This is a genomic window from Streptomyces sp. NPDC045778 (genome assembly GCF_056431945.1).
The window spans coordinates 1-115,343 of record NZ_JBWKJZ010000025.1; the positions used below are offsets into that span (position 1 = coordinate 1).

Genomic DNA, 115,343 nt, shown 5'->3' on the forward strand with positions numbered 1-115,343 from the left:
CCGCGACCTGATCCGCATCGAGCGTCACCACCGGCGCCGCATCCCGCAGCATCAACGCCACCCGCTCCGCCGGATACCCCGGATCCACCGGCACGAAGGCCGCGCCCGCCTTGGCCACACCCAGCTGCGCCAGGACCATCTCCACCGAGCGCGGCAGCACCAGGGCCACCAGGTCCCCCGGGCCCACACCCCGGGCGATCAATCCGTGCGCCACTCGGTTCGCGCGCACCTCGGCTTCGGCGAAGGACAGGGCCTGGCCCGGTCCGACCAGCGCCGTCGCCGCGGGCGTGCGGTCCACCGCGGCCTCTACCAGGGCAGGTAGCACCTCGGGGGCGATCGGGGGCAGTTCGGGGCGCGCGGACCCCCGCAGCAGCCGTGCGCGCTCCTCCGGCTCCAAGACGTCCACCGCGTCCAAGCGGGTGTCGTCCGACGCGTCGGCCAGGAGGCTCAGCGTGTGCAGCAGCCGCGCCGCGAGGGAACGCGCGGTCGCCTCCTCGAAGTGGCCGGGGTCGTAGTCCAGGATGACCGAGAGGATGTCCCCGGGGGCGACCACCACGTTCAGCGGGTAGTTGGTCGGCTCCACGTCGCGTTCCTGCTCGATGGCCAGGCCGTGCCGGGCCAGGGCGCCCTCGTCGAACGGGTAGTTCTCGAAGACCACGATGCTGTCGAACAGGTTCGTGCCGCCGGGCACCTCACTCCAGGTCTGGAGCTGCGCCAGGGAGACGAAGTCGTGCCTGCGGGACTCCGACTGCGCGGCCTGCAACGCGCGCAGCCACTCCAGCAGGCCGCGACCGCCGTCGACCCGTACCCGGGTGGGAAGGGTGTTGATGAACACCCCCACCATCGAGGTCACTCCGGGCAGTTCGGCGGGGCGCCCCGAGACGGTGGTGCCGAACACGACGTCGTCCCCGCCGCCGTGCCGCGACAGGAGCAGCGCCCAGGCGCCCTGCACCATGGTGTTGACAGTCAGTCCGGCACGCTGCGCGGTCTCCCGCAGCCGCGCCGACGTCCCGGCGTCGAGCGCGGCGCCGACGGTCCCCGATGACGACGTGCGGTGCGCCTCGGCGGGCCGCCGGTCCCTGGGGAGTTCGGTGGGGGCGGAGAACCCGGCGAGGGTCTCGCGCCAGTACCGCTCCGACCGCGCCGTGTCCTGCCGCGACAGCCACTCCAGGTAGTCGCGGAAGGGCGCGCGGTCCGCGATCTCCGGGCGGCGCCCCGCGGTCAGCGCCGCGTACCGCTCGCACACCTCGTCGAAGACCTGGGCCGCGCTCCACCCGTCGAGCAGGATGTGGTGGAACGTCCACACCATTCGTACGCGGTCCGGCGCCAGGCGGATCAGGGTGAGGCGCATCAGCGGCGCCGCGCCCAGGTCGACCCCGGCGTCCCGGTCCTCGTCGAGGAGCCGGTCCATCTCCCCGGCGCACCAGTCGGCGGGCCGGCCGGTCCAGTCGTGGTGGGAGACGGGCACGGTGGCGCGGTGCTGTACGGCCTGGAGCGGCTCGGAGGTCTCCTGCCACACCAGACGGGTGCGCAGCATCGCGTTGGCGTCGGCGGTCCGCTGCCACGCCTCGGCCAGGACCTGCGGGTCGGTGACCCCGCACAGGACGAGCTGGACCTGATTGACGTACGTCCGCGCGTCGGGGTCCATCAGGCTGTGGAACAGCATGCCCGCCTGCATCGGCGTCAGCGGGTACAGGTCGGCGAGCGCCCGGCCGTCGCCCGCGACGCGGTCCAGGGCCGCCTGGTCCACGCGGGCCAGCGGGAAGTCCGAGGGCGTCCGGCCCCCGGCGTCCTCGCGGCAGCAGTGGGCGACGATCTCGCGGAGCGCCCGCAGCATGCCGCCCGCGAGGCCCGCGACGGTCTCCTCGTGGTGCAGGGTGTGGCTGTAGTGCCAGGTGATCTCCAGCTCTCCGCCTTCGACGCGGGCGATCACGTCGAGCAGGTGCGGGCGCGCCGCGTCGGGCGCGTCGGCGCCGTCGAGGCCGCCGGGGACGCCGCGCACCAGTGCCCCTTCGTGGTCGGCCGACCAGTCGAACCGGCCCAGGTAGTTGAAGCTGATCGCGGGCGTCGGCAGGCCGGTCAGCCGTTCGTCCCCGGCGAGATACGTCAGCGCTCCATGGCCGATTCCCCGGTCCGGCACCGCCCTCAGCTGTTCCTTGACGGACTTCAGGGCGGTCCCCCAGTCCGCGGCTGGCACGTCCAGGGCGACGGGGTACAGACTGGTGAACCAGCCGACCGTGCGGGACAGGTCGATGTCGTCGAAGAGCTGGTCCTCGCGGCCGTGCCCTTCCAGACCGACCGCGACGGTAGAACGTTCGATCCAATCGGCGATGGTACGTCCGAGAGCGGTGAGCAGGACGTCGTCGATGCGGGTGCGGTAGGCGCCGGGCACCTTGCGCAGCAGCTCGTCGGTGCGCTGCCGGTCCAGGCGTACGGTGACCGCGCGCACGTCGGCCATGGTGGTGGCGACCGGTGCGGTACCAGTGTCGGTGTCGGTGTCCAGGGGAAGCGGCGCGGCGCAGTGCCGTGCCACCTCCTCCCAGTGGGCGCGCTGGTCGGTGAAGCCGCCGGACGCGGTGTGCGCGCGCAGGCGCCGGGCCCACTCCTGGACGGACGTGGTGCGCTCCGGGAGGCGTACCGGTTCACCGACCCGCGCCTGCTGGTAGGCGGTGTCCAGGTCCTCCAGGAGGATGCGCCAGGACACGCCGTCGACCACCAGGTGATGGACGGTCAGGAGCAGGCGCGGTCGCGCGCCGGTGAACAGGCGGGCGGCCAGCAGGGGGCCGGTGGCGAGGCGGAACGCGGCGTGCGCCTCGGCGGTGGCGCGGGCCTCGGCGGCACCGGCCGCTTCGGGGTCCAGGCCGCTCAGGTCGCGGACCTCCAGGAGGTCCGGGGCCGGCTCGTCCGGGCCGGGGCAGTGCTGCCGCCAGGAACCGTCCCCGTCCCGGGCGGACCGGGCGAACCGGGCGCGCAGGGCGTCGTGGTGGGACCACAGGGCGGCGAGGGCGCGGCGCAGGGCGTCCGCGTCGACGTCGTCGCCCGTCTCGACGACCAGGCACTGGTCGAAGACCTCGGGGCGGCTCGGTCCCGGGTCGAGGAACCAGTGCTGGATGGGTGTGAGCGGGACCTCGCCGGTCACGGGCCCGGTGCCGGCGACGGACGTGGCCGTGCCGGTGGCGGCGGCCAGCGCGGCGACGGTGGGGTGACGGAACAGGTCGCGCGGGGTGAGCCCGAGCCCGGCGGCGCGGGCGCGGGAGACGACCTGGATGCTGAGGATCGAGTCGCCGCCCAGCATGAAGAAGTGGTCGTCCACGCCGACGCGGTCCACGCCCAGGAGGTCCGCCCAGATGTCGCAGAGCACACGCTCGGCCTCGGTGCGGGGCGGGCGGTAGGCGGTGTCGCCCGCCGCGGACCAGTCCGGCGCGGGCAGCCTGCCCCGGTCCACCTTGCCGTTGGCGGTCAGCGGCAGCTCCGGCACGGTGACGAAGGCGGCGGGCACCATGTAGTCGGGCAGCTCGGCGGCCACGTGGGCCCGCAGGTCACCAGCCGTCGGCGCGCTCGTCCCCCGAGCGGGCACGAAGTGGGCGGCCAGGCGCTTGCGCCCGGCATGCTCGCACACGGACACGACGGCCTCGGCGACGCCCGCGTGCGCGGTGAGCCGGGCCTCGATCTCGGCGGGCTCGACGCGGAATCCGCGCAGCTTGACCTGGTCGTCCGCGCGCCCCACGAAGTGGAGTTCGCCGTCGCCGCCGAAGCGGACGATGTCGCCGGTGCGGTACATGCGGCCGCCGGGCGGCCCGAACGGGTCGGCCACATAGCGGGCGGCCGTCGCCCCCGGCTGCCCGGCGTACCCACGGGCGAGCCCGGCCCCAGCGACGTACAACTCGCCGGGAATGCCCGGTGGTTGGGGCTGGAGCGAGGCGTCGAGGACGTACACACGCGTGTTGTCGAGCGGGCGCCCGATGGGCAGCACCGGGGGCAGCGGGTCACCGGCGCGGTAGGGGCGCCGGGTCGCGAAGGTGGTGGTCTCGGTGGGGCCGTAGCCGTCGACGACGGTGAGGTCGGGGCAGGCGTCGAGGACGCGGCGCACCACGGCGCCGGGCACGGCCTCGCCCCCGGTCCACACCTCCCGCGCGCCGCGCAGGCAGGCGGGGTCCTCCTGGGCGAGGAGGCGGAAAAGCCCTGCGGTGAGCCACAGGAACCGCACGCCGCGCTCGGTGATCGCGCTCCGGACGACGGTGGCGTCGACGTCCCCGGGCGGGGCGAGGACGGCCGTTCCGCCGCGCAGCAGGGGCACCCACAGCTCGTACGTGGAGGCGTCGAAGGCGTGCGGCGAGTGCAGGAGGACGCGGTCGTGGCCGTCGAAGGCCCGGTCGAACGCGAGGGCGGCGACGTCCCGGTGGCGCACCGCGACGCCCTTGGGGGTGCCGGTGGAGCCGGAGGTGAACATCACGTACTGGACGGAGTCGGGGTGCGCGGCCGGGGCGGCGGGAGTGCCGGGCGCGGCCCGCTCCGGCTCGTGGTCGGGCCGCAGCACGGTCCCGTCGGGCAGCACGTCCCGCGCCGTCCGCTCCCATGCGGCGTCGGTCAGGACCAGTTCGGCGCGTACGTCGGTGAGCATGCGGCGCAGCCGCTCGCTCGGCGCCCGGCCGTCCAGGGGGACGTAGACGCCGCCGGTGAGGGCGAGCGCGAGCTGGGCGACGACCAGTCCGGCCGAGCGGTCCATGAGGACGCCGACGGGCACTTCGGCCGTGACGCCGTGGGCGGTGAGCCGGGCGGCGAGCGCGCGGGCCCGGACGTCCAGGTCGTGGTAGGTGAGCAGCTCGGCGCCTGCGTCGAGAGCGAGGGCGTCGGGCGTGCGCCGCGCCTGGGCCGTCCACAGGTCCGCGACCGTCGCCTCGGGGATGTCGGTGGCGGTGTCGTTCCACTCGTCGACGACCTGACGGCGGCGGTCGGGCGTCAGCAGGGGCAGCCGCGCGGGCGGGCACTCGGGTCCTGCGGCGATGCCGTCGAACAGGACGGTGAGGTACTCGGCCATCCGCGCGACGGTGCCGGCGTCGAACAGGGCGGGGTCGTAGCCGAGGCGCAGGCCGAGTTCCGCGCCGGGGTAGGCCACCAGGCTGAGGGGGTAGTTGGTGGTCTCGATGCCGTCGAGTTCGCTCAGGCGCAGCCCGTGGGCGGCGGCGAGGTCGTCGTCGACGGGGTAGTTCTCGAAGACGACGATGCTGTCGAACAGGGCGGCCTGCTCGGGGAGTTCGGTGAGAGCCTTCATCCGCGTGAGCGGCAGGTGGTCGAAGCGGCGGTCCTCGCTCTGGTCGTACTGGAGGGCGCCCAGCCAGTCGACGAGGGTTCCGTCGCGGGGCACGACGGCCCGGGTGGGCAGGGTCGTGATGAACAGACCGGTCATGGACTCGGCGCCCGGCAGCTCGGGCGGGCGCCCGGAGACGGTGGTGCCGAAGACGACCTCGTCGCGGCCCGCCTGACGGCTCAGGAGCAGCGCCCAGGCGCCCTGGACCAGGGTGTTCAGGGTCAGGCCCGCCGTTCTGGCCAGGTCCTCCAGGGCTCGCGTCGTGGCCTGGGGCACGGTGACGCGGACCGCCTCGGTGGACTCGGCGCGGTGGGCCTCGCGCGGCTCGCGGTCGTAGGGCAGCGCGGTGGCATCGCCGAGGCCCGCGAGGCGGTCGCGCCAGTGCCGTTCGGCCCGGTCCTCGTCACGCTCGCGCAGCCAGGCCACGTAGTCGGCGAAGGGGCGCCGCACGGGCAGCGGGTCGCTCCCGTCGTCGGAGCCGTGCGGCCGGGCGTGGCGGGCGAACACGTCGGACAGGACCTGGAACAGGCTCCAGCCGTCCAGGATCAGGTGGTGGAAGGACCACACCACGCGCACGGAGGTGTCGGAGAGCCGGGCGAGGGCCAGGCGCTGGAGCGGGGCGTGAGCCAGGTCGACGCCGCGCTCGCGGTCCCGGTCGAGCAGGTCCCGCAGCGCGGCGTGCCGCTCCTCGTCGGTCGCCTCGCGCCAGTCCAGGTGCGTGACCGGTACGGACGCGTGACGTAGCACCACGAGGAGCGGTTCGGGCACGTCCTGCCAGACCGCGCGGGACCGGAGCACCGGGGTGCGGTCCGTCACGTGCTGCCAGGCGTTGGCGAGGGCGGCGAGGTCGGGGACACCGTCGAGGACGAACGACACCTGCTGGAAGTACACGCTCTGGTTGTCCTGCGACAGGCCGTGGAAGAGCATCCCGGCCTGGGTGGGCGTGAGCGCGTGGACGTCCTCGACCGCGGCGGGGTCGTCCCCCACGACGCGGTCCACGGCCGCCTGATCGAGCCGCGCCAGCGGGAAGTCCGACGGGGTGCGGCCGCCGGTGCCGGGCCGTGCCGCGTGCCGGGCGATCCCGGCGAGCGCGTCCGCGAACCGCGCGGCCAGGGCGGCGACGGTCGCCTCCCGGTGCAGCGCGTCGGAGTAGAACCAGGTGAACTCCAGTACGTCACCGTCGAGGTGGCCCACGACCTCCAGGGGGTGCGGGCGCGCGGACAGCGGATCGGCGTCCAGTTCGAGAGGGCGGAACGGTCCGCCGTACAGGCCGTCCGGCGCGCCCGGGAGCCCGAAGCGGCCCAGGTAGTTGAAGCTGACCTGCGCGGTAGGCGCCGTGGATGCCGCGCCGGGCCCGGTCAGACAGCGCAGGGCGTCGTGCCCCAGGCCGTGCCGGGGCACCGCGCGCAGCTGTTCCTTGACCTGCTTCAGGACGGCGTCCCAGTCGGCGTCCGGCGGGACGGCGAGCGCGACGGGGTGGCGGGTGGTGAACCAGCCCACGGTCCGGCTGATGTCGACGTCGGGGAACAGCTCCTCGCGTCCGTGCCCTTCGACGTCCACCAGGACCCGCTCGTGGCCGGTCCACGCGCACAGCACGTGCCCGAGGGCGCTCAGGAGCACGTCGTTGACCCGGGTGCGGTAGGTGTCGGGGAGCGTGCGCAGCAGGGCGGCGGTGTCTTCGGCGGTGAGGCGTACGGTCACCGAGCGGGCCGAGGCGTAGGTGTTGGCGCCCGACGCGTCGGTCGGCAGGGCCGCCTCGGCGCCCGCGAGGGCCTGCTGCCAGTACGCCGTCTCGTCGCCGAAGCCGCCGTCGGCCGCGTGCGTGCTCAGGCGCTGTGCCCAGTGGCGCAGCGGCGTGGACTTGGCGGGCAGCGCCGTCGCCGCGTCGCGGCCCTCGCGGCGGGCGCGGTAGGCCCGGTCGAGGTCTTCGAGCAGGACGCGCCAGGAGACGCCGTCGACCACGAGGTGGTGGACGGCCAGGTGCAGGACGGGCCTGAGCCCCGCGCCGCGCTCGTGCAGGACGGCGCGCAGCAGCGGGCCGTCGCGCAGGTCGAAGGGGCCCAGGTGCGGCGCGTCGGTGTCGGGACCTGTGTGGCGCGCCAGACGCAGGCGCGGGGCCCGTTCGTCGATGTGCCACCGGACACCGGGGCCCATGCCGTCGGCACCAGCGGCACCCTCGGTCGCGAAGTGGGACCGCAGCGCGTCGTGGTGGGCCACGAGGTCGTTGAGGGCGTCTTCCAGGGCCGCCGCGTCGACCGCCTCGTACAGCTCCGCCGACAGGGTCTGGGCGAAGTGGCGGGCCCGGTCGGCGGCGCTGTCGAACAGCCAGTGCTGGATGGGCGTCAGCGGCGCAGGACCGGTGGCGGCCACCGGGGCCGGGGTGGTGGGCCTGTGGCTTTCCGCGGCGTCCGCGCGGCGGGCGAGGTCGGCCACCGTCTGGTGGCGGTAGACGTCCCGGGACGTGACCGTCAGGCCAGCCTGGCGGGCCTGGGCGACCACTTGGATGCTCAGGATGGAGTCGCCGCCGAGCGCGAAGAAGTTGTCGTCCGCGCCGACCCGCTCCACGTGCAGGACGTCCGCCCAGATCTGGGCGAGCGTCCGCTCGGTGGGTGTGCGCGGCGGCACGTGGCGGGCGGTGCGCCCGGCGGGCCCGGGGTCGGGGAGCCGGTCGCGGTCCAGCTTGCCGTTGGGGTTCAGGGGCAGCGCGCTCAGACCGACGACGACGGCGGGGACCAGGTAGTCGGGCAGGGCGCGGGCGAGTTCCCGGCGCACCGCGTCCGGGTCGACGCGCCGGCCCGGGGCGGGGACGACGTAGCCGACCAGGCGCCGGTGTCCTTCGCTGTCGCGGGCGGCGGCGGCCGCCTGGGCCACACCCGCGCAGCGCAGCAGGGCCTCCTCGACCTCGCCGAGTTCGATGCGGAAGCCGCGCACCTTGACCTGCTGGTCGGTGCGGCCCAGGTACTCCAGTTCGCCCGCCTGGGTCCAGCGCACCAGGTCACCGGTGCGGTACATGCGGTCCCCGGGCGCGCCGAAGGGGTCGGCGAGGAAGCGGGTCGCGGTCAGGCCCGGGCGGCGCAGATAGCCGCGTGCGAGGCCGCCGCCGCCCAGGTACAGCTCGCCGGTGACGCCCGGGGGCTGCGGGCGCAGCAGGTGGTCGAGGACGTAGGCGCGGGTGCGCGCCACCGGCCTGCCGATCGGCGGGGCCTGGTCGGGCTCGGTGTCGTCGGCGAACCAGGCGGTGGCGTAGACCGTGGCCTCGGTCGGGCCGTAGATGTTGGCGACTTCGCAGAACGGCATGGCCCGCCGCAGATCGCGTACGGTCTGCGCGGGCAGGGCCTCACCGGCCAGGACGAACGTGTCCGAGGCGATGGCCGCGCCGCCTTCGGTGAGGAGGCGGGCGATCACGGACGGCACGCCGCTGACGAGCCCGGCGCTGCGCAGGTCGGGGGCCTCGGCGAGGGCCGCGAGGTCCGCGACCACCTCGACGCTGCCGCCCGCGAGGAGGGGGCAGATCAACTCGAACACCGACACGTCGAAGTTGAGTGAGGTCGAGGCGATCACATGGGCGAGCCGCTCGGGTCCGAACCGCTCCTCCACCCACGCGGCGAGCGCGGCCACGCTGCGGTGGGCGACCACCACGCCCTTGGGACGGCCGGTCGACCCCGAGGTGTAGATGACGTACGCGGGGTGGTCGGGCAGGAGCGGCCGTGCCGGGCCGGTGTCCTCGGGGAGGTCCGCGGCGTCGGCGAGGCAGTCCTCCAGGAGTAGCGGCGCGCAGTCCGCGGGCAGTGCGTCGGCGGTCTCACGGGCGGCGACGACGAGGGCGGGGTCGGCGTCGGCGAGCATGAAGCGGATGCGCTCGGCGGGGTAGCCGGGGTCCACAGGCAGATAGCCGGCGCCGGACTTCAGGACGCCCCACAGGGCCGGGACCAGGTCGGCGGTGCGCGGCAGGCACAGGGCGACCAGTGTCTCGGGGCCGGCGCCGCGGGCGACGAGCTGCCGGGCGACGCGGTCGGCGCGCCGGTTCACCTCGGCGTAGTCCAGGCGCGTGGTGCCGCAGGCCACGGCGGTCCGGTCGGGGGTGCGGGCGACCTGTGCCTCGAAGAGCGCCGGCAGCGTGCTGCCGGGGTCGTCGTGCCCGGTGCGCGCGGGTGGGTTCCAGGTCTCCAGCAGGGTGCTCTGCTCGTCCTCCAGGAGCAGGGGCAGCTCGGCGAGCGTGCGGTGGGGGCCGTCCGCCATGTCCTGGAGGAGTCGGTGCAGATGGCGGCTCATCCGGGCGACCGTGTCCACGTCGAACAGGTCGGTGTTGAACTCGACGGTCAGCTCACGGCCGCCGTCCGGGCGCGGCGCGAACTCCAGGACCAGGTCGAAGCGGGAGGCCGGGCGCGGCAGCGGGTGCTCCTCGACGCGCACCGCGCCGACCCGGGGCGGGTGGGCCGGTGCCGTCTGCTGGACCACGAGCACCTGCACCAGCGGCGTGCGGCTGGGGTCGCGGGGCGGGGCCAGTTCCTCGACGACGCGGTCGAAGGGCACCCCGTCGTGCGCGAAGGCGTCCAGGACGGTCGCGCGCACGCGCTCCACGAACCGGCCGACGGTGGTGGTGTCGTCGACTTCCTCGCGCAGCACCACGGTGTTGGCGAAGAAGCCGGTCACGTCCTCCAGGTCGCGGCGTCCGCGTCCGTTGGTGACGGTGCCGAAGGCCACGTCCCGCTGACCGGAGTACCGGGAGAACAGCACGGCCGCCGCCGCGGTGAACAGGGTGAACACGGTGGTGCCGCGGTCCGCGGCGAGGTGCCGCAGCCGCTCGACGAGGTCCGCCGGGAGCGGGTGGCGGTGCGCGGCGCCCGCGGTGGTGCGCACCGGCGGCCGGGGCCGGTCGGTGGGCAGGTCCAGCTGCTGCATGCCCGTCAGATGCCGCTTCCAGTACGCGAGGTCCTCGCTGTCGGCGCCGGAGGAGCGCTGCCGCCGCTCCCACACGGCAAAGTCCGGGTACTGCACGGCGGGGGCGGGCAGGCCGTCGGGCGCTCCGGTGGCCTCCGCGTGGTAGAGCGCGGCCAGTTCGCGGGTGAGGAGGCCCACCGACCAGCCGTCGGTGACGATGTGGTGCTGGGCGAGGAGCAGCAGGTGCTCGCCTTCGGTGACGCGGATCAGGAGGGCCCGGGTGAGCGGTCCCGTCGTCAGGTCGAAGGGGCGGCCGAGTTCCTCGGTGAGCAGCCGTTCGGCGACCTCGGCGCGCCGTGCGGCGGGTACGTGTGCCACGTCGGCCGTACGCAGGGGCAGTTCGGCCTCGGCCTTGACGCGCTGCACGCCCTGTCCGGCCACCGTGGCGAACGTGGTGCGCAGCGCGTCGTGGCGGGCGGCGAGCCGGTCGAGGGCGCGGCGCAGGGCGGCGCCGTCCAGGTCTCCGCGCAGCCGCAGCGCCACGCCGGTGTTGTACTCCGTGCCGCCGTCGGAGAGGTCGTCCAGGAACCACAGCCGCTGCTGCGCGCTGGACAGGGGCAGCGGCTGGTCGCGCGGAGCGGGGGGTATCGGCTCGGCCGTCGCGGCGGCGGAGGGGTCGCCGAGGAGCGGGGCGAGCGCGGCGACGGTCCGGGCGGTGAACACGTCGCGCACCGCGAGGCGTACGCCCAGGTCCTCGGTGATCCGTGACAGCGTACGGGCGGCGAGGACGGAGTCGCCGCCCAGGTCGAAGAAGTCGTCGTCGGCGCCGACGGCGTCGACTCCGAGGACGTCCGCCCAGATGGCGGCCAGTACCTCTTCCTGCGGGGTACGCGGCTGGACGAAGCCGGCGGCGGCCTCGCGGACGGGGGCGGGTAAGGCGTCGTGGTCGACCTTGTGGTGGCTGGTGAGGGGGAGTTCGCCCAGGACGACGACGGCGGCGGGGACCATGTGCGCGGGCAGCGCGGCGGCCGTCGCCGCGCGCAGCGCCACGGGCTCCGGGGGCAGGGCGGCGTCGGTGGGCGTGACGTAGCCGACGAGCCGTCGCCGGCCCGGGTCGTCCTCGCGCACCACGACGACGGCTTCGCGCACGCCGGGGTGGCGAAGGAGTGCCGCCTCGATCTCGCCGGGTTCGATGCGGAAGCCGCGCACCTTGACCTGGCGGTCGACGCGGCCGAGGAACTCCAGCTCCCCGTCGGCGTTTTGGCGGGCGCGGTCGCCGGTGCGGTAGAGCCGGGCGCCGGGCGGTCCGAAGGGGCTGGCGACGAAGCGGGTGGCGGTCAGGCCGGGGCGGCCGTGGTAGCCGCGGGCCACGCCGTCCCCGCCCACGTACAACTCGCCGTCGGCGCCGGGCGCGACGGGGCGCATCGCCGCGTCGAGGACGTGCGCCTGGGCGCCGGGCAGGGGGGTGCCGATGCTCGGCGCGCCGCTGCCCGCGGTCAGGGGGCCGGTCCAGGAGGCGACGACCGTGGCTTCGGTGGGCCCGTAGGAGTTGATCATCCGGCGGCCGGGCGCCCAGCGGTCGACGAGGGCGGGCGGGCAGGCCTCGGCGCCCACGATCAGCGTGCTCAGATGGCGTCCGGTGGCGCCGCGCGCCGGGTCGGGCAGGGTGGCGAGGGCGGCGGGCGGGATCAGGGCGTGGGTGATGCGGTGCTCTTCCAGGACGGCGGCGAGTTCGTCGCCGAGCCAGGGTCCGTGCGGCGGCACCACCAGGGTGGCGCCGGACAGGACGGAGCTGCACAGTTCGAGGACGGCGGCGTCGAAGCTGGGCGAGGAGAACTGCAGGACGCGGTCACCGGGCCGCACGGCGTACTGCTCGGCGCAGCCGCGGCTGAAGCCCGCGATGCCCCGGTGGGTGACGGTCACGCCCTTGGGTGTGCCGGTGGAGCCTGAGGTGTAGATGACGTACGCCGCGTGGTCGGCGCCGACCGGCTCCGGCCGCCGGTCGGGCACAGGGCCGGCCTGGTCGTCGAGGACGGCGCGGACCCGGGCCAGGTCGTCGAGGACCACGGCGGGCGCGGCGTCGGCCAGCATCAGCGCGCGGCGCTCGGCGGGGTAGCCCGGGTCCACGGGCAGGAAGGCGGCACTAGCACGTGTCACGGCGATCTCTGCTGCGATCAGTTCCATCGAACGCGGCAGCACGAGGGCCACCGTGCGGCCCGGTCCGGCCCCGCGCCGCAGGAGGTCGGCGGCGAGGCGGTCGGCCCGCTCCGCCAACTCCCGGTAGGACCAGGTCCGTCGGCCGTCGGTCACCGCGGGTGCCTCGGGTGTGCGGGCCACCCATGCGGCGAACAGCTCACCGAGCGACGGGTGCGGGTGTGCACCGCAGCTCCCGCTTCCGCCGTGGCCCGCGGCGGCGTGGTCGGCCGGCGGCAGGGAGGTCGCCGGGGTGGGCTTGTCATGCAGGTCCGTCATGGGGGGATGTCCTTCGGGGCGGGGACGGTGCGGGTGCGCGCGGGCACGGGGACTTCCCGGCGGGGTGGGGCCGGGGCGTGCTCACGCCGGAGCGGGGTGTGCTCAGGAGGTGCTGGTGCGGCGGGCGGTGCGGCCCGAGATCTGCACGCGGTCGACGGTGCCCGTGAGGGCGTCGCGGTGGAAGCGGCCACCGGGCTCGCGGCGCCCGGTGGTCGGATCTACCAGGTCGCACGTGAGGTCGGCGTAGCAGACGAGGGGCAGCGGAAGGTCGCCGTCAACGGACAGCACGGGGGAGCCGTCGACGTCGAGGGTGATGAGGTATTCGAGCGCGCCGTTGCGGTAGGTTCCGGCGCACTCGGGGAGGGCGACGGGCTCGCCTCGTCGCGCGGGTGCCGGAGCGGTCGGCACGCGCACGCCGGTGAGCCGGGTGAGGTCGTCGGCGAGGTCCTGCCAGAGGGCGGTGGCGCCGCCGGAGTTGCCGGTGAAGGCGACGACCACGCCGCTGTCGGGCTCGGCCCGCAGGTGGCAGGATGTGCCCTGGGCGTTCCCGTCGTGGCCGCACCACCAGCGGCCGTCCTCCTTGAACAGCGCGACGCCCAGGCCCCAGGCGTCCGCGAGGACTCCCGGGTCTGCGCCCGGTACGGGGGTCCGCATGAGCGCCGCGACGGTGGGCGGCAGCACAGCGGACCGGCCTATCAGCGATCTCCCGAGCGCCGCCAGGTCCAGGGCACTGGCCAGCAGGGCGCCGGCCGGTGCCTCGACGGGGGCGAGGTTCTGCCGGGCGGGGCGGAGGTGGCCGGTCGCGGTGTTCAGGGCGTGGCCGGCGGCGAGCGCGCGGGGTGTGGCCGGCTCGCCGAGGTAGGCGGCCGTGGTGCCCAGCGGCTCCAGGAGCAGGGCACGGACGGCTTCCTGCCAGGTCATGCCGGTGACGGACTCGATAAGCCGCCCGGCGGCGACGTAGCCGGCGTTGGAGTAGGAGAATCCGGCGCCGGGCGCGAACAGCGTGTCCTTGGCGGCGCAGACCCCTGACAGATAGCGCGCGGCGGTGAGGCCCGCGGCGGTGTCCGAGTCGGGTCCCGTGGGCAGGCCCGCGGTGTGGCTGAGCAGGTGGCGTATCGTTACCTCAGGTAACGCGCGTAGCTCGGGCAAGAACGAACTCGCGGGGTCGTCGGGCTCCAGGTCGCCGTCGTCGGCGAGGAGCATCACGGCGGCGGCGGTGTAGACCTTGGTGACGGATCCCAGGGGGACGGCCGTGTCCGCGGTGAACAGCGTGCCGGTGGTGGCGTCGGCGGTGCCGGTGTGGACGCTGACCACGTCCGTTCCGGTGTCCACGGCGAGGTGGGCGCCGGGGACCCGGTGGGTGCGCGCGAGTGCGTCGAGACGATCCTGCAGCGCTTCGCGTAGGCGGGACGGCGACCGCTCGATGATCGTGGCGGCGGTGGTGTACGGCATGACGAGGTGGCTCCCGTTAGCAGTGGCTCAGGGCGGGTGGCGCGCGCCGACCGGCGGGCTCCGGGCCGGACGTGGGGGGGCGCGGGGACTTACGGTCTGACGACGTCGACCGGCAGGTGGCGGACACCGACGAGGACGGCCGGGTTCTGGTACGTGACGTCGCCGTAGGAGGAGACGGAGAGGTCGCGGAAGCGGTCGAGCAGCATCCGCAGGGCGATGCGGGCCTCCAGGCGGGCCAGGGGCGCGCCGAAGCAGAAGTGGATGCCGTGGCCGAAGGTCAGATGGGGGTTGGGGCTGCGGGTCACGTCGAGGACATCCGGCTTGGTGAAGCGGTCGGGGTCGCGGTTGGCGGCGCCGAGGTGGGCCATCACCAGGCTGTCGGTGGGCAGTTCGTGGCCGCCGATGGCCACGGGCCGGGTGACGCGGCGGCCCAGCTCGGGGAAGGGCGGCAGCCAGCGCAGGACTTCCTCGATGGCGTCGGGCAGCCGTGCGGGGTCGGCGCGCAGGGCGGTGAGCGTGCCGGGGTTGCGGTCGAAGGCGACCAGGGCGTTGCCGAGGAGGGCGGTGGTGGTGATGTGTCCGGCCACGAGGAGGAGGGCGACGAACCCGACCATCTCCTGGTCCTCCATGCGGACGCCGTCCACTTCGGCGGCGATGAGCTTGCTGATGAGGTCGTCGCCGGGTGCGGCGCGGCGGCGGCGGATGTGGTCCAGGACATAGCTGTTCATCTCGCGCACGGTCGGGGCGATGGCCTCGAGGGCGCGCTCCAGGTCGGCCATGTCGGGCGACTCGCTGAGCTGGTCGCCACCGAAGAGGGTGGCCGCCCACTCCTGGAACAGCGGGTGGTCCTCGGCGGGGATGCCGAGGAGTTCGGCGATCACGATGATCGGCAGGGGGTAGGCCAGGGCGTCGACCATGTCGATCCGGTCGCGGTCCGCGACGGCGTCGAGGAGGCGGGCGCACACGGCCTCGATGCGCGGTTCGAGCCCGTGCACCACGCGCGGGGTGAACGCCTGGCTCACCAGGGTGCGGAACTTGCGGTGCTCGGGCGGGTCCATGCCGACGAAGTTGCCCTGTCTGAAGGCCTCGAAGTCCTCCTGGGAGGGGGCGATCGGGGTCATGTCCGAGGAGTACGTCGCGGGGTCGGCGAGCACGGCGGCAACCCCTTCGTGGTTTACGACGTGCCACACCCCCTGCGCCTCGTCGTGGTGCACCGGCCCTGCCTCGCGCAGGGACTGCCACTGTTCGGTCAGCGTGTCGAACAGTAAGGGGCCCTGTGCCGGTGAGCTGCTGGTCGAATTGCTGGTCACTTCTCTCCCTTGGGTGGGGGGATGCGCGGGCACGACGAAAGCAGGGGGTGGGGTGGTCGCTCGGGCTGAGTCGTCTCCGGCACGCGGGGCGGGGCCGTCGCGGCCCCGCGCGGGCTGCGTGCCACAGCGCGGGCCGAAGGGCCCGCGAGGTGACTGCGGCGTGCGGGCAGGCCGATGGAGCGTCCGTCGCGGAGGGCGGGCAGGCCCTAGCGACGGGCGGTGTGCTCACCGACCCGCACGCCTGCCGTCCACCGTCACCGGGGCCGCTTGGCCTGAGTCAACACGTCCGCCCCATCGCACTTCGGCTTTCCGTCCGCCCTTCGGCGAAGGGCGGCACCTGTTGTGCGAACCAAGCCGACATCACTCATCCCCCAGTGAAACGATCCTCGCGACTGTTGCGCGAGATTTCCCCATGCTCGTGCGAATCGGTGGCGCGGGCCCGCGAAGGCGGGACTCCCAGCTGCGGACGAGAACGTGCACGCATCCCACGGATGCGGTCCTGTGCTTTGCACCACGCATATTCAGAGCACCCTCGCCACAGTCTTCACGGTGGGTCACTCGATAGCAACCCCCAGAAGTTGAACGAAGGGTGCTTCCGCCGTCTGTTTTGCGTAACCGTCGAGTAGCTTTTGGACGGTGTCGTTCACGTCTCAACAATCCGGTACGGACCGCCGCCACGCGTGTGCCCCACCGCCCCATGGCCAAACACCCAACCACAGAAATCGCCACCTCCTGTCGGTCCGCTTCAGGCCAGTAAGGGCTCCCACCAGGCACAGCCCCTGATCTCCCGACGTGAGCGACGATCGCCATGGAAGATGCTGACCGAATTCGCACCCTCCTCGCCCACTTGCTCTCCATCCCGGGACATGGCCCGATCGGGGATGTCCGGCCGCGAGGGGCCTCCTATGGCCAAGGCTCAGGGGTGGCCGAATTCCATCGGGGGCGCACAGGGGCGCACGGTCACGCATTGTGCGCGGGCCCACGCTTCCAGCAGAAACTTCTTTCCTTCTGCATCTCCGTGGAATTCTCTCCGGTTAACGGCGAATGTCGGGTTAACGGCCAATGCCTTGGCCAATGCTTGAGGTATGCACACGACGGAAGAAGATCCGTTCTCGGTGATCGCGGCGACTTCGGCATAACCCATGACGACAGGGGCGTAACGTCCAAAGGAGCGGCCTCGGCGACCATGGCGAGGGGGACAGCCCACGGCGGGGAAGCAGTACGTCCGTTTGAAACGCACGGGTACGCGTAAGCACGCGCAGGCACCCGTAGGACGCCTCGGTACGGACAGATGCGAGCAAGCTTTAGCGGGCACCGGCCCCGCGACGGCCGCCCCGCCCCGAGGCAGCCGCCGCGTTCCCGTGACAGCCGCCGCGTTCCCGTGACAGCCGCCGCGTTCCCGTGACAGCCGCCGCGCTCCCGTGACAGCCCTCGTGGAGTCAGCCCGCCCTCTCCCCCGCCGCCTCCATCACACCGCTCTCCCGCAGTTGGCGGCGCAGTTGCTCAAGGCCCCGGCGCGCGTGGCTCTTCACCGTCCCGAGCGGCCAGCCCGTGACCACGGCGATCTGGGGCTGCGTGAGGTCCTCGTAGAACGCCAGCCTGAGCACGCGCCGCTGGGCCGGTGACAGACGGTTCACCTCGTGGCCGATCATGACGCGGTCCAGCACGGCATCGGGGAGGTCGCCGCTGCGGCCCTCACGTGCGGGAGGCACCGTCGCCGCGAGGTGGACGAGGTCCATCCGGCGCGTACGGGCCGCCAAGGCATCGGCGACCTTGTGGCGCGTGATGCCGACGAGCCATCCGGGGAACGAGCCTCTGCCGACCGCGTAGGTGGCACGCGCCCGCCAAGCGGCCAGGAACACCTGCTGTGTGACGTCCTCGGCCTCGCGCGCGTCGCCGAGCGCCCGCCGGCCGAGCGCGTGGACCAGGGGCCCCCAGCGGTGGAGGGCGGCGGCGAGGCCGTCCTCCTCGCCTGCTGCGAAGCTCCGGGCGATGTCCTCGTCGCTCGGCTGCCCCGCGGCCCGATACGGGTCCGAGCGCCGGGCACCCGACGGCTGTGGTGCTGCCGCGCCCGGTCCTCGCGTGCCGTGGGCGGCGGGCATCCGTCGGGCGGTTCGGGTGGCGGGCATGGCTGCGGCTCCTTGGGCAGGGGGCTGCGGCTGCGCGACGAGCGGCCGGCGCGGCCGACCGGCGGCGCGAGGCCCAACCTCGGGGTGCGACCGGAGCCCCATCGTCCGCAGGCCGCGTCGAGTGGAGCAACATGCATCGTTTCTGCGTCGTATGGTGGCCGCGTGGCCGACGAACAGCAGCAGGAGCGGGACAGGGACGACGACGCCGGCGCCGCGGTGACGACCGGGGCGCTCGCACGGCGGCTGGGCGTTTCGCCCACCACCCTGCGGTCCTGGGACCGGCGTTACGGCCTCGGTCCCGCCCTGCGTGCGGACGGCCGGCACCGCAGGTGGAGCCGCCAGGACGTCGCCATGGTCGAGGACATGTGCCGGCTCACCGCCACGGGGGTGCCACCGGCGGAGGCGGCCCGGCTCGCCAAGGAACGCGACTGCGGCCCGGCCGGAGGGCCCGCGGCGGTCGCGTCGGTTTCCGTGCGCGGTGACCGCGCCGGGGGCGGGCTGCCGCTCGGGGACGTGCGGCAGGAGTCCAGGGGCCTGGCCCGCGCGGCGGTGCGCCTCGACGCGCCGGAGGTGCAGGGCCGCCTGAACGCCCTGGTGAGGGACCACGGGCTGGCGGTCACCTGGGACGAGGTCATGGTGCCCACGCTGCGGGCCGTGGGCCGGAAGTGGGCGTCGTCCGGCGACCGTTACGTGGAGGTCGAGCACCTGCTGTCGTGGCACATCTCGACCACCCTGCGCAGCGTTCCCCTGCTCGTCCCGGCCGGGCCCCCCGTCGACGCCGCCCCCGTGCTGCTGGCCTGCGTGCCGGACGAGCAGCACACCCTGCCGCTGGAGGCGCTCCACTCCGCCCTGGGGGAACGGGGCGTGCCCACGCGCATGTTCGGCGCCGCCGTTCCCGTGGAGGCGCTGCTCGCTTCGGTGCGCCGCATCGGCCCGGTGGCCGTGGTGCTGTGGTCCCAGGCGCGCTCGACGGCCAGCGTCCCGCTGGCCCAGCACCTCACCGGCATGGAATGGGGGGTGAAGGGCGCACGGCGCAGCCCGGTGGTCCTCACCGCGGGCCCCGGCTGGGCGGGCAGAGCGGTGCCGGGGCTCGTGCGCTGCCACAGCCTGGTGGACGCCACGACCACGCTCAGCGGCTTGTACGGCGACCTCCTGGGCCCACCGCCCGCGGGAGCGCACCCGGCGGACGCCTGACCTCCGCCGCGGCCGCCGCCGTCGCGGACGTCACCCGCGTAGGCCCCCGCACCGGGCGCATCCGTCCGGTTCGCTCGCACCGTAGAGGTGATGACGGGCGTGCTGCGGGACGACGGACAGCGAGCAGGCGAGCGGCGGGAGCCACGATGAGTGACGACGACACCACACCGACCGGGTCCCGGGCGGGCGCCGGCCTGACGTGCCTGGTGACCGGGGCGAGCGGTTACATCGGGGGTCGGCTGGTGCCGGAGCTGCTCGACGCGGGCCACCGGGTGCGTTGTCTGGCGCGTACCCCGGGGAAACTGCGTGATCACCCGTGGGCCGGCCGCGTACAGGTGGTGCGGGGAGACGTCACGGACCCCGCGGCGGTCGCGGAGGCCATGCGCGGCGTCGACGTGGCCTATTACCTGGTGCACTCCCTCGGTACCGGGCGGGGTTTCGAGGAGACCGACCGGCGCGCGGCCGGTGTCTTCGGCGAGCAGGCCCGCCGGGCAGGTGTCGGCCGGATCGTCTACCTCGGCGGCCTTACGCCCGAGGGGGTGCCCGAGCGGGAGCTGTCGCCGCACCTGCGTTCCCGGGCGGAGGTCGGCCGCGTCCTGCTCGACTCGGGCGTGCCGACGGCCGTGCTGCGTGCCGCCGTGATCATCGGGTCCGGCTCGGCCAGTTTCGAGATGCTGCGCTACCTCTCCGAGCGGCTGCCGGTGATGGTCACCCCGCGCTGGGTGCACACCCGGATCCAGCCGGTCGCCGTACGCGACGTCCTGCGGTTGCTCGTCGGCTGCGTCGGCCTGCCCGCTGAGGTGAACCGCACCTTCGACATCGGCGGGCCTGAGGTCCTGACGTACCTCGACATGATGCGGCGGTACACCGTGATCGCCGGTCTGCCCCGGCGTCTCATCCTGCCCGTCCCCTTCTTGACCCCCGGTCTCTCCAGCCACTGGGTGGGTCTGGTGACGCCCGTGCCGACCCGGATCGCCCGCCCGTTGACGGAGTCGCTGCGGCACGAAGTGGTGTGCGGCGAGAACGACATCGCACGGTACGTGCCCGAGCCGCCCGACCACCCCATCGGCTTCGACCGCGCCGTCGCCCTCGCGCTGCACCGGGTCCGTGAGGCCGAGGTCACCACCCGCTGGTCGTCGGCGTCCGTGCCCGGCGCCCCCAGCGACCCGCTGCCCACCGACCCCGACTGGGCGGGCGGCAGCCTCTACACCGACGTACGCGAGCGCGGGACCGAGGTCGCGCCACAGGTGCTGTGGGACGTCATCGAGGGCATCGGCGGGGTGCACGGCTGGTACTCCTTCCCGCTGGCGTGGGCGGTGCGCGGCTGGCTCGACCGGCTGGCGGGCGGCGTCGGCCTGCGCCGGGGCCGCCGGGACGCGCGGCGGCTCAGGGTGGGCGACTCGCTGGACTTCTGGCGGGTCGAGGAGATCGAACGCGGGCGGCTGCTCCGGCTGCGCGCCGAGATGCGCCTGCCGGGCCTCGCCTGGCTGGAGCTGCGGGTGGACGACGACGGGTCCGGGGGCGTGCGCTACCGGCAGCGGGCCCTGTTCCATCCGCACGGCCTGCTCGGCCAGCTGTACTGGTGGAGCGTGTCGCCCTTCCACGCGGTCGTATTCGGCGGCATGGCCCGCAACATCGTCCGCGCGGCCGAGCGCGCGGCGTCACCGGAGGCGGAGGCCACGCCACCGCATCCGCGCGGCCGCGTCCGGCGGAAGCCCTGAGCGTCCGTAGCGGCTCGCCGCCCACCGAAGGAAGCTGACACCCATGCACGTCTCGGTCGTCCTGTTCACCTCCGACCTGCGCCTGACCGACCATCCACCGCTGCGGGCGGCCCTGGACGCGGCGGACGCCGTCGTACCGCTCTTCGTACGGGACCGCGCGGTCGAGGCGACCGGGTTCGCCGCGCCCAACCGCACCGCCTTCCTCGACGACTGCCTGGCCGATCTGGACTCCGGGCTCCGCGAGCGGGGCGGCCGGCTCGTGGTGCGCTCCGGTGACCTGGCGGAGGAGGTGTGCCGGGTGGTGACCGAGGCGGACGCCGACGAGGTGCACATGTCGGCCGGGCACACCCGGTTCGCCGCGCGCCGGGAGGAGCGGCTGCGCTCGGCCCTGGAGGCGGCGGGCCGCAGGCTGTTCGTGCACGACGCGGTCACCGTCACCGTGCCGCCGGGCACGGTGACCCCGGCCTCGTCCGATCACTTCGCCGTGTTCACCCCGTACTACCGGCAGTGGACGCGGGTGCCGCTGCGCCCGGCCTTCACCGCGCCGCGCCGGGTGTCCGTGCCCGACGAGGTGAGTGGGGAGAGGGTGGAGAAGGCGGCCCCGCGCGGCGGGAGCGGAGCGGTGTCACCGGCGCTGCCACCGGGCGGGGAGAGCGAGGCCCGCAGCCGGGTGACCGCGTACTGGCGCCGTGGCCTGGACGCCTACGAGGACACCCACGACGACCTGGCCGCCGACGCCACGTCGCGCTTCTCGCCGCATCTGCACTTCGGCACCTTGTCCCCGGTGGAGCTGGTGCGGCGCGCCCGCCGCCACGGCGGTCCGGGCGCCGAGGCCTTCGTGCGGCAGCTGGCCTGGCGTGACTTCCACCGCCAGGTCCTCGCCGCGCGGCCGGACGCCGCCCACGCCGACTACCGCACCAAGCGCGACCGCTGGCGCACGGAGCGCACCGCCGCCGACGACATCGCGGCCTGGCGCGAGGGCCGCACCGGTTACCCGCTCATCGACGCGGCCATGCGGCAGCTGCGCCACGAGGGCTGGATGCACAACCGGGCCCGGCTGCTCACCGCCAGCTTCCTGGCCAAGACGCTCTACGTCGACTGGCGGGTGGGCGCCGAGCACTTCCTGCACTGGCTGGTGGACGGGGACGTGGCCAACAATCAGCTCAACTGGCAGTGGATGGCGGGCACCGGCACCGACACCCGTCCCAACCGGGTGCTCAACCCGGTCACCCAAGCCAAGAAGTACGACCCGAAGGCTGCGTACGTACATCGGTGGGTGCCCGAACTCGCCGGTGTCGAGGCCCCGTTGGTGCACGAGCTGTGGAAGCTGCCCGGCCCGGACCGCGCGGCTCTCGACTACCCCGACCCGGTCGTGGAGCTTTCCTACGGACTCGACCGCTTCCGGCAGGCCCGGGGCAAACAGCCGTAGCGGCGCCGGTGCTTCAGCGCAGTCGGCGCGTGGCGTGGCGGCGTACCTCGAAGTGGATCTCGGTGCGGAGGTGCCGGGGCGCCGTGGCCTTCCGCGCCTCGGCCATCGGGCCGCGTGTGAGCCGCTGGAGCACCGCCGCCGGGGTGGCGCCGGGCGCGAGCGTCACCGTGACGTGTGCGCGCAGGCTCCGCGGGCGGCCGAGGAGGCGTACCCGGGCCCGGTCGACGCCGGGCGTGGACCGGGCCCGCTCCGCGATCGCCGCCGCGAGGGCTGTGCCGGACAGCGTGATGTCGCCGTGCTCGACGCGACCGCCGGTCCCCCGGAGGCCCAGGGGCAGGCGCCGCAGCCGGCCCGCCCGTGTCTCGTACGCCGCCCAGGCCCCGAAGGCGAGGGCCCCGAGCGCGAGCGCGGCGATCACGGCGGCGGCCCACCAGCCGTGCGCCCGCCACCGGTCCAGGGCGGCTTGGTCCAGCCACACGCGGCCCGGGTCCAGGCGCGGCGAGCCCGTGGGCAGCCGCTGCCGCACGGCGTCGGTCGTCGAGGCGAGGGCCGCGCCGCCGAGCACGGCGAGGGTGCCGGTCATCAGGAGGACCGCCCTGTTTGCGGTGCCGCGCAGGCCTCTCATTCGGGCGCCCCTCCCTCCGCGCCGACAGCCGGGGCGCCCGGCCCGGACGGCCCGGACCGCAGCCGGACGCGCGGGCGCGGGGGCCGGGCGAGGCCGCACCCGTCCAGGACGTCCTCCACCGCCTGCGTCACCGCCTGTACGGCGCTCCGCCGGTCCCCGAAGGTCAGTTCCGCGCGCACCCGCGCCCGTCGGCGGCCGACCCGCACCCGGACCCGGCTGACCGCGGGCAGCGCGGCGACGGCCTCCCGCAGCAGCGCGGCGACCGCGCCCCGGGGGAGGTCGGCGTGCGTGTCCGCGTCGGGCGGCGCCATCGGCAAGCGCGCGCGGCGGCCCGGGGTGACGGCCAGGACGACCATCCACAGGCCGAGCACGGTGGTCCCGGCCGCCGCGAGGCCGGTGACCGTGCCGCCGTCGGGCCCGTGCGCGGTCAGCCACTCGACGAGGCGGACCCGCCACGCGGCCGGCGCGCGCCCGGCCGCGTGCACCGCCACCACGTCGTACAGCAGCACCGCGCACCCGGCCGTGCCGGCGAGGGCGCCCAGGGCGACGGGCAGGCGGCGTGGGGACCGGGGCCGCCGGGCCCGGTGCGCGCGGTGCGGGCCTCGCTCGACCGGGGTGGCGGGCGGGGCCGCCGCCTCCTCGGGGCCCGGCTTTCGCCGGTCCAGGGCTCCGACGTGCACGCTGACGGGTGGCACGGTCAGGCCGGTGAGTTCGGCGGTGCGCGCGGTGACGTGCCGCTGCACCGCCAGGCCCGACGCGTCGAGGCCGCCCGGGTACGGCAGCGCCACGGTGACCCCGACGCGGGCGCCCGGGCCGCGCACGGCGGCCGAGCCGCCGTCGGCACGTACTCCTCCGGGGATCGGTGTCTCCGCCGCGGCGCGCTGGGCGACACGGCGGACCGCGCGGTCGGCGACGGTGGTCGTGCCCCGCCGCGCGGCGGGCGTGCGGGGTGCCGGCGGGCGTGCGGGCGTGGTCATCGACGCTCCGGGCCGCGCCGGGTGAGGAACTCGTGCAGGCCGATGCCGTCGTCCACGAGCCGCCCCGCCACGAAGCCCACCGCGCCGAGTGCGGCCACCAGCACGAAGGCCCCGAAGCCGCCGAACCAGCCGGCGAATCCCAGGGCCATGCCCACGATCAAACCCACTAGGGCTCTACTCACGACGCACCTCTGTGTCAGGGGGAACGGACGTCACGACCGGTGGGCGCGCGGCGCGGCACCCGAGGAGCGGGTGGGGCCGCGCCGCGCGGGCGCTCACTCCACGCGCGCCGGGCCGGTGTCGGCGTTGTCGTCCTCCGGCAGGTGCACGTCGTTCACGGCGACGTTGACCTCGACGACCTCCAGGCCGGTGATGCGCTCCACGGCGGCGATGACGTTCTCACGCACTTCGTGGGCGACGTCCGTGATCGGTACGCCGTACTCGACGACGACGTCCAGGTCGATGGCGGTCTGCCGCTCGCCGACCTCCACCTTCACGCCGCGCCCCACGTTCGAGCGGCCGCCGGGGACGCGGTCGCGGACGGCGCCGATGGCGCGGGACAGACCGCCGCCCATGTCGTACACGCCGGGGACCTCCCGCGTGGCCATGCCCGCGATCTTGACCACGACCACGTCGGCGATGGACGTCCTGCCGCGCGTGGCCGCGGGCTCGTCGGCTCCGGTGCGGCCGGTCAGTGTGGTGGCGCCCGGCGCGTTCTGCCGGGGGCCACCGGTGTTCTCCGCGGTCTGGGGCGTGTTCGCCTTCGCCGCCAGCTCTTGTGTCGCCATGGGGCATCTCCTCGTCTCACGGTGCGGCCTCAGGTGCCTTCCTCTGCTCTGACCCGTGTTCCCGTGTGCGTGTTACGCATCCGCGAGCGCTTCTTCGACCGAATGGGAATCGGTCAGGGTCGCGTAACATCCGCGCCCCCGGCCGTGTCGTACGGAGAGGACCACCAGAGAGGAGCCGCGCGTGCCCGGGGACGAGGACGGGACACCGTGGGAGGCCGGCCCTTCCCCCCGGCACGACGACGCGTTGCTGGCGGTGCGGGCGGCTGAGGGGGACGAGGAGGCCTTCGAGGCGCTCGTCCTGCGCCACGGTCCCCGGCTGTTGCAGCTGGCCACCCGGCTGCTGGGCAGCCCGACGGAAGCGGAGGACGCCGTGCAGGAATCGTTCGTGAGCGCCTGGCGGAAGCTGCCCGAATTCCGCCGCGACGCTCGCTTCGGCACCTGGATGCACCGCATCGTCACCAACAGGTGCCTCAATCTGCTCCGGGCCAGGCCGCGCGTCGCGGGCCTCGACGACGTGCCCGAGCCGGCCGCGCCCGAGTACCAGGTCTCTCCCCCGCGGGCCGTGGAGGGCATCGCGGCCGTCGAGGACCTGACGAAGGCCATGGAGGGCTTGTCGGTGGAGCAGCGCGTGTGCTGGGTCCTGCGCGAACTCGACGACATGCCGTACGAGTCCGTGGCCGAGTCGGTCGGCATCACGACGGGAGCGGCGCGTGCCCGGGTCTTCCGGGCGCGGCGCCACTTGATGGAGACGATGGCGGCATGGCGGTGAACGAGCACGGCGGGCCCGGGACGGGCGACGAGACGCCGGATCCGTACGACAGGGCCGGGGCGTGGCCCGCGTACGAGGGGGCGCGGGACGAAGCGGCGCCGGAGGAGGAAGAGCTGCCCTGCGGCCGTCGGCTGGCCGATGTCTGGGCGGCCGGGGAGGCGGGCGAGCCCGACGCACACAGCGCGGAGTGCCCGTACTGTCTCCCGGCGCTCGACGCGTTCTACGAATTGCAGGACGTGGTGTGGCGGGCGCGCGACGCGCAGCGCTCGGCGTGGCCCGCGGACGCCTCGGCGCTCAGCGCCCGGATCATGGACGTGGTCCGCTTGGAGCTGCGGCCCGGCCGCACGCTCCCTCTGGGCGAGGCGGACGAGGACGCGTGGATCGTCGAGGCCGCGGCCGCGCGCACGTTCCGTGCGGCCGCCGAGACGCTGCCGGGTGTGCGGGCGGGGAGCTGCCGCGTGGCCCCCGCTGGGCCGGGCGGTGCCCCGCGCGCGCCGGTGACGGTGCGCGTCGAGGTCCAGGTCGCCCCGTCCTGGGATCTGCCGGACGTCGCCGACCGCGTGCGGCGCCGGATCGCCGACGCGGCCGTGGACGCCCTCGGTCTGCGGGTGGCGGCCGTCGACGTGGTGATCACCGATCTGCTGGACACGGACCGGAGCGGAGGCGGGGCATGGTGACCCGGGCGCAGGACGACCGGCGGCTCGTCGAGGCCGTCGCCGAAGCGGTGGCCGAGGTCCCCGGGGTGGCCTTCCTCCGCCCGGGCCTGGGGCGGCGGCTGCGCGTCGCCACGGCGTCGGCGCACCGCGTCGACAGCGCTCCGTCGGCCTCGTCCTCGGGCATACGGGTCCGTGGCGCGAGCGGTGGGCGGGGCTCCCGCGACGCCGACGGGCTCGCGTTGGAGGTGTTCGTGGTGGTGCACCGGGGCCACCGTGCTGTCGATGTGACCCGCGCGGTCCGCGAGGCGGCGACGCGGGCCGCGCGGACCACGTTGTCAGCCGGGGCCCCGGTGCGGGTGTCGGTGACGGTCAGCGGGATCGTGTGATGACGTACGGCTGGTCAGGGCGCGAGGCGGAGCTGGAAGCGGGTGTAGTCCTGGAAGTCGGCGACCGGCTCGAAGCCCAGGCGTCTGAGCACGGCGACGCTCCGGTCGTTGCCGTGCGTCACTCCGGCGAAGACATCGGTGGCGCCGAGGCTGTGCGCCGCGTGGTCGTAGAGCGCGGCGCACGCCGCCGTGGCGCGGCCCGCGCCGGTGTGGGCCTCGTCGAGCCAGTAGCCCGTGCCGTAGCGCGGCGGGTCCACGGCGATCAGGTCCACGCGGCCGATCAGGCGGCCGTTCAGCCGGATGCCGTAGCGGAGGCTCGGCCCGGGGTCGTCCTCCAGGTGCTGGCGTACCCAGGCCCGGGTGGCCTCCTTCTCCTCTTGATAGTCACCGAGCCGACCGAGGTGTTCTCGATTGCGATCGAGCAGTCGGTAGTACGCGTCGGCGTCCTCGACCGTCAGCTGACGCAGCGTCAGGCCTGGGATGCGGGTCGGAAGGTCCGGGGCCTGCCCTGGGGGCACGGTGGTTTCAGACACGGACGCACAACCTACGAGGGGCCTCCCCCGCCATCAACTCCATTTCCCCCGCGCGCCGCGTCAGTGCTGCGCGCGGGCCAGCCATCCGGCGAGCCCCAGCATCGCGATCCCGGTGACGGCGTCGAGCGTTCGCCGGGTCCCTGGGGTGAGGCCCATGCTCTTGAGGCGGCCGCCCAGGGCCGCGTAGCCGCACGCGCAGAGGAACTCCACGGCGATGTAGGCGGCGCCGAGGACGAGGAGCGGCACCGCGGCGCCCTCGCCGCCGCGGCCCAGGAACTGCGGCAGGAACACGGCGAACAGCAGGAGTGCCTTCGGGTTGGAGGCCGCGACGACGAACTCCTGCCGGGCCAGGCGCAGGGCCGTCCTCTCGCCACCGCTCCCGGCAGGACCTCCCGGGCGCGCGCCGCCTCGGCGGCGCGCCGCCGTGAGGACCGTGCGTCCGCCGAGCCAGACGAGATAGGCCACCCCGCACCACTTGACGGCGTGGAAGACCGCGTCGGACCCGGTCAGCACGGCTCCGAGACCTGCGGCGACCGCCACGACCATCAGCGCGAACGCGCTGAAGCGGCCGGCGAGCGCGCCGACGGCGGGTCGCGGCCCATGACGCAGTCCGTTGCGCAGCGCCAGCAGTTGGTTCGCCCCCGGGGTGGCGGCGAGCAGCAGCGCGGCGGGAAAGAAGGAAGCCCACTGGATACCGGAGACCATGGGACTCCGTGTACCCCACGGACGCTCGGTGCTTCACTCCCGCATCGGCGGCCGCGGCCGGCCGCGGCGCTCAGTCGGCCTTCTGGTGTTCCCTGCCGCGGCGCGGCGCGGACGTGTGCGGGGTGTCGACCTGCGCGAGCAGGCCCAGCAGCGAGGCGACAGTAAGCCCGGCCTCGGCGGGATGGCGCAGGATCGTACCCGGTTCGATCTGGTACGTGTTGCTGCGCCCCTCGCGGGTGTGGGACAGATAGCCACTGTGCTCCAGGTCGGAGATGATCTTCTGGACAGCTCGTTCCGTGAGTCTGCAGTGAGCGGCGATGTCCCGGACCCGCGCGTTCTGATTGTCGGCGATGACAGCGAGTACCCGCGCGTGGTTGGTGATGAACGTCCAGCCCGTGTGCGGTTCCGGTGCTCCTCCCATGGGTGGATCGTACGCCAGGTGGTTCAGGCATGAAAATACGTGAACATGATTTCGTGTATCCGTTGACGTATGTTCTTCCGGCGGGGAATCTGGTGGCGGTAGAAACACAGGCGCTTGAGCCCAGGGGAGAAGACCATGCCGCAGGCGGCGCAGCCAGGGACCGGGCAGGCCGACAGCCGCGCCGGACTGGCTGATCCCCCAAGTACGGCACCGCAGCCCGAGCTGACGGTCCACACGCGCGCCGACGGCGACCGGCTCGTGGTCACCGTCCGCGGTGATCTCGACCTCGACACGGATCAGGAGCTGCGGCGGGAGCTGCGCTCGGCCCTGACCCGCTCCCGCCACGGCATCGACGTGGACCTCAGCGGGGTCGAGTTCTGCGACTGTTCGGGGCTCAACACCCTGCTGACCGTACGGCAGCAGGCCCTGGACGAGGCGAAGACGGTCACGGTCGTCGCGATCAGCGCGGCCGCCGAGCGGGTCTTCGCCCTCGCCGACGCCCTGGCCCTGTTCGCGCCGGAGGCCGAGGGGGCCGTGCGCGTGCCGGCCGCCGCCAACGGCTTCGACGACGCCGAGGTCGACCTGCGCGTCAAGGTCGTGCAGCTGAGGCGCGCAATGCAGACCCGGGGGCCCATCGACACGGCTCGCGGCATCCTGATGGCCGTCTTCGCCCTCGGCGAGGAAGAGGCCTGGGACGTGCTGGTGATGACCTCGCAGAACACCAACGTCAAGCTGTACGTGCTGGCTCAGCAGGTCGTGGGCTCCATCAAGGGCGCCCCGCTGCCGGAGGCGACCCAGGAGCAGTTGTCCGCCGCCGTCGCCCATGTCACGGCCCTGCACGCCCGGGCCGGGCGCGGGGAGTGAGCCCCCGCCTCAGGAGCGGCGAAGGGTCGCGATGCGGGTCGCGCGGCCCTCACCCCTCGCCGACGATGCGGGCCGAGACGCAGTGGTCCTCGTCGCGGTAGCCCAGCCGGTCGTAGAGCCGCTGCGCGGGCACGTTGTCGGCGATCTGCCACAGCGTGCAGAAGCCGTGCTCGCGCACCGCGCACCTGGTCAGCCAGGCGGTGAGCGCGGCGCCGAGGCCCTGCCCTCGCTGCGTCGCGTCGGTGGCGACGGACGCCATCAGGGGCGCGCCGCTGTCGCGCAGGCTGCTCAGGGCGCCGCAGGCCACGAGCCGCCCGCCGGCGTCGCGGATCCCGGCCCAGAGGCTGACGTCGGCGGAGCCGGGGCCCGTGGAGTGGGCCGGGCTGTGCTCACCGAGGAAGGCGACCAGTTCCTCGTGGTGCTCCTCGCCCAGCGCGACCACGCGCTCCTCGTTGCGCATGGCGGGTGGCTCCACGAGGGTCCAGCGGAAGACCCACTCCACGACGTCGGACAGCTCGCGCCGCTCCCCCACCAGCGCGTCACTGCCTCGCGGACCGGTGAACTCCCTCACCGCTCCGGGCAGTTCACGCTCGGCGTTGAGTACGAGTTCCGCGGCGGCCGCCGCGTCGCCGACGCTCCACACGTGACCGCGGCCGGCGTCGAGCCAGGCGACGGCGCCGTCGCCGGACCAGCCGGTCCGGTCGTCCTCGCGCCGACGTGCGGCGCCGAAGCGCAGCAGGGCGGCGCCGGACTGACGTTCCAGGCCCTGGTCGAACAGGTCGGCGGTCCGGGAGACAAGAGTCGTAGCCTGCATCGCTCTCTGCCAAGGAAGGGGGTACGGGTACACGGGCACGGGTGAGTCAGGCGCTCGGCCGACCAGGGCACCCCGAGAGGGCGGCCGTGACCGCGGATCCAAGTCGGGGAGCCCCCGGCGGCGACGGCGCGCGGAGCGCCTCCGGCCGACCGGGACGGCCACTGTGACATACCGGCCCCGGGGTGGGGCAAATCAACTCTGACGTGGCCTTATGTGAGAACCGCTACACCGGGGCGCGGCCCGGGCACACGCCCGGCGTGTGAGGCGGTGACGGTCATCAACGGCACGGGGACGGACGCCGCGTTGCACCGGGACCGGGAGTGCACCGCCTTCCCGTTGGAGGTGACCGACCCCAGGGCATCAGGTTCGGCCGACGTCAGTGGCTGAGGGCTTCGGCGAGCTTCGCCAGGCGCTGCCGCACGTCCTCACGGGCCCCGTCCTTCCCGGTGACCCGGGTGCGCAGGCTGAGCAGTTCGGTGCCCAGCTCCCGGATCCTGCCGGGGTCGGTGACGCGGTGCCAGGCCTGGTGGGCGCGGTCCACGGCCTCCGCCACGGCAGGGTGGCTCTCGGGCTGCTCGGCCATCAGGCGGGTCACGGCACCGCGCAGCCACAGCTCGCACGCCCGGTCGAAGGCGCCCTCGGCGAAGGCCAGGAAGGCGCGCACCTCGATCCAGTGGGCCACCTCGGGTGAGGTCGCGCCGTGGCCGCGCAGGGCGTTCTGCTCGCACGCGGCGGCGATGGCGGCGGCCTCGGCGTGCCGCCCGGCCCTGCTCGCCTCGCTGATGGCGCCGTGCGGATCCGCGAGAGGCGGGGCCGCGGCGGGCGGCGCCGCCGACGCGGGCGCGAGAGGCAACAGCGGTGCGGAGGGCGCGACCGGGGCCGGGGCCGGGGCCGTCATCGGAGCGGGGATGGCGACGGGGTGCTGCTGGAGAGGGCTCGCCGGAGCGACGCCTCCCAGCCAAAGAGTGGTGTCACCGTCGACGTCGGCCGCGGCGGCTCCGGCGGCCTGCTCGTGCAGCACCTGCGCGGCAGGTGTGGCCGAAACCGTACGCAGGATGTGGGCGAAGGCATGTGTGTAGGCAGGGGTCGGCCGACGGCGGCGGTCCTCCAACTGCACGGCCCCGTACAGGGCGTAAGGCCCGTCGAGCGCCTGCTCGCGGCGGACGAGCGCCTGCCAGACCCCGGTGTCGGCGGCCAGGTCGGCGACCACGGTCGTGCTGCCCGGCGGCCGGTCGCGCAGCTCGGCGGTGAGCCAGTGCCAGGGCAGGGCCGTGTAGCGGACCGTGCGCGCGGTGGTGCGGGCGAGGGCCAGGTGCAGCCGGTGCTGACGGGAGTCGACGACCAGGTGCCCGGCGGCGTAGACGAGCAGGTGCCCCTCGGCCGCGGCGGCCGTACGAAGACACGTCAGCACGGTCTGAGGGTCCTCGGGGTTGGCCAGTTGGACCGCGCTCGCCTGCCGGGTGCCGACGAGCCGGGCCGGCGGCAGGGCGGCAAGCGGCGGCAACTGAGCGGTGACGGCGAGCGGGTGGCGCACCGGAGGCTCGGCGGCAATCAGCAAGGCGTATCCGGGCAGGTCGTGGTCGGTCCTCGTGCTGTTCGCCATGTTCAGCACCGTATCTGGCCAGCCGCCGGGCGCCAGAGTCTTTCGTACGACTCCCCCGCCGCGGGCGCGCCACTTGTCTCCTTCCAGGCCGAATGGTCCAGAACGCGGCGGGCGTCGCACCGGAGACACTCGGCCAAATCCCGCACCGGGCACGCATGGCCGAGGCGTGCTCGGGCACACTGATGGCCGGGCCCGCCGTGCTCCCCCGTCGCGGCGGGCCCTTCTCCCGCTCAGTCCGTCCCGTAGGCCGCTCGCGCCGCGACGATGTCGGGCACGTGCGTACGGGCCCAGTCGCAGGCGACGTCCAGCGGATCGATGAGCGAGCGCCCCAGGTCGGTCAGCGCGTACTCCACGCGCGGCGGGTTCTCGTCGTGCACGGTCCGGCTCACGAAACCGTTGCGCTCCATCGAGCGCAGGGTCTCGGTGAGCACCTTGGGGGTGACCCAGTGCAGCGGGACCCGCAGCTCGGTGAAGCGGCGCGGGCCGCCCTCCAGACAGCGCAGCACCATCCCGGTCCACTTGTCGCCGACACGGAAGGGCGCTGCCCGGTCGGAGCAGTCGGGGTCGTCGAACATCTCTGCGTGCAGTGGCTCGTTCACCCGCCCGACGCTAACCCCAGTACCTTTGCAGTAACCGGGCACCCCCGTCCTACGGTCGGCGTCATGAACAACGACATCATCATTTTCGGAGCGGGTGGACGGGTCGGCCGGGCGGCGGTGGCCGAGGCGGTGGCCCGCGGCCACCGGGTGACCGCGGTGGTCCGTGACCCCGCCAAGTACCAGGACCTGGGCGGCGAACAGGTCACCGTCGTCCAGGGAGACGTCACCGACCCGCGCTCGGTGGCGGCGCTCGCCCCGGGGCACCGCGCGGCGGTCAACGCGTCGGCACGCCTCGACATCGGCTCCGAGGAATACTTCACGGCGGCGGCGAGCGCGCTGATCGAGGGGCTCGCGGAGGCGGGGGTGGGACGGCTGCTCGTCCTGGGCATCGCCACGACGCTGGAAACGGCCCCCGGCGTACGGATCATGGACGGCGCGGACTTCCCCGCGGCCTGGCGGGCCTTCGCCCAGGGCCATGTCGCGGAGTTCGAGCTTCTCGCCACGGCAGGGCCGGACCTTGACTGGCTGATGGTGGTGCCGCCGCTGGACCTGAACGCCGACGCCGAACCCACCGGCGCCTATCGGTCGGCCGTCGGAACCGTCCTCGACGGCCCGGGCCGGATCTCCCACGCGGATCTCGCGATCGCCCTGCTCGACGAGATCGAGACGCCTCGCCACAGCCGCGTGCAGTGGGCGGTGACCGCCGACAGCGCCGACAGCGCCGCCGCCGGAGCCGTCGGGGCCTGACGGCGGACAGCGCGGGCGGTCGGTGGGGCCCTGGACCGGCGGGGCCCGCCGACCGCCCGCGACAGGGCCGTGGGTCAGCGGCACAGGGCCGTGTCGACGACCTTCTCCACGCGCCGTGCGTCCGCCTCGGTGTCCGGCAGCCGCGTCACGGCGACGTTGGCGGCGCGGCCGTCCTCGGTGACGCCGCCCCGGGTCTCGTGGCCGTCGATGTCGCCGCCGTGGTTCCAGGCGAGGCCGCCGCACGACAGGGGCTTGCGCGCCGAAGAAGCGGTTGAGGTCGGCGTTGGTGGAGATGATCTGCCCCGCCGCCCAGGCCCAGGAGGGGTCTATCTCCGGGAAGTAGGTGTGGCGCAGCCCGACGCGCTGTGGCCGGTGTAGTTGGGCAGGCCGCTGGTGTGCTGGAGGAGCCGGCGGACGGTGCTGCGGCGTCCGTCGATGCCGTCCCCTACGACCGTCACGGTCCCGGACGCTCGCCAGGGCGCCGGGCGGCCCGCCGGCACGCACCAGGGCGTTCAGGCCCTTCTGTACGGTGTCCTGCCGCGCGGCGGATGCGGTGTGCTCCGCCGCAGCGGACGTAGAAGCGGAAGAGGAAGCAGAAGCGGCCGACGGCGTCAGGGCGCCCAGGGACAGCACGCCGACGGCCACCGCGGCGCGGCCCTCACGATCCCGCGGCGGCCGCCCCGCTGCCCACCCGACCCCGGGTGGGGCCCACCCCCGACCGGCCCGCCGACTCGCCGCGCCGGCACACAGGAAAGGGGCGGGGCCGGTCCGCCCCTCCCCCGCCCCGCTCACGGTCAGGCCTTCTTCTCGCCCAGCTTCCCGACGAAGCCCTGGGCCTTGTCCACGGCCGTGTCGATCTTCTCGCTGTGCTTGCCTTCGGTCTTGCCGTCGATGAAGTCGCCGACCTTCTCGAGCCCGCCGGAGATCTTGTCACCGTGGGCCTGAGCCAGGTCCTCGGCCTTGTCCTTGAGGTTCTTCAGGGCGTCGAACATGTACTGCCTCGTCCTTCTCTGTCTGGGTTTCCCCTGGTCAGGACCATGATCCCATGGGATTGGCGAGATGTGACGCCTGGGGCCGCACCCGGTGGACACGTGCGCCCGGCGCGGGAAAGACCTGGTGAGCACCCCCGCGCCACCGCCGCCCGACAAGATCCACTTCGTGTCACGCGCACGTCGGGCGAACAACGCCGGAACGTTTCCGCTGGTTCATGTGGCGCTGGTGAAGTGTCCGACAAGTCCAGTACTTCATCGAGGAGTCGTGCATGTCCAGACCGCGCCGGTCCCCCCGTACTCTCATCGTCGCCGCGTCCGTGGTCGCGGCCACCGCCGCCGTCGCGGTCACCGCCACCGCGGGGGCCTCGGGCGGCAAGGAGCAGGCCCAGGCCGCGATCAAGGGCGGGAAGGCGAAGAACGTCATCCTGCTCATCGGTGACGGCATGGGTGACTCGGAGATCACGCTGGCCCGCGACTACACCGTGGGTGCGGCCGGCCGCCTGAACATGGACAAGTTCCCGCTCACGGGCAGCTACACGACGTACGCCGTGCACCCCGACGGCTCGCCGGAGTACGTGACCGACTCCGCCGCAAGCGGCACCGGCTGGGCCACCGGCCACAAGACCGTGAACGGCCGCATCTCCAAGACGCCGGACACCGACAAGGCCGTGCCGACGATCCTGGAGCTGGCGCAGCGCCGGGGTTACGCCACCGGCTCGGTGACCACCGCCGAGCTGACCGACGCCACCCCCGCGGTCCTCGCCTCCCACGCCACCGACCGCAGCTGCCAGGGCCCCGCCGACATGGCCAAGTGCCCGGCCGACACCATCGCCAAGGGCGGCCCGGGATCCATCGCCGAGCAGAGCGTGAACCACAAGGTGGACGTGCTCCTCGGCGGCGGCAAGCAGCGCTTCGAGCAGAAGGTCACCGACGGCAAGTACAAGGGCCGCACGGTCACCGAGCAGGCGAAGAAGCTGGGCTACCAGGTCGTCACCGACAAGGCCGCGCTGAAGGCCGTCAAGCCCGGCAAGCCCGTCCTCGGCCTCTTCGCCGACGGCAACGTGCCCACGGAGTGGACCGGCAAGCCCGCCGCCGTCGGCGGCACCGACCCGCAGCGCTGCGTCACGTCCAACCCCCACCGTCCGAAGGGCACCCCGGCCCTCGCGGACCAGGCCACCCAGGCCATCAAGCTCCTTGAGGCCAAGCAGAAGAAGCAGCACGCGAAGCAGGGCTTCTTCCTTCAGATCGAGGGCGCCTCCATCGACAAGCAGGACCACGCGGCCGACCCGTGCGGCCAGATCGGGGAGACCGCCGCGTTCGACCGCGCGGTGAAGGTGGCGCGCGCGTACGCCGCCAAGCACCCCGACACCCTGGTGGTGACCACCGCCGACCACGGCCACACCAGCCAGATCGTCCCGCTCGACGCGCAGCCGCCCGGCCTGACCTCCACCTTGGTCACCGACGAGGGCCAGCAGCTGAAGGTCAACTACTCGACCAACACGCCGGGCAAGTCCCAGGAGCACACCGGCACCCAGGTCCGCATCGCCGCCCAGGGCCCGCAGGCGTACCGCGTCCTCGGCGTCACCAACCAGACCGACCTGTTCACCACGGTCCGCGAGGCGCTGCGGCAGCGCTGACACGACCGGAAGCACGCGTGTGCGGCACACGGCCCGAACGGGCCGTGTGCCGCACACGCGTGTGGGGCTTCACCCGCCAGTCAGGGCGCGGTGCGCCGGTGCGTCGGCGGACGGAAAAGCGATCAAGAAAGTAGCGCGGACCTGTCACATGTGCCGCCGCTGTCGCGTCAGACCCATGACGGCGACGCCAGCGACGCTGGGAGGCCGCCGTCGTCCGCACCCGATCCGCTCGACCGTCCCCGAGGAGTCCCCATGTCCACCACCGCCGTCGTCGTCACCGTGCTCACCGCCGCCTGGATCGGGTTCTCCGGCTTCTCCCTGCTGCGCAAGGCCGCGTTCGTGACCGAGCCGCTCACCGAGTACGGCGTTCCGCAGTCGTGGTGGACGCTCCTCGGCCTGGCCAAGGCCGCCGGCGCGGTCGGCCTCCTCGTCGGCCTCGCGGTGCCCGCGATCGGTGTGGCGGCCGGGATCGGCCTGGTGCTGTACTTCCTCGGCGCGGTCGTCACGGTGCTGCGGGCGCGCTCGTACAAGACGGTCGCCTTCCCGGTGTTGTACCTGGCGCCGGTGGTGGCCGCCCTCGCGCTCGGTTACGCCGCCTGAGGGTGCTCGCTCCCCTGCTCACCCTGCCCGCGATCGGCCTTCCCCGCCGGTCGCGGGCTTCGTGTGGCCGGGGCCCGGCTCATGCCCGGTTCACTCGGCCGGCTCGGCCCGCGCGCCCGACTGCGCGAGGAGGCGGCGCAGCCAGCGGGTGCGGGCGTCTCGGGCGTCCAAGCTGACGGCCGCCTTCGGGGCGATGCCGTCGAAGCCGTGGTAGGCGCCGGACCACACGTGCAGCTCGGCCTGGCCGCCTGCCCGCCAGATCGCGTCGGCGTACGCGACGTCCTCGTCCCGGAACATCTCGGCCGAGCCGACCTCGATGTAGGCCGGGGGCAGCCCGGAGAGGTCCGTGGCGCGGGCGGGTGCCGCGTAGGGCGGCAGGTCCGCGGCGCCGTGGCGGTCGCCGAGCACCGCCTTCCACACGGTCGTGTGCGAGGTGAGGTCCCACAGCCCGCGGCCCGACATCTGGTGGCTGGAGAACGTGCTGATGCGGTCGTCGAGCATCGGGCACAGCAGCAGTTGTCCCAGCGCCTGGGGGCCGCCGCGGTCGCGGGCCAGCAGGGCGAGGGCGGCGGCGAGCCCGCCGCCGGCGCTCTTGCCTCCGATGACGACGCGGTCCGCGTCGACGTCCAGTTCGGCCGCGTGCTCGACCGCCCAGACGAAACCGGCGTAGCAGTCCTCCAGCGGTCCCGGGTACCGTGTCTCGGGCGCGAGGCGGTACTCGACCGAGACCACCGCGATGCCCAGCGGCAGGACCCACTCACGCAGGACGCGCGGCAGCACCGACCAGGCGTTGCCCATGACCATGGCGCCGCCGTGCAGGTAGTACAGCAGGGGCAGCGGGCCTACGAGTCCCGCGGGCCGGGCGCTCACGAGGGTGACGTCGGGTGCGCCCGGCGGGCCCGGTACGGACAGCTCCGTCACCTCGAAGAGGCCGTCGGCGCGCAGGTCCTCGGCCGTCGGCCGGGGGCGTGACGCCGCGTCCCGCGCGCGCCGCTCCTGAAGGTTGTCCGGGGTGACCGGCTCTCTCGGGCCTGTGTCCAAGGCCTGGAGGGCGAGGCCCAGTTCGGGGTCGAACGGGGGCGCCGCGTTCGTGTCGGGGACGCGGCCGGACCGAGCCGCCGCGGGGTCGACGCTCATGCCGCGCCCTCCAGCAGGACACCGGGGCGGCGGTCCGCCTCCCCGTCACGACAACCCACCCCCGCGCACGCGCGCCCCGGGAACATTCGTCTGAGACCCATACGGCGTACCCAACCACACCCCGGCCCCCGCGGCTGCCTCGTCCTCCGCGCGGCCACGGGCCTCGGCGCAGCTCAGGCGGGCTGCCGCCGGGCTCTAAACCCGCCGGGGGCGTTACTGAGTACGTTCGGCGTCAGTCCGAAATTCATCTCGCTCGGGACGTCTCGGGAGGCCCCAGTGAGCTTCATCTTCCACCGACAACTGCCGGACGAACGGGCCGTGTTCACGCTCTTCCGGGACGTCTACCTCGGTGGGGCACCCGTGTGGGCCGTCCAGGAGTGGGTGCGGAGGGAGGCGGCCGCGTACTACGCCTCCGAGGTCCGCCGGTTCAGGTCGAACTGGGTCGAGTTCCGGGGCAGGACCATCGCCAAGGCGCGCAAGCACCGGAGCGCGATCCTGTCCGGCGGCTCGGGGCCCGTCGCCTTCTACCTGGAGGATCTTCCTCCGCTCCTTGCGAGGCAGCTCGACGAGCACCTGAACGACGCCGATCTGCCGCCGGGATGGGATCCGGACGAGAAGAAACAGACGATCCTCGGCGGCCTGCACTACGTGAGCGACGGAAACCTCACGGAGCGCGAGAAGGAGGTCTTCCACATGGCCGGGGTCATGCGGATGCCGAGGGTCGAGATCGCGGGCGCCATGGGGATCACGACCGGCTGCGTCAAGGCCCACTTCAGCAACGCCTGGAAGACCATGACCGAGGACCAGGTCGACGTCGACGGCCTCGAATGGCTCCTGTCCGGGCGGCGACGCGAGCCCGTGCATACGTGAAGCGGCACGTGAGTGACGAGAGGGAATCGATGACCAGGCCCTGCACCACCAGCACCGCCAAGAAGGAGGCTCCGATGGGTGAGTTCCGTACGTATTCGTTCGACCCGGAGAAGCATGTCCGGGCCTACGCCGACACCGTCCACAAGGCCTGCTGCGACGAGCGCCGGTCCACCCGGGCGCGGACGCAGAGCACCATCGCCAAGGTGCCGAACGCGGCGATGCCGCTGGGCGCCGTGGTGGTCAGCATCTGCATGACCGTCACGATGCTGCTGTTCTGGGGGATCTCCACGGCGGTGGCGCTCCAGCTGGGAGCCGGGATGGCGACGCTGTACACCGCGACGAACGACGTGCGGATCTCGGTGGTCCGCAACAACCCCGGCTGGCGGCAGCGGCACCGGATCCTGGCGCGCCTCATCCCCCAGCACCCTGTCGACTAGCGACTAGCGATTAGCGCGGGACCCGCCCAGCGCCGCCAGGATTCCGAGCCCGTGGCAGACGCTGAGCGGCTACGGCCCGTCCACGACTCCTGCTGCAACTCCTCGATCTCATCACGGAAGAGCCGATGCCCTCATTTTCATCGCGGTCCCTCGCCCGGAGTACGGATGACCGGGAAACACCTCGGTACGCACGTTTCCGCGCGTCCGCCGGACCGGATTCGACCACGTCGCCCCCCTTGCCGTCCGCGCCCCGGCGGCCGTGCGCGATAGCACCGTCCGACGGGGCGCGACGGCCCTGAACGACCGCGGCCCCAGGCTTGGTGGAGCCCGAGGCCGCAGCTGTGACGTGCGCCGTGTCACCGGCGCACGGAGAACCTTCAGACGCTCGCCGGCCGATCTGTCCAGGACCTGACCGGTGGGCATCCTCCTAGTTCCCGATGAGGACACGCTCATGGTGCCCCCTTGTTCTTCCGTTCCGTGGCAAAACACGGATGCCCCGTGCGAGAGCAGCCTGTTTCAGGCCAGTGCGGCGGCCTCGAGCGGCTTCGGTGACACGTTCACCTGGGTCGCTCTGATCACCGCGATCGGCATCGTCATCGCGGCCGTCCACCGCTGGCGCGACAAGAGGGCCAAGCTCCTGGAGAAGGACTACGCGGTGCTCGACAGCGTGGTCGTCGAACTCGACACCTTGCAGTCCCTGGCCGCGACCCATGCCGATCTGGGCGGCCTGAGGAGGCAACTGAGCCTCGTCAAACAGGCGGAGAAGCGCTTCCCGAAGGTCCCGTTCAACGTCGTCGTCGACACGATCGAGGCGTACGAGACGACCGTGTTGAGCACGGAGTGCGCCAAGAGGCTCACCAAGCGGCTCTCCGACAAGAAGTCCGTGACCGAGGCGCTCGAACGCTCGCGCCAGCAAGGCGCGAAGATCGCGGACATCCGTACGGCGATCAACACCGTGCAGCGCATCATCGACCGCCAGCTCAGGCGGTGACCTCAGCCGGACAGACGCGTGTCGGCGACGAAGCCGATCTCGACGAGTCGGCCGGGGAAGGTCAGTTCGATGACGCCCACCACGGTGCCGGCCACCCGGGGCCTGGTGGCGTCAGTGATGCCGGGCCCGCCTGGACCGCTCTCTTGTGGTTACTCGGAAACCATAGGAGAGTGAGCGGCGACCTGGAAGAACGCACTTTTCGGTGACGGGGGAACCCCATGGTGACCAAGCAGTTCCTCAAGGGTCTGCCCGAGGACGCCGATCTGAGGCGGGCGGACTCCCTGGCCCGGGAGATCTTCTCGGACATCGCCAACAAGTGGGCGTTCCTGATCATCGAGGCGCTCGGTGAACGCACCCTGCGCTTCAGCGCGTTGCGTGACGAGGTCGAGGGCGTCAGCCACAAGATGCTCACCCAGAACCTGCGCATGCTGGAGCGCAACGGCCTGGTGGAGCGGACCGTGCACCCCACCGTGCCGCCGCGGGTCGAGTACACCCTCACCCCGCCGGGCCGTGCCCTGCGCGGGGTCGTCGACGGCATGTGCGGCTGGACGCACGCACACCTCGGCGAGATCGAGGCCTCCCGCGACCGCTTCGACGGCTGACGGCACGGTCAGTCGAGAAGCAGCGGGTCGGGCAGGCGGGCCGCGGGGTGCATGCGCAGGAGGGTGTGGAGCACTCCCGCGAGCCCGGACATCAGGCTCGGTGAGAACGCTTCGCGGGCCAGGCCGCCGACCGGGCCGCGTTGTTCGAGGCCGGTGAGGATCTCGCCGTCGAGGTCCTGGGGGTCGTCGGCGCCCAGGGAGGTGAGGAACTCCCAGAGGCCGAGGTCGCCGTGGCACAGGGTGTGGCTCCAGCCGAAGCCCTCGGCGGCGCAGGCGCGTGCGGCGCGGCGGGCCATGTCCAGGTGCGCCGGGTCGCCCGCGCGCCGATGGAGGTCGAGCATGCCGACGCCGATGCCCGTGCTGCCGTGGCACCAGCTGGTGAAGAAGTCTTCCTCGGCGCCGACGCGCACGTCCAGCCAGTTGCCGTGCTCGGGGCGGTAGAGGGACTCCTGGTAGGCGAAGGCCTGCTCGGCGAGGCGGGTCCAGGCGCGCCGTTCGCCGGGCGGTCCCGCCTCGGTGAGGGCGAGCCGCCTCAGGGCCCAGCCGATGCCGGTGGCGCCGTGGGCGAAGCCCCCGATGCCCTCGGGGTTGAGGCGGGTCGGCCAGCGGGCGCCGCTCCCGTCGACCACGGCCAGGCCGGAAAGGCGACGGCCGATGCGCGCGGCCGCGGCGAGCCAGCGGTCCTGCCCGGTCGCCGCGGCCAGGCCGAGCAGCGGGACGACACCGCCCGCCGCGCCGTTGAGGAGGTCCACCTCGACGTCGTCGTCGACCAGCGGGCCCTCCTCCAGGAGCTGGGCCCGGGCGGCGGCGCGCTCCAAGAGCCAGTCCTCACCGAGCACCCGGTGCAGCGCGAGCCACGTCCACACCTGTGACGCCGCGCCGCTGAACGCTCCCGCCGACGGCGTCGGCGTCACGTCCTCGGTGCTCACCAGGACCCGCAGAGCCCCCGCGAAGGTCTCGGCGACACCCGGCACCTCATCGGCGCGCCCGGCCCGCACCTCCGCGTCGTACTCCGCGAGCGTCAGCGCGAGCCCGCCCTGCCCGGTGTAGAGGTCGGCGGGCAGCACCCTGATCGACCATCCGGCGGGGGTGAACACCGGGCTGATCCAGGTGACCGTGCCGTCATCGCCGCGCACCGCGCCGTCGCACAGCCGCCGCACCATCCGCGCCGCGAGGTCCCGGCGGCGGCGCTCCCGGTCACGGGCGTGCGGCTGGTGGGCGGCGGCCTGTACGCGCGCGGGCAGCGACCGCTCGTTGAGGTACGCGCCCACCAGCGCGTCCTGGATCACCGACTCCTCCAGGGCCAGGTCGGCGGTGCGCCAGTCCTCGACCGTGGCGCGTACGGCGGCCGCGTCCACGGGGAAGGTGAACATCGGCACGTCACCGACCAGGAGTTCGGCGATCTCGCCGTCGATGGCGGCGCGGTCCGTCGGCGCGCCCGGCAGCACCTCGGCGTTGCGCCGCAGGATGTCGCGGGCGCGCTCGACCGCGGCCGGCTCGTCGTGCAGCGAGGCCGGGTGCCACAGCATCCGGCCGATGTCGACGTACGCCTGTGTCGGCCGCAGGATCCGCCGCGCCCGGGCGCCCTCGAAGCGGCGGAGGAGCGCGTACGGGTCGGTCTCCGGCCGCCGCAGGTGCGCGGTCATCTCGCGAAAGCCCGCCAGGATCCGGTCCCAGTACGTGCTCAGGACCGGGGTGGGACTGGGGTGGTTGCCCGCCGTGGGCATGGCCACCAGGTCCACCTCGAAGCGGGCCGTGGCGGTGCCGCCGCCCGCGATCACCGGGTGCGGGATGAGCGGCTGCTGGCCGGGCAGCGCCCCGACGCCGGAGATGTCCACGCCGCCGAGTGCGAAGCCCGTGCCGCGCACGGGCAGCAGCCCGGTGCGCAGCACCGTGCGGCGGATGGCGGCCGCCGCCACGTCGACCGCGTCGCCGCGACCGCTGGGCGGGAACGGCGCGGGGGCGTCGAAGAGGGTCTCGGCGTCCACGATCACCGGGACCGGGCCCGCGGCGATCATGTTCTCGGCGTGCATGTCGGTGCCGCCGACGCAGCGGAGGACGGCGAGCCAGTGGCCGACGCCCCGGTAGAACGCGGCGAGTTCGGCTTCGTCGGCGCAGTAGCGGTGGGGGACGAACGCCGCCCAGCCGTAGCCGTCCCGGGCCAGCGTACGCGGTACCCGGATGCGCTCGTGCGGCGGCGGGGCGTCGGGAAGGTCCGCGAACAGCTCGTCGAGGAGCGCGCCGATGGCCACGTCGGCCCCGGACGGCCGGGGCTTGTACATGACGCTTCCGGCGGCGAAGTCGACCCGGCTGACCGTCTGTCCGCCGCGGTGGCTGTCACCCGCGCCGAACGTGACGGCGCGCACCTCCCCGGGCGCCGCTCCGAGCAGCGGCCTCAGCAGGTCGCGGTCCGTGGCGAGCCGCTCGGCGAAACGGGCCGTGGCCGTCACCGAGAGCCGTGCCACCGACGCGATCCGTGTGCCGAGGGTCGGGTACCGGTGGGCCAGGCCGTCGAGGTAGCCGTCCTGCCCTGCCCGTTCGATGAACGCGGCCCAGGTCCCGTCGTCGGGACCGGCCGCCGTGCCCGCGTCGGCCGCCCCGCCGTCCGCCGCCATGCGCAGGGCGTGCAGTTCGATCAGGAACAGGCGGGACAGCTTCGCGTGCAAGGAGTCGAGCAGGGCGGTGTGGCCGGCGTCGAGGATCACGTTCCGTTCGGGCCCGCCCAGCGCGTCCACGGCGGCGAGGCGCCGGGCCAGCTCCTGTCTCCAGGGGCGGGCGATGTTCTCGACGGGCCGGGCGAACCACTGCGCCTCGTCACGGCCTTGGCCGGGTCCTCCCGGCCCGTCCCGCCGCTCTTGCTTCTCCGGTGCCGATCCGCTCACGGTCCCCTGTCCCCGTCCCGCGCCGCGCGTCGGCGCCTGTCGAGCCGCTCGGAAGAGACGCGGGGAGCCGCGTGGCCCGTGCCCCCTATGACAGGAGTGCCGTGGCGCGCGGCTCCCCGCGGGGGATCAGCAGCACCAACTGCCGTGCGACCCGCTGGGGCTGGAACAGAAGCCGTACAGGGAGTCACTCGGGTCGACCAGCGCGGCCTCGGCCGCGGTCCCGCCGACGTAGAGCGGTCCCGCCGGGTTGGCCTGGCCGTACGCGCTCTCGGCGCCCGACAGCCACGCTTCGAGAACGGCGGACTGCACCTGGGTCTGGGGCATGAGCGGCCTCCGGAGGTAGGAGTTGGGGACGGATTGCCGAGACCTGAGTATCACCGGACTGAAAGGCTCCTCAGCCGAGCGATCCAGCCACACTCACGCGGGGCCGGCGGGGCTCAGGACGACTCCTGGGACAGGTGGGAGCGGACGCGCTCGGCCTGCGCTCCGCGGTTCGACTCCTCGTGCGGGGCCGGGGCCTGTTGCCGTGCCACGCGGGCGGGGGCCGCTCGGCCCAGGGTGTGGCGGGCCCCCTCAGCCCACCGGCACGAGCCCGCTCCGGCGCAGCATCGGCAGGATCTGTTCCTCCACGGCAGGGGCAAGCCGCAGGTCGGTCTCGGTGCCCTCGATCCACCGCAGGTGGGCCAACTCGGCCGCGGGCCGGGGCACTTGGCTGAGGCCCGCGGTGAAGACCGTCAAGTGCAGAGGCACCCCTTCCAGGGCCGCCGTCGACTGGATCTCGGTCAGGAACGCCGGGGCCACGGGACGGACACCCAGTTCCTCGTCCAGCTCCCTGACCAGGGCCTCCAGCGGCTCCTCCCCCGCGTCGGGCTTACCGCCCGGCAAATAGAACACGTCCGGCGCCGCCTTCTTGCTCACGACCAGCAGACGCCCCTCTTGGACGATCACGGCGGCCACGACGACCAAGGAATCCGGTCCGCCGTGGCCGCCGTGCGCGACCACCCCACCGTTGTGTGCCATACACATCATTCTCTCAGGCGCCTTCCGCCACGCCTGAGCCGGGCGGTCACAGCCGGGCGTCGCGGTGGGTCGGCCGGCCGTCGACGACGGTGAGCAGCACCGGCAGGTCCGGCAGTTCGGTGGCGGCGGTGGTGAGCGGGTCGGCGGCCAGGACGGTCAGGTCGGCGCGGTGGCCGATCGCGACGCGGCCCGCCTCGTGCTCCTCACCGGCCGCGTAGGCGGCGTTGACGGTCATGCCCTGGAGCGCTTCCAGGGCCGTCAGGGCCTGTTCGGGGCCGTGCGGGGCCTGGGTGAGGTCGCGGCTGGGCCGGCGGTGGCGGGCCCCTGCCATGACGACGAGCGGCGGGTGGGGCGCGATGGGCCAGTCGGAGCCGAGGACGACGACGGCCCCGGAGTCGTGCAGGTCGCGGCAGCGCCAGGCACGCGCGGCACGCTCCTCGCCGAGGCGGCGCGACCAGTTGTCGGTGTGGTCGGCCCGGGTGAAGTCGGTGCAGTGGGTCGGCTGCATGGAGGCCACGACGCCCAGTTCGGCGAACCGGCGCAGGGTGTCGTCGGGCACGGTCTCGATGTGCTCGACCCGGTGCCGCACCGCCCGCCAGTCGTCGGCCTGGGCCTTCTCGACGGCGTCGAGGACGTGGCGTACGGCCGCGTCGCCGATGGCGTGGGTGGCGGTGGGCACGCCGGCGCGGTGGAGCACGCCGATCACGCGGGTGTACTCCTCGGGGTCCGGCCAGAAGGCGTGCCGGGACTCGCCGTGGCAGTCGGGCTGTTCCAGCCACGCGGTGCCGTTGTCGATGGTGCCGTCCATGAAGATCTTCACGCCGTCGGTGCGCCACAGGCGGCCGCCCACGCCTTGCTGGTCGATGAGGGCGCGCACGCCGTCGTCGTCGGTGCCGGGCTGGCACCAGGGGGCGACCCGCAGCCGCAGCGGCAGGTCCCCGGCCGCGTCGAGATCGGCGTAGCAGGCGAGGCTGTCGCCGCCTGCGTCCATGGCGTGGCCGCCGGTGAGACCCTTCGCCGCCATGTCGCTCAGCACGGCGGTGAGCCGGGCGCGGCGCTCCTCGGGGGTGGGCTGCGGGGCGGCGCGCTCCACCAGCTCGCAGGCGGCGCTCTCCAGGAGCAGACCGGTGGGCCGTCCCGCGGTGTCGCACACCACCTCGGCGGTGGCCTGGTCGAAGGCACGCGGCCCGTCGACGCCGGCGAGTTCGAGGGCGCGTCGGCTGGCCAGCATGGAGTGGGCGTCGAAGAGCAGCAGGTGGGCGGGTACGCCGTCGAGTACGGCGTCGAAGGGGGCGGTCTCGACGGGGCCGCCCGCGAACACGTTGGGGTCGAGGCCCCAGCCGCGCAGCCACGCGCCGGGGGTGAGGTCCCGTACCGCACGCGCGAGTGCTTCGCGCACCTGCGTCAGGTCGGTGCAGGCCGACAGGTCCACGCCGCGGGTCAGTTCGGCGCCGGTGACGGGGTGGAGGTGGCCGTCGACCAGGCCCGGTGTCACCACCGCGCCCTTGAGGTCGATCACCTCGGTGGCGGGGTCCGCGAGCGCGCGGACGTCCTGGTCGTCGCCGAGGGCGGTGATGCGTCCGCCCGCCGCGGCGAGCGCGGTCTGCGGCAGGAACTCGCCGGACACCGGGTCGAGCAGACGGGCCGAGAGCAGGATGAGGGAAGTGCGCACGGGGAGGTCTCCTTGTGGGTCGTCGGTGGGAGCGGCGACGCTCAGCGCGCTGCGGGGGTCGGTCGGAGCGGCGGCACGCGGCACGTGACGGAAGAGGCGTGCCGGGGTGGTCAGTCGGGGGTGGCGGCGCTCAGCGCGCCCGGTTCCAGGCCGAGTTCGCGCTCGGCCGTGGTGACGGGCAGGCGCAGCACCTCCGGTGGGCTGTCGACGGTGTCGCCGCTGTTGACGAGCATGCCCAGGCCGTCGAGGACGACCAGGATCTGAAAGGTCGTCACCAGTGGGTCGTCGGTGTGGAACTCCCCTCGGGCGACGCCGTCACGGATGTGCCCTTCGAGCCGGTCGCGCCAGGCGGCCTCCTGTGCGCAGACGCGGTCGCGCAGCGCGGGCCGGTAGCGGCTGAGGTGCCGCGCGTTGAGCCAGAGGCGGCTGATGTCGTCGTAGGCCTCTCCGCTGGTCCGGGCGAAGAACCGCGCCAGGTGCTGGGCGCAGGTGGCGTCGGCGCGATCGGCCGGGAGGAGTGCGTCGAGTTCGGAGTCGGCAGCGGTGCCGTAGGCCTCGGCCACCAGGTCGTCCACCGCGGGGAAGTAGTGGCTGATGAGCCCCGGACGGACGTCGAGTTCCTCGGCGACGCGCCGGAGCGTGATGCACTCCAGACCTTCGATCACGGCCAACCGAGCCGCGGCTGCAACGATTTCCGCACGCCTTTCCGTCGGAGACTTGCGAATTCGCTTGTTCTGGAGCCTTGACGTCATGGAATCCATGCTATTGAGTGTGCGACCAATAAACAAGCAGGTGGGTACCCAGCATCCGGAGGGGCCGTATGGCGTCCACGCTTCCCGACCCGCACGAAGTCCCCCTGAACCCCGGAACGACGCACCAGGAGGCGCGGCCCCCGATCGGCGGGGCGGGCCGCGTCGAGGCCCACGGCATCGACCACATCCCCGAGCGGGAGCGCCACGGCCACCCCCGGCGGCTGTTCTCCGTCTGGGCCGCGGCGAGCGTCAACTACCTGGGCCTGGTCACCGGCGGCACCCTGATCCTGATGGGCCTGAGCCTCTGGCAGGCCCTCGCCGTGATCGTGACGGGCAATCTGTTCTGGTCGCTCACCGGGCTGCTCGCCATATCCGGCCCGGCCGCGGGCGCGCCGAGCGAAGTGATCACACGCGCGATGTTCGGAATCCGTGGCAACCGGGTCAACAACGCGATCGTCGGCTGGCTGATCTCCGTGTCGTACTTCGCCCTGAACCTCGCCGCCGCCGCGACCGCCGCGTTCTCCCTGGTGGAGAAGGCCGGTGTCACCGCGGGCACCGGCGTGAAGGTCGGCGTGGTCCTCGTCGTCGCCACGCTGACCCTGACCATCGGCGTCTACGGCCACGCCACCATCATGAAGCTGTACCTGCCGATCACCCTGGCGCTCACCACCGTCTTCGCCGTCGTCGCGGTCCGCGTGTTCCAGCACGCGGACTACGCCTACGCCCCCGTCGAGCCGCTGACCGGCGGTGAGTTGTGGGCGGTCCTCATCTCCGGCGTCACCCTGATCGGCGCGGCTCCGCTGTCGTACACCACCAGCGCCGACTTCTCCCGCTATCTGCCGGGGACGACGTCCGCGAAGGCCGTCCTCGGCTGGACCGCCCTCGGCGGCTTCCTGCCCGGCGTCGCCGTGTGCTCCCTCGGGGCCCTCGCCGCCACGGCGGTCGACATGGGGGATCCCCAGGCCGGCCTTCAGCGGATCCTGCCGGGCTGGTTCGACCCGGTCTTCCTGCTCGCCCTGGTCCTCGGCACGATCGCGCTCAACGCCCTGACGTCCTACAGCGCCGGGCTCGCCCTCCAGGCCGTCGGCGTGCGCATCCGCCGCTCCCTCAGCGTCGTCGCCGACGGCATCGCCGCGGTCTCCCTCACCCTGTACGCGCTCCTCGTCTCCGACTTCCTCGACACGGTCAGCAACGTCCTCCAGCTCACCGTCGTCCTGCTCGGCCCCGCCACCGCCGTCTACGCCACGGACATCCTGCTGCGCCGCAACCGCTACGACGGCCCCGCCCTGATGGACGAGACCCCGGGCAGCCCCTTCTGGTACACCGCCGGGGTCAACCCGGCCGGGGCCCTGGCCCTGGCGGGCGGCGTCACCGCCGCGGCCCTGTGCGTCGACACCGTGTACACCGGACCGATCGCCGGGGCCATGGGCGGCATGGACCTCTCCTTGCCCGTCGGCATCGTCGTCGCCTCGTCCCTGTACGCGGCCCTCGGCCGGAGGTGAGGCGGCAGGTGTGCCCCGCGCCGTCCGGGGCAGGGGCGAGGGCGGTGACAGGAGGTGCGCATGGTCCATCTGGCGGTGCCCCTGTGGGGCATGAGGAGCGGGCAGGGTCCGCGGCAGCTGTCCGAACTCGGGCTCGCCCTGCTCCTTTCGAGCCTCATCGGCTGGGAGCGCGCGTCCCGGCACAAGAGCGCGGGGCTGCGCACGCACACCCTCGTGGGCATCGCGAGCGCCCTGATGATGGAGATCTCCCAGCACGGCTTCGCGAGCGCCCTCGCCCTGGGCGACGTGTCCTTCGACCCCTCCCGGGTGGCCGCGCAGATCGTGTCCGGCATCGGCTTCATCGGCGGCGGCCTGATCTTCGTGCGCCAGGACGTCGTGCGCGGCCTCACCACCGCCGCCGCGATCTGGCTCACCTGCGCGGTGGGCATGGCCTGCGGCGGCGGACTGCCCGTCCTCGCCCTGGCGGCCACCGCGCTGCACTTCCTCGTCGTCCGCGGCTACCCACGGCTCGCCGCACGCGTGCCGCCCCGCGCGAGCGGTTCCGCCTTCGAGCTGCGCATGACGTACCGCACGGGCACCGCCCTGCTGCCCCAGCTGATGGAGACGTGCACCCGGCGCGGATTCCGCATCCTCCAGGTCAGGGTCGACCGGCTGCCCGGCGGGACCGACCCCGCCGCCCGGGTCCTGCTGGCCCTGGAGGGCTCCGCCGACACCGGGCGGCTGACCGCCGAACTCTTCGACAGGGACGACGTCATCGAGGTCGAGGTGACCCCTGCCACCGATGAGGAGTAACCGTCAGGCGCTTCTCGGCCTCAGCCCCTCCTCGGCCTCGGCCCCTCCTCGGCCTCGGCCCCTCCTCGGCCTCAGCGGCTCTTGACCTCAACCAAGGTTCACGTACCACGATCTGGGACATGACGAACGACACCACCGCTCTTCAGGTCCCCTTGTCCACGCCCGGGGAAGCCCCCGGCTCCCTCCTGGAAAGCCCTGGCCGGCAGCCCGGCGGCGCCGGCCCTCTGGCCGATGCCACGCTCGACGCCATGGCCGAAGGCATCGCCACCGGGGCAGCCGTCGTCGGCATCGGTGAGTCCACCCGGTTCTCCCGGGAGACGTTCGGCATCCGCGACCAGCTCTTCCGCCGCCTGGTCCGGCAGCACGGGTTCCGGGCGCTCGCCGTGCAGGACAGCGCCGACGTCGCCGCCGACCTCGACCGGTACGCGCGGGGCGGCGAGGGCTCGGCCGAAGCCGTGCTCGCCGGTGCCTGGCGGCCGTGGCGCACCGCCGAGATGGCCGCCGCACTCACGTGGATCCGGGAGTTCAACCGGGACCACCCGGACGACCCGGTACGGATCTTCGGCGTGAAGCCCGCGCAGGCGCGGACCGAGGACTACGACGCCGTACTTGAGCACGTGCGCGCGGCCGCCCCGGAACTGCTCGCGGAGGTGACGTCCCACCTCGATCCGATCCGGACCGCGCACGACACCGACGAGCACGTGCAGCGGGCGCGGGGCACCCATCCCGGGCGGCCGTTCGTCGAGCACGCCCGTGACGCGCTCGCCCTGATCCAGGCGCGTCCCGGCATCGGCGATGACGACGAGGTCCTGACTCGGATGCGGCTGATCGTGAGCTTTCACGCGGGCAGCGTCGCCGGGCGCGGCAGCTTCGCGAACGACACCGCGGTGGAGGCGAACGCCCTCATGGACGCCCAGCGCCGCACCGGCCTGCGGCTGGTCTACTGGGACGGGATCGCGCACACGGCGGCGGCCGAGACCGTCATGGGCATGGTGCCCGACTCCCCTGCGCAGCCCACCGCCGGCTCGCTCCTGCGCGAGCACTACGGCGCCCGGTACGTCTCCGTGGCGATCGGCTTCCACCACGGAGACCTCGGTGTCGTCACCGTCCCCGAGCCGGGCGCGGACCTGCTCGACGCGCGGCTCGGCGCGGCGGGGAAGCCCGCCGACTGGCTCGACCTGCGCCGCGACGACGTACGCCGCCAGTGGGAAGGACCCGCGAAGCTCCGCGTCATCAGCGGCGTCTACGACCCGGCCCATGACGCCTCCCAGCACATCGCGGTCGCTTCGCTGGCCGACGCGTTCGACGTGCTCGTCCACGTGCGCCGGGCCACGCCCGCGCGCTGGCTGGTCTGAGCCTCAGGCGCGGCCCATCCGCCCCGACTCCCATGCCCAGGCCGCGATCTCGACGCGGTTCCGGACGGCCAGCTTGGCCTGGATGTTGACCAGGTGGGTCTTCACGGTGGCGACGGAGATGAACAGTTCGGCGGCGATCTCCTGGTTGGTGCGGCCGCGCGCCACGAGGCGGGCGACGTCCAGCTCCCGCTCGGTCAGCTCGTGCGGCGTGGCGCCCACGGCTGCCGCGCCGCACTGCGGGCCGTGCCGGTCGGCCATGCGCCGCAGCAGCCGCAGCGTGACGGCGGGCGAGACCAGGGCGTCGCCGCGCGCGGCGGCACGCACCGCCTCCACCAGGAGACCGGGCCCCGCGTCCTTGAGCAGGAAGCCGACGGCGCCGGAGCGCAGGGCCTCGTCCAGGTAGTCGTCCTGGTCGAAGGTGGTCACCACCACGACGTGCAGGGGGTCGACCGCGTCCGGGCCCGCGAGCAGCCTGGTCACCTCCAGGCCGTTGAGCTTCGGCATGCGGACGTCGACCAGGCAGACGTCGGGGCGCAGCCGCCGGGCCAGCTCCACGCACGCGGCGCCGTCCGCGGCCTCGCCGACCACCTCGATGCCGGGCTGCGCGGCGAGGATGAGGCGGAAGCCGGTGCGCACCATGTCCTGGTCGTCGGCGATCAGGACGCGCAGGGGCGCGGCGCCGGTCTCGGGGGGCGTAGTGCTCATCGTGGTCAGTGTGGCAGGTGTGCCGGGGGGAACTCGGCGCGGACCCGCCAGCCGCCGCCCGGCGCGGGCCCCGCCTCGAAGTGGCCGCCGGCAGCCTCCACCCGCTCGCGCAGGCCGACCAGGCCGAGCCCGCCGCTGCCGCCCGGCGGCGGGCGGTCACCGGCGGGCGCGGGCCCGTTGGTGACCTCCACGCGCAGCCGGCCGCGGTCCGCCGTGAGCCGGACGCGGACGGCGTCGGCCTCGGGCGCGTGGCGGCGGACGTTGGTGAGGGACTCCTGCACGACGCGGTGCGCCGACGTCTCGGCCTCCGGCGCGAGGGCGAGGGCGCGGGCCTCGGCGGAGACGTCCAGGGTGGCCGCCGCTCCCCCGCCGTCGGTGTGCGCGGCCACCAGGGCGGCGAGTTCGGTGAGCAGGTCGGCGGGCCGGGTCGGGGCGTCGGGCGCGGCCCGCAGCACGTGCACGAGGCGGCGCATGGAGGCGAGGGTCTCCGTGCCCGCCCGCTCGATGCCCGCGAGGAGCGGGTCGAGCTGCTCGGGTGCCGTCACCCGGATGGTGCGAGCCGCCTGGGCCTGCACGACGATGCCGGTGACGTGGTGGGCGACGAAGTCGTGCAGGTCACGTGCGAGGGCGAGGCGCTCCGCCTCCTGCACGGCGGTCACGGCGTCGGCCCGGCGCCGGTCCAGGGAGCGCAGGTAGCAGCCGAGGGCGAGCGCGCCGCCCGCGGCGACCGTCAGCAGGAACGCGAAGGTCTGGGCGTCCGAGGGGAAGCCCATGCGCACCGGCGCCGCGGCGATCGCCGCGGCCAGGAGCGGACACAGGGCGTACGCGGCGGGAACCCGTGCCGTCCGGGCCGCCACGGTGAGCAGCCCGAGCAGCGCCGCCGACTCCAGCAGCCCCCAGCTGCCGCCCGCGGGGGCGAACCCGAGCATCCCGAGCGTCAGCGCCCCGGAGGCCAGGGCCGCCCCGGCCGTCAGCGCCTCGACGGGGACGCGGCGGCACGCGAGCAGCGTCACCAGGGCCAGGGGCCCGGACACCAGCGGGAGCCGGGACCCGTCCGGCTGGTTCGACACGAGGTCGCCGAGCCAGAGCAGCAGCGCGGGCGGCAGGGCGAGGAGCAGGACGCGGCGGCGGTTCACATAGCGAATGTACGGACCAGGTCGTACGCGGGGGCTCAACCGAAAGCCGGACCGGCGCGGGTCCGATCCATCGAATGGCCGAGGCGGCGCCGGTCGCCGCGCGGCGACCGTGGGAGGGACGCAGTATTCCCGGACGCCTGAAGAGAGCGACGCCCATGCCCCGATTCCCGCGCACACCGGCCTGTGCCCTCGGCGTGGCCGCGCTCGCCGTCTCCCTGACGGCGTGCGGCGGCTCGTACAACCCCTTCGACGACCACCAGGAGAAGGCGACGTACAAGACCGGCGCCGAGGCGAAGAAGGCCCGGAAGTCCGTGCCGCGGTGGCTGCCGGACGACGCCGAGGACGTCTCGTACGTGATGTCGACGACGGGCGAGGACCGCATCCTGCGGTTCACCGCGAAGAACGGCGCGTTCCCCGCCTCCTGTGTGCGGGGGAAGCCGCAGGGCAAGCCGCGTCTGAAGGCCGACTGGTTCCCCTCGGACGTGGCCGCGAAGGCCGACACGAACTGCGGCTCCTGGTCGGGGGCGCGCGTCGGGGGCGCCCTGTACGCGTGGCAGGACCGGGACGTCGTGTCCGGGGCGCCGGGCACGACGGCCGTGCGGATCCCGGCGCAGCGCGTGGCGTGGAAGGCCTGCCCGGCCGAGGAGGGCGTGCCGAAGGGAGCCGACTGCGGCAAGGTCCGGGTGCCCGTCGACTGGAAGAAGCCCGACGGCGAGAAGATCGACATCGCGGTCGCCCGGCGCGCGGCCACCGAGCCCGGCCTGCGCGTCGGCACGCTCGTCTTCCTGCCGGGCGGCCCGGGCAGCTCCGGCGTCGACACGGTCCGGTCCACCGACGCGTGGGGCGGCCTCGAGCGGCGCTTCGACATCGTCAGTCTCGATCCGCGCGGCGTCGGCGCGAGCAGCCCGGTGCGCTGTCCTGCCGGGCCGTACGTCGCCATGGCGCGCGACAAGAAGCCCGCCGCCTCCGCCGCGGAGTTCGCCCGCGAGCGCGAGCGGGCGAGCGCCTTCGCCGAGGACTGTGCCCGCGCGTCCGGGCCCGTGGCCGCGCACACCGACGCGACCAGCGTCAGCCATGACGTCGAGACCGTCCGCGCCGCGCTCGGCGAGGACCACGTCTCCCTGTACGGGCACTCGTACGGCACGGTGTACGGCCAGCGGTACGCGCAGCTGTACGGCGAGCGGGTGCGGGCCGCCGTGCTCGACGGCGTGATGGATCCGGCGGTCGGCCGCCGCGCCTTCGGCACCGACAGCGCCCGCGCCCTGGAGCGCGCCTATGGGCAGTTCGCCCAGTGGTGCGGCGAGAACGACGCGTGCGCCCTTGGCGAGAAGGACCCGCGCGCGGTCCTGCGGCGCGTGGCCGCCAAGGCCGCCGACGGCACCTTGCGCAACGACGGCAAGAAGGTCACGCCCGCGGCCCTCAACGGCACGCTCGACCAGATGCTCCTGACCCCGTCCTGGCCGGTGGTCGGCGAGTACCTCCAGGCCCTGGACAGCGGGGAGCCCTGGCGGGAGGACACTGATGAGGAGCCCGCCGGCAAGCTGCTGCCCGTCGCCGACCAGGCGGTGTGCGTCGATCTGAACCTGCGCGCCCCGGACGCCGCGGCCTACCTCGCCGACCGGAAGGCGGACCGCGAGGCCGCGCCCGCCTTCGGCTTCTCGCCCAACGCGATCGGGTACGCCAACCTCTGTCTGGGCCTGCCGGAGCGTCCCACGCCCCGGCCCGGCGGCCCTGAGGCGTTCCGCACCCGGCACCCGATGCTGCTGATCAACGCCCGCCACGACAACGCCACGCCCGTCGACTGGGCCCGCTCCGTCGCGGGGCGCCTCGGTGACAAGGCGGCGCTCGTGGAGGTCGACGGCTGGGGGCACGGCGCGAAGGTCTTCAACGGCGGCGCCGAGCGGAAGGCGATCACCGACTACCTCACGCGCCTGACCGTGCCCGCGCCCGGCACCGTGGTCAAGGGCAGCGTGCCGCCCGGCGCCTGACCGGTCGGTTCACGGCCGGGCGAGGCCTGGTGGGCTCTCGTGGGTCTCCCGCACGGTGACGGTCAGCCGCTGCGAGGCGTGCCAGTCCCCCGCGGGGTGGCCCACGAGGTAGCTCACCCGTGCCGTGCCCGGGGTCGGGCGCGCGACGGTGAAGACCTTGGCCTCGCCGACCTCACCGGCGCCGATGACCTGGGTGTCGATCCGGGAGGTGCGCAACACCCCGGTGTCCCAGCGCAGTTGCACCTGATCCCCCGCGGCCATCCCCGCGTACGGCTCGACCCGCACCACCAGCTCGGCTGCGGGCCCGCCGAGGGTGACGACGCCGTCCGCGGCGTCGTGGATCCTCGGCGCGGCCAGCGGATGTCCAGATGTGTCCTTCATCTCCGGCCCCCTGCGACTTGACCTCTGGCCAGGGGAGCAGCGGTGTTCCGGGTCCCCTGACGCCCCTCTCCGTCACCGTCCATTCTCGACGAACTCCGCGGGGCGTACCGCCGGCTCACCTGACATTTGCCCATCGTTTGCTGTAGCGGCGACTATGCGCCGCGTGCGGGGCCCTTGACCGGGCCGCGCGAGCGGAACGTGCGGCGGTAGGTGTCCGGCGGCACGCCGACGGTGCGGTGGAAGTGGCGGCGCAGCGTCGTGGCGGTGCCCATGCCGGTGGCCGCGGCGATGGTGTCGATGCCGTCGTCGGTGTTCTCCAGCAACTCCTGGGCGCGGCGGATCCGTTGGGCGAGGAGCCATTGCAGCGGGGTGGTGCCGGTCGCCGCCTTGAAGTGCCGGCCCAGGTGGCGCGCACTCATCCGCGCCCGGCGCGCCAGGTCCTCCACGGTCAGCGGCTCGCCGAGGCGCTCGATCGCCCAGGGGAGCAGGCCGGCGAGGGGGTGGTCGTCCCGGGCGGGCACCGGGGTGGTGACGAACTGGGCCTGGCCGCCGTCCCGGTGCGGCGGTACGACCAGGCGGCGGGCCACCGCGTTGGCGACCGACGAGCCGTGGTCGAGGCGGACGAGGTGCAGACAGAGGTCCATCGCGGCGGCCTTGCCTGCGGAGGTGAGCACGCTGCCGTTGTCGACGTAGAGCACGTCGGGGTCGACCTCCACGCGTGGGTAGCGGGCGGCCAGGGCCTCGGTGTGCGCCCAGTGCGTGGTCGCGCGCTTCCCGTCGAGGAGGCCGGCGGCGGCCAGGACGAACGCGCCCGTGCACAGGGAGGCCACGCGCGCCCCCGCGTCGTGGGCGGCGCGCACCGCGTCGACCAGGTCGGCGGGCGGTTCCTCGTCGACGTCGGCCCAGCCGGGGACGATCACGGTGGCGGCGCGCCGGAGCCGGTCGAAGCCGCCGTCGGGCTCCAGGCGGAACCGGCCGAACCGCACGGCGTCCGGGCCGCACACCCCGAGGTCGTACCAGGGCCCGGGCACGGCGTCCGGGGCGGAGCCGAAGACCTCGTACGCCACGGACAGTTCGAAGTGCAGCATCCCGTCGGTGACGGCGAGCGCGACAGAACTCATGTCCGGAATTGTACGCGTCATGTCGTTCCAGACACTCACGCGCGGCGCCCGCACCGGCCAGGATGGCCCTAGTTGATCGTTCAAGCACAGTTCGTGGGCTGGTCCGGACGCAGGGAGAGAAGTCATGGCAGCGGGGCAGACAGTGGCGGTGTACGGCGCGTACGGGCACACCGGCAAGTTCGTCGTGACGCACTTGCGGGAGCGCGGGTTCGTCCCGGTCCTCTGCGGCCGGGACGCGGGCAAGCTGCGGTCGCTGGCCGCCTCGCACCCCGGCCTCGCGGTCCGGCCCGCGGCGGTCGGCGATCCGGCCTCGCTGGACCGGGCGCTGACGGGCGCGGCGGCCGTCGTCAACTGCGCCGGGCCCTTCGCCACGACGGCCGCTCCCGTGATCGAGGCGGCGCTGCGCGCCGGGGTCCCGTATCTGGACGTGGCGGCGGAGATCGAGGCCAACGCCGACACGTTCGCGCACTTCGCGGACCGCGCCCGCGCCGCGGGAGCGGTGATCGTGCCCGCGATGGCCTTCTACGGCGGTCTCGGCGACCTGGTGGCCACCGCGGCGATGGACGACTGGACTCAGGCCGACGAGGTGCACATCGCCTACGGCCTGAACCGCTGGCACCCCACCGCGGGGACGCGTGCCGCGGGCGCGGTCTCCCGGGAGCGCCGGGGCGGCCGACGCGTCCGCTTCGCGAACGGACGCCTGGAGTACCGCGACGACGCCCCGCCCACCGTGAAGTGGGCCTTCCCCGATCCGGTGGGCACCCGGTCCGTCATCGGGGAGTTCACGATGGCCGACGTCGTCACGGTCCCCAGCCACCTGTCCGTTCCCGAGGTGCGCACCTACATGACCGTCGAGGCGGCCGGGGACGTGACGGCCCCCGGCACCCCGGCCCCGGCCGCCGTCGACGCGCGGGGAAGGTCCGCGCAGACCTTCGTCGTCGATGTCGTCGTGCGCTCCGGCGGCAGCGAGCGGCGTGCCGTGGCCCGCGGCCAGGACATCTACGCGGTCACCGCGCCACTCGTGGTGGAAGCGGTGCACCGGGTCCTCACCGGTCAGGTCAGGGCGGTGGGCGTCGCCTCCGCGGGCGAGATCTTCGACTCGCCGGACTTCCTCCGCTCGCTGGCCCCGCACATCACCTTCGAACCGCTCCCCTAGCCCGCGAAGCCGCCGAGGCGGCGCGCGCGCCCGGGACGGAAGGGCCGTGGGCGCCGGAGGCCATCGACTATCGGCCAACGGCTGACGGCTGACGGCTGACGGCTGACGGCTGACGGCTGACGGCTGCGAGTGTGCGGCGTCAGTCCTGGTGGACTTCATCCCTGCCGGGACCGCCGGACAGGGTGTCCGTGCCGGAGCCCCCGTACAGCTTGTCGTCGCCGCTGTTGCCGTAGACGGTGTCGTCGCCGGCCTCGCCGTACAGGACGTCGTTGCCCTTGCCGCCGTAGAGGAAGTCGTTCCCCGCGCCGGCGCGGATCGTGTCGTTGCCGTCGCCGCCGTTCAGGTTCTGCCGGCTCCCGCCGCCGCGGATCACGTCGTTGCCCGCTCCACCGTCGGCGTCGCTGCTCTCGCCGCCGGCGTAGATCGTGTCGTTGCCGTTGCCGCCTATCGAGATGGCGCCCCTGCCCGCGCGGATCGCGTCCTTGCCGTCACCTCCGAGCACGACGCTGTACTCGCTGACCGTGAGGGTGTCGTCGCCCGCGCCGCCGTGGACGGAGTTGCCCTGGACGCCGGCGGCCTCGGTCAGGGTGTCGTTGCCCTTGCCGAGGTCGAGCCTGGCGAAGTAGTAGGCGTCGTCGGTCTTGTTGGTGTACCTGACGGTGTCGTCGCCGTCGCCGGCGAACAACTCGAGGGTGGCGTACGGGTCCTGGGAGTCATGGGTGTCGACCTTGCAGGACACCTTCGTACGGTCCGTGCCGCTGGGGTAGGTGCAGCCGTCGCCCGCCTTGATCTTGACGACGTCGTCGATGACGTACGTGATGCTGTCGAGGCCCGAGCCGGACCGCGACGCGGTGACGTCCACCTTGTTCTTCTGCCCGGCGGCGGCCTTGTAGACGATCGAACTCCCGTCGAGAGCGGCGGTGGCCGCCGGCGCGGCCGCGCCGGCGGTTCCGGACAGCAGCACCGGTGCGGCGATCCCCGCGCCGAGAGCCAGAGTCAACGCGGACACGGCGCTTGTCGTGCGGCTACCGATGAGTTGAGAGCGCATTTTCCCAACCTCCATGAGGAGTACCTGGATTCAACAACAACATGTGACTCGCGGCCTGCGCACTTGGTTGTGTGCGCACGGTTCGAAAATGCGCCTCCGGACACGTCCAATCCCTCCAAGTGAGCCTCTGAACTGCTTCTTTCATGTCCCTGCGAGCATCTCGAAAGCACTCCGAAAGGACAGTTTCACCATAAATTCATTCGCGCCGCGATAAATCGCCCTCCCCTGCACCCCTGGGCCCGAAAGGGCAATTCGGAAGGCCCGAAAGGGCAATTCACAGGGCGGCGGCGGAGAGATGAGCGCTGGACCCCGCGGAGGTCATCCCTCCACGGCACTCCGCCGGATGACCGACACGACGCAACCCCCTCCCGGAGCCGCCGCAGAGCCGCGCACGCGGCCTGGCGAGAAATCGACCCCCGAAATGATCATGAACGGGTCACCGCATGTATACCTTTGGCGTGACTTTACGCTCTTTCCTCACCCGTTCCCTCGCCGTGGCCGTCCTCGCCACGGCCGCCGTCTCCGCACCGGCCGCCGCGGCCGAGCCGTCCGCACCGGCACCCCGGGCCGCCGCCCCGGCCGACAACACGCTGTGCGTCTACAGCACCGAGATCACCGACAGGACCACCGGCGGCTACGTCTGGGACGTGGGGACCCGCGCCTACGCGCTCTGGAAGTCCGACGACTTCCAGAGCAAGTACGGACAGCTCTCCTACGGCGAGCAGACGAACAAGCTCCTGTACGAACTCAACGTCAGCCAGCACGTCTTCGGGCACAGCTGGCTGGTGCACTTCAACGCGCACGGCGCCTTCGAGCGCAAGCTCGCAGGCGGCGGCACCGCGCGCTACGACACGTACTCGTTCCAGCCGCAGGACCCCGACGGCCGCAACGGCGACGGCAGCGCGGTGGACGGCATGTCCATCAACTACACCGGCTACGACATCAACGCGCCCGGCAAGCCGCTGATCGAGTGGGACCGGCCGAGCCGCAAGCAGGACCGCAACGGCGCGTACGCCCCCCGCGCGGCCCGCTGCAAGGCCCTCAGCCCCGCCCAACAGGCCGCCTTCGACAAGGAGATCGAGCGGCGCAAGCAGGCCGACGAGAAGTACACCCTGCTGCCCACCTGGAAGTACCTCCTCACCGGCGGCTGGGCCGGCACCCCGGCCCGCAACTGCACGACCTTCGCCCTCCAGGTGTGGGACGCCGCGATGGTGAACGCCCCCGCCGAGCGCATCGACCCGACGCTGCGGCTGCCCGCCGCCGACCTCAACCGGCTCGGCGCCAAGGTGCCCGCCGACCTCACCCAGAGTGAGTTCTCCGCCTGGATCCCGGCCCTCGCGGGCAAGTGGATCCACGAGAAGAACGGCAACCGGGACGAGAACGACGAGGTCCCGCGCTTCGCGTCCGACGACCCCACCCCCGCGCCCGCGAAGCCGGGCACTCCCTAGCACCGCCCGGTGAGCGTCCGCCCCTTCCCGGTGTCGACCCCGCCGGGAAGGGGCGGAGGGGACGGGCCGGTGACGACCGATGAGTTTCTCCGGGACCCGCGGTCAGAGATGCTGTCGGTGCGACCCGACGCCGCGGGTGCGGCGGGAGGGCGCGTCGGCCACACTTGCCGAGACCGGACGCACGAGCCGGCCCCCAGACACCGAGGAACCCAGATGCGTACGTTGATCAGCACCGCCTTCGTCTCGCTCGACGGCGTCGTGGAAGCCCCCGGTGGCGAGCCCGGATACCGCAACTCGGGGTGGACCTTCAAGGACGTCGAGTTCCTCCCCGAGGCCTTCGAGATCAAGGGCCGCGAACAGGAGGAGGCCGCCGCGATGCTCCTGGGCCGGGTCAGCTACGAGGCGTTCAGCCCGGTGTGGCCCGACATGGAGGACTTCGCGGACTACAAGGTGATGCCGAAGTACGTGGTCTCCACCACGCTCGCCGAGTCCGACCTGGTGTCCAACTGGGGCGAGACCACGATCCTGCGTACCCTCGACGACGTCGCCGCCCTGAAGGAGACCGAGGGCGGCCCGATCATCATCCACGGCAGCGCCACCCTGAACCGGAACCTCTCGGACGCCGGCCTGATCGACCGCTACCACCTCCTCGTCTTTCCCCTCCTGCTCGGCGCGGGCAAGCGCCTGTTCAGCACCACCGACAAGGACACCCAGAAGCTCAAGCTGGTCGAGCACGAGGCGTACGCCAACGGCCTCCAGAAGAACGTCTTCGACGTCGTCCGCTGACACCACGGATCGGGGAGCGCCCACGCACCGGCAGGTCACGTGGTCGTGGTGTCCGAAACGCCGAGTCGCTCGGCCAGGAAGGCGATGATCTCGTCACGGGCCCGCACGGTCGGGTGGCCATCCTGGTCGACCAGGTGGGCCGTGACGACGCTGTGGGCGCAGCCGACGACATCGCGGAAGAAAGGCGGCGGGTCCGTGTGCGCCGCCCCGCCGGGCAGGACCCGGCCGTCGAACGCGTCGCCGAGCAGCGCGCGGTACGCCGCGAACCGCCGGCCGGTGCACCAGGTGTCGTCGTCGAACCGGTAGCCGAGCACGCGCAGCCCGTCCCGCTCGACGCGCGCGGCCACCGCGGCGGCGTCCTCGGCGCCCATCTCCAGGCCGCCGGGGTCGTCGAGCGGCAGCGACGGATGGTTGACCACGGGAGCGATGACCGCGGGTTCGAGCGCCATGGTCAACGCGAAGTTGCCGGTGAAGCACAGCCCGACGGCGCCGACGCCGGGCCCCCCACGCTCGGCGTGCGCCACCCGGGCGAGGCCGCGCAGCCATGCCACGACAGGGCTGGTGCCGCCGCCCGCGAACGCGCGGAACTCGGCGCTGACGCAGGCGCGCCGGACGACGGTCTCCACCGCGTCGGCGCGCGGATAGGCGCCGTCGACGCCGAAGAGCGAGGGCAGGTACACGGAGAACCCGGCATCGCGGATCCACCGTGCGAACCGCGCCACGTCAGGGCTGATGCCCGGCATCTCCGGCATGAGGACGACCGCGGGCCCCGCCCCCGCGACGTACACGGTCTTGCTGACGCCCTCGACCCTCACGGTTCTCCGGGTCAGGTCGTCCAACGGATCGTCCTGTCCTCGTGACGGATCGCTGGGACCCCGCGACGGATCGCTCGGGGTTCGCGACGGGTCGCGGGGCGCTCGCGGCGGGTCGGCCGGGGTTCGCTCGGTTGTCATGGTCGAAGGATGGCGAGATGCTGCCGTCCCGGAGAAGCGGCGGTATCGCCATGTGTCCCGGCGATACCGCCACCCGCCGACTGCCGGAGGTGCCGTGTGAGTCCGCTGCGCGTGAGTGTGCTGGCCTACCCCGGCTGCTTCGCCTCGGAGGTGTTCGGCGTCCTCGACCTCCTGACCATGGCCACGCACGTCGCCGCGGTGCACGGGGCGGTCGGGCCGTCCTACGAGGCGTCCGTCGTCTCGCCCCGCCGCCGCGTGGTCGCCTCCGGAGGCTCGCGCGTCGACGTCTCCGCGGTACGCCCCGCGGACGTCTTCGTCGTGCCCGGCTTCGAGCTGTCCCCCGCGCTCGACCTCGACGCGACCCTCACGGATCTGGGACCGGAAGCGGCCGCGATCCGCTCTCAGGCCGCCGCGGGGGCCGCGATCGTCTCGGTGTGCGTCGGTGCCTTCCTGCTCGCCGAGGCCCGCCTGCTGCACGGCCGCGAGGCGACGACGTCCTGGCTGTTCGCGGACCGCTTCGCCCGCCGGTACGCCGAGGTGCGGGTCCGCCCGGACCAGTTGGTCGTCACCGACCGCGGCGTGACGACGACCGCCGCCTTCAGCGCGATGTACGACTTCGCGCTGCGGCTCGTCCGCGAGCACGACGGCCCCCGCGTCGCCCGTGGCACGGCGCGCGTCGCGCTCCTGGACGACGCGCGCTCCACGCAGACCGCCTACGTCGACCCTGAGTTGTTGCCCAGCGCGGGCACGGGCTTCTCGCAGCGGGTGAAGCGGTGGCTCGACCAGCGCCTCGCCGACCGCTACGACCTGACCGCCCTCGCCCACGCGTTCGGCGTGAGCACCAGGACGATGCTCCGGCGCTTCGGCGGGGAAGCGGGCCAGACGCCGCTCGCCTACTTGCAGGGCGCCCGGGTCCGCCGCGCCAGGCACCTGCTGGAGACGACCGACAGGACGGTCGCGAGCATCGCCGCCGAGGTCGGGTACCGCGACGCCGGCACGTTCAGCGGAGTCTTCGTGCGGCACACCGGCCGGCAGCCGAGCGTCCACCGCTCGGCGTTCCGCCGGCACGAGCCCTCCGAGCGCCTCCTGACGCGCCCCTGACCTGCGGAGGCCTTCCGCGACGGCGTCCCGGCCCCTGGCGGAGGTGGGCGCCTCCCTGGCCGCCGAGTCCCGCAGGAGGCTCAGTCGCGCAGCAGGCTCAGCTCCCGCATGGCCTCGCGCTCGATGCGGGCGAGTTCACCGAGCGCCTTGCCCGCTTGCACGAGACACCGCTCGTCGCTCGACGCACCGGCCTTCTCGATGAGCGCCGCCACCTCGGTCCACAGCGTCGCGGCCTCGGCGTACAGCGTGTGCCCCGCGCGCAGATGGTCGCTGTCGACCAACTCGGCGCATTCGGCGAGGAAGTCGCGGTAGAGGTTGCGGAACAGGGCGCCGCCGGTGCCGCCCCGCTCCATCAGGAGGGCGGCGAGAGGCAGGTCCCGTTGGGGGTCGTCGCTGCGCCCGAGCCAGGTGGGGACGAGCTTTCCGGCCTTCTCGATGCCCCGGTGGCCCAGGTTGGCGATGGGCGGGTCGAGGAAGGCGGCGGCGCAGGCGCCGATGGCGGGCACGACCTGGTCCCGGGGGTCCGGCGCGTTCGCCGGGGCGGTGAGGGTGAAGGAGCGGTGCCGGGCGGACATCGGGCCGCGCGCGGCCCTGGCCTCGGCGAGGCCGGTCAGCCCTGTGGTCACCGCTCCGCCTTGCTGGGCGGTGTCCACCAGGTAGGCGGCGTCCTCGTCGTAGCCGTACATCGCGACGACATGGCCGGCGAAGTGGACCTTCGAGATGAAGTAGTCCAGGTGGTAGCTGTCGAGCTGGAGCCCGACGGGCCGGCCCTCGTCGAGCGGGGCCGCCACGTTCTCCCAGGCCTTGCGGGCGGAGGTGGTCTCCCTCACCTGGAGGACGAGTCCGAGCCTGGTGGCCAGGTTCCTCGTCAGCTCGAAGGGCTTGACGCGACCTCCGAGGAACGGGAAGTCCTGCTTCTTGCTGTCCCAGTAGATGAATGACAGACCCGCGCCGAGGCCGAAGAGCATCGGCTCGGACAGGTCGATTCCTTCGTGTCTCAGCAGTACGCCGAGCGCTGTGGTCTCGCAGTGCCGCATACCGCGGGCGTCGACGTCCTTCACACGCGTCATGCGTCCTCCTCGACAGGGACGACCAGCCTGGTCCTCAGTTCGTCCTGGGGTGCTTCCCCGGGCCCGACCGGACAGGCCTCCCGTACGGGGCCGTACGGGCGCCGACCGCGCTCGTGAAGGGCGGCGAAGAGAGCACTGTAGGCCAGGGGCAGGTCCATCTCGCGCAGCAGGGCGATGGTCAGGAGTTCGTCTCGCACGTCACCATCGTGGACTCTCCCACCGTGGGAGAGCCCACCCGGGGCGGCCTCGACTTCCGGCGGCGGGCCCGCGGCGGGGGCCGGGTCCGTCGGACGACGGGCCCGGCCCCGTGACCGAGGCAACTCAGACGCGGTCGGCGGCGATCAGGACGTACTGGAACGAGCCGTCCTTGTACGAGTTGATGAACGCCTCCTCGATGCCCGTGACCAGGGACGACGTGGCCCGCAGCTCCCAGTACGGCAGGGTCGCGGGGGTCAGGTCGACGACGGCCTGCGGGACCAGGCGGTTGTCCGCCATGGCGCGCAGGTACTCCCGCCGCGAGTGGATGTTGCACTCGAAGTGCGCGTTGATCTGGGAGACCCACTTCGACGGCTGGCCGTAGCGGGGGTTCCAGCAGCCGGTGATGGTCACGTAGCGGCCGCCCACGGACAGGATCCGGGAGTGCTCGGCCATGAGGTCCTCGAGGTCGACGTACATGCTCGACTCGTTGTTCCACGAGCCCGCGGCCTGCCCCGTCTCGAAGGGCATGGCGAGCATGTTGCAGACGCGGGAGTGGACGGAGTCCTCGATGCCCAGTTCCAGGGCGCGCTGATTGCCGAACTCGGCCTGCTTGGCCGACAGCGTCAGCCCCTCCACCTTGCAGCCGAACCGCTGGTGGGCCATGACCATGGAGCCGCCGCGCCCGCAGCCCGCGTCGACGAGCATGTCGTCGCGGCCGATGGAACCGAGGTGGTCCAGGAGCGTCTCGGCCTGCGCCGACTCCAGGCGGTGCAGTTCGGCGATCAGCCTCTTCTCGTACGCGCCGTCCGCGGGGTCCCCGAGCGCGGCACGGTCGACGTCACCGATGCCGTAGTGGTGGTGGTAGAGGCCGTCGACGTCGCCGAGGCGCAGGTTGACGGGGCGGGCCTCGTGGTCCCAGTAGCGCGCGATGTCGCCCTGGTAGGGCGTGGCGGGGGCGGGGATGAAAACAGACGAATCGGTGGAGCCGTTCACGGAGGTGACATCGGTGGCGACATCAGTGGTGACATCGGTGCTGGACATGGATAAGTCCCCCTTTACCAGAAGTCGGGAAGGCTGTAGCGGTAGGTGTTGGTCATGTGCCAGTAGTGGTTGCCGTCGACCCAGACGGCGACGCCCTTGAGGAAGCGCACCACGCGCGGGTCGGGGCAGGAGGCGGCCAGCTCGGCGGCCGTGGCCTCGAACTCGTGCATGAGTTCGTTGTGGACCTCGATCGCCTTCAGGTAGGCCTCCCGCTCGGAGAGGTCCTCCCGCTCGGCGATCACCACGGGCAGGTTGAGGTGCTTGCCGGGGCTGGCGAGTTCCTTGGTGTACGAGTACAGGTCGTTGACGAGGGTCGTGGCGTTGCCCGCCAGGGCGATGACCCGCTGCATGGCGGGCTGCGCGTGGAGGTCCGCCGGGAGTTCATAGCCGCCGACGGTGTCGGTGATGGTGGGGCAGGGGCGGAAGTTGTTGAACTGGCGCATCGCCAGGTACTCCCACACCTGCGGCACGTAGTCCGTCTCGGCCCAGGCTGCTTCCGCGAGGTATCCCAGGTGCAGCCGGGCCATGTCGTGCCGGTACCGGTCGGCCTGGGAAGGGGTGGCCAGCTGGAGGAAGTACTCCATCGCGGAGCGGTACGCCCGCCGTGGGGCGTCCGACTGGAGGGACTCCGCCCAGTCCGGCGCGTACTCCTTGGTGGTGTGGAGCGGGTCGAGCGCGGTGTGCGCGAGCAGCAGCCTGCCGCCGAGGCCCACCGGGGAGCCGCCGTGGTCCTCGCAGTAGCAGTCGTCGACCGCGTTCTCGGCGACCATGAGCCGGGCGGCGGCCATCACGTGCTCGACGGTGGGCGCGTCCGGGTGGCAGGCGACCATGTATCGGCCGGTGGAGAAGCCGTCGAACTGGTCCTCCCACTCCGGGGGGTAGGCCTCGACCTCCTCCACCGCCCAGTGCTTGATCCGGCGGCTGACCTCGTCCACCCGTACGGGATCGGGCTCCGGAATCGGGTGGTGGTAGAGCCCGGGGATCGGTGTGCCCTGTGCCGGAGGCGGCTGCTCCGGCGGCGCGGCGTCGAGTGGCTCCGGATCGGGCAGGGCCGGCGGCTCGTCGCGCGGGGTGAGGCTCAGGCTCGCGGTGCCCAGGCCGCTGGGACCGCGCAGGACCCGGGCGAGCGCGGGGTTCGGTGCGATCGCGCTCGATGGCAGCGGGGAGGGCCCGGAATCGGGCATCCGTGACTCCTAGGTGACGTGGGTGGCTGTCCCGGGCCGGACTCCCCGGCGTGCTCGGCCGTTCCGGTGGGGCCCGGGCCGTCGCAGCCGCGGGGCAGGCCTCGGTGACGAGGGGTCTAGTCGGGCCTGCGGGCGATCTGGACGTTCTCAAGCACGCCCAGCGCGTCGGGCACCAGGACGGCGGCGGAGTAGTACGTCGTCACGAGGTAGGACATGATCGCCTGGTCGTTGAGCCCCATGAAGCGCACCGAGAGGCCGGGCTCGTACTCGTCCGGGAGACCGGTCTGCCGGAGGCCGATGACGCCTTGGTTGTCCTCGCCGACGCGCATGGCGAGGATGGAACTCGTGCTCTCCTTGGTGATCGGGATCTTGTTGCAGGGCAGGATCGGCACGCCGCGCCAGGCGGGGACCTGCTGTCCGCCGAGGTCGACGTTGTCCGGGTAGAGCCCGTGGGCGTTGAACTCGCGCCCGATCGCCGCGATCGTCCTGGGGTGGGCGAGGAAGAACTTGGTGCCGCGGCGGCGGCAGAGCAGCGAGTCCATGTCGTCCGGGCTCGGGGGGCCCGCGTGGGGCTGGATGCGCTGCTTGAGGGCGGCGTTGTGCAGCAGGCCGAACTCGCGGTTGTTGATCAGCTCGTGCTCCTGGCGCTCGCGCAGGGCCTCGATGGTGAGCCTGAGCTGTTCCTCGGTCTGGTTCATCGGGCCGTTGTAGAGGTCGGCGACCCTGGTGTGGACCCGCAGGACGGTTTGGGCGACGGACAGTTCGTATTCACGCGGGTGGAGTTCGTAGTCCACGAACGTGCCGGGGAGCGTGGGCTCGCCCGTGTGTCCGGCCGAGAGCGCGATCTCGGCCTCGCCGTGCCGGTTCTGCCGCTGCTGGGGCAGCGCGCTCAACCGCTCGACGTGTGCCCGCAGGCTCGGCGCCGCGGACATCAGGGCGGCGAAGTCGTCGCGGGACAGCGTGACGAGGGTGCCGTCGGTCTCGGCGGTGGCCGTGAAGTCCCAGGTGCTGTCGGCGTCCAGCAGGGCGTCGTCGCCGAATCTGTCGCCGTCGCCGAGCACCGCGACGGCGACCTCTTCTCCGTAGGGGCCCACGGAGGTCTGGTTGATCCGGCCGTGGGCGATCAGGTGGAGCTGTTCGGCGGCCGCGCCGCGCTCCACGAGGACCTCACCGGCGCGGAAGTCGCGCTGTACGCACCGGTCGGCGATCGCGGTCAGCACGTCCTCTTCGTCGAAGTCCCGCAGGAGGGCCAGTTCGCCCAGCTCCCGGGGGATGACGCGGACGTCGGCGCCGTCCTGGATGAAGTCGATGCGCCCGTCGCCGACGGTGTAGGTCAGTCGGCGGTTCACCCGGTAGGTGCCGCCCTTGGTCTCCACCCAGGGCAGCATCCGCAGCAGCCAGCGGGAGGTGATCTCCTGCATCTGCGGGGCGGACTTGGTCGTGGTGGCGAGGTTGCGAGCAGCCGCCGTGCCCAGGCTGGTCCGCTGCTGCGGCTCCAGCTGTGCGTCGCGGCTGGCGTCAACGGTCATCGAGCAGGCTCTCCTTCATCAGGCACGTGCGGCCGACCAGGGGCATACACGTGCAAAACTGCTGAAAGTCGATAACTCAGGGCTAATATCGGGGAATTCGTCCAGAACTCAGGGAACAGTAACGGCCGATGCGCCCCGTCCACCCATGGAATCCATGGGTATTACCTCGATGCAGTGAGCTTGACCTGCTCGGTGTTTGCCGCGCCGACCAGTGGTTTTCGGACAGCGGTCACCTCGGCCCCAGGGCAGCGCGCGGTCACTCCAGCCCCTCTGCTCCCTGGCGCGGGGGGCTCACCCACCTCCGTGGCATGGATTCGCGCCAATGGGAGCCTTCGCCGGTGCGTGAGCGCGCGGGGCGCGGCAGGGCCCGCCCCGGGCAGGCCCGGGGCGTCAGCTCGGTGCGTGCGCGCCGAGTACCCGCTCGGCACGGTGGGGCAGACCGCTCCAGGGGCGTGGGGTGATGACCGGTACGCCCAGGGCACGTGCCTGATCGGCGAGCCACCTGCCGTACAGCACGCTGACGCGGGCCCGGTGGTGCTGCGGACCGGCTTCCGGTTCGCGCGCCAGGTAGTTGGCCGTCACGCGCGCCTCGTCGTCCTCGTGGACGAAGACGGCCCGGACGGGGCCTGCCGCAAGGACCAGTTCGGGGAGCAGGTAGTCGCCCTCGACGATGACGGGGGTGTCGGTGTCCACGTGGTTGGCGACCACCGCGTCGAGCGCCGGAGCGAGGGCCCGGGCGATCGCGATCTGCCGCTCGAGCACCGACTCGGGGGCCTGGAGCGCCGCCTCGGGGTGGGTGCGCCAGATGTGCACGTCGGGCAGGTGCTCGGGCCGGGTCACCGCGAGGAGCGCCTCCACGATGTCGTCGACCTCCACCACGGGGGCGGCGAACCGTCGCGCCAGGGCGCGGCTGACCGTGGTCTTGCCCATCCCCGACGCCCCGCCGACGGCGAGGACGCGCCAGGGGCGCGGCGCCCCCGGCTCACTGGTGTCGTTCACGCGGGAACTGTAGCGACCGCCGGCCGGGGCCCGGGGGGTGGGCCGGGAGCTGGAAGCCGACTTCCGCGCCGCCGCCCATGGCGCCGGTGGCGAAGACCGTGCCGTCGTCGGCGGTGACGATGTCGTGGACGATGGCCAGGCCGAGGCCGGAGCCGGGGATGGACTGGGTGCGGGGGCCGCGGTAGAAGCGGTCGAAGACGGCGTGCCGGTCGTCCGGCGCGATGCCGGGTCCCTGGTCGCGTACCGTCAGGCGGCTGCCGGTGACGTGGACGGCGATGGGTGCGGGGGCCTCGCTGAACTTCACCGCGTTGCTGAGGAGGTTGTCGACGCAGCGTTGCAGCGCCCGGGGTCTGGCCCGTACCGGGACGGGGTCGTCGGCCGTGACGGAGATGTCGCGGCCGGTGCGTTGGCGGTAGCGCCGCGCGCTGTCCTCGGCCACGGCGTGGAGGTCGACGCTTCTCGGGTCCTCCCCGGTGTACCGGTCGGTGGCCAGCTCGACGAGTTCGCGTACGAGGTCGTCGAGCGCCGCGGTCTCCGTGACGAGGGTGGTGAGGATCTGCTCCTCGTCCTTGGGGTCGAGTCTGCCGCGGGCCCGCTGAAGGAGTTCGGCGCTGCCGCGCACCGAGGTAAGGGGGGTGCGCAGTTCGTGGCTCGCGTCCTGCACCAGTTGCTGCTGCTGGGCGCGGGAGCGGCGCAACGCGCTCAGCATGGTGTCGAAGCTGCGGGTGAGCTGGCCGATCTCGTCGGCTCCCGCGGGCGGCAGGGGCGTGGACAGGTCCTGGGTGGTGGTGATGCGCCCGGTGGCGCGGGCCAGGCGGCGGACCGGGCGCAGGATGCGGCCCAGCACGATCCAGCTGAGCACCGCCGAGAGGCCGGTGGCGGCCACGGTGGTCCAGGGGATGCGCCACATGAAGGCGTTCTCGACGCGGGCGACGCCTTGGTAGTGCTGTCCGACCATCACCGCTCCCCCGTCGGGCAGCGGTTTGGTGAGGACCCCGTACTCGCGGCCGGAGACGAACACGTCCTGGCGGCTGCTCCCGGTGCCGGTGCGTGCCACCTCGCGGTCCGCTTCCGAGACCGGGAGGCGGTCGCGGCCGGGGTCGAGGGGGCGCACGGTGCCGTCGGCGAGCAGCACCTGCTCGGTGACGTCGGGGCGTGCCGGGGGTTTGCGGGAGGCGCCGAGCAGGGTGGTGACCGTGTCGGCGCGGTCTTCGAGGCCGCGTTCCAGTTCGTCTGCGACGAGGTCGCTGACGCTGCGGTACGACGCGACGACGGTGACGCCGATGGCGAGCACGGCCGCGGCCACGACCACCAGGGTGATCTTCGTGCGCAGCGTAAGACGGGTCAGCCGTGCCAGGGGGCGTGCCATCACGCCGGCCTGACGGTGTAGCCGACGTTGCGCACGGTGTGGATCACCCGTGGGGCGCCGTCGTGTTCGGTCTTGCGGCGCAGATAGCCGATGTAGACGTCGAGGGAGCGCGACGTGGTGTCGAAGTCGTAGCCCCAGATGCGCTCGTAGATCTGGGTGCGGGTGAGGACGACGCCCGGGTTGTTCAGGAGGAGTTCGAGGACGTCGAACTCGGTCTTCGTCAGGTCGAGCGGGTGGGGTCCCCGGTGGGCCTGGCGGGTGGCGGGGTCGAGGGTGAGGTCACCGACGGCGAGGAGTTCCGCGGCGGCTTCGGTCGGCTCGGTGCGGCGCAGCAACGCGCGGATGCGCGCGAGGAGTTCCTCGGTGGCGAACGGCTTGGCCAGGTAGTCGTCGGCACCCGCGTCGAGGCCGGCGACGCGGTCACCGATCTGGTCCCTCGCGGTGAGGACGAGCACGGGCAGCCGGTCACCGCGCCTGCGCAGCATCCGGCACAGGGCAAGCCCGTCCAGGCCGGGCATGACCACGTCCACCACCGCCAGGTCCGGGCTCTCCTCCTCGATGAGGGCGAGCCCGCGCAGCCCGTCGGGGGCCAACAGGACGCGGTAGCCCTCGAAGCGCAGCAGTTGGTCCAGGGTGCTGCGCACGCCCGGGTCGTCCTCGACGACCAGGACCGTGCGGCGGTGCTCGATTGCCTCAGTCATGAGCACATCTTCGCTGGTGGGGGCCGTGGCCGTGACGGGAGGCCCGGGCAGCGGCGAAGGCTGGGCGATCAGACCGGCGGGGTGAGTTCCGTCGGGCCGTAGAGGGCCGCGTCCGCGCCGGTGAGCAGGGCCCAGTAGCGGTCGCCGAAGGACCAGTGCCACCACTCGGTGGGGTAGTTCACCAGACCCGCGGCGGTGAGCACCGAGCCGAGAAGCTCCCGGTGGGCGCGGGCCTGGGCGCTGATGTTCGGGGCGTCGGTGTAGCAGGCGCCCTCGCTCTCCTCGGGGTCCGCGTTCATGCGGGTGCCGAGGTCCAGCTCGCGTCCGTCGGCGCCGGCCAGGGTGAGGTCGACGGCCGCGCCCGCGCTGTGCGGGGCGATCTGCGGCGGTGACACGTACCGGCTCGCCGCCGCGTGGAGGCGCTCGGCGGACCAGTCGGTGTGCCGCGCCCGCAGTTCGTCGGCGTACTCCTCGAAGTACGCGCGTTGCAGCGCGAGCGGCCGGTAGCCCTCGACGAACAGCAGCCGCACGTCGGGCGGGAGCAGCGACTGGGCCTTCAGCAGGCGTTCCAGCACGCCCGCGCGCAGGTGGGCGTAGGCGTCCGTCGAACGCAGGTGGGTGAAGCCGTCCGCCGGGTCCTGCTCGCGGTCGTCGACGCGCAGGGCGCCGTCGAGCCGTACGTCCACGAGCCGTTCCCCGCACTCGGCGACGGGTATCGCGGCGACTCGCGCGTCCGACATCAGAATGATCTCAGTCATCACGCGATGATCCCTCAGGAGGCCCGCGCCCGGAAGGGCTTTCGGGGCAGGGCCCGTCGAACGGTCACCCACGGGCTCATCGCCCTGGTGACCGTCACGTTGCGTCCACGGGGGGTCAACCGCGCGGGCGTCGCCCCATCCCTGCGGGGCACGCGGGTCCAACCCGGAGTACGGCGGCCCGGCTTGGGTACACGGGCGGCACCTGGGTAGGGAAGCAGCCATGTCCTGCCTGCCCCACCTGGTGAACGGTGTCGTGGTGAGCCATGGGGTGTCACGCTCATGAGCCCCGCGCACCGGTCGCCGGACCAAGTCGCGCCGACCGAGCGGGATCATGGCGAGAAACATGCGGGTAGGATCCGCCGACACCCCGTTCGCACTCAGGAGAGGTGGACGTCATGTCTGATGCCCTCACCACACCGACCGGTCTCGAGAGTCACTACGCCGCGCAGCTCGCGGCGGACCTCGAGCGCAACTCCACCGAGCAGGAACGTATCGGTACCGAAGTACAGTCCTTGCAGGAGCAGTTGCGTGCCCTCCAGCGCGACCGCGAGCTGCTGCTGAAGATGCAGCAGCTGCTGGACGAGGGGGCCGCGGCCTCCGTCCGACAGGCCGGCGCGGCCCGCGTGGAGCGGGTGCCCGCGCCGCGTGAGTCCGCCCCGCGTGAGTCCGCGCCCCGCACCAAGCGCGCCCCGCGCAAGAAGGCCGTGGTCAGCAAGGCCAAGGCCAAGGCCAAGCCCGCCGAGGGGCCCACCCTCATCGAGCTGGTGCGGTCCCACCTCGGTCAGCAGACCGAACCGCGCTCGGCCGCCGAGGTGACCACCGCGCTCACCCAGGGCCACCCGGACCGCACCATCAAGACCACGGTCGTGCGGACCACCTTGGAGAAGCTGGTCGCCAAGGGCCAGGCCCAGCGCACCCGGCAGAAGAACTCCGTCTTCTACAGCACGCCCGACTCCGCCGAGCAGGCGGAGCGATCCGCCGAGAGTGCCGACAGCGCCGCCGGCGCCGAGAAGTCGGAGTCGAAGGACTGAAGTCCGGTCCTGAAATGTTCTGTCCAGCGGAATGCGAGGACCGGCACGGGGCGTTCACCCAGAACGTTCCAGCAGGTGGGGAGCCGCTTCGGCTCCCCACAAGTGCCGCCTTCGCACCGCATGGCGGCCATCCACCACAGAGGATCGCCAGGACATGACGAACGACGCACGCACTATCACCAACCCCGGCACGCTCCACGACCCGACCCCCTTCGGCTACAGCCACGCGGCGTCGGCGCCGGGCGAACTCGTCTTCATCGGCGGTCAGTACGCGTCCGACGCCACCGGCGCCCCGGTGCCGGGTGACTTCGCCTCCCAGGTCGACCTGGCCTTCGAGCGGCTGTACTCGGCCCTGGAAGGGGTGGGTCTCGGCTTCGAGCACGTCGTCCGGCTCGGCACGTACATCGTGGACCACGACGTGGACAAGCTCGGTGCGCTCGGCAAGGCGCTCCACGCCCGCTTCGGGGACCGCCTCCCGGCGCAGACGCTCAGCGGCGTCGCCTCGCTCGCGCTGCCGGGCATGCTCTTCGAGGTCGACGCGGTCGCCGTCCGTCCCGCCGCGTAGCCGTCGCGGCAGTCGTCACGGGCGGCGAAGCCTGACGGTCAGGAACAGCGGCTGACTGTGGGTCTTCTCGTACCGGCGCGGATCGGCCCTCCGGGCCTCCTCCGTGGCTCTCGGCTCCACCAGCTTCTCCAAGGCGAAGCCGGAGCCGAGCAGTTCACCGAGGAAGACCTCGAGGGTCATCCGCCGGTACGTGAGCGCGAACCGCGTGCCGAACGGCAGTTCCACCCGCTCGTCCGTGAAATAGGACCCGCCGAAGTACGTCCAGTCGCTGGTGGGGTGGGTCGTGGAGACCAGCAGGGTGCCGCCCGGCCGCAGCACGCGCCGGATCTCGGCGAGCAGTTGCCCGCGCGCCTCGACGTGGTGGTAGACGAGAGCCATCACGGCCACGTCGTACGCCTCGTCCGGCAGGAAGGCCAGCGGTTCCTCCAGGTCGTGCTGGTGCAGCTCGGCCCGGTCGCCGACCCGCTCCCGCGCGGCGGCCAGCAGGGACGCGCTGCCCTCGACACCGGTGACGTGCGCGGCTCCCCGCTCCAGGAACTCGGCGGCGTAGTGCCCGGCCCCGCAGCCGAGGTCGAGGATCCGCAGCCCCCGCACCTCACCGGCCAGTTCCAGCATGGCCGGGCGGTCGGTGTGCGCGTTGTACGCGCTGTCCGTGGCCTGCGCGGCGAACTGCTCGCCCATCTCACCGTGGTACGCGGTCTCAGCTGTCATCCGGGAATCCTCGCAGGTGTCAGGGCCCGGCCGCCCGACAGGTCCGAAGTGGCCACGTCCCGGCCACGCCGCTGCCGGGCGCCCGGCGGGCGCCCGGCCGTCTGTGAGACTGGCCCCTGCCGGTCCGCCCTCCCACCTGGGCGGCGTCGAGACGAGGAGCCAGTGTGGAGCCACAGGACCGTACCCGCCCGGTGATCGCGGCGCCCGCGCACGTGTGGATGCTGGTGCGCCAGCACCCCACCGCGCTGCGCAGGTCCACGCGTGACCTCGCCGACGCCCTCGCGGCCGTCCACGGTGACCGCTTCGCGGTCTGGCACACCGACGAGCTGCTCTTCGGCGTCCAGGGCGGCCGGTTGGTGCTGCGCACCCTGGGCGGCGCGGAGCTGCCCGCTCCCGATGTGGTGTGCGTACGCCAGGTGGCCGGGCCCATGCGCGACGACCGCGAGGTGACCCTGCTCCGGCACCTGGAGCGGATGGGCAGCACCCTGGTCAACGGCGTCGACGCCCACCTCAGCAGCCGCAACAAGATCTGGCAGCTGCAAGAACTCGCCCTGGCGGGGCTGCCGGTGCCCGACACCCTCTCCTACGCCACCGCGCCGCTCGAAGGAGTCGTCCGCAGTCCCCAGCTGAAGGGGCCGTGCGTGGTGAAGGCCGTCAGCGGCTCCAAGGGCACGCAGGTGTTCCTCGCTCCCGACACCGGGCTGCTGCGCGCGGTGGCGGGCAGCCTCCAGCAGGACGTCCCGTTCCTGTTCCAGGAGCACGTGGCCCATTCCCACGGTCGTACTCTGCGCGTCATCGTGGTCGACGGTGAGCCGGTGGACGCCGTCGTGCACACCTCAGGCAACGGCGGTCTCACCGCCAACATCGCCAAGGGCGGCTCCGCTGCGCTGTGCCGGGGGCGCTACCCGCGCGCGGAGGAGCTGGCGGTGGCAGCGGCCCGCGCCCTCGGCCTGGACATCGCCGGGGTGGACCTCCTGTTCGCCTCCGCGGACACCTACACCATCTGTGAGGTCAACTCCGTCCCGGGCTGGCGTCCCGCGATGGGGCAGGTCGTCCCCGCCATCACCGCCTGCGTCGGCCGTCGCCTGGCAGCCCGGCGCGGGAGCCGGGGGAAGAAACTCGATGGACGGGCCGAATCCGGCGGTGCGATAGTCCGGCTGTGACGACGATCATGAACTCGCGTGCTGCCGTTCCGTCGGCCGACGGCCTCACGTTGCGGCAGGCCCGCCCCGCGGACCTCGATCAGATCGGCGCGCTTCTCGCCGAGCGGGGTGCGCCTGCCGACGCCCTCGACCACCGCCTGGTGGTCGGGGACCCGGACGCCGGGTGGTCCGCGTGCGCCGTGGTCGTCGACGGCGACCGGGTCGTCTCCACCGCGACGCTCCTCGACGAGGAGATCCGCGTCGGCGGCGTCCGGCTGCCCGCCGGCCAGGTCGAACTGGTCGCCACGGACAAGGAGTACGAGGGGCGCGGGCTCGTGCGGGCGCTCATGGGCTGGGCCCACGAACGCTCCGCCGCACGGGGCCATGTGCTCCAGGCGATGATCGGGATCCCGTACTTCTACCGGCGGTTCGGCTACGAGTACGCCATCGACGTCCCCCAGACCCTGGCCCTGCGCACGCCACCGCCCGGTGAGGGGGCGCCCGCGCTCCGCGCCGCCGGTCCCGACGACGTCCCCGCCATGGCGGCCCTCCAGGACGCGGCCCAGGAGGGGTTCGACGTGGCGATGCCGCATTCGGCCGCCTGCTGGCGGTGGCTTCTCGGGCACGAGGCGAGCAAGCTGTGGGTCCTCGAGCGGGCCGGTGCCGTCGTCGCCACCGCACGCACCAGCCCTCCGGGCGGCAGGCTGGTCCTCGCCGAGGCCGCCGCGCGCGACGAGGCGGCGGCGCGGGAACTGCTGCGCGGCGTCGCCGCCCTGGCCCCCGAGGGCCAGGTCCGCGTCGTCGACCGGCCGGGTACGGTGACCGCCGCCGCCTGGCAGGAGTTCCTGGAGCACAAGCCGCGCGAGCAGGCGGAGCAGTACTACGTCCGCGTCCCGGACGTCGCGGTACTCCTCGACCGGCTGCGGCCGCTGTTCCAGCAGCGGCTCGCGGCGGCCGGCGTGGACTTCGGCGGCCGTGACATCGTCGTGTCCACCTTCGGCGCCCACTACCGGATCCCGGTCCTGGCCGGGGGCCTCGGCCCGGTGGTGACCGGCGGCCCGATGCAGGGCCCGAGGGCCGTGGGCGGCGCCGGGGTGGCACCCGACCAGCTGCCCGCCCTGCTGTTCGGCCCGCACGGGATCAAGGGGCTGGCCCGGATCCGGCCCGACGTGTACGCCGCGCGGGAGGAGCTGTTCCAGGCACTCTTCCCGCCGCTGACCGCGGATCTGCTCAGCTTCTACCTGCTGTACTGACCGCGGCGCACTCGCCCGAGCGTGCGTGACCTCAGCGGAAGGCGTCGATGTTGCGGGCGACCCAGCCGCTGAAGGGGCCCGGGGCACGCCCTGTGACTCGTTCCACGTCCGCGCTGACGCGCAGTTCGGCGGGGTTCGGGTCGGCGATGATGTCCAGGGTGTCGTCGGCCAGCTCCTCCGGCACGAACCGGGTCATCTCGGCCTTGGCCTCGGCGCGGGTGAGTTCGTGGAACCGCACCGGCGAGCCGAGCGCCGCGGCGATGACCTCGGCCTGCTGCCGCGGCGTGATCACCTCGGGACCGGTCAGCTCGAAGACCCCGCCGGCGTGCCGGTCGTCCAGCAGGCAGGCCGCCGCGACCTCGGCGATGTCCGCCGGGTCGACGACCGGGACCCCGACGTCACCGAAGGGTGCGGCGACCGTGCCTCGGGTACGGACGGACTCCGCCCAGCCCAAGGCGTTGGAGGCGAAGCCGCCCGGTCGCAGGACGGCCCGGTCCAGGCCGGACGCGCTCAACGCGTCCTCCACCGCGCGCATCGCGATCCGCGACGGGCCCAGCGGCCGGGTTCCCACCCCCTGCGACGACAGCAGGACGACCCGGCGGACCCCACTGGCCGCGGCCAGGTCGATGATGTCGGCCGGCCTGGCGTCCGGCCCGTGCAGGTCGCCGGACAGCAGGAGAAACAGCGCCTTCGCCCCTTCAAGAGCGGGGGCGAGGCTCTCCGCGTCTGCCAGGTCGGCCCGCACGTGCCGGACCCCGTCCGGCATCTCCGTCGCGTGCCGCGACACCGCCGTCACCCGCTCGCCCGCCTCGGCCAGGACCCGCGTCAAGGGTCGGCCCACGTTTCCGGTGGCCCCGGTCACCACGATCATGTTCTGCTCCTCGCCCGTTGTGCGCTACGGCGGTTGACGCTAGGAGCCGGGCTCACTCTTCGTAAGGACGTACCCAGAGGTAAGCTCCGGACATGACGGAAGGCGCGCAGCTGACGCAGACCGAGGCGGGCCCTCGGTATGACGTGTTTCACACCGACTGCCCCGCGCGCGACGTGGTCGACCACGTGACCAGCCGATGGGGCGTCTGGGTGCTGATCGCCCTGCGGAGCAACTCGCTTCGGTTCTACGAGCTGCGCGACAGCATCCGGGGCGTCAGCGAGAAGATGCTCGCTCAGACACTGCGCGCGCTGGTCCAGGACGGCCTGGTCTGGCGGGAGGTCGAGCCGACGACACCGCCCCAGGTCACCTATGGCCTCACGGAGTTCGGCCAGGACATCGGCGAGCCGCTGACGGAGTTGTTCGACCGGATCACACAGCGGCTGCCGCCGCGCGGCGCGGACTAGTGGTCCCACGGCGTCCGTACGGCGGCGGGCCCGGCGGTGCCCCGTGCGGTCCAGTAGAGAGGAACGCCGTGCCGGAGCCGTTGCGGAACCACCGCATCACCGCGTCCCACAACCCCGTGGACCTGCTCAACGCCGCCACCCGGCTCTTCGGCGGCGCGGTCACCGCGTCGCCCCTGGACGGGCTGCGCGGCGGTCGTCACGAACTGCGCGGCGTGGCCGCCCGCGACTTCGCGGTGGGTTACTTCGCCTCGCCGCTGGAGGTGCACGTCGCCTCGGCCCGGGGGCGCGGTTCCTACTTCGTCAACCTCGGGGTGTCCGGCGAGATCTCGGCCACGCGAGGCGCTCTGCGGGCGACCCTGGACGAGGCGACGGCGGGCGTCGTCAACCCCGGGGACACCCAGGAGCTGCGGCCCCTGGGCGCCCGGACGCGGTTCGTGGGGCTGCGGATCGGCGCCGCTCTGGTCGACCAGGAGTTCACCGCGCTCACCGGGTGTCCGCCGGTGACCCCCGTGCGCTTCGACTTCGCTCTCGGCCTGGACGACGCCAAGGGCCGGGCGGTACGGCTGGTGATCCACTCCCTGCTCGAGCAACTGGACTCGGCAGACCCGCAGTTCCAGCGGCCGGAACTCCAGGGCATGCAACTGCGCTGCATCGTCACCGCCCTGCTCCTGGCCCAGCCGCACTCGCACACCGGCGAGCTGCGCGCGGGCCCGCGACCCGCGCACCCGCGTGCCGTACGCGCGGCCCTCGCGTTCATCGAGGCGAACCTCGCCGAGCGCATCGGCCTCGGCGACATCGCCCGGGCCGCCGGCTGTAGTCCGCGGACCCTCACGTCGGCGTTCCGGGACCGGCTCGGCCTTCCGCCCCTGTCCTACGTCCGCGCCCTGCGGCTCGACCGCGTCCGTGAGGACATCCTCGCCTCCACCGACCCCGTCGGCACGATCGCCCGCCGCTGGGGCGTCCGCCACCTCGGCCGCTTCGCCGCCGCGTACCGCGACCGCTTCGCCGAGCTGCCTTCCGACACCGCGGCCCGCCGGTGACCGTCAGGCGGCCCGCCACAGGAAGATGTCGGCCTTGCCCTTCGTGTCGCCCGGGACGATGTCGGCGTCGGGGCTGTCGAAGACCAGGCGGTCCTGGCCCGCGATGGCTCCGGGGACGGCCCTCGCGTGGCCGTGGACGACGGTCTCACGGCCGCTCGGGACGTGCCGCAGGCGGAGTTCGGAGTACGCCACGGGGTCGTTGCTCTGATAGAGCACCTGGTGGCCGTTCCGGCTGAGCGCGTCGGCCCGCTTGCCGGGCAGGCGGGTGGTCACGCCGGTGGGTATGTCGCGGACGTAGGCGCCGTCCGTGGTGTTGAGGGCGACGGTACGGCCGTTGCCGCTGAGCTGGACCAGATCGCTGGAGCCGCCGTCGTCGACGCGGACGCGGGAGCGCTGGTCGCGGTCGTAGCGCCAGACCTCACCGGTGCCCGCGTCGCGGTAGGCGACGTAGCGGCCGTCGGCGCTGATGGAGGGGTCCTCCATGTCGCGGGTGGAGATCGGCGGGCCTTCGCTCACGGTCTCGTAGGTGCCGTTGACGCGGTCGTGGACGTCGACGCGGTACGGGACCGAGGGATGGTCGGGGTGTTGGGTGAAGGCGATATAGCGGCCGTCGGCGCTCATGGTGGCGCTGTCGGACCCGGCCTTGGACGGGCCGCTGCTGACCATCCGCGTCTGCCCGGTCTCCAGGTCGAGCAGCTTGACCTTGACCGTGTGGCTGCCCCAGCCGAGGTAGGTGACGTACCGCCCGTCGTCGCTGACGGCGGGATCCTGAAGAGATTCCCTGATCCGTTCGACCTCGCCGGTCGCGTTGTCGCGGAGATGCACGGCACCGGGCGGCCGGGGTGCGGGCTCCTGGGTGAGGTTGGTGGCGGCGCTGTGGAAGAGGGTGAAGGCGCCGTCGCGCGACAGGGTGGCGTGGGACGAGCCGTTGTCGGCCTCGGTGCCGTCGGCGGCGACGGACACGCGCACCACGCTCGGCGCGTGCACCCTGGTGGACGCGGCCGCCTGGGCGGTCGCGGGGAGCGCGGTGACGGTGACGGCGCCGGCCGCCGTGACCGCGACGAGGGTCGTGCGGATGCGTAACGCGCGTACGGCGGGTAAGCGGACGCGTCCGGCGAAGGGCATGTTCCCCCCAGAGCGTGTTCCCCCCGGCCCGACGCCGAGGGCCTTCCAGGAACCAAGCGCACCCTCCGGCAGGGGTCAATCCGACGCGTTGCGTACGCCGTGAGGGGCCTGGGGCACCCAGGTGTCTGCCGAGGAGGGCTCCGGAGGCCGTCAGCGGTGGGTGTCGGGTGTTTCGGGCGTCCCGGCCCGGGGTGCGCGTGCCAGGCTCGTGCTCAGCATGCGCGCGGCCCGCTGGGCGGCCTCGACGGTGGTGCCGAGGCGGCGCGTGTCCACGACGGCCACGCCGACGGCGGCGACGACCTCGCCCGAGGGAGCGTGCACCGGCACCGCCAGGCAGGAGCGCTCGCCTCCCCACTCGTACTGGTGCACGTCCGCGCCCTGTTCGCGTGCCCTGCGCAGGCGACGGGTCCACTGGCCCGCGGAGTGGCCCTGCGGCGGCGCGGCGGACATCGGGGTCGCCGCGGCGAAGACCACGTCGGCTGCGCTGTCGGGTGGCAGCGTCTGGCCCGGCAGGTGGGGGAAGAACTCCCGGGCGGCCGCGGGGATCCCGGTCACCACCGTCATCTGCCCGGCGTGCGGAACGGTCACGCAGACCGTCGCCCGGGTCACCGAGGCCAGGTGCCGCAGTGGCAGCGCCGCGCTCCTCTCCAGGCCGCGATGGGTGTTCCAGGAGCGGCCCAGGCGGGCCACGGTCGCGCCGATGCGGTAGCGGTCGTCGAGCCGCTCCACCGCGCCCAGCGCGGCGAGTTGGTCGAGCAGCCGGTGCACGGTGGTCTTGGGCAGCCCGGTGGCGTGCGTGAGGCCGGTCAGTCCGGCCTCGCCCGCCCGGGCCAGCTCCTCCAGGAGCAGAAACGCGCCTTCCAGCACCCCGCGCCCGGACGGCGGTTCACCCCCACCGCCCGGGGGCGGTGTCTGGCCGTGGCCCATGGTCCCTCCTCGGTCTCCGCTGAGACGTTCGGGCTGCCTCTCGCTCCGCTCCGCCGCCACCCTAGGCTCGGTCCGGCCCGGCGCCAGGAGTGCGCTGGGCCGCTGCGTCCTGATCCGGCCACGATGCCTATGCCCTACGGTCTTGCCATGGTCCGGTGAGGGGCTCGCTGCCGGCCGCCGTGACCGGAGCGGCGGGGCGGGCCCCCGGGGGTGGAGGCGCAGCGGTGGGCGAGGAAGAGGACGTGGTGGCCGTGGTGATGGCGGCATCGCGCCTGGTGATGGGCATGTCGGCGCGGGCGCTCGCCGAGGTGGACGAGTCGCTCTCGCTGCCGCAGCTGCGGACGATGGTCGCCCTGGAGGGGTGCGGCCCGGTGAAACTCGCCGAGCTTGCCGAAGTGTTGGGGGTGAACGCGTCGACCGCGCTGCGTGCGGTGGTACGGCTCGAAACGGCAGGACTCGTGGACCGCCGGGCCAACCCGGACAGCCGGCGCGAGGTGATCCTCACACTGACGCCGTCGGGCGCTGCCCTGGTGGCGCGCGTACTGCGGCACCGGCGCCGGGAGGTGGCGAGGCTCGTGGAGGCGGTGCCGCCCGAGGCGCGGTCAGGCCTGGTGGCGGGGTTGCGGGCCTTGCTGGAGGTGGCGGGTGACCGCTCCGTCCATGTGCCCGAGCCCGCCGAGGAGTTCCGGCGGGTGGCTCCTTGAGGCAGGCGGGTGCTCCCTGCCCCTCCGCACCCGGGTGGCTCCCCCGCTGTCCCTCGCACCGGCGCGGGTCCGCCGCCGTCGGGGTCACGGGCGGACGGGGCTGCGCGACGCCACGGCGTGGCCTTGGACCGTCAGCCATACCGCCGCCGCGACCCACGCGAGGAGGTGGACGGCGGCGCTCGGGGCGTGGGGCGTCAGCGTGGCGGTGACCCGCGCGGTGGCGGTGGCGTACATGCCGACGGGGAAGACGACGCACCACAGGGCGGGTTCGTACGCCAGCGGGACGCGGTGGCGGAAGTGCCGCCAGCAGCCGGTGGCGAGCAGCGGCGGGATCAGGGCGGTCGCCCAGCCCCAGAGCACGAGCACGGCGAGGGCGGGCGTGCCGCGCAGCGCGTGCGGCAAGAGGTCGTCGTGGTCGTGGAGTCGGGTGCCCGCGAGGGTGCTGATGGCCGCGGCTCCCATCGCGACCCAGTACGCGGGGGTGCAGCGCGCGGGGTCGGGCGGGTGGCGCAGCAGTCTGCGGGCGAGCACGGTGGCGGTGAGCGCGTACAGCAGGACGCCGCCCCACCACAGGGCGAGCGCGGGTGGCAGGAGGACGTGGCGCTGCGGCAGGCTCGTGAGGCCGAGGACGAGTGACTGGAGGCCGACGGTGGCCAGGAACCAGGTGCCGTCGGCCTCGCGCGCGGCCGCCCGTGGGAGGCGTACGAGGCAGCGGGCGAGCGCCACCCACGCCGCTCCGGCCAGGGTGAGGAGGACGTACGCCGTCCCGCGTGCGGGGCCGTGGCCGAGGCGGGTGGTAAGGACGCCGGAGGCGGCGACGAACGTGAAGTGGCCGAACACGCGGGCCGGGTCGGCGAGTTCGGACCTGAGCGCGGACGGGTGCCACAGGGCCTTGGCGCAGGAGGCCACCAGGAGGCAGGCGTACAGCGCGCACGCGAAGGTGAAGAGCAGGGTGGAGGCGGTGCGGACGCCGGCTTCGTGCAGGGCCCGGGACACGATGGCGGTGGCCATGACGGGCGCGAAGCACGCCGGGGGCAGCGACCGGCACCGCTCGCGCAGCGGCCGGCACCGGTCACGGACCCGGAGCCCGTGGCTCACCGGCGCGCCGCGGTGTCCCGTGCCCGCGGGGAGACCGCCGGGGCGGTGCGGGTCACCGGGACGTGCCCCGCGCCGCGGGAGCGGTAGAGGATGTACGGGCGGGCCAGGTAGCCGACCGGGGCGGTGAAGGCGTGCACGAGGCGGCTGAACGGCCACAGCGCGAACAGCGCCATGCCGAGCAGCGTGTGTGTCTGGTAGACGAGCGGGGCGTGGGACATGGCCGGCACGTCGGGGTCCAGGGCGAACAGGGAGCGGACCCACACGGAGACGCCGAGCCGGTAGTCGTAGTGGTGGGGCGGCGCGGTGGAGGCGGTGGCGGCGATCCCGGCCAGGATCACCGCGGCGAGCAGCGGGTAGACGGCGCGGTCGCTGCGGCTGGTGGCGCCGCGGACGGCGGGCACGCGCAGGCGGCGGTAGAGGAGGATGGCGAGCCCGGCCAGGGTGGCGATGCCCGCGACGCCGCCGACGAGCAGCGCGTTGGCGTGGTAGAGCCACTCGTGGACGTGGACGCGGTCGGTGAAGGCCTCGGGGATGAGCAGGCCGATGACGTGTCCGGCGATGACGAAGAGCAGGCCGAAGTGGAACAGGGGCCCGCCGATCCGCAGCAGCCGGCTCTCGTGCAGCTGGCTGGAGCGGGTGGTGAAGCCGAACCGGTCGTAGCGGTAGCGCCACGCGGTGCCGGTGACCATGACGGCCACGACGAGGTAGGGCAGCACGCCCCACAGGGTGGTGTGCAGGTGGTTCACGAGACGGTCTCCTCCTCGTACGGGTGCGGGACGGCTCGTCGGGGGAACGGCGGGAGTCCGACCGTCTCGGTGGGCGGTCCGGTGCGGGCCAGGCGCAGCGCGGCGGCGCGGTCGGTGGGCGAGGCGCCGGGCAGGGTGCGGCAGACGGCTTCGAGGACGTCGGCGTAGGGGCTGTGGTGGTCGCGCAGGGCGAGCCGGAGGAGTTCGAGGGCGGCGCGGTGTTCCCGCAGGGCGGTGCGGCCGGGTTCGGGGCAGCGCGCGGCGAACTCCAGGGCCAGGGGCAGGAAGTCGGGCAGTTCGTCGGCGGGCGGTCGCCAGCCGTGCGCGCGGTACAGGTCCTGCCAGCGCAGCAGGGACCGGCCGCGGCGGCGCGTGTCGCCGTCGGTGTAGTACGTCAGGTGCAGGGTGCGCCTGCGGCTGCGGTCGAAGGTGGCGACGTAGCGCGCGGACAGGTCGAGCACGGGGACGTCGGCGGCGGCCTCGCAGAACCGCAGCAGCGGTTGCGTGCGGCTGCTGGGGGCGGTGCCGAGGGCGTCGGTGATCGCGCGGAGCCGGTGCGACCAGTCCGCGTCCGGGTGGCGCAGGAGCAGGGAAGCGGCCTGGTGGACGAGGCGTGATTCGTTCATGCCTGGTGTCCGTCGGGCCCGGGGAAGAGGCCCGCGGGGCGGCCCTTTCCGTTCCAGTTGAGGAGGTTGACGCGGCCGCGCAGCGAGGTTCCGGCGTGTTCGGGCTCGGCCTCTTCGGTGCCGGGCAGCGGGGTGTGGAAGGCGTCGGCGTCGTACATGCCGGGGCCGTGGTCGTGGTCGAGGCTGCAACCGTCCGGCTCGTCCCCGGTGGCGGTGGTGTGGTAGCCGGTGGGGATGACGTAGCGCTCGTCGTACTTGGCGAGGGCGAGCAGCCGGTACATGGCCTCGATCTCCCCGGGGTCCATGCCGACGGCGCGGGCGATGCCCGGGTCCTGCTCCTCGCCGAGGTTGACGTGCCGCATGTGGGTGCGCATCGCGGCGAGGCGGCACAGCGCGGCCTCGACGGGCGCGGGGTCGCCCGCGGTGAACAGGCCGGCGAGGTAGGAGACGGGGATGCGCAGGGAGTCGATGGCGGCGAAGAGCTTCGCGGGGTCCTCGCCGTCGTGGCCGGTGGCGGTGAGGGACTCGACCACCGGGGACAGCGGCGGGACGTACCAGACCATGGGCAGCGTGCGGTACTCGGGATGCAGGGGCAGGGCCACCTTGTAGCGGCTGATCAGGTCGTACACCGGGGAGCGGCGGGCGGCCGTGATCCAGTCGTGCGGGATGCCCGACGCCTCGGCCGCGGCCACGACCCGGGGGTCGGCGGGGTCGAGGAAGCAGTCCAGCTGCGCCGGGTACAGGTCCTTCTCGTCGGGGGTGGCGGCGGCCTCCCCCGCCTTGTCGGCGTCGTAGAGGATCACGCCGAGGTAGCGCAGGCGGCCGACGCAGGTCTCGGAGCAGACGGTGGGCTGCCCGGCCTCGATGCGCGGGTAGCACAGGGTGCACTTCTCTGCCTTGCCGGTGGTGTGGTTGAAGTAGACCTTCTTGTACGGGCAGCCGGTGACGCACATGCGCCAGCCGCGGCAGCGGTCCTGGTCGACGAGGACGATGCCGTCCTCGATGCGCTTGTACAGCGCGCCGGAGGGACACACGGCGACGCAGGACGGGTTGAGGCAGTGCTCGCAGATGCGGGGCAGATAGAACATGAACGCCTGCTCGTACTCCAGGCGCACCTGTTCGTTGAGGTCCCGCAGGACCGGGTCGGCCGCGAGGTGCTGGGGTCCGCCGCCCAGGTCGTCGTCCCAGTTGGGGCCCCAGGTCACGGACGTCGGGCGGCCGTCGATCTGGGAGCGCGGCGCGGCCGTGGGGACGTCGTCGCCCAGCGGGGCGGTGATCAGGTTGTCGTAGTCGTACGTCCACGGCTCGTAGTAGTCGTCCAGGGAGGGCAGTTCGGGGTTGGCGAAGAGCCGGGCGAGGCGGCGGGCCCGGCCGCCGCTGCGCGGCACGAGACGGCCGTGCCCCAGCCGCCAGCCGCCCTTCCACTTGTCCTGGTCCTCGTAGCCGCGGGGGTAGCCCTGGCCGGGGCGGGTCTCGACGTTGTTGAACCAGGCGTACTCGGTGCCGGAGCGGTTGGTCCACGTCTGTTTGCAGGTGACCGAGCAGGTGTGGCAGCCGATGCACTTGTCGAGGTTCATCACCATCGCCACCTGTGCCAAGCAGCGGCCGACAGTGACGTCGTCACGGGACATCAGTACTGCACCTCCTGGGAGCGGCGGCGGATGACGGTGACCGCGTCGCGCTGGTTGCCGGTGGGGCCGTAGTAGTTGGGGGCGAAGGACAGCTGGGCGTGTCCGCCGATGAGGTGGGTCGGTTTGATCAGGAGCCGGGTCAGGGCGTTGTGGACGCCGCCGCGGCGTCCGGTGCGCTCCGACTTGGGGACGTTCACCAGGCGTTCTTGCACGTGGTACATGAACACCGTGCCGGGCGGCATCCGGTGGGAGACGACGGCGCGGGCGACGACCACGCCGTTGGCGTTGACCGCTTCGATCCAGTCGTTGTCCGCCACGCCGATCGACTCGGCGTCGGTGACGCTGATCCAGATGACCGGGCCGCCGCGGGCGAGGGTCTGCATCAGGAGGTTCTCCTGGTACTCGGAGTGGATGGACCACTTCGAGTGGGGTGTCAGGTAGCGCACGGTCACCGAGGTGCCGTCGCCGTCGGTGGGGGGCTGCTCGCCGAGGAGGGCCAGGTCGAGGGGTGGCCGGTAGACGGGCAGCTGTTCGCCGAACTCGGTGATCCAGGGGTGGTCGAGGTAGAAGTGCTGCCGTCCGGTGAAGGTGTGCCAGGGCTTGCGGTGTTCGGTGTTGATGGTGAAGGGCGCGTACCGCCGGTCGGACGCCTCTTTGCCGGACCATTCGAAGCTGGCGCTGACCTGCACGGGCCGGGCCTGGGTGTCGGAGAAGACGACGCGCCGTTCGGCGACGGACGCGGCGAGTTCCTCCAGGCCGCTGTCGCCGCCGCAGCGCTCGGCGAGCTGTCGCAGGCCTTCAGCGGCGACGCGCCCGTTGGTGGTGCCCGAGAGGGCCAGGATCGCCTCGCACAGCTTGATGTCCGTGTCCAGCAGGGGCCGGCCCCTGGCCGGTCCTTCGGTGGCCGTGCCGCAGCGGGCCGTCAGCCAGCGGCTCTCCGGGGTGGTGCGGACGGTGACTCCCTTGACCTGCATGCCCTGTTCGTCGGGCAGCGGGCCGAGCGCGGCGAGCTGGTCGGCGATGGTCCGGTAGTCGCGCTCGACGAGCGTGTACTGCGGTCCGGTGGGGCCCGGCGGTGGCGCCTCGCCGGGGGTGTCGTGCTGGAGGGCGGTGGCCAGCAGGTCGTGGGCGACGTCCAGGCGGCCGTGGGCGAGCCGTGACACCTCGGCGGCGAGCCCGTGGAAGATCTCGAAGTCGGTGCGGGCCTGCCAGGGCGGGTTGATCGCCGGGGAGAAGGCGTGCACGTAGGGGTGCATGTCGGTGCTGGACAGGTCGTGCTTCTCGTACCAGGTGGCGGCGGGCAGCACGAGGTCGGCGAACAGCGTGGTGGAGGTCATGCGGAAGTCGAGGGCGAGCAGCAGGTCGAGCTTGCCGCGGGGGGCCTCGTCGCGCCAGGTGACGTCCTGGGGCCGGTCGTCGGGCGGGACTTCGGCGGCGCTCGCGTTGTCCGTGGTGCCGAGGAGGTGACGCTGGAAGAACTCGTTGCCCTTGGCCGACGAGCCGATGAGGTTGGCCCGCCACACGGTCAGGACGCGGGGCCAGTTGGCGGGGTCGTCGGGGTCCTGGAAGGCGTGGGTGAGGCGGCCCGCCGCCTGCTCGGCGGCCACCCAGGGGCCGGGGTCGGCTCCCGCCTCACGGATCCGCCGCCCCAGGGTCAGCGGGTTGGCCGAGAAGGTGGGGTAGGCGGGCATCCAGCCCTGCCGGGTGGAGCGGGCGAGCAGGTCCGCGGTGTGCAGGCCGCTCAGCGCGCCGGGTCCGGTCGGCGATGCGAGGGCGTCGGCGGTGGTCCGGTCGTAGCGCCACTGGTCGGTGTGCAGGTACCAGTAGGGGGTGCCGGCCATCTGCCGCGAGGGGCGGGCCCAGTCGGAGGCGGTCGCCAGTTGCTGCCAGCCGGCGTAGGGGCGGACCTTCTCCTGGCCCACGTAGTGGGCCCAGCCGCCGCCGTTGACGCCCTGGCAGCCGGTGAGCAGCAGCAGCGAGAGGAACGAGCGGTAGATCGTGTCGGAGTGGAACCAGTGGTTGGTCCCGGCCCCCATCACGATCATGCAGCGGCCCCGGGTCTGCTCCGCGGTGCGGGCGAACTCCCGCGCGGCGCGCACCACCGCTCCCGCGGACACCGACGTGACGGCTTCCTGCCAGGCGGGGGTGCAGGGCGTCGAGGCGTCCTCGTAGGGGAAGGGCGGCTGTCCGTCCAGCGCCTCGCGTGCCACGCCGTACTGGGCGAGCATCAGGTCGAACACCGTGGTCACCAGGCGGCCGCCGACGCGGGTGGTGGGCACGGTGCGGCGAACCGTCATGCCCGCGCCCGCCTCTTCGAAGCGGGGAAGCACCACCGTCGCGGTCCCGGCGCCCGGGTGTCCGAGGAGGCTCAGCACGGGGTCGAGGTCACCCAGGTCGAGGTTCCAGCGGCCCTCGCCGCCCTTGCTCCAGCGGTCGCCGAGCGTGCCGCCCGGCACCACTGCGGCGCTCGTCACCGCGTCGAGGAGCAGGGGCATCCAGCGCCGCGCGTCCGCGTGCGCCTCCCCCGCGAGGTCGGCGTCCGCGGCGGTGACGAAGGACCCCGGGGTGTACGTGCCCTGCTCCCGCTCGTCCAGGGTGACCAGGAACGGCAGGTCGGTGAAGCGTTTGACGTAGTCAGTGAAGTACGGCACCTGCCGCTCGACGAAGCACTCGCGCAGGATCACGTGGCCCATCGCCATGGCGAGCGCGCTGTCGGTCCCTGGGTGCGGGTGCAGCCACTCGTCGGCGAACTTCGTCGCGTCGGCGTAGTCCGGCGACACGACGACGACCTTCTGGCCCCGGTAGCGGGCCTCGGCCATCCAGTGGGCGTCCGGGGTGCGGGTCACCGGCACGTTCGAGCCCCAGAGCATCAGATACGCGGCGTCCCACCAGTCCCCGGACTCGGGCACGTCGGTCTGGTCGCCGAAGACCTGGGGCGAGGCGACGGGCAGGTCCGCGTACCAGTCGTAGAAGGACAGCATGGGCGCGCCGATCAGCGCGTGGAAGCGGGCGCCGACGGCGTGCGAGGCCATCGACATCGCCGGGATCGGCGAGAACCCGGCGATCCGGTCGGGGCCGTACGCGCGGAGGGTGTGCACGTACGCGGCTGCCGCGATCTCCAGGGCCTCCTGCCAGCTGACGCGCACGAGGCCGCCGTGGCCGCGCGCCTTCTGGTAGCGGCGCCGCCGCTCGGGATCCTCGGTGATCTCCGCCCAGGCCGCGACGGGGTCGCCGAGCCTCCGTTTGGCGGACCGGAACATCTCCACCAGGACGCCGCGGGCCAGCGGGTAGCGCACGCGCGTGGGCGAGTAGGTGTACCAGGAGAAGGAGGCTCCGCGCGGGCAGCCGCGCGGCTCGTAGTCCGGCCGGTCGGGCCCGGTGGAGGGGTAGTCCGTGGCCTGCGTCTCCCAGGTGATCAGGCCGTCCTTCACGTACACCTGCCACGAGCAGGAGCCCGTGCAGTTCACCCCGTGCGTGGAGCGGACCACCTTGTCGTGCGCCCAACGCTCCCGGTAGGGCTGGTCGTTGACGCTCTGGCCGGAGCGGAAGACCGCCCGGCCCTCCGGCGTCGTGGGCGCCCGCTGAAGTTGTCGTCCGATCTCGAGCAGCCGCTCGGCGGCGTCCGCCGCGGCGCGCTCCGCCTTCGCCCTGCCTCGTGCCATGCCCATGTCGCGGGCTCCCCTCGGGCATCGCGGTGCCGACGGCGGTGGTCACATCGGCACACACCTCATCGATCGAGGGTCAGAGTGCTCCTGCCCGGGGTGTGGTGTGGACCATTTTTCGGCCAGTTGGTTGTACTTAGAACTTATTTTTCTTGCTCTTTGCAATGGTTCAGCAGGTGATCGCTCACCCGTTCCCCGCACGTCGCAACGGCCCAGGTGGAGGTGGGCTCCGGGCGGCGCCCGCGGCCCTGATCGTTTCCGTCCGTGAGCTGCCGTAAGGTACTGACGCCCCACCGCAAGACGCACGAACACGGAGCAAGTACGCGTGTCCCCCACCCTCCAGCCGGTCCTCGACCGCATCGCTGACGAGATCCAGCGCCTTCCGGGCCGCGGCCGACCGGCCGACTACATCCCGGCGCTGGCCTCGGCCGACCCCCGGCGGTTCGGGATGGCGGTCGCCGAGCTGGACGGCACGGTGTACGGCGTGGGCGACTGGCAGCAGCCGTTCTCCACCCAGTCCATCACCAAGGTCTTCACGCTCGCGCTCGACCTGAGCCTGGAGGGCGAGCTGCTGTGGGAGCACGTGGGCCGGGAGCCCTCGGGCAACCCGTTCAACTCGCTGGTGCAGCTGGAGTACGAGCACGGGATCCCGCGCAACCCCTTCATCAACGCCGGCGCCCTCGTCGTCACCGACCGCCTCCAGAGCCTCACCGGCGACGCGGCCGGAGTGCTGCGCGACTTCCTGCGCGCCGAGTCCGGGAACGACCGCCTCACCTTCGACGAGCACGTGGCCGCCAGCGAGACCGAGCACGGCGACCGCAACGCCGCCCTGGCGCATTTCATGGCGTCCTACGGCAACATCGCCAACGCCGTGCCGGAACTGCTCGCCCAGTACTTCCGCCAGTGCTCGATCGAGGCGTCCTGCGCCGACCTCGCCCTGGCGGCCGGGTTCCTCGCCCGCCACGGCATACGGTCCGACCGCTCGACGCTGCTGACCCGCAGCCAGGCCAAGCAGGTCAACGCGGTCATGCTGACCTGCGGCACGTACGACGCCGCGGGTGACTTCGCCCACCGCGTGGGCCTGCCCGGCAAGAGCGGCGTGGGCGGCGGCATCATCGCCGTGGTGCCCGGGCGCTGCACCCTGTGCGTGTGGAGCCCCGGGCTCGACCAGCGCGGCAACTCCGTGGCGGGCGTCGCCGCGCTCGACCGCTTCACCACACTCACCGGGCTCTCCGTCTTCTGAGCGTGCCGGGGGGCTCCTCCGCTCAGGCCCCGGCGGGCGGCGCCCCCCGGTCGGCGCCCGTCAGGCGCAGCTGGACCTGCACCTCCTGGTCGCCCGACGCCGTGCCTTCCGCCGTGGCCTTGAAGGCCCCTTCGAGCACCGCGCGCAGGCGGCCCACCGCCGCAGGGCCGCCCTGGAGGTCGGCGGTCACGGGCCCGGAGAGCAGCACTCCGGGGACCGGGCCCGGCGCCTGGGAGGCCAGGAAGGAGCCGGTCCACACGGCGGGCCGTGTCGCCTCGGTCTGCCGGGGCGCGTCCTCCCCTCGGTCGCCGCGGAAATGCGTGCACAGGGCGCCGAAGACCGCGTCCGCGTCGGCGGCCGAGCAGTCGCTGAGCACCACGTGCACCAGGTCGGGGGACGAGGGCTGCGCCTGCGGGTTCGGTGTGTCGTTCATGGTGTTCTCCCAGGGGGTGGCGGACGGCTCGCGCGGCATCACAGGTCGCGCAGCGCGGGCAGCAGCTCCTTCTCGGCCCAGTCGATGAACGGCAGCTGGTGGTCGCCGCCCACCTGGACGAGAGCGATCTCGGTGAAGCCCGCGTCCGCGAAGGGGCGGACCGCGTCGACGAACGCGTCGACGTCGGAGCCGCACGGGATCTGTTGCGCGATGTCCTGCGGCGTGACGAACTGGGTGGCTCCGGCGAAGCCGGACGGGCCGGGCAGCTCGGCGTTGACCGGCCAGCCGCCCACGCTCCAGCGGAACTGCTCGTGGGCGCGGGCGATCGCCGCGTCCTTGTCGGTGTCGTAGCAGACGGGCAGCTGACCGATGCGGGGCTTGCCGCGGCCGCCGTGGCGGTCGAAGGAGTCGAGCAGCTCGGTCTTCGGTTCGGTGGCGATGACCAGGTCGGCGTGGCGGCCCGCCAGGGCGCACGAGACCTCGCCGGAGACGGCCACACCGATGGGCGGCAGCTCGTCCGGCACGTCCCACAGCCGGGCGTTCGCCACGTCGAAGTGGGTGCCCTGGTGGTGGACGGTGTCCCCCGTGAACAGCGCCCGGATGATCTCGACGGCCTCTTCGAGCATCTCGAGGCGGACCTTCGGCGCGGGCCAGCCGGCGCCGACCACGTGCTCGTTGAGGTTCTCGCCGCTGCCGAGGCCGAGCCGGAAGCGGCCCTCCGAGAGCAGCTGCATCGTGGCGGCCTTCTGGGCCACCACGGCGGGGTGGTACCGCACCGTCGGACAGGTCACGTACGTCATGAGCGGAATCGTCGAGGTCGCCTGCGCGGCGGCGCCGAGTACGCTCCACGCGTACGGTGAGTGTCCCTGCTCCTCCAGCCACGGGAAGTAGTGGTCGGAGGTCACCGAGAAGTCGAACCCGGCGCCCTCCGCGGCGACCAGGTGCTCCACGAGGGAGCGCGGTCCCGCTTGCTCGGTCATCATCGTGTAGCCGATTTTCACCATAATCTACGCTTTTGCCTTACTGGCCCGGCTGAAACCTACGAGTACGGACGGAGGACGGCGCACGGCTGCGCCCCCGGAGTCGGGGTACTGGGTACCGAGTGGCCCCCTCAGTCCGAAGTAGGCGGGCCGGAGAGGTGGCGTCTGTTGCGTACCGTGGGTGTGGAGGAAGAGCTTCTCCTGTTCGACCGTGCGAGTGGGGAGCCGCGCGCCTTGTCGACGGCCGTCCTGGCCCGGGCCGCGAGGGACACCGCCGGGAGCCCCGGCTCCGCCGAGCGGGGCGGCGCTGACGGGGACGGCGGCGGGGGCCCGGACTACGAAGGTGAGTACACCGAGGACGAGGCCTTCGAGAAGGAGCTGCACGGCCACCAGATCGAGTTCGCCACGCGGCCGCAGTCGGACATGGACAGCCTGTCCGCCGAGATCGTCCGGTGGCGGGCGGACGCGGCCCGGCACGCCGGGGACGTGGGCGCCGCGGTGGCCGCGCTCGCCACCTCTCCCCTGCCCGCGAGCCCCTCGGTCAACGTGGGCGGCCGCTACCAGTGGATGGAGGAGCAGTTCGGCCTCACCACCCAGGAGCAGCTGACCTGCGGCTGCCACGTCCACGTCTCGGTGGAGTCGGACGAGGAGGGCGTGGCCGTCGTGGACAGGATCAGGCCGTGGCTGGCGGTCCTCGTCGCGCTCAGCTCCAATTCACCGTTCTGGCAGGGGCAGGACACTCTGTACGCCAGCTACCGCAGCAGGGTGTGGGGGCGCTGGCCCATGGCGGGCCCCACCGAGATCTTCGGCACGGCCGAGCGGTACGAGCAGCAGGTCAGCGACATGGTGACCACCGGGGTGCTGCGCGACCGGGGCATGGTCTACTTCGACGCCCGGCTCTCCCACCGCTATCCCACCGTGGAGATCCGGGTGGCGGACGTCTGCCTCGACGCGGGCACCACCGTCCTCGTCGCCGCGCTCGCCCGCGCCCTCGTCGAGACGGCCGCGCGGGAGTGGCGCGCGGGCACGCCGCCGCTGGGGCACGGCGTCAGCCTGCTGCGGCTCGCCGCGTGGCGGGCCGCGCGCTCCGGCCTGGACGAGGCCCTCCTCCATCCGCTGTCGATGCGGCCGGTTCCCGGCGCGGAGGTGGTGCGGACCCTGGTCGAGCATGTGAGCGACGCGCTCGACGACAGCGGGGACCTCGCCCTGGTCCGCGAGCAGACGGCGCGGCTCCTGGAGCACGGGACGGGGGCCCGCGTCCAGCGGGACCTCTTGGAGCGTACGGGCAGTCTGGGCGACGTGATCACGGAGTGCGTGCGCCGCACTCAGGCGCCCTCCCTGTGACCGGCGGCGGCTCATGATCCTCTCCACGCTCACCCGCACGTCAACCCGTCGTAACCCGCGGCGCTTTGGATGACCACGCCGGCACGTCCCGCCGGCCCCGTCCCCACCCCCACAGGGAGAGACTTCCGTGCCCCACTCCACCCCGCGCACCTGCCTGGGCGGCGCCGTCGCCGTGGCCCTCGCCGCGACGGCGACGCTGGTCGCGACGGCCCCGAGCGCGTCGGCCGCCGACACGCCCCGTCTGAAGGTGCTCACGTACAACGCCTTCCTGTTCAGCAAGACGCTGTACCCGAACTGGGGGCAGGACCACCGCGCCAAGGAGATACCCGCCGCCGGCTTCTTCCGGGGCAACGACGTCGTCGTGTTGCAGGAGGCGTTCGACAATTCCTCGTCCGACGCCCTCCAGAAGAACGCCTCGGCGCTCTACCCGCACCAGACGCCCGTGGTGGGCCGGGGCAAGTCCGGCTGGGACGCCACCGGGGGCGCGTACTCCGCGCTGACTCCGGAGGACGGCGGCGTGACGGTCCTCAGCAAGTGGCCGATCGTGCGCAAGGAGCAGTACGTCTACAAGGACGCCTGCGGCGCGGACTACCACTCCAACAAGGGCTTCGCGTACGCCGTCCTGGACGTGGACGGCGCGAAGGTGCACGTGGTCGGCACCCACGCCCAGTCCACCGACCCCGGCTGCTCGGCGGGCGAGGCGGCCACGACGCGCGCCAAGCAGTTCAAGGAGCTGGACGCGTTCCTGGACGCCAAGCGCATCCCGGCGAACGAGCAGGTCCTGGTCGCGGGCGACTTCAACGTGGACTCGCACAGCCCGGAGTACGCCTCGATGCTCACCGACGCGGGCCTCGTGCCCGCGGACGAGCGGACGGGACACCCGTACTCCTTCGACACGCGGGACAATTCGATCGCCGCCGAGCGCTACCCGAGCGACCCCCGCGAGGACCTCGATCACGTCCTGCACCGCCAGGGGCACGCCCGCCCGTCGGGGTGGAAGAACGACGTGGTCAAGGAGCAAAGCGCCCCCTGGACGGTGTCGAGCTGGGGCAAGCAGTACACCTACACCGACCTCTCCGACCACTACCCGGTGGTGGGCGGCTAGCGGATCCGCCCCGAGGGGTCACCCGGTGCCCGCCCACGCGTCGGCCCCGAAGGTGCCCTTGACGTCGGAGGCGAGGGCGGCGGCGTCCACCCTCGCCTCCAGGGCGTAGACGGTGGTCTTGCGCGGGCCGCGGACGGTGAGGTGGACGGGGCTCTCTCCGGGGTGGGCGGCGAGGATCCGCTTGAGGTCGGCCACGGCTGCCTCGGTGACGCGGTGGGCCGGCAGGGCGAGCAGGACGGTGGGCCTGCCGCCGTGCTCGGCGGAGGACACGTCGAGCACGGTGAGTTCCCGGCCGAAGACGTTCAGGGTGCCGTCGCGGTCCTCGGCCTTGCCCTTGACGGAGATGACGGCGTCCGCGGCCAGGGCGTCCTGGACCAGTCGGTAGGCGGCGGGGAAGAAGAGGACCTCCACGCTCGCGTCGCGGTCGGCGAGCTGGACGATCGCCCAGGCGTTGCCCTGTTTGGTCACCTTGCGCTGGATGCCGGTGATCAGACCGGAGAGCCTTACATCGTCGCCGGTGCGGCCGGAGGCGAGGAGTTCGGCGATGGTGCGGTCCCGCGCGCCCGTGAGGATGTGCTCGGCGCCGTCGAGCGGATGGGCGGAGACGTAGAGGCCGAGCATCTCGCGTTCGGTCGCGAGGAGTTGCCTGCGCGGCCACTCGGACGGGTCGAGGGGGAAGTCCAGGCCGAAGGGCGGCGCGGGGGTCTCCCGCCCGCCCGTGAGGTGCGCGAACAGGACGTCCTGGCCGAAGGCGGCCGCCTTCTTCACCGGGGTGATCGCGTCGATGGCGGCCTCGTGGACGGCGGTCAGGCCCTTGCGGGAGTGCCCGAGCGAGTCGAACGCACCGGCCTTGATCAGGGATTCCACGGCCCTCTTGGGCAGTGCGGGCAGCTCGGCCTTGTCGAGGAAGTCGCAGAAGGAGGTGAACTTCCCCCTGCGGCGGCGGGCGTCGACGACGGCTTCGATGACGCTGTCGCCGACGTTGCGCACGGAGCGCAGTCCGAACCGCACGTCGTCGCCGACCGCGGTGAACTCCGCGAGGGACTCGTTCACGTCGGGCTGGAGGACCCGGACGCCGTTCTTGCGGGCGTCGGCCAGATAGACCGCGGCCTTGTCCTTGTCGTCGCCGACCGAGGTGAGCAGGGCGGCCATGTACTCGGCGGGGTAGTTCGCCTTGAGGTAGGCGGTCCAGTACGACACCAGGCCGTATCCGGCGGTGTGGGACTTGTTGAAGGCGTAGCCGGAGAACGGCAGCATCACGTCCCAGAGGGCTTGGACGGCCTCGTCGGAGAACCCGTTCGCGCGCATGCCGCCGTGGAACTTCTCCCACTCGGCGGCCAGGACCTCCGGCTTCTTCTTGCCCATCGCGCGGCGCAGCATGTCGGCGCCGCCCAGGGTGTACCCGGCGAGCTGCCGGGCGATGGCCATGATCTGCTCCTGGAAGATCAGCAGGTGGTGGGTGGAGCCGAGGATCGGTTCGAGGGCCTCCTTCAGCTCGGGGTGGATGGGGGCGGGCTCCTGCTTGCCGTTCTGCCGCAGCGCGTAGTTGGTGTGGGCGTTGGCGGCCATGGGGCCGGGGCGGTAGAGGGCGTTGGCGGCCGCGATGTCCTCGAAGCGGGTGGGTTCCATCAGCTTGAGCAGGGCCCGCATGCCGCCGCCGTCGAGCTGGAAGACGCCGAAGGTGTTGCCGTCGGCGAGCAGCCGGTACGTCCTGGCGTCGTCGAGCGGGATCACGACGGTGGCCGGGTCGCCGTCGCCCGGGTCGACGGTGGCCAGGCGCACGCCGCGGTTCTCCCGGATGTTCTCGATGGCCTGGTCGATGACGCCGAGGTTCCGCAGCCCCAGGAAGTCCATCTTGATCAGGCCCATCGCCTCGCACGACGGGTAGTCGAAGCCGGTGATCTTCGCGCCGTCGGCGGCCCGCATGTGCAGCGGGATCCGGTCGGTCAGACGCGTCTTGGACAGGATCACGGCCGCGGCGTGCACGCCGGTGCCGCGGGTGAGGCCCTCCACGCCGCGCGCGGTGTCGATGACCCGTTTGACGTCCGGCTCGGTGTCGTACAGCTGCCGGATCTCCCCGGCCTCGGCGTAGCGCGGGTGGGCGGGGTCGAAGACGGCGGCCAGCGGGGCGGACTTGCCGTTCTGGTCCGGCGGGAGCGCCTTGGTGATGCGCTCGCCGTGGGCGTACGGGTAGCCGAGGATGCGTGAGGAGTCCTTGATCGCGTTCTTGGCCTTGATGGTGCCGAAGGTGTTCACGAAGGCGGTGTACTCGTCGCCGTACTTCTCGGTGACGTAGCGGACCATGCGGTCGCGCCGGCGGTCGTCGAAGTCGAGGTCGACGTCCGGCGGGTTGATGCGCTCGGGGTTCAGGAACCGCTCGAACAGCAGGCCGTGTTCCAGGGGGCACAGCTCGGTGATGCGGGTCGCGTAGGCGACGAGGGAGCCGGTCGCCGAGCCGCGGCCGGGTCCGATGGGGATCCTGTTGTCGCGGGCGTACCGGCAGATGTCGGCGACCACGAGGAAGTACGAGCTGAAGCCCATGGGCCCGATGACGGACATCTCGGTCTCGAAGCGGTCCATGACGGGCGCGGGGACCGGGTCGCCGTAGCGCAGGACCAGGCCTTTCATGACCTCTTTGCGCAGCCATGACTCCTGGGTCTCGCCGGCGGGGACGTCCGGGAAGCGCGGCATCTCGTCGACGTGGTCGAAGACGTCGTCGTAGGGCTCGACGCTCTCGGCGATCAGCAGGGTGTTGTCGCAGGCCTCCGGCAGCTCCGAGAAGAGCGCGCGCATGGCGGTGGCGCTCTTGAGGTAGTAGCCGGAGCCGTTGAAGCGGAAGCGCCTCGGGTCGTCCTTGTTCTTGCCGACGCCGATGCACAGCAGGTTGTCGTGGGCGTCGGCCTGGTCCTCGGTGACGTAGTGCGCGTCGTTGGTGGCGAGCAGAGGGAGCCCCAGTTCGCCGGCCAGGCGCAGCAGCCCCTCGCGGACGCCGCGTTCGATGTCCAGGCCGTGGTCCATCAGCTCCAGGAAGTAGTGCTCGCGCCCGAAGAGGTCCTGCCAGGCCGCGGCGGCCGCCTTCGCCTCGTCGTACTGGCCCAGCCTGAGGCGCGTCTGGATCTCGCCGGAGGGGCAGCCGGTGGTGGCGATGATGCCGTCCGGGCGCTCGGCGATCAGCTCCCGGTCCATGCGCGGCTTGCCCGCGGGGAACTGGCCCTCGTAGCTGGCCCGGGTGCTGAGCCGGAAGAGGTTCCGCAGGCCCTGGACGTTCCGGGCCCACATGGTCATGTGGGTGAAGCGGCCGCCGCCGGAGACGTCCTTGGAGCCCTCGCCGCCGTCGCCGACGGCGCGGCGGCCGCCCGGCCCCCAGAACTCCTGCTTGCGCGCGAAGCGCGAGGACGGTGCCATGTACGCCTCGATGCCGATGATCGGCTTGACGGTGTCGAACTCCTTGGCCACGCGGGCGAACTCATAGGCGCCGAACATGTTGCCGTGGTCACTCATGGCGATGGCGGGCATCCGCTGCCGGGCCACCTCGTCGAACATGGGCCTCAGCTTCTGGGCGCCGTCCAGCATCGAGTACTCGGTGTGGTTGTGCAGGTGGACGAAGGAGTCGGGCACGGGTGCGTCACCTCCGGAGCGCGGGGCAGATTCCCTCCGGCCCGGGTGCCGTGGCCCCGGTCAACCGGTCTGGGCAACCTTTCGTTGACCCGCGTCATCCAAGCGAGCGCCAAGCCCCGGGATCAAACAACCGTCCGACCGGCGAGCCACAACCACGCGTTGTGTCACTAGGCTGGGCGCTGTGGATCTCAACGCCGTACGCACCTTCGTCGTCGCCGCCGAGGCCGGGCAGTTCCAGAAGGCCGCCGTGGATCTGTCGCTCACGCAGCAGGCCGTCTCCAAGCGCGTCGCCGCGCTGGAGGAGGAGCTGGGGGTGCGCCTCTTCGCCCGCACGCCGCGCGGGGCCCGGCTCACCATCGACGGGCAGGCGTTCCTGCCGCACGCCCGGGCGCTGCTCCTGGCCGAGGAGCGGGCGGCGGCGTCCGTGCGCCCCGGCCGGCGCGCCCTGCGCGTGGACGTGGTCGGCCGCCGGGTCGCGACGGCGGGCCTGGTGCGCGACTTCCACCGCGCGCACCCCGAGGTGGAGCTGGACGTCGTCACGCTGTACGGCGTGGACGCGGCGGTCGAGGCCCTCGCCTCCGGCACCATCGACGCCACGTTCCGGGCGGTGACCATGCCGGGCCGGCGGCTTCCGGACGGCGTCAGGGCGCTGCCCGTGTTCGACGAGCCGCAGCTCCTGTTCACCGGGCCCGCCCACCCGTTCGCCTCCGCGTCCTCGGTCACGCTCGCCGAGCTGGCCGGGCACCGCATCTGGATGCCGGGCAACGCGCCGGGCACGGAGTGGGCCGCGTACTACGACGCGCTCGCGGAAACCTTCGGCCTGTCCATCGACGCCATCGGCCCCGACTTCGGGGTCGAGGCCCTCCTCGACACGATCGTGGACTCCGCGTCCCTCGCGACGTTCCTCAGCGAGCGCACTCCCCTCGTCTGGCCCGTCGGCCATGACATGCGGCTCGTCCCGCTGCGCGACCCCACCCCGGTCTACCCGCACTCGCTGCTCTGGCGCGCCGACAACCCGCACCCGGCCCTGGCGACGCTGCGCGACCACCTCGTCTCCGTGCGGCCGAAGGCGCCGGACAGCGCCATCTGGAAGCCGGAGTGGGCCCGCTGAAGGCTCCGGCGGCCCGGCGGCCTGCCTACGATCGGCATATGGCCCTCTTCCGCGTCGAGCGCACCACGCCCCTGAGTCCCGACGAGGCGTGGCGGCGGCTGACGGACTGGGAGCGGCACGGCCAGGCCATGCCCCTGACCAGGGTCACCGTCACCGGGGCACCAGATGGTGCGGGCACCCGGCTGACCGCGCGGTCCGGCGTGGGGCCGCTGGCGTTCGACGACCTGATGGAGGTCGTGGTCTGGCAGCCGCCGCGGGGCGGGCGCGGGACCTGCCGTCTGGTCAAGCGCGGCTCGTTCGTCACCGGGTGGGCCGAGATCGAGGTGGGTCCCGAGGGGTCCGGCGGGGGTGCGCGGGTGATCTGGCGTGAGGAGCTGCGGGTGCGATGGCTGCCCGGGGCGCTGGATCCCGTGGTGGCGCGGTCGGCGTCGTGGCTGTTCGGGCGGGCGGTCGACACGCTGCTGGCCGGGCGCTGACCGGCCGGCCAGCCGGCGTACGGGCCCGGCCGCACGACGAGCCGGCCCGGCCAGGTCAGTCGACGGGCTTCTCCCACACCGAGACGTGCCTGGTGCTTTCGCTGGTGAAGGGCTTGCCGTGCCAGTCCTCCCAGCGGTCGCGCAGCCGCAGCCCGGCGAGCCGCGCCATCAGGTCCAGCTCGGCGGGCCACACGTACCGGAAGGGGAGGGAGCGGTGCTCGGCACGGCCGTCGACGATCGTGACGTAGTGCGAACTCATCGCCTGCGTGGCGACGTCGTAGGTGTCGAAGGCCCACTGGGTGGGGCTGATGTGGAACGGTACGGCGGTCTGGCCCGGCGGCAGGAGGCGCAGGTCGGGCACGCCGACCTCGATCACGAAGCGGCCGCCCGGGCGCAGATGGGCGGCGGCGTTGTGAAAGCAGGCCACCTGGGCGTCCTGCGTGGTGAGGTTGTTGATCGTGTTGAAGACGAGGTAGACCACGGAGGCGGAGCGCGCGTCCTCGGCATGGGTGGTGGCGAAGTCGCCGATGGTCACGCCGACGGCGTCGCCGCCCGGCTTGTTCCGCAGCCGGGACGCCATGGCGCGGGACAGCTCGATGCCGTGCACCGGGACGCCGCGCCGGGCCAGCGGCAGGGCGATGCGGCCCGTGCCGATGCCGAACTCCAGCGCCTGTCCCTCGCCCGCCAGATCGGCGAGGACGTCGACGACCGGGTCCACCGCCTCCGGGCGGAACATGTCCGCCGACGACTCGTCGTAGGTGGCGGCGACGTCTTCCGCGAAGTATCCGTCCTCATGGGGCATGCCGGGACGGTAGCGCCCGGGGCTCCGGTGACGCACGGGGTTTTCCGCCGCACGGGATGCGGATCGGTCGGCGCGCGGTGAACCTGGAGACAGGGGCGACACGGCAAGGAGACATCCCATGTCTGTGATGGACAAGCTCAAGCAGATGCTGAAGGGCCACGAGGACAAGGCGGGCCAGGGCATCGACAAGGCCGGAGACTTCGTCGACGACAAGACGCAGGGCAAGTACAGCAGCCAGGTCGACACCGCCCAGGACAAGCTGAGGCAGCAGCTGGGCGCGGACAGGGAGCAGGGCGGCGGCCAGGACAACCCGCCCCGGGCCTGAGCGGGGCCGGAGGTCCGGGCCGGAAGCCGGCCCGGACCGTGCCGCCGCGCGCCGCTAGTCGCGGCCCGTCGAGGACCGCTGGTGCGCGGTGCGGGCGAGCCTGGGTCCCAGCCACCGCTTGAACCGGCGCAGCGCCTCGACCTGCCCGGCGGCCTTGTCGAGGCCGTAGTAGAGCTGGGGCGGTACGTACGGCAGCAACGGTGAGTGGCGCTGGCCGAGCAGGGCGAACATGCGGTGCGGGGGCAGGTGGATGTACCGCGGCAGGTTCTCGTACCACTGGGCGCTGAGGCGGGCCGCGCTCTGCACGGACAGCAGGGCGCCTGCCCGCTCCCGCTGGTAGGCGGCGAGGGCCCGCGGGAGCGTGGCGTGGGCGCGCAGGGCGGTGGCCAGGGCGATGGCGTCCTCCAGGGCGAGGGTGGTGCCCGCGCCGATGGAGTAGTGCGTGGTGTGGGCCGCGTCGCCGAGGAGTACGACGTTGTCGTGGTACCAGCGCCGGTTGGTGAGGGTCTGGAAGGTCAGCCACTGGGCGCGGCCGTCGGTGGAGGAGCGGCCGATCAGGGGGTGCCCGTCCAGGAGGCGGGCGAAGAGCTTGCCCAGGAGGGTCAGGCCCTCGGCCTCGTCGGCGCGGTCGAGGCCGAGCCCGGCCCAGGTCTCCGGGGCGCATTCGACGACGCAGGTGCTGCCCTCCGCGCCGTAGCCGTACGCGTAGGCCCAGATCCAGCCGTGGTCGGTCTCCACGAAGGCGAAGGTGAAGGCGTCGAAGACCTTGGTGGTGCCGAGCCAGATGTACTGGTTGCGCCCGGCGGTGACGTGGGTGCCGTGGTGGTCCGCGTTCCGGCCGCGCAGCGTGCTGTGGAGACCGTCGGCGGCGACGACCAGGCCGGCGTCGCGGGGCAGCGCGTCGGCCGTCACCTCGTGGCCGAACTCCAGCCGGACGCCGAGGGACCGGGCCCGTGCGGCGAGCAGTTCGAGGAGCCGGTGGCGGCCGATGCCGAAGCCCTCGTCGCCGCGGTGGCGCGCGGTCCGGTCCCCGACGTGGGCGACGCCGTCGCGCCAGCGCACCGAGTGCTCCTCGACCGCGCGCGCGGATACGGGGTCGTGCTCGTGGAGCTTGTCGAGGAGCCCGCGCCAGTAGGTGACGCCCCAGCCGTAGGTGGAGCCCTCCGGGTTGCGCTCGTGGACGGTGATCTCGGTGGCCGGGTCCTGCCGTTTCAGCAGGATGGAGAGATAGAGACCGGCGGGCCCGCCTCCGACGCAGGTGACCTTCACGCACACCTCTGCAAGTCGCTCACGATGATCAGTCGATAACAGAGAGTAGCAGTAGAGGCGTGTGGTCCCGTCCCGCCGCGAGGGGCCCGTCCGCGTTCCGCAGCACGGCCGAGTCCTCTCGCGGCGGCCGGTGTCCTACAGCTTGAAGTCGATCCGGCCCACAAGGCCGACGGTCAGCTCGAAGTAGTCGGCGTGCACCAGGCGCCGGGCGGCCGGCACCGGCGTGCCGTTGACGGTGACGGTGTCGGTCGCCGTGTCCTTGTCGGTGCGGTACAGCTCGTGCTCCTCGACGAGCAGCCGGTACAGGGTGAGGGGTTGGCCGGTGGGGGCCGTGATGCCGCCGGACCAGGCGAAGCCCGTGCCGTCGGCGCGGCAGGCCAGGTCCACCGGGGTGCCCAGCTGCTTCCAGTCCATGTCGTCCTTCCCCAGGCTCGCCCGGCTCTGGAGGGTGAGGGTGACCCGGCGGCACGCAGCCGCCGCGGTGGTGCCCGTGCCGCTGATCTCGCCGAGTTCGTTGTACGTGGCCGGGCCGGTGTGGGTGAGGGTGAGCAGGCTGCCCTCGCGTCGCCCGGTGAGCGTGCGCGGTGGCAGGAGCTGGGCGAACTCCGCCCGTTCCACCTTCGACAGGTGCAGCGGGTCGATCGCGTACGGCTGGTAGCGGGCGAGGGCGAGACGCAGGTACGGGAAGTAGGTGGTGGCCGCGCTGCCGCCGAAGTCCACGTCGATGTCGACGTACCAGAGCTTGCGTCCCTCGTCGTACGACGGGGTGAAGGCCGCGGCGTCGACCAGGACCGGGGCCGTGTCGGGTGAGCCGGGCAGGCGCAGACCGGTCGGGCGCTTCTCCGCGTTCGGGAAGTGCGTGGCCTGCGGGCGCGGCAGGACGGTGGTGTCGGCCCAGACGGGGTCGACGCCCCAACGGGTGGCGAGGGTGTCGGGCAGGGCGGTGCCCGTGTCGAGGACGACGGCGAGCATCTCGTCGTCGCCGGAGGAGTACCAGGGGCGGTTCAGATAGACGCGCAGGCCCGCGGGGCGGCGGCGCTGGGTGACCGCGGCCCGCTCCTGGTCGACGCTGCGGTCGTGGCGCAGGGTCGGCACGGCGTAGGCGACGGCGGGCGGCTCGGGCCTGCGGGAGCTGGGCACCGGCAGGGGCGGCGCGGTCGGGCCGAGGCGGGTGACGTTGGCGCGGTCGTCGGTGATGGTGGGGTGGAAGTACTCGCGGAAGCGGGTGACGGCGGTCGGCGTGTAGCGGACGTTGCGGTGCCGGGTGTCGCCGAACTCGTGGGTGCGGGTGACCCGTTCCGTGTAGTCGGTGTAGTCGAGGGTGATGTCCTGGAGGAGCTTGCGCCCGTCGACGCGGGTGGGTGCGTCCTGGGTGACGTCGTCGAGCCATTCGCTCCAGCGGGCGTCCACCTCGACGTGTCCGGTGCTCTCGGCGTGGCTGGTGACCTGGAGGGTGATGTCGGACGCGGTCTGTTCGGCCGTGCGGGAGGCGGCGAGTTCGGCGAGGCGCGGTGGCTCGACGGGCTTCTCCACGGCGTGCACCAGGGTGATCTCGGTCCACGGCGTGAGCATCCAGTTCTCGCCGTCGGCGGTGGCCCGGGTGAGGAACGTCCGGTCGCGCTCGCGCAGGTCCTGCCAGAAGGAGGACTCGGTGAGCAGCCCCCACTGGCGCAGCAGGGGGAGTTTCTCCGGGTCCAGGTAGCAGCTCAGGCGGACCGTGGCGATCTCGCCCTTGTGCAGGTACACCTCCAGGACGCGCTCGATGAGGCCGTCCCAGTGCGGTTCGCCGCTGCCTTCCCGGATGCGGATCTTGAAGGGGCGGGCCTGGGGCCAGGGGCCGGGGAAGGGGATCTTGCGGTTCTCCCGGTCGCCGGGCAGGCCGCGCAGCATGACGCCCTCGGCGAGGACGTCCGGGAGGTAGGGAAGCAGCAGCTGGTGGGTGTCGTGCACGATGAACTCGCCCTGTTCGAGGCCTGCGCCGCGGCGTGCGAGCGGCAGCGGGGTGACGGGCAGCGGGTCGTGCACGTCGTGCTTGGCGACGTGGATGGAGCCCTCAAGCAGCAGGTCGCGTGCGAGGTGCGGCCACTGCGGGTCGCGTACGACGGTGTCCAGGAAGGACCCGGACTCGCGGGAGGCGGCGGCGAAGTACTCCTCGCGCACCCGGTCGGGCTTGGCGGCGCCGAAGGCGTCGTCGAACACGCCGTGTTCCTCGGCCATCTGCAAGGCGGTCTTCGGGGGTGCCACGTGCCGTTCGGCGATGGGCTTGTACTGGCGATCGAGGCCGTCGACGTCGGAGCGCGCCTTGTGGTCGGGGACGTCGGAGCGCCACAGGACGTACTCGTCGGGCGGGACGTGGCGGCCATCGTCGGTGACGGTGCTGCGGATGACCAGGCGCTCGGTGGACTCGCCTTCGTTGAACGGCAGGAGCGGCACCACCACGGGCTGCGGGACGGGCTCCCAGCGGCCGTAGGTGATCGCGTCGGACTGGACGGCGTCGGGTGTGCTCGCCGTGTGGTCGACGCTGTTGCCCGCGAGGTCGACGACGCGGGCACGCATGCGGTACGTGCGGCCGTAGCGCAGGGCGGGCAGCGAGCCGGGCTCCGCCGTGAACCGGGTCTCCAGGGGCACGTCCGGTGACACGGGCGGGGCGGGTGCCTCCGGCTCGTTGTCCAGCCCGATGGTGCGGCCCGGGCGGGGCGCAGCGAGGCTCCAGCCGTGCCAGCCGAAGACGGCCTGGTGGCCGTACAGCTCCCGCGCCCCGGCGGACACGGCCGTCACGGCGCTGGCGCGCACCAGGCCCTCGTCCGGGCGGACCTGGAGGGTGAGGGGCCGCTGTCCGGGCCAGCGGATCGTGTAGCGGCCGCGGCGGCGCAGCAGGGACTGCCACTGGCGGACGGCGCCGGTGGCCGGGTCGATGGTGCCGATGTCCACGCGGTAGCCGCGTACCAGGTTCTCGGCGGTCAGGTCGCCCGCTTCGCCGCTGGTGCGCCGCTTGAGGTCGGTGCCGATCTGCCCGGCCAGATGGCGGTCGCGGTCGGTGTGCATGAGGGTGATGCCGCCGCCGCGTGCGGCCGGGGTGGCGGTGCCCGCGACCTGGTGGGCGACGGAGCCGGGGCTCGCCGGTACGTCGCGGCGGTGCAGGGCGGCGATGGTGCGGGCGTAGTCGAGGTGCTTCAGGGCCGCCCCGTCCACGTCCAGTTCGGTCAGGTGCCAGGTGTCGGGGGCGCCGAGGTTCAGCATCCTGCCGGTGATGAGGCCCTGGTGGGTGGTGCCCGCTTCGAAGACGCTGCCCCGGACGAGCCGGATGGTCGTCCAGGGACGTCCGGGGATGCCGGGGTCCTCGTCGGCGAAGCGCACCCGGACGCGGGCGCCGTCGGGCACGCCCGCGGGCAGCGTGAACCGCCGGTCGATGACGAGGCCGAACCTGCGTTGCAGCTCCGGGTAGTCGCCGAGCAGGCCGCACGCCTCGTGGAAGTCGACGCGGTGCTCTTCCTCCTCCGTTTCCTCGGCGAGGGCTTCGGCGGACGGCTTGAGCCGGTCGTAGAACAGGGCGGCCTCGGCCAGGGGCAGCATGTGCTGGTGCGCGGACTGGTTGTACACCTCGGTCGTACGGTCCATGAAGCGGGGGGTGAGGTCGTCGGCGTCCCGTGGGTCGTCGCTGTGCGGGGTGAGTGCCCGCTGCACCGCCGCGTAGCCGAGGGACAGCTCCCTGCCGATGCCGAGGACCTGCTCGGAGATGATGTCGGGCATCAGGTAGAGGGCGGGCATCTCCCAGCCGCGGTGGTCCGTGGGGGGCTCCTCGCACAGGAGGCTCTCCTGGCGGGCCCATTCGCCGCCGAGGCGGCTGCGCGTCGTGGTCACCGCGACGGCCTGGTACACGCTGGTGATCTCGTCGTGCACCATCTTGCCGGGGAAGGAGCGCAGCGTGCGCGGCGCATCGGCGGCGAGCGCGGCCGACTGCGGCGGCGGGCGGACCGGGGTGGTGTCGTTGAACAGGGCCTTCCATACGTCGAGGTCGGCGGCGGGGTAGCGGCCGGTGGGCTCGTGCTCCGTGACGAGGGTGCCGCCGGGCTGGTCGAACTCGAACCGCAGCCCGGGCAGCAGGGTGTTCAGCCGCTCGGGCCACCTGATGAACGCGTCGGACTGGCCGAGCCGGGTGATGCCGGTCAGGTCCGGGGTGACGAGGACGGACACGCGTACGGTGTCGCCCTCGATGACGCCGTCGGGAAGGACGGTCCATCGGATGGTGTCCACCATGGTCAGTTCACCTCCGCGAAGGCCGTGCAGTAGTCGAGGACGGGGTCGACGCGGGCGCCCGTGACCGGGTCGGTGTACGGCGACATGAGGTCGGCGAACGACGGCGGCGTCAGCGCCGGGGCGGCGCCCGCGAACCCGGTGAGCTTGCCGCCGCCGGCGAACTTCCTCTCGCAGCGGATCGTCACCGACCGCTCGAAGAAGCCGATCTCGATGCTGATGGTGAGGCGGGCGCGGCCGACGGCGTAGCCGCCTTCGTAGCCGAGTTCGAGGTACAGCTCGATGGAGGCGGAGACGATGCCGAGGACGTCGACCTCGCCGCGGGCGCGGAGGTAGCCGACGAGTTTGATGTCGGGGCGGATCTCCTCGTGCGTCGGCCTCTGGGGGTCGGGTTTGACCGGCTTGAGTTCGAGCCGGAAGTAGACGCCCGCCATCACGGACAGGCTGCCGCTGGCCACGCCGAAGTTCATGGACACCGCGGCGCCGAATTCGATGGCGGCGTCCAGGACGGCGATTTCCTTGGGGTTCAGGACGATCCCGAAGTAGCCGCCCCCGCCGAGCATCGACACGGTGAGGCGGAACGGCGCTTCGCGGCGGCAGAAGGAGAAGCCTGCCTGGAGGGGGGTGTCGCCGATGAACGGCACGGAGAGCATCGCGTTCAGGGAGAGGTTCTCCAGGCTGAAGACGCCGACGGCCGCGTTGGGCAGCTGCATCGAGTAGGTGGCGCGGATGCCGGAGCTGTCGACGGTGAGGGCGGGCGGGTCGCTGAAGCCGTCGAGCGGGATGAGGTTGCGCAGGGTCTGGATGAAGTCCAGGTGTCCGATGAAGTTGACGCCGCGGAACTTGACCTCGACGTCGGGCTTCTTCCCCGCGCGCATGGTGAAGCGGATGCGCTCGAAGTCCAGGGCGATCGCGGGGAACTCGGGGACCATGCGCAGCCTGAAGTCGTCCAGCGTGCAGGTGACGTCGGCGGCCTGGGGCACGTCGGGGCGCAGGGAGCCGCGCAGGTCCGCGACGAGGGTCAGCTTGCCCACGGGCCAGAAGACGGCGTCCTTCTCGTGCTGCGGGATCTCCGTCACGCCCGGTGTCCACGCCCTGAGGTCCGGCTGCCACTGGATGCGGGAGTTGACGACGTCCGGCAGCCTGGCGCCGAGCGCGGCCGCCTTGATGGCGTCCCGCAGCGCGATGACCTGGCCCGCTCCGGTCTCGTAGGTGGCGGTCGCTTCGGCGATGCGGGTGAGCAGCTGCCGCACTCCGGTCTCGACCGTGGCGGGCAGGTTGACGCGCAGGTCCCGGAGGGCGTCGGCGAAGGCGCGGAAGGCCGCGTCGACCTCTTCGATGCGCGTGGGGGCGGGGTGGTGCTCCAGGTTGCTCGTGATGTAGGCGAGGAGCACCTCGACGAAGCGCGTCGCGGTGTCGACGACGCGGACGACACGGTCGGCGGTCTGCGGGAACTGTTCCTGGACGGCGGCCAGCGTGTCGCGCAGACCGCGCAGGTCGTTGAGGAATCCGGTGACGGCGTTGACGGTCGCCGTGAGGAAGTTCGGCGCCTTGAGTTTGTCGAGGCCGGCTTCCTTGAGGATCTCCGACAGCGGGAACAACCCGAACAGCTTGGCGCCGGCGATCTCCTTGAAGTAGTCGAGCGGGTTGAACCGGCCCTGGAGGAGGTTGGCCCACTTGTCGGCCGGGTCGGCCGTGGGCCCGAGCGGGGTCGTGGAGGCGGCGGCGACCGGGCCGGTCTTCCGGGAGAGGCCCGCGACGGTGAAGTTCGGCTGGGCGAGAGCCCCGGTGCTCTGTCCTCCCCCGCTGAAGCTCAGGCGGAAGGGCTCGACGAGTTCGATGAACAGCTGGCCCCTGTTGGCGTCGGTGAAGGCGTCGCGCACGTAGGGGTCGGGGTGGAACACCGACTGGGGCTGGTCGCCGCCGGAGCCGGTGCCGAAGCGGCTGAGGGCGGGCACGACGGCTCGCGCCCAGCGCACGACCGGCAGGAAGAGGGGCTCGTCGGCGGCGACCGGGCCCGGCGTGGTCACGGCGCCCCAGATGAGCTGTCCGGTGGAGAGCGTCGTGTCGTCGGGCTTGTCGCTCGGCGCGTAGGCGACGGCTTGGCCGCGTACGTCGGCGAGGGCGCGTCTGACGGCGTCGTGGGCCGGGTCGGGCGCCGTGGGGCCCGGCGCGGTCGCGTCCGGGGTGTAGAGCGTGACCAGTCTCTCCACGTCGGTCCGGCTCCCGTACACGCTCTGGCCGACGAAGGCCATGGGCGTACGGAATTCGACGAGGCGGCCGTCGAGGTCGGTCATGCTCACCTGGAACGGGAAGGGCGACGCCTCGTCGGTCTCCGGGAAGAAAGCGAACTTCCGGTTGGGTTGTCGGGGGTCGGCGGTCACGTCCAGGATCTGCACGGGCTGGTGCAGGTCGGGGGTGACGAGGGTGAGCAGGCGGACGCTGGTGAACGGGAAGCGGCGGCGCAGCCGTTTGAGTTCGTCGGTGTCCTCAGGGGCGCCGTAGCGGCGGACCGGCTCGCGCACCATGATGAAGAACCGCTGGTGGAGGTAGGCGGCGTGGTCGGGCCGCTCGTGGTCGAACTTGCGCTCGGTGACCTTGACGAGGTCCGCGAGGTGCCCGAAGGGGAAGAGCCTTCCCCGGTACATGACGCGTACGTAGTGATCGCGGCCGAGGGAGGCGCGGTGGCGCCACTGGGTGACGTTGAACCCGGCGGGCGGCCGGTCCCAGCGGCCGAGGGAGTCGAGCCAGCCTCCCACGCTGGACAGCATGAGGTTGTCGCCGGTGAGCGGCGTCGGCCGGAAGCCGCCCGGAAGCTGGGTGTTGGAGGTCAGGTGCACCACGGACGACCGGTCCTCGGGGGTCATCGGCATGGTGAAGTCGTTGCCGACGGGGTCGAGGGGGTGCGGGTCGGCGGGGTCGAAGCCGGGGTCACGTGTCCAGACGGCGCGGGCGCCGGTGGCGGGCAGGCGGGTGTGCCACAGTTCGACGCGGCCTGGGGGGCCGGCGAGTTCGGTGCTGTGGGACCAGGTGGCGCCCTGGGGTGGCGACAGCAGGAGCCGGTAGGGCAGTTCGATGCCGGTCTTCGGGTCGTCCGGGTTCGCGAGCGGGTTCTCCGGCCGGGCTCCGGCGGCCGGCTCCGTGGCCGGGGCGGCGAGCAGTCCGGCGTCGACGGGTGCGTCGGTGCCGTGCCGCGCGGCCAGCTCGGCCACCGTGCGGGCCAGGCGCAGGGCGCGGAAGACATTGTCGGGCGCGTCGGCCACGGAGTGGCGGTGGAGGCCTGCTGCGGCGGCCGGTTCGCGGGCGGCGTCGACGACGCGCAGCGGGAGCAGCCGCATGGCTTCGAGCAGGCCCGTGTCGGTGTAGGTGACGGCGGCCTGGGCTCCCACCTCGAACACCAGCACGCTGCGGCCGCCGATGCGGGAGGCCACGGGCGGCGGCTTGCGCGGCTCGCTCCCCGCCGGGGCGGCCTCGGCGGTCTCCGGGATGCCGGGGGAGATCTCGAAGAACGCCTGCTCGACGACGTGCTGGGGGCCGAAGGTGACAACGAGGTAGCCCGGCTTGTCCGGCTTCTGGCGGACCAGGCGGCGGGGTTCGAGCAGGGGCTTCTCCAGGCGTAGGCCGAGGAAGCGGAAGTGGAGGTCGAGCAGGTCGGTGGCGCGCAGCAGACGGTAGGGCTGCGCGGGCGGTGGCACGGACATGGGTTCCCCCATTGCCGGGTCCGAGGACCCCGTAGGGCGGCATGGTGTGTCGCGGGAGTGGTGGCGGGAGGCGTGTCAGGACGTCGGTGTCGCGGCCGGACGCCCTGGCGTGTCGTGGGAGGGGGCGGCGTGCTCGCGCCGTCGACGGAGCGAGGCGTGGCAGAACCGCCACGGAAGCGAGGTGAGATGCGCCCTGGGATGTGTGACCCCTGGTTCTATCGCACGGCGGAGCCGGTCGTCGCTGTCAATTTCGGCCTTCATGCCAGCTCCTGCCCGCACGCCGCTTCCGCCTCAGGATCCCCGCACGGCGGCGGCGCGCGAGGATCGATACACGCAGCTCACCCCATCGGATGAGCCGGGGGCGGCCCGGGGCCGGGCCGGGAGCGGCCGCGCGCGGGGTTCCGGGCGCGTGCGCGGGCGCGGTGCGGGACGCCCGGCGAATTCCGTTCGCCGTGCCGCGCGGGGGCGCCCTACGCTCGGTGGCATGAGCAAGCCTCTCGTCGCCCTTCTCAGCGGAGCCGGCATCTCCACGGACTCCGGCATCCCCGACTACCGCGGGCCGAACGGCCTGTGGCGGCGCGACCCCGAGGCCGAGAAGCTCGTGACGTACGAGTACTACATGGGCGATCCGGAGATCCGGCGCAGGTCGTGGCAGATGCGGCGGGAGAACCGCACGCTGCGGGCCCGGCCCAACGCGGCGCACCACGCGGTGGTCGACCTCGAGCGGTCCGGTGTCCCCGTGCGCGTGATCACGCAGAACGTGGACGGGCTGCACCAGCTGGCCGGGATGCCGGATCGCAAGGTGCTCGAACTGCACGGCTCGGCGCGGTCGGTGGTGTGTACCGGCTGCGGTGCGCGCGGGCCGATGGAGGAGGCGCTCGCCCGTGTCGAGGCGGGCGATCCGGATCCGGCGTGCACGGCGTGCGGCGGTGTCCTCAAGTCGGCGACGGTGATGTTCGGCGAGCGCCTCGATCCTGAGGTGCTGGGCGAAGCGGTGGCGGTCACGAAGGCCTGCGAGGTGTTCATCGCGGTGGGCACGAGTCTTCAGGTGCAGCCCGCGGCGGGGCTCGCGGGCCTCGCCGCGGACTTCGGAGCGCGGCTCGTCATCGTGAACGCCGAGCCGACTCCGTACGACGACCGGGCCGCGGAGCTGGTGCGCGAGCCGATCGGGACGGCGCTGCCGGAGCTGCTGCGGGGGCTCGCCGCTTAAGGCGGCTCCTCGCGCGTGAGGGGGGGACGGCGGGGCCAAGGAGGGGCGGCCCCGCCGTCCTGGGAGGGTGGCTGTCAGCCGAACATCACGCTGTGCGGGAGGGGCTCGAAGTAGCCGCGGGCCTCCCCGGGGCCCAAGCTGTCCGCGGGCTCTTCGCAGCCCTGGTCGTAGTACACGGTGGCGACGGTGTCGGTCTGGTTCTCGACACCTTCCGCGCCTTGCAGGAGGAGGTAGCACTCGCCGTCGTCCGGGTCGTTGATCTCCAGGTCGCCGGACTCGGGCGAGTAGTAGTAGAGGGTGCCGTTGGCGGCGTAGGCGCTGCTGGTGGGCAGGGCGGTGAAGACGGCGAGGGCGGCTGCGGCAGCGAGGGCCACGCGGCCTGTGCGCGCCGAGGTCATGCGTATGGTGGTCATGGGTGCCACGGTTCCGGACGGGGGTGGAGGCACCCAGGGGACACACTCCCAGACGACCGGGAAGCAGGAGCGGGCAGCCGGTCCGCACGCCCCTGGCCCGCGCCCTGAGCGCCCCCGTCAATCCCCTTTCCGCAGGGGTGACTCGTGCGTGCGGCGCCCCGGTCCGGGGGTGACCCGTACGTCGACCGCCGCGTTGCGGGCCGCCCACACCTTCACCCGGCCGGCCCGGCCCGCGGGCACTCCGTCCACGCTGGCGTGTGCCCCTCGGCCGGAGACCTGGATCCGCCATCCGGTGGGGCTCGGCGGCAGCGAAAGCTCGGTGGTGCCGGGGTGGCGCGCGGCGCGGTAGGCGAGGCGGTAGATGCCGGTGCCCGGGTCGTGGACGTCCTCGCGTACGTCCCCCGCGACCGCGGGAGCGTACGGCGTGGCGGTGCGCTCCTTGTTCGTGCGGAAGCGGCCGTCGCGGTCGAGCGCGCAGTAGCCGCCGCCGTAGCACCACACGTAGCCCGCCCAGCCGGAGGAGTAGCGGTTCAGTGAGGCGAGGGCGTCGTCGTAGAAGCGGCGCATGTGCGGAAGGCCACTGTTGAGGGGGCCCCACTCCCCCACCACCACCGGCAGGGAGTGTTCGCGGGGGTAGGCGGTGACGGCCCGCTCGTAGGCCTCGATCCAGCCCGCCGAGGGGTCGTAGTCGGCGCCGGCCTCCATCGCCGTGTTGTAGAAGTGCGGCGCGTACACGACCCGCTCGTCGTCGATACGGCCGAGGCCGGTGGGGACACCTTCACCGACGATCGGGGTCGGTTCGACGAACAGCCAGGCCGTGCGGTCCTGGGTGCGGATCGCGTCCGCGAGGCGGTTGTACAGGGGCGTGAGCTGGGTCGCCTCGATGCGGCGGGCTGCGGTGGCGAGGTTCTCGCCGGGGCGCGGTTCGCCCATCGGCTCGTTGATGAGGTCGTAGCCGAGCAGCGCCGGGTGGCCGCCGAAGCGGTCGGCGAGGAGACGCCACATGCGGGCCTGGGCCGTCCGCAGGTCCGCGTCCTCGTAGAGGTGGGTGAAGGCGCGCTGGACGGCGGGCTCGAAGTACTCGGCGAACCAGTCGTCGGGGTGCGGGGTGAAGGGCAGCCCGTCGGTCCGTGTCGCCCAGCGGGGGATCCCGCGGTGGCCGAAGGCGGGTCCGAACACGTCCTGGTGGGCGTCGAGCACGACCTGGATCCGGTGCTTGTGCGCCCAGCCGAGGACGCGCTGGATCTTGCGGAGGTAGCCGTTGCTGTAGTGGCCGCGCCGCGATTCCAGGTCATCCCAGAAGACGAGGAGGCGGGCGACGTTGAAGCCGCGGGCGCGCAGGTCCCTGAAGTGGCGTTCCGTGATCGCGCTGAGGGCCTCGGAGCCGTGGTGGGTCTTGTCCTCGACGTTCCATCCGCGCAGCGTGAGGGTGCGGCCCTGGCGGTCGGTGAGGCGGGGGATGCCGTCGTCGGTCCGCGCGGCCACGGGGCGGGCCTGGGCGGTGGGGGTCAGCACCCCGCCCAGGAGGGCGACGGCGAGGAGCGCGGCCAGGACGGGGCGGCGCGCGCGGCGCGGGGTCATGGCGGACCTCCGGTGGTTGACGGGAACGCCCTCGGTGTCGAAGGGTCCGCGCTATCCAACCGGCTGACTGACGGCCCATCAAGACATCTGCGTAAGAGTCTGGTTGGAGTTACTGCCGCTCACCGCGCGGCTCTGGTGGGAGTTTCCTCCGCTCACCGCGTGGCCAGGGCGCGCACGGCCCGGTCGAAGGCCGAGTCGCGGTTCTTGGCGAACTCCTCCTTGGTGAAGACGGGTTCGGCCAGGTGCGGCGGGATGCCGGTGCCGTCGAAGGTGCGGCCCGTGCGGGTGAGGAACTCCTCGTTCGGCAGCCAGACGGCCATGCCGCCGGGGAGGTTGCGCGCCAGGACGTCGGAGAAGACGCCCTGGGTGGGCCGGCCCACGCGCACGGTCCTGCCGGGGCGGTCCATCAGGGCCTGCGTGAAGGTCTCCCCCGCGCTCACCGTCGAGCCGCCGGTCAGCAGGGCGATCGGGCCGGTGTAGCGGGGAGCGGGGGCCGGGCGGACGCGGATGGGCTCGGGGCGGGTGTGCTTGCCCGGGTCGGCCGGGTCGTTGCGGGCCCGCTTCGCGTACGCGACGTAGGGGGTGTCGGTGAGGCGCTGGGCGATGCGGATGCCGAGGGCGTCGGAGCCGCCGCCGTTGACGCGCAGGTCGATGAGGAGGCCCTTCAGGCGCTGGGTGCGGTCCTTGGTGAGGACGGTGTCGAGTGCCCGGTCGAGTTCGGCCCGGTGCGCGGCGAAGGGCGCGCCGTCGGAGGCGTACCCGGCGAAGCCGGAGATCCTCAGATAGCCCTGGCCGCCCGGCAGGTCGGCGTAGGTGATCCGGCCGTTGGCGAAGTCCTTCCGGTACGTGGCGTGCTTCAGGTCGCGCTTCTCGATGAACTTCTTGACCTTCGCGTCCAGTTCCTTCGAGGGCATGACGGTGCCCGGGCGGACCTCGGCGTAGACGTGGTCGCCGTCCATGACCGCGACGTGGGCGTCGTGGAGCGGCTTCACCATCTTGCTGAAGATCGAGAAGAGTTCCTTCCTGGTGGTGTCCTGGTGCACCTGGGGCCGGTACCGGTCGCGTACGGCGTCCCAGTCGACGCCCTTGGCGGCGAAGAACGGGTAGTTCTCCGCGAACGACTGCCAGAACACGTCGAAGGCGGCTCGGGGGCCCTTGGGGGCCGGGCGGGTGCAGGCGTCCGGCAGGGACGGGACGCGACGCAGGCCGCGGTGGCCCACGGAGGTGTCGAAGCTCAGGGAGGCGTGGTCCCGGCCCGGCCCGGTGCGGACGGTGAGGACGCTGCCGTCCGCCGCCGTGTAGCGCCCGTCGCCCGTGCGCCGGGCCGAGTCGCCCTTGAGGCAGCTCACGGAGGTCGTCTGGTACTCCTGGAGGGTTCCGTTCCGCAGCGCGATGACGGTGCCGTAGCCGTCCATGCGCCAGTAGCCGTCGACGGTCGGCCGCTCCTGCTCGGTGGCGGGCCGCTCCTTCGCGACGACGCTCGGCGCGGTTCCCGCGGCGAGGGCCAGGACGACGGCGGTGGCGGTGGTGATGCGCACGAGGGGGCCTTCCGGTGGGTGGGAGGTCGGGGGGAGCCGGTGACGCGTCGCTCCGTGTCGACATCACGGTGCCGTACGCGACACGGCGCGGCCATCCGGCTGTCCGGTGGGGCGAGGGTGGGGACAACCCCCGACGATCTACGTGGGCCGACGCGCGAGCCGGCCGCCGGGGCTCGGCACGGCGCATCGCCTCCAGCGAGCGCGAGCCCACCCGGCGCGGCCGACCGCGACGCGCCAGCACGGGCACTGTCACGCCACGGGCAGCCCAACGAGGCCACGGCCACGGCTGCCAGGCGTCCAGCTCCGGCCTGGGGGGCGGGACCGCCGGAGCCACCAGTGGGGAGGGGGCCTCCGCCTAACCCCCGCCGGACTCCGCGCCCTCGCCCATGAGTCACTTCCCCGAAAGGGCGACCAGGGCCAACAGGCGCGTCACCGCACCGAACCTGACGAGGCGTCGAACAGCTGCCGCTCGGGCGACAGAGCCTCGGAGCCCTGAAGGCGGGCGCGCAGGGCGTCGACGAGTGCGCCCTCATGACGCACCGCCCACCTGCCCACAGGGGTGAGGGCCGCGAGCAGGTCGTGTCCCGCGCCGGTCAGCGAACAGCGTGCGGCGGACGCGAACTCCCGCCCCCTCCCTTCGTGGACGACCACGCCGTCGGCGGACAGTCGCCGCAGAGTGCCCCAGAGGACCTTGTCCGACACGTGCCGGCGACCGGTGATATGCCGGTTGCGGTCGACGTCTTCGTTGATCGCCACAGCGAGACCCGTGGGACGCAACGGGCCGTTGCGCAGATTCGCGATGACCGCGAAGCTCCAGCGCAATCGGAGCATCGTGAGCACGACACCAAGATTGCGCCAACACTCCTGGGTCGGCATGCGCCTGCCGCCCTCGAACGTCAGGCGGCGCCCGGGCGACGGCATCTCTTCGCTCACTCCATGGCGTACTGGCGGGTTCGTCAGGAGAAGGCCGGAGTGGCGCGCCGCCCACGCGGCCGGCTGGCGGAGCGATTCCGTCAGGTCCCGCGACATGGCCGTCAGCCCGCGCACCGCGCTTTTCCCCTGCGGCCCGGCAGGGCAGCGCGCGACCAGCCCCTCATCCTCCATCCGCCGCAACGTGACCAGCAGGGTTTTCTCATGGAGCACCCATTCACTCAGCAAGTCCGCATTGCGCGCATTCCCCCTGTTTATGTGCGCCAGCAGCTCCGCCGGGCTCTTCGCTCCCTCCAGCAGGGCGACGAGCACGACGTACGTCCACTTGTTTCGTATCAGCTCGACAGTCATCCCGATTCCGCGCAGGTGGCGAAGCTCGTCGTTCAGCAATGATCTACCCCCCTTGAGCCGTATCCGCCCGCGCATCCTGCTACGTCGATCAGGGAAATCATAGGAGTGCGACGAGAATTCCCGGCAGCGCCCGGGCCCGACGCCATGACGGCTGGCTTGAAGTCATCGAACTTCCGGCACTGGCTTTGAAGTTAGAACGCTCCGACGGTGTAGCACTTGGCGGGTGCGGAGATGGCGGGCGTCGGCCTCGGCATCGCCCTACGTCGGGAAGGAAAGATCCGAAGGCAAGATCCAGCGCTCCCCGACGGCACGGAAGTTGAAGCAGGAAGCAGCGCACGCTACCGCCGAGGCTCATCGACTGCCCGCCCGCGCACCGTCCCCGTAAGGGCCGGCCGGCACCGGCCCGAGAAGGACCGACCGGCCGACCGGGTGCGTCCGGGACGAGCGGGAGGGAGCTGGTGCGGAATCACCATGCCTGAAATCACCGATGAATCGACCGCGCGCACTTCGCACTCCGGGAAATGTCCGCTCCGCCGCACTTTCCGGTTACCTCGCACCCGGCCGCCCCCTTCATACCGGAATTCAACCGACTGGCCCTCGATACCCGTAGGGAGTTCATGACTTCCTCTGCTTGGGAACTGCTGACTGCTACGCGTCCGCTTGCCGCCAGGCCGGCCGTCCATCCCGGTCGGCACGGGCGACCGAAGAGAACGGCCGTACCTACTTTGATGTTGGTCCGCATGTGCCCCTCACGGTCGGAGTACCCC

Annotated in this window: 92 protein-coding genes and 1 pseudogene; 36 read left to right on the forward strand and 57 right to left on the reverse strand. The window is 73.0% G+C overall.

The features are described from left to right. From AC07GB_RS27855 to AC07GB_RS27870, 4 genes are all read right to left on the reverse strand, one after another. A partial coding sequence (locus AC07GB_RS27855) for an amino acid adenylation domain-containing protein (protein ID WP_478850086.1) occupies positions 1-12,661 on the reverse strand: 12,661 nt, incomplete at its 3' end. Between the two features lie 102 nt (positions 12,662-12,763). Continuing rightward, positions 12,764-14,113 (reverse strand): serine hydrolase domain-containing protein, encoded by a 1,350-nt coding sequence (locus AC07GB_RS27860; RefSeq protein WP_478850088.1) that lies wholly within the window; start codon positions 14,111-14,113, stop codon positions 12,764-12,766. A gap of 89 nt (positions 14,114-14,202) precedes the next feature. After that, positions 14,203-15,423, reverse strand: a complete 1,221-nt coding sequence (locus tag AC07GB_RS27865) for a cytochrome P450 (RefSeq protein ID WP_478850090.1) — start codon at positions 15,421-15,423, stop codon at positions 14,203-14,205. A 1,439-nt stretch (positions 15,424-16,862) separates the two neighbouring features. Then, entirely contained in the window at positions 16,863-17,552 is a 690-nt protein-coding gene (locus AC07GB_RS27870) for an RNA polymerase sigma factor (protein WP_478850092.1), read from the reverse strand. A gap of 162 nt (positions 17,553-17,714) precedes the next feature. Between AC07GB_RS27870 and AC07GB_RS27875 the strand changes: the two genes are divergently transcribed. The 3 genes from AC07GB_RS27875 (at position 17,715) to AC07GB_RS27885 (ending at position 21,896) form a co-directional block, all read left to right on the forward strand. After that, entirely contained in the window at positions 17,715-18,746 is a 1,032-nt protein-coding gene (locus AC07GB_RS27875) for a MerR family transcriptional regulator (RefSeq protein WP_478850094.1), read from the forward strand. A gap of 146 nt (positions 18,747-18,892) precedes the next feature. Further along, the gene (locus AC07GB_RS27880; protein WP_478850095.1) at positions 18,893-20,467 is read left to right on the forward strand and encodes an SDR family oxidoreductase; all 1,575 of its coding nucleotides are present in this window, start codon (positions 18,893-18,895) and stop codon (positions 20,465-20,467) included. Between the two features lie 43 nt (positions 20,468-20,510). After that, positions 20,511-21,896: a cryptochrome/photolyase family protein gene (locus AC07GB_RS27885; protein ID WP_478850097.1), complete on the forward strand. Its 1,386-nt coding sequence runs from the start codon at positions 20,511-20,513 to the stop codon at positions 21,894-21,896. Positions 21,897-21,909: 13 nt separating this feature from the next. Here AC07GB_RS27885 and AC07GB_RS27890 read toward each other — a convergent pair whose 3' ends face one another. The 4 genes from AC07GB_RS27890 to AC07GB_RS27905 all read right to left on the reverse strand — a co-directional run bounded on the left by AC07GB_RS27890 (position 21,910) and on the right by AC07GB_RS27905 (position 24,286). Beyond that, positions 21,910-22,521, reverse strand: a complete 612-nt coding sequence (locus AC07GB_RS27890; protein WP_478850099.1) for a hypothetical protein — start codon at positions 22,519-22,521, stop codon at positions 21,910-21,912. Then, entirely contained in the window at positions 22,518-23,498 is a 981-nt protein-coding gene (locus AC07GB_RS27895; RefSeq protein WP_478850101.1) for a DUF6286 domain-containing protein, read from the reverse strand. Before AC07GB_RS27895 ends, AC07GB_RS27890 begins: the two co-directional genes overlap by 4 nt. Then, positions 23,495-23,680 (reverse strand): hypothetical protein, encoded by a 186-nt coding sequence (locus tag AC07GB_RS27900; RefSeq protein ID WP_478850103.1) that lies wholly within the window; start codon positions 23,678-23,680, stop codon positions 23,495-23,497. Before AC07GB_RS27900 ends, AC07GB_RS27895 begins: the two co-directional genes overlap by 4 nt. A 93-nt stretch (positions 23,681-23,773) precedes the next feature. Continuing rightward, positions 23,774-24,286, reverse strand: a complete 513-nt coding sequence (locus AC07GB_RS27905) for an Asp23/Gls24 family envelope stress response protein (protein WP_478850105.1) — start codon at positions 24,284-24,286, stop codon at positions 23,774-23,776. A gap of 181 nt (positions 24,287-24,467) precedes the next feature. Between AC07GB_RS27905 and AC07GB_RS27910 the strand changes: the two genes are divergently transcribed. Genes AC07GB_RS27910 through AC07GB_RS27920 form a run of 3 tightly spaced genes read left to right on the forward strand, consistent with a single transcriptional unit; the run spans position 24,468 to position 26,097 of the window. Then, positions 24,468-25,055: an RNA polymerase sigma factor gene (locus AC07GB_RS27910; RefSeq protein WP_478850107.1), complete on the forward strand. Its 588-nt coding sequence runs from the start codon at positions 24,468-24,470 to the stop codon at positions 25,053-25,055. Next, complete coding sequence (locus AC07GB_RS27915; RefSeq protein ID WP_478850109.1) at positions 25,046-25,732, forward strand: Asp23/Gls24 family envelope stress response protein; 687 nt, start codon at positions 25,046-25,048, stop codon at positions 25,730-25,732. Before AC07GB_RS27910 ends, AC07GB_RS27915 begins: the two co-directional genes overlap by 10 nt. Next, a complete protein-coding gene (locus tag AC07GB_RS27920) occupies positions 25,726-26,097 on the forward strand; it encodes an Asp23/Gls24 family envelope stress response protein (RefSeq protein WP_478850111.1) in 372 nt (123 codons plus the stop codon). Before AC07GB_RS27915 ends, AC07GB_RS27920 begins: the two co-directional genes overlap by 7 nt. Positions 26,098-26,111: 14 nt before the next feature. Here AC07GB_RS27920 and AC07GB_RS27925 read toward each other — a convergent pair whose 3' ends face one another. The 3 genes from AC07GB_RS27925 to AC07GB_RS27935 form a co-directional block, all read right to left on the reverse strand. Further along, positions 26,112-26,630 carry a GNAT family N-acetyltransferase gene (locus AC07GB_RS27925; RefSeq protein WP_478850113.1) on the reverse strand — a complete coding sequence of 173 codons (519 nt, stop codon included), beginning with the start codon at positions 26,628-26,630 and terminating at the stop codon, positions 26,112-26,114. 60 nt (positions 26,631-26,690) lie between these two features. Further along, a complete protein-coding gene (locus AC07GB_RS27930; protein WP_478850115.1) occupies positions 26,691-27,335 on the reverse strand; it encodes a LysE family translocator in 645 nt (214 codons plus the stop codon). A gap of 70 nt (positions 27,336-27,405) precedes the next feature. After that, positions 27,406-27,756 carry an ArsR family transcriptional regulator gene (locus AC07GB_RS27935; protein ID WP_478850117.1) on the reverse strand — a complete coding sequence of 117 codons (351 nt, stop codon included), beginning with the start codon at positions 27,754-27,756 and terminating at the stop codon, positions 27,406-27,408. A 135-nt stretch (positions 27,757-27,891) separates the two neighbouring features. On the opposite strand from AC07GB_RS27935, the gene AC07GB_RS27940 reads away from it, so the two are divergent. After that, positions 27,892-28,620: an ANTAR domain-containing protein gene (locus tag AC07GB_RS27940; protein ID WP_478850119.1), complete on the forward strand. Its 729-nt coding sequence runs from the start codon at positions 27,892-27,894 to the stop codon at positions 28,618-28,620. 49 nt (positions 28,621-28,669) lie between these two features. Here the strand turns inward: AC07GB_RS27940 and AC07GB_RS27945 are convergent, their stop codons facing one another. The 3 genes from AC07GB_RS27945 to AC07GB_RS27955 all read right to left on the reverse strand — a co-directional run bounded on the left by AC07GB_RS27945 (position 28,670) and on the right by AC07GB_RS27955 (position 31,636). Beyond that, complete coding sequence (locus AC07GB_RS27945; RefSeq protein ID WP_478850121.1) at positions 28,670-29,434, reverse strand: GNAT family N-acetyltransferase; 765 nt, start codon at positions 29,432-29,434, stop codon at positions 28,670-28,672. A 376-nt stretch (positions 29,435-29,810) separates the two neighbouring features. Beyond that, a complete protein-coding gene (locus AC07GB_RS27950; RefSeq protein ID WP_478850123.1) occupies positions 29,811-31,037 on the reverse strand; it encodes a hypothetical protein in 1,227 nt (408 codons plus the stop codon). Positions 31,038-31,267: 230 nt separating this feature from the next. Further along, positions 31,268-31,636 carry a winged helix-turn-helix transcriptional regulator gene (locus AC07GB_RS27955; RefSeq protein WP_478850125.1) on the reverse strand — a complete coding sequence of 123 codons (369 nt, stop codon included), beginning with the start codon at positions 31,634-31,636 and terminating at the stop codon, positions 31,268-31,270. Between the two features lie 63 nt (positions 31,637-31,699). Here AC07GB_RS27955 and AC07GB_RS27960 point away from each other — a divergent pair, with 63 nt between their 5' ends. Beyond that, a complete protein-coding gene (locus AC07GB_RS27960) occupies positions 31,700-32,383 on the forward strand; it encodes an NAD(P)-dependent oxidoreductase (RefSeq protein WP_478850127.1) in 684 nt (227 codons plus the stop codon). 74 nt (positions 32,384-32,457) lie between these two features. On the opposite strand, the pseudogene AC07GB_RS27965 reads toward AC07GB_RS27960, so the two are convergent. Together AC07GB_RS27965 and AC07GB_RS27970 are read right to left on the reverse strand one after the other, a co-directional pair. Further along, positions 32,458-32,835, reverse strand: a pseudogene (locus tag AC07GB_RS27965) (hypothetical protein); the annotation flags it as partial. A 342-nt stretch (positions 32,836-33,177) separates the two neighbouring features. After that, a complete protein-coding gene (locus AC07GB_RS27970) occupies positions 33,178-33,375 on the reverse strand; it encodes an antitoxin (protein WP_478850129.1) in 198 nt (65 codons plus the stop codon). Between the two features lie 269 nt (positions 33,376-33,644). Here AC07GB_RS27970 and AC07GB_RS27975 point away from each other — a divergent pair, with 269 nt between their 5' ends. Continuing rightward, complete coding sequence (locus AC07GB_RS27975; protein WP_478850131.1) at positions 33,645-35,012, forward strand: alkaline phosphatase; 1,368 nt, start codon at positions 33,645-33,647, stop codon at positions 35,010-35,012. A 252-nt stretch (positions 35,013-35,264) separates the two neighbouring features. Continuing rightward, the gene (locus tag AC07GB_RS27980) at positions 35,265-35,612 is read left to right on the forward strand and encodes a DoxX family protein (RefSeq protein ID WP_478850133.1); all 348 of its coding nucleotides are present in this window, start codon (positions 35,265-35,267) and stop codon (positions 35,610-35,612) included. A gap of 90 nt (positions 35,613-35,702) precedes the next feature. On the opposite strand, the gene AC07GB_RS27985 is transcribed toward AC07GB_RS27980, so the two are convergent. After that, entirely contained in the window at positions 35,703-36,749 is a 1,047-nt protein-coding gene (locus AC07GB_RS27985; RefSeq protein ID WP_478850135.1) for an alpha/beta hydrolase, read from the reverse strand. A 276-nt stretch (positions 36,750-37,025) separates the two neighbouring features. On the opposite strand from AC07GB_RS27985, the gene AC07GB_RS27990 reads away from it, so the two are divergent. The 4 genes from AC07GB_RS27990 (at position 37,026) to AC07GB_RS28005 (ending at position 39,649) form a co-directional block, all read left to right on the forward strand. Then, on the forward strand, positions 37,026-37,619 hold the full coding sequence (locus AC07GB_RS27990; protein ID WP_478850137.1) for a helix-turn-helix transcriptional regulator: 594 nt from the start codon (positions 37,026-37,028) through the stop codon (positions 37,617-37,619). Between the two features lie 29 nt (positions 37,620-37,648). Next, on the forward strand, positions 37,649-38,056 hold the full coding sequence (locus tag AC07GB_RS27995; protein WP_478850139.1) for a hypothetical protein: 408 nt from the start codon (positions 37,649-37,651) through the stop codon (positions 38,054-38,056). 415 nt (positions 38,057-38,471) lie between these two features. Further along, entirely contained in the window at positions 38,472-39,047 is a 576-nt protein-coding gene (locus AC07GB_RS28000; protein WP_478850141.1) for a hypothetical protein, read from the forward strand. Between the two features lie 218 nt (positions 39,048-39,265). Next, on the forward strand, positions 39,266-39,649 hold the full coding sequence (locus AC07GB_RS28005) for a winged helix-turn-helix transcriptional regulator (RefSeq protein ID WP_478850143.1): 384 nt from the start codon (positions 39,266-39,268) through the stop codon (positions 39,647-39,649). Positions 39,650-39,657: 8 nt separating this feature from the next. On the opposite strand, the gene AC07GB_RS28010 is transcribed toward AC07GB_RS28005, so the two are convergent. From AC07GB_RS28010 to AC07GB_RS28030, 5 genes are all read right to left on the reverse strand, one after another. After that, positions 39,658-42,531: a type 2 lanthipeptide synthetase LanM family protein gene (locus AC07GB_RS28010; protein WP_478850145.1), complete on the reverse strand. Its 2,874-nt coding sequence runs from the start codon at positions 42,529-42,531 to the stop codon at positions 39,658-39,660. A gap of 126 nt (positions 42,532-42,657) precedes the next feature. Next, positions 42,658-42,855 (reverse strand): DUF6229 family protein, encoded by a 198-nt coding sequence (locus AC07GB_RS28015; protein WP_478850147.1) that lies wholly within the window; start codon positions 42,853-42,855, stop codon positions 42,658-42,660. Between the two features lie 249 nt (positions 42,856-43,104). Continuing rightward, entirely contained in the window at positions 43,105-43,551 is a 447-nt protein-coding gene (locus AC07GB_RS28020; RefSeq protein WP_478850149.1) for an NUDIX hydrolase, read from the reverse strand. A gap of 46 nt (positions 43,552-43,597) precedes the next feature. Then, positions 43,598-45,223 (reverse strand): amidohydrolase, encoded by a 1,626-nt coding sequence (locus tag AC07GB_RS28025; RefSeq protein WP_478850151.1) that lies wholly within the window; start codon positions 45,221-45,223, stop codon positions 43,598-43,600. Positions 45,224-45,333: 110 nt separating this feature from the next. After that, complete coding sequence (locus tag AC07GB_RS28030; protein ID WP_478850153.1) at positions 45,334-45,975, reverse strand: TetR/AcrR family transcriptional regulator; 642 nt, start codon at positions 45,973-45,975, stop codon at positions 45,334-45,336. 68 nt (positions 45,976-46,043) lie between these two features. On the opposite strand from AC07GB_RS28030, the gene AC07GB_RS28035 reads away from it, so the two are divergent. The 3 genes from AC07GB_RS28035 to AC07GB_RS28045 all read left to right on the forward strand — a co-directional run bounded on the left by AC07GB_RS28035 (position 46,044) and on the right by AC07GB_RS28045 (position 49,624). Next, positions 46,044-47,477, forward strand: a complete 1,434-nt coding sequence (locus AC07GB_RS28035; protein ID WP_478850155.1) for a purine-cytosine permease family protein — start codon at positions 46,044-46,046, stop codon at positions 47,475-47,477. 60 nt (positions 47,478-47,537) lie between these two features. Then, positions 47,538-48,269 carry an MgtC/SapB family protein gene (locus tag AC07GB_RS28040; protein ID WP_478850157.1) on the forward strand — a complete coding sequence of 244 codons (732 nt, stop codon included), beginning with the start codon at positions 47,538-47,540 and terminating at the stop codon, positions 48,267-48,269. Positions 48,270-48,388: 119 nt separating this feature from the next. Further along, positions 48,389-49,624 carry an erythromycin esterase family protein gene (locus tag AC07GB_RS28045; protein WP_478850159.1) on the forward strand — a complete coding sequence of 412 codons (1,236 nt, stop codon included), beginning with the start codon at positions 48,389-48,391 and terminating at the stop codon, positions 49,622-49,624. Positions 49,625-49,627: 3 nt separating this feature from the next. Here the strand turns inward: AC07GB_RS28045 and AC07GB_RS28050 are convergent, their stop codons facing one another. Both AC07GB_RS28050 and AC07GB_RS28055 read right to left on the reverse strand, forming a co-directional pair. Next, entirely contained in the window at positions 49,628-50,329 is a 702-nt protein-coding gene (locus AC07GB_RS28050; RefSeq protein ID WP_478850161.1) for a response regulator, read from the reverse strand. Between the two features lie 5 nt (positions 50,330-50,334). Beyond that, complete coding sequence (locus AC07GB_RS28055; RefSeq protein WP_478850163.1) at positions 50,335-51,465, reverse strand: sensor histidine kinase; 1,131 nt, start codon at positions 51,463-51,465, stop codon at positions 50,335-50,337. 155 nt (positions 51,466-51,620) lie between these two features. Here AC07GB_RS28055 and AC07GB_RS28060 point away from each other — a divergent pair, with 155 nt between their 5' ends. Continuing rightward, complete coding sequence (locus tag AC07GB_RS28060; protein WP_478850165.1) at positions 51,621-53,453, forward strand: alpha/beta fold hydrolase; 1,833 nt, start codon at positions 51,621-51,623, stop codon at positions 53,451-53,453. A gap of 9 nt (positions 53,454-53,462) precedes the next feature. Here AC07GB_RS28060 and AC07GB_RS28065 read toward each other — a convergent pair whose 3' ends face one another. Together AC07GB_RS28065 and AC07GB_RS28070 are read right to left on the reverse strand one after the other, a co-directional pair. Next, complete coding sequence (locus AC07GB_RS28065) at positions 53,463-53,834, reverse strand: hypothetical protein (protein WP_478850167.1); 372 nt, start codon at positions 53,832-53,834, stop codon at positions 53,463-53,465. A 152-nt stretch (positions 53,835-53,986) separates the two neighbouring features. Further along, positions 53,987-54,955 (reverse strand): helix-turn-helix domain-containing protein, encoded by a 969-nt coding sequence (locus AC07GB_RS28070; protein ID WP_478850169.1) that lies wholly within the window; start codon positions 54,953-54,955, stop codon positions 53,987-53,989. Between the two features lie 124 nt (positions 54,956-55,079). On the opposite strand from AC07GB_RS28070, the gene AC07GB_RS28075 reads away from it, so the two are divergent. Further along, positions 55,080-56,111, forward strand: coding sequence for a saccharopine dehydrogenase family protein (locus AC07GB_RS28075; RefSeq protein ID WP_478850171.1), 1,032 nt, complete (start codon positions 55,080-55,082; stop codon positions 56,109-56,111). 139 nt (positions 56,112-56,250) lie between these two features. On the opposite strand, the gene AC07GB_RS28080 is transcribed toward AC07GB_RS28075, so the two are convergent. Then, positions 56,251-57,120, reverse strand: a complete 870-nt coding sequence (locus AC07GB_RS28080; RefSeq protein WP_478850173.1) for a calcium-binding protein — start codon at positions 57,118-57,120, stop codon at positions 56,251-56,253. Between the two features lie 497 nt (positions 57,121-57,617). Between AC07GB_RS28080 and AC07GB_RS28085 the strand changes: the two genes are divergently transcribed. Both AC07GB_RS28085 and AC07GB_RS28090 read left to right on the forward strand, forming a co-directional pair. Next, positions 57,618-58,607, forward strand: a complete 990-nt coding sequence (locus AC07GB_RS28085; RefSeq protein WP_478850175.1) for a hypothetical protein — start codon at positions 57,618-57,620, stop codon at positions 58,605-58,607. A 213-nt stretch (positions 58,608-58,820) separates the two neighbouring features. Next, a complete protein-coding gene (locus AC07GB_RS28090; protein ID WP_478850177.1) occupies positions 58,821-59,393 on the forward strand; it encodes a dihydrofolate reductase family protein in 573 nt (190 codons plus the stop codon). Between the two features lie 35 nt (positions 59,394-59,428). On the opposite strand, the gene AC07GB_RS28095 is transcribed toward AC07GB_RS28090, so the two are convergent. After that, positions 59,429-60,232 (reverse strand): dienelactone hydrolase family protein, encoded by an 804-nt coding sequence (locus AC07GB_RS28095; protein WP_478850179.1) that lies wholly within the window; start codon positions 60,230-60,232, stop codon positions 59,429-59,431. Positions 60,233-60,442: 210 nt separating this feature from the next. Between AC07GB_RS28095 and AC07GB_RS28100 the strand changes: the two genes are divergently transcribed. Next, the gene (locus tag AC07GB_RS28100; protein WP_478850181.1) at positions 60,443-61,447 is read left to right on the forward strand and encodes a GlxA family transcriptional regulator; all 1,005 of its coding nucleotides are present in this window, start codon (positions 60,443-60,445) and stop codon (positions 61,445-61,447) included. 80 nt (positions 61,448-61,527) lie between these two features. Here the strand turns inward: AC07GB_RS28100 and AC07GB_RS28105 are convergent, their stop codons facing one another. The 9 genes from AC07GB_RS28105 to AC07GB_RS28145 form a co-directional block, all read right to left on the reverse strand. Then, positions 61,528-62,517 carry a BtrH N-terminal domain-containing protein gene (locus AC07GB_RS28105; RefSeq protein WP_478850183.1) on the reverse strand — a complete coding sequence of 330 codons (990 nt, stop codon included), beginning with the start codon at positions 62,515-62,517 and terminating at the stop codon, positions 61,528-61,530. After that, the gene (locus AC07GB_RS28110) at positions 62,514-62,714 is read right to left on the reverse strand and encodes a hypothetical protein (RefSeq protein WP_478850185.1); all 201 of its coding nucleotides are present in this window, start codon (positions 62,712-62,714) and stop codon (positions 62,514-62,516) included. The genes AC07GB_RS28105 and AC07GB_RS28110 overlap by 4 nt, the downstream gene beginning before the upstream one ends. Before the next feature lie 124 nt (positions 62,715-62,838). Continuing rightward, a complete protein-coding gene (locus AC07GB_RS28115; RefSeq protein ID WP_478850187.1) occupies positions 62,839-63,756 on the reverse strand; it encodes a geranyl diphosphate 2-C-methyltransferase in 918 nt (305 codons plus the stop codon). Positions 63,757-63,770: 14 nt separating this feature from the next. Continuing rightward, positions 63,771-64,940: a family 2 encapsulin nanocompartment cargo protein terpene cyclase gene (locus tag AC07GB_RS28120; RefSeq protein ID WP_478850189.1), complete on the reverse strand. Its 1,170-nt coding sequence runs from the start codon at positions 64,938-64,940 to the stop codon at positions 63,771-63,773. A 116-nt stretch (positions 64,941-65,056) separates the two neighbouring features. Beyond that, positions 65,057-66,469, reverse strand: coding sequence for a family 2B encapsulin nanocompartment shell protein (locus AC07GB_RS28125; protein ID WP_478850191.1), 1,413 nt, complete (start codon positions 66,467-66,469; stop codon positions 65,057-65,059). A gap of 390 nt (positions 66,470-66,859) precedes the next feature. Then, positions 66,860-67,468, reverse strand: coding sequence for a hypothetical protein (locus AC07GB_RS28130; RefSeq protein ID WP_478850193.1), 609 nt, complete (start codon positions 67,466-67,468; stop codon positions 66,860-66,862). Then, the gene (locus tag AC07GB_RS28135; protein ID WP_478850195.1) at positions 67,452-68,837 is read right to left on the reverse strand and encodes a HAMP domain-containing sensor histidine kinase; all 1,386 of its coding nucleotides are present in this window, start codon (positions 68,835-68,837) and stop codon (positions 67,452-67,454) included. Before AC07GB_RS28135 ends, AC07GB_RS28130 begins: the two co-directional genes overlap by 17 nt. Next, entirely contained in the window at positions 68,837-69,538 is a 702-nt protein-coding gene (locus tag AC07GB_RS28140; RefSeq protein WP_478850197.1) for a response regulator transcription factor, read from the reverse strand. The genes AC07GB_RS28135 and AC07GB_RS28140 overlap by 1 nt, the downstream gene beginning before the upstream one ends. 68 nt (positions 69,539-69,606) lie before the next feature. Next, positions 69,607-70,296: a M15 family metallopeptidase gene (locus AC07GB_RS28145; protein ID WP_478850199.1), complete on the reverse strand. Its 690-nt coding sequence runs from the start codon at positions 70,294-70,296 to the stop codon at positions 69,607-69,609. A gap of 395 nt (positions 70,297-70,691) precedes the next feature. Between AC07GB_RS28145 and AC07GB_RS28150 the strand changes: the two genes are divergently transcribed. Then, positions 70,692-71,327, forward strand: coding sequence for a hypothetical protein (locus tag AC07GB_RS28150; protein ID WP_478850201.1), 636 nt, complete (start codon positions 70,692-70,694; stop codon positions 71,325-71,327). A 154-nt stretch (positions 71,328-71,481) separates the two neighbouring features. Then, positions 71,482-71,892, forward strand: a complete 411-nt coding sequence (locus AC07GB_RS28155) for a RidA family protein (RefSeq protein WP_478850203.1) — start codon at positions 71,482-71,484, stop codon at positions 71,890-71,892. Positions 71,893-71,907: 15 nt separating this feature from the next. Here AC07GB_RS28155 and AC07GB_RS28160 read toward each other — a convergent pair whose 3' ends face one another. Beyond that, a complete protein-coding gene (locus AC07GB_RS28160; protein ID WP_478850205.1) occupies positions 71,908-72,603 on the reverse strand; it encodes a class I SAM-dependent methyltransferase in 696 nt (231 codons plus the stop codon). A 164-nt stretch (positions 72,604-72,767) separates the two neighbouring features. Here AC07GB_RS28160 and AC07GB_RS28165 point away from each other — a divergent pair, with 164 nt between their 5' ends. Next, positions 72,768-73,766 (forward strand): ATP-grasp domain-containing protein, encoded by a 999-nt coding sequence (locus AC07GB_RS28165; protein WP_478850207.1) that lies wholly within the window; start codon positions 72,768-72,770, stop codon positions 73,764-73,766. Then, complete coding sequence (locus AC07GB_RS28170) at positions 73,763-74,998, forward strand: GNAT family N-acetyltransferase (protein WP_478850209.1); 1,236 nt, start codon at positions 73,763-73,765, stop codon at positions 74,996-74,998. Before AC07GB_RS28165 ends, AC07GB_RS28170 begins: the two co-directional genes overlap by 4 nt. Before the next feature lie 31 nt (positions 74,999-75,029). On the opposite strand, the gene AC07GB_RS28175 is transcribed toward AC07GB_RS28170, so the two are convergent. Then, complete coding sequence (locus tag AC07GB_RS28175) at positions 75,030-75,869, reverse strand: SDR family oxidoreductase (protein WP_478850211.1); 840 nt, start codon at positions 75,867-75,869, stop codon at positions 75,030-75,032. A gap of 92 nt (positions 75,870-75,961) precedes the next feature. Here AC07GB_RS28175 and AC07GB_RS28180 point away from each other — a divergent pair, with 92 nt between their 5' ends. Beyond that, a complete protein-coding gene (locus tag AC07GB_RS28180) occupies positions 75,962-76,333 on the forward strand; it encodes a winged helix-turn-helix transcriptional regulator (protein ID WP_478850213.1) in 372 nt (123 codons plus the stop codon). A gap of 68 nt (positions 76,334-76,401) precedes the next feature. Beyond that, on the forward strand, positions 76,402-77,373 hold the full coding sequence (locus AC07GB_RS28185; RefSeq protein ID WP_478850214.1) for a helix-turn-helix transcriptional regulator: 972 nt from the start codon (positions 76,402-76,404) through the stop codon (positions 77,371-77,373). A gap of 3 nt (positions 77,374-77,376) precedes the next feature. Here AC07GB_RS28185 and AC07GB_RS28190 read toward each other — a convergent pair whose 3' ends face one another. Next, positions 77,377-78,498 (reverse strand): protein TolB, encoded by a 1,122-nt coding sequence (locus AC07GB_RS28190; RefSeq protein WP_478850216.1) that lies wholly within the window; start codon positions 78,496-78,498, stop codon positions 77,377-77,379. A 150-nt stretch (positions 78,499-78,648) separates the two neighbouring features. Then, on the reverse strand, positions 78,649-79,425 hold the full coding sequence (locus AC07GB_RS28195) for a helix-turn-helix domain-containing protein (protein WP_478850218.1): 777 nt from the start codon (positions 79,423-79,425) through the stop codon (positions 78,649-78,651). Positions 79,426-79,649: 224 nt separating this feature from the next. Here AC07GB_RS28195 and AC07GB_RS28200 point away from each other — a divergent pair, with 224 nt between their 5' ends. Then, the gene (locus AC07GB_RS28200) at positions 79,650-80,129 is read left to right on the forward strand and encodes a MarR family winged helix-turn-helix transcriptional regulator (protein ID WP_478850220.1); all 480 of its coding nucleotides are present in this window, start codon (positions 79,650-79,652) and stop codon (positions 80,127-80,129) included. Positions 80,130-80,213: 84 nt separating this feature from the next. Here the strand turns inward: AC07GB_RS28200 and AC07GB_RS28205 are convergent, their stop codons facing one another. From AC07GB_RS28205 to AC07GB_RS28225, 5 genes are read right to left on the reverse strand one after another with little or no spacing between them, the layout of a single operon-like run. After that, a complete protein-coding gene (locus AC07GB_RS28205; protein WP_478850222.1) occupies positions 80,214-81,227 on the reverse strand; it encodes a tellurite resistance/C4-dicarboxylate transporter family protein in 1,014 nt (337 codons plus the stop codon). Beyond that, complete coding sequence (gene narI / locus AC07GB_RS28210) at positions 81,224-81,973, reverse strand: respiratory nitrate reductase subunit gamma (RefSeq protein ID WP_478850224.1); 750 nt, start codon at positions 81,971-81,973, stop codon at positions 81,224-81,226. The genes AC07GB_RS28205 and narI overlap by 4 nt, the downstream gene beginning before the upstream one ends. Continuing rightward, the gene (gene narJ, locus AC07GB_RS28215; RefSeq protein WP_478850226.1) at positions 81,970-82,599 is read right to left on the reverse strand and encodes a nitrate reductase molybdenum cofactor assembly chaperone; all 630 of its coding nucleotides are present in this window, start codon (positions 82,597-82,599) and stop codon (positions 81,970-81,972) included. The genes narI and narJ overlap by 4 nt, the downstream gene beginning before the upstream one ends. Further along, complete coding sequence (gene narH / locus AC07GB_RS28220; protein WP_478850227.1) at positions 82,596-84,230, reverse strand: nitrate reductase subunit beta; 1,635 nt, start codon at positions 84,228-84,230, stop codon at positions 82,596-82,598. Before narH ends, narJ begins: the two co-directional genes overlap by 4 nt. Beyond that, positions 84,230-87,892, reverse strand: coding sequence for a nitrate reductase subunit alpha (locus tag AC07GB_RS28225; RefSeq protein ID WP_478850314.1), 3,663 nt, complete (start codon positions 87,890-87,892; stop codon positions 84,230-84,232). Before AC07GB_RS28225 ends, narH begins: the two co-directional genes overlap by 1 nt. Before the next feature lie 325 nt (positions 87,893-88,217). On the opposite strand from AC07GB_RS28225, the gene AC07GB_RS28230 reads away from it, so the two are divergent. Next, a complete protein-coding gene (locus AC07GB_RS28230; RefSeq protein WP_478850229.1) occupies positions 88,218-89,135 on the forward strand; it encodes a glutaminase in 918 nt (305 codons plus the stop codon). Between the two features lie 22 nt (positions 89,136-89,157). Here AC07GB_RS28230 and AC07GB_RS28235 read toward each other — a convergent pair whose 3' ends face one another. Next, complete coding sequence (locus AC07GB_RS28235) at positions 89,158-89,568, reverse strand: hypothetical protein (protein ID WP_478850231.1); 411 nt, start codon at positions 89,566-89,568, stop codon at positions 89,158-89,160. A 38-nt stretch (positions 89,569-89,606) separates the two neighbouring features. Next, complete coding sequence (locus AC07GB_RS28240; protein WP_478850233.1) at positions 89,607-90,572, reverse strand: LLM class F420-dependent oxidoreductase; 966 nt, start codon at positions 90,570-90,572, stop codon at positions 89,607-89,609. Between the two features lie 144 nt (positions 90,573-90,716). On the opposite strand from AC07GB_RS28240, the gene AC07GB_RS28245 reads away from it, so the two are divergent. Both AC07GB_RS28245 and sph read left to right on the forward strand, forming a co-directional pair. Next, positions 90,717-91,892, forward strand: coding sequence for a glutamate--cysteine ligase 2 (locus AC07GB_RS28245; RefSeq protein WP_478850235.1), 1,176 nt, complete (start codon positions 90,717-90,719; stop codon positions 91,890-91,892). 127 nt (positions 91,893-92,019) lie between these two features. Next, the gene (gene sph, locus AC07GB_RS28250) at positions 92,020-92,997 is read left to right on the forward strand and encodes a sphingomyelin phosphodiesterase (RefSeq protein ID WP_478850237.1); all 978 of its coding nucleotides are present in this window, start codon (positions 92,020-92,022) and stop codon (positions 92,995-92,997) included. 18 nt (positions 92,998-93,015) lie between these two features. Here sph and dnaE read toward each other — a convergent pair whose 3' ends face one another. Further along, a complete protein-coding gene (gene dnaE, locus AC07GB_RS28255; RefSeq protein ID WP_478850239.1) occupies positions 93,016-96,615 on the reverse strand; it encodes a DNA polymerase III subunit alpha in 3,600 nt (1,199 codons plus the stop codon). Positions 96,616-96,796: 181 nt separating this feature from the next. On the opposite strand from dnaE, the gene AC07GB_RS28260 reads away from it, so the two are divergent. Together AC07GB_RS28260 and AC07GB_RS28265 are read left to right on the forward strand one after the other, a co-directional pair. Beyond that, positions 96,797-97,726, forward strand: a complete 930-nt coding sequence (locus AC07GB_RS28260; RefSeq protein ID WP_478850241.1) for a LysR family transcriptional regulator — start codon at positions 96,797-96,799, stop codon at positions 97,724-97,726. A gap of 38 nt (positions 97,727-97,764) precedes the next feature. Continuing rightward, complete coding sequence (locus AC07GB_RS28265; protein ID WP_478850243.1) at positions 97,765-98,202, forward strand: SRPBCC family protein; 438 nt, start codon at positions 97,765-97,767, stop codon at positions 98,200-98,202. A 55-nt stretch (positions 98,203-98,257) separates the two neighbouring features. On the opposite strand, the gene AC07GB_RS28270 is transcribed toward AC07GB_RS28265, so the two are convergent. Beyond that, entirely contained in the window at positions 98,258-99,004 is a 747-nt protein-coding gene (locus AC07GB_RS28270) for a class I SAM-dependent DNA methyltransferase (RefSeq protein WP_478850245.1), read from the reverse strand. A 118-nt stretch (positions 99,005-99,122) separates the two neighbouring features. Between AC07GB_RS28270 and AC07GB_RS28275 the strand changes: the two genes are divergently transcribed. After that, positions 99,123-99,329 carry an antitoxin gene (locus tag AC07GB_RS28275; RefSeq protein WP_478850247.1) on the forward strand — a complete coding sequence of 69 codons (207 nt, stop codon included), beginning with the start codon at positions 99,123-99,125 and terminating at the stop codon, positions 99,327-99,329. Between the two features lie 54 nt (positions 99,330-99,383). On the opposite strand, the gene AC07GB_RS28280 is transcribed toward AC07GB_RS28275, so the two are convergent. The 3 genes from AC07GB_RS28280 to AC07GB_RS28290 all read right to left on the reverse strand — a co-directional run bounded on the left by AC07GB_RS28280 (position 99,384) and on the right by AC07GB_RS28290 (position 108,553). Beyond that, the gene (locus tag AC07GB_RS28280; protein WP_478850249.1) at positions 99,384-100,604 is read right to left on the reverse strand and encodes an FAD-dependent monooxygenase; all 1,221 of its coding nucleotides are present in this window, start codon (positions 100,602-100,604) and stop codon (positions 99,384-99,386) included. Between the two features lie 129 nt (positions 100,605-100,733). Next, complete coding sequence (locus tag AC07GB_RS28285) at positions 100,734-104,855, reverse strand: hypothetical protein (protein WP_478850251.1); 4,122 nt, start codon at positions 104,853-104,855, stop codon at positions 100,734-100,736. A 2-nt stretch (positions 104,856-104,857) separates the two neighbouring features. Continuing rightward, positions 104,858-108,553 (reverse strand): hypothetical protein, encoded by a 3,696-nt coding sequence (locus AC07GB_RS28290; RefSeq protein WP_478850253.1) that lies wholly within the window; start codon positions 108,551-108,553, stop codon positions 104,858-104,860. 484 nt (positions 108,554-109,037) lie between these two features. Between AC07GB_RS28290 and AC07GB_RS28295 the strand changes: the two genes are divergently transcribed. Beyond that, complete coding sequence (locus tag AC07GB_RS28295; protein WP_478850255.1) at positions 109,038-109,763, forward strand: SIR2 family NAD-dependent protein deacylase; 726 nt, start codon at positions 109,038-109,040, stop codon at positions 109,761-109,763. Between the two features lie 74 nt (positions 109,764-109,837). Here AC07GB_RS28295 and AC07GB_RS28300 read toward each other — a convergent pair whose 3' ends face one another. The 4 genes from AC07GB_RS28300 to AC07GB_RS28315 all read right to left on the reverse strand — a co-directional run bounded on the left by AC07GB_RS28300 (position 109,838) and on the right by AC07GB_RS28315 (position 114,615). After that, the gene (locus AC07GB_RS28300) at positions 109,838-110,176 is read right to left on the reverse strand and encodes a hypothetical protein (protein WP_478850257.1); all 339 of its coding nucleotides are present in this window, start codon (positions 110,174-110,176) and stop codon (positions 109,838-109,840) included. Between the two features lie 117 nt (positions 110,177-110,293). Continuing rightward, positions 110,294-111,757, reverse strand: a complete 1,464-nt coding sequence (locus AC07GB_RS28305) for a cellulase family glycosylhydrolase (protein WP_478850259.1) — start codon at positions 111,755-111,757, stop codon at positions 110,294-110,296. A gap of 152 nt (positions 111,758-111,909) precedes the next feature. Then, positions 111,910-113,295 carry a S41 family peptidase gene (locus tag AC07GB_RS28310; protein WP_478850261.1) on the reverse strand — a complete coding sequence of 462 codons (1,386 nt, stop codon included), beginning with the start codon at positions 113,293-113,295 and terminating at the stop codon, positions 111,910-111,912. A gap of 429 nt (positions 113,296-113,724) precedes the next feature. After that, the gene (locus tag AC07GB_RS28315) at positions 113,725-114,615 is read right to left on the reverse strand and encodes a winged helix-turn-helix transcriptional regulator (RefSeq protein WP_478850263.1); all 891 of its coding nucleotides are present in this window, start codon (positions 114,613-114,615) and stop codon (positions 113,725-113,727) included. Between the last annotated feature and the right edge of the window lie 728 nt (positions 114,616-115,343).

Bases quoted from the DNA above. Each gene is read 5' to 3' on its own strand.
- AC07GB_RS27860 (WP_478850088.1), bottom strand. From the start codon at position 14,113: ATGCCGTACACCACCGCCGCCACGATCATCGAGCGGTCGCCGTCCCGC.
- AC07GB_RS27870 (WP_478850092.1), bottom strand. From the start codon at position 17,552: ATGCCCGCCACCCGAACCGCCCGACGGATGCCCGCCGCCCACGGCACG.
- AC07GB_RS27880 (WP_478850095.1), top strand. From the start codon at position 18,893: ATGAGTGACGACGACACCACACCGACCGGGTCCCGGGCGGGCGCCGGC.
- AC07GB_RS27885 (WP_478850097.1), top strand. From the start codon at position 20,511: ATGCACGTCTCGGTCGTCCTGTTCACCTCCGACCTGCGCCTGACCGAC.
- AC07GB_RS27890 (WP_478850099.1), bottom strand. From the start codon at position 22,521: ATGAGAGGCCTGCGCGGCACCGCAAACAGGGCGGTCCTCCTGATGACC.
- AC07GB_RS27895 (WP_478850101.1), bottom strand. From the start codon at position 23,498: ATGACCACGCCCGCACGCCCGCCGGCACCCCGCACGCCCGCCGCGCGG.
- AC07GB_RS27905 (WP_478850105.1), bottom strand. From the start codon at position 24,286: ATGGCGACACAAGAGCTGGCGGCGAAGGCGAACACGCCCCAGACCGCG.
- AC07GB_RS27915 (WP_478850109.1), top strand. From the start codon at position 25,046: ATGGCGGTGAACGAGCACGGCGGGCCCGGGACGGGCGACGAGACGCCG.
- AC07GB_RS27920 (WP_478850111.1), top strand. From the start codon at position 25,726: ATGGTGACCCGGGCGCAGGACGACCGGCGGCTCGTCGAGGCCGTCGCC.
- AC07GB_RS27930 (WP_478850115.1), bottom strand. From the start codon at position 27,335: ATGGTCTCCGGTATCCAGTGGGCTTCCTTCTTTCCCGCCGCGCTGCTG.
- AC07GB_RS27935 (WP_478850117.1), bottom strand. From the start codon at position 27,756: ATGGGAGGAGCACCGGAACCGCACACGGGCTGGACGTTCATCACCAAC.
- AC07GB_RS27940 (WP_478850119.1), top strand. From the start codon at position 27,892: ATGCCGCAGGCGGCGCAGCCAGGGACCGGGCAGGCCGACAGCCGCGCC.
- AC07GB_RS27945 (WP_478850121.1), bottom strand. From the start codon at position 29,434: ATGCAGGCTACGACTCTTGTCTCCCGGACCGCCGACCTGTTCGACCAG.
- AC07GB_RS27950 (WP_478850123.1), bottom strand. From the start codon at position 31,037: ATGGCGAACAGCACGAGGACCGACCACGACCTGCCCGGATACGCCTTG.
- AC07GB_RS27960 (WP_478850127.1), top strand. From the start codon at position 31,700: ATGAACAACGACATCATCATTTTCGGAGCGGGTGGACGGGTCGGCCGG.
- AC07GB_RS27970 (WP_478850129.1), bottom strand. From the start codon at position 33,375: ATGTTCGACGCCCTGAAGAACCTCAAGGACAAGGCCGAGGACCTGGCT.
- AC07GB_RS27975 (WP_478850131.1), top strand. From the start codon at position 33,645: ATGTCCAGACCGCGCCGGTCCCCCCGTACTCTCATCGTCGCCGCGTCC.
- AC07GB_RS27980 (WP_478850133.1), top strand. From the start codon at position 35,265: ATGTCCACCACCGCCGTCGTCGTCACCGTGCTCACCGCCGCCTGGATC.
- AC07GB_RS27985 (WP_478850135.1), bottom strand. From the start codon at position 36,749: ATGAGCGTCGACCCCGCGGCGGCTCGGTCCGGCCGCGTCCCCGACACG.
- AC07GB_RS27995 (WP_478850139.1), top strand. From the start codon at position 37,649: ATGACCAGGCCCTGCACCACCAGCACCGCCAAGAAGGAGGCTCCGATG.
- AC07GB_RS28005 (WP_478850143.1), top strand. From the start codon at position 39,266: ATGGTGACCAAGCAGTTCCTCAAGGGTCTGCCCGAGGACGCCGATCTG.
- AC07GB_RS28015 (WP_478850147.1), bottom strand. From the start codon at position 42,855: ATGCCCCAGACCCAGGTGCAGTCCGCCGTTCTCGAAGCGTGGCTGTCG.
- AC07GB_RS28020 (WP_478850149.1), bottom strand. From the start codon at position 43,551: ATGGCACACAACGGTGGGGTGGTCGCGCACGGCGGCCACGGCGGACCG.
- AC07GB_RS28030 (WP_478850153.1), bottom strand. From the start codon at position 45,975: ATGACGTCAAGGCTCCAGAACAAGCGAATTCGCAAGTCTCCGACGGAA.
- AC07GB_RS28035 (WP_478850155.1), top strand. From the start codon at position 46,044: ATGGCGTCCACGCTTCCCGACCCGCACGAAGTCCCCCTGAACCCCGGA.
- AC07GB_RS28040 (WP_478850157.1), top strand. From the start codon at position 47,538: ATGGTCCATCTGGCGGTGCCCCTGTGGGGCATGAGGAGCGGGCAGGGT.
- AC07GB_RS28045 (WP_478850159.1), top strand. From the start codon at position 48,389: ATGACGAACGACACCACCGCTCTTCAGGTCCCCTTGTCCACGCCCGGG.
- AC07GB_RS28050 (WP_478850161.1), bottom strand. From the start codon at position 50,329: ATGAGCACTACGCCCCCCGAGACCGGCGCCGCGCCCCTGCGCGTCCTG.
- AC07GB_RS28060 (WP_478850165.1), top strand. From the start codon at position 51,621: ATGCCCCGATTCCCGCGCACACCGGCCTGTGCCCTCGGCGTGGCCGCG.
- AC07GB_RS28065 (WP_478850167.1), bottom strand. From the start codon at position 53,834: ATGAAGGACACATCTGGACATCCGCTGGCCGCGCCGAGGATCCACGAC.
- AC07GB_RS28070 (WP_478850169.1), bottom strand. From the start codon at position 54,955: ATGAGTTCTGTCGCGCTCGCCGTCACCGACGGGATGCTGCACTTCGAA.
- AC07GB_RS28075 (WP_478850171.1), top strand. From the start codon at position 55,080: ATGGCAGCGGGGCAGACAGTGGCGGTGTACGGCGCGTACGGGCACACC.
- AC07GB_RS28090 (WP_478850177.1), top strand. From the start codon at position 58,821: ATGCGTACGTTGATCAGCACCGCCTTCGTCTCGCTCGACGGCGTCGTG.
- AC07GB_RS28105 (WP_478850183.1), bottom strand. From the start codon at position 62,517: ATGACGCGTGTGAAGGACGTCGACGCCCGCGGTATGCGGCACTGCGAG.
- AC07GB_RS28115 (WP_478850187.1), bottom strand. From the start codon at position 63,756: ATGTCCAGCACCGATGTCACCACTGATGTCGCCACCGATGTCACCTCC.
- AC07GB_RS28120 (WP_478850189.1), bottom strand. From the start codon at position 64,940: ATGCCCGATTCCGGGCCCTCCCCGCTGCCATCGAGCGCGATCGCACCG.
- AC07GB_RS28125 (WP_478850191.1), bottom strand. From the start codon at position 66,469: ATGACCGTTGACGCCAGCCGCGACGCACAGCTGGAGCCGCAGCAGCGG.
- AC07GB_RS28135 (WP_478850195.1), bottom strand. From the start codon at position 68,837: ATGGCACGCCCCCTGGCACGGCTGACCCGTCTTACGCTGCGCACGAAG.
- AC07GB_RS28140 (WP_478850197.1), bottom strand. From the start codon at position 69,538: ATGACTGAGGCAATCGAGCACCGCCGCACGGTCCTGGTCGTCGAGGAC.
- AC07GB_RS28145 (WP_478850199.1), bottom strand. From the start codon at position 70,296: ATGACTGAGATCATTCTGATGTCGGACGCGCGAGTCGCCGCGATACCC.
- AC07GB_RS28150 (WP_478850201.1), top strand. From the start codon at position 70,692: ATGTCTGATGCCCTCACCACACCGACCGGTCTCGAGAGTCACTACGCC.
- AC07GB_RS28155 (WP_478850203.1), top strand. From the start codon at position 71,482: ATGACGAACGACGCACGCACTATCACCAACCCCGGCACGCTCCACGAC.
- AC07GB_RS28160 (WP_478850205.1), bottom strand. From the start codon at position 72,603: ATGACAGCTGAGACCGCGTACCACGGTGAGATGGGCGAGCAGTTCGCC.
- AC07GB_RS28175 (WP_478850211.1), bottom strand. From the start codon at position 75,869: ATGATCGTGGTGACCGGGGCCACCGGAAACGTGGGCCGACCCTTGACG.
- AC07GB_RS28180 (WP_478850213.1), top strand. From the start codon at position 75,962: ATGACGGAAGGCGCGCAGCTGACGCAGACCGAGGCGGGCCCTCGGTAT.
- AC07GB_RS28190 (WP_478850216.1), bottom strand. From the start codon at position 78,498: ATGCCCTTCGCCGGACGCGTCCGCTTACCCGCCGTACGCGCGTTACGC.
- AC07GB_RS28195 (WP_478850218.1), bottom strand. From the start codon at position 79,425: ATGGGCCACGGCCAGACACCGCCCCCGGGCGGTGGGGGTGAACCGCCG.
- narJ (WP_478850226.1), bottom strand. From the start codon at position 82,599: ATGAACGAATCACGCCTCGTCCACCAGGCCGCTTCCCTGCTCCTGCGC.
- narH (WP_478850227.1), bottom strand. From the start codon at position 84,230: ATGTCCCGTGACGACGTCACTGTCGGCCGCTGCTTGGCACAGGTGGCG.
- AC07GB_RS28225 (WP_478850314.1), bottom strand. From the start codon at position 87,892: ATGGCACGAGGCAGGGCGAAGGCGGAGCGCGCCGCGGCGGACGCCGCC.
- AC07GB_RS28235 (WP_478850231.1), bottom strand. From the start codon at position 89,568: ATGAACGACACACCGAACCCGCAGGCGCAGCCCTCGTCCCCCGACCTG.
- AC07GB_RS28240 (WP_478850233.1), bottom strand. From the start codon at position 90,572: ATGGTGAAAATCGGCTACACGATGATGACCGAGCAAGCGGGACCGCGC.
- AC07GB_RS28265 (WP_478850243.1), top strand. From the start codon at position 97,765: ATGGCCCTCTTCCGCGTCGAGCGCACCACGCCCCTGAGTCCCGACGAG.
- AC07GB_RS28270 (WP_478850245.1), bottom strand. From the start codon at position 99,004: ATGCCCCATGAGGACGGATACTTCGCGGAAGACGTCGCCGCCACCTAC.
- AC07GB_RS28275 (WP_478850247.1), top strand. From the start codon at position 99,123: ATGTCTGTGATGGACAAGCTCAAGCAGATGCTGAAGGGCCACGAGGAC.
- AC07GB_RS28285 (WP_478850251.1), bottom strand. From the start codon at position 104,855: ATGGTGGACACCATCCGATGGACCGTCCTTCCCGACGGCGTCATCGAG.
- AC07GB_RS28290 (WP_478850253.1), bottom strand. From the start codon at position 108,553: ATGTCCGTGCCACCGCCCGCGCAGCCCTACCGTCTGCTGCGCGCCACC.
- AC07GB_RS28295 (WP_478850255.1), top strand. From the start codon at position 109,038: ATGAGCAAGCCTCTCGTCGCCCTTCTCAGCGGAGCCGGCATCTCCACG.
- AC07GB_RS28300 (WP_478850257.1), bottom strand. From the start codon at position 110,176: ATGACCACCATACGCATGACCTCGGCGCGCACAGGCCGCGTGGCCCTC.
- AC07GB_RS28305 (WP_478850259.1), bottom strand. From the start codon at position 111,757: ATGACCCCGCGCCGCGCGCGCCGCCCCGTCCTGGCCGCGCTCCTCGCC.